This is a genomic window from Streptomyces beihaiensis (assembly GCF_026274175.1).
Lineage (GTDB): Bacteria > Actinomycetota > Actinomycetes > Streptomycetales > Streptomycetaceae > Streptomyces > Streptomyces beihaiensis.
This window is the reverse complement of the sequence record NZ_JAPHNL010000002.1, coordinates 1-82,212: the sequence shown is the minus strand read 5'-3', so window position 1 is coordinate 82,212 and position 82,212 is coordinate 1. Positions and strand designations below refer to the sequence as shown.

The following is an 82,212-nucleotide window of genomic DNA, read 5'->3' as shown; positions in this document are numbered from 1 at the left end:
GGCGCGCGCTGCGGGACGGACGGCGGCGGTGCGGCCGGCGCGATGTACTACGCCGACCACCGAAGCGACGGCACCGGCTCGGCGTCGGGCCGGGCCACCGCGGGCCAGGGCACCGGCAAGGCGAGCGAAACCCCGGGCGGCAAGAAGAACGGGACCGGCGCCACCGGCGCCACCGGCGCCACCGGCGGCACCGGTGGGAACAGCGGAAGCGGCGGCAACGGCGGCAAGACCGGCGGCGGTGGCTCCATCCCCGCCAACTGGGTCCGGGTCCACGCCCCCGAGGGCTTCAGCCTGATGCTGCCGCCCGGCTGGAAGCGGAAGGTGGACGGCTCACAGATCGACTTCACGCCGGACGGCGGGAAGCGGTTCGTCCGCATAGGGATAGAGAGGTCGCCGGACTGGCAGAGCTCGTACCTGCACCAGCTCGACCTGGAGCGGCAGGTCCGCAAGCGCCTTCCGGACTACCGGCGGCTGCAGCTGCACTCCAACACCTACCGGGACCGCAAGGGCTCTCGCTGGGAGTTCACCTGGACCGCCGGTTCGGGCGACGCGGCGTCGGGTCCGCAACACGCCATCGAGCAGAGCTACATGGCCGACGACGGCACCGAGTACGCCATCTACTTCTCCGTGCCCGCCGCCCAATGGCCCGTCGCGAGCCAGCAGTTCCCGGAGATCCTGCGCAGCTGGCGGACCTCGTAACGCACGCATCGGACGAGGGCTTCAAGTCGAACGGCGACACCGACCTGTCGATGCCGTCCGGCGCGCACACGACACCGGACACCAAGACCCCCTTCCACGGCGAGCCAACCGCCGAGAACGCCGAGAACGCCGAGAACACGGTCGACTACAGGACGACCGACATGAGCCACCCGCTGCCGCGCGAGGTGCGCTTCTTCTCCTACGAGAACAAGGCCGGGGACATGTAACGCATGGTGATCGAGTACCCGGGCAAGGGCTCTTCACCGAGCGGGGCCGCCAGGTCGCCGACCAGGTCATCGACAAGGTGGGCATCGACAATCTCTGAGCACGTCAGGGACGCGTACCGCACCACGGATAACCCCTGATCAGCAGCTTTTCTGCCAGTGACCACTGGCGCCGTGTGGATGGACGGTGAAGGCGGGTTACCAGTGGGTACCCAAACCGTCCACTTGGGCCTACGCTCGCCTCCATGACGGACTCGCAGGCCCCCACCGGTACCGGCACCAACCCGACGGCCCCCGCCCCTCAGGGCGCGCGCACCGCGGCCGACGTGGTCACGCCCGACCTCGTCGCCCGGCTCACCCGCGGTGTGGCCGGTTCGGGGCGCACGGCGAACCACACGCCGTTCACCGGCGACAAGCTCGCCGACCTGCCGGAGTCCACCCCGGACGACGTGGCGGCGGCCTTCGACACGGCCCGTGCCGCGCAGGGCGCCTGGGCGAGGACCCCGGTACGGCAGCGCGCCGCGGTGCTGCTCCGCTTCCACGACCTGGTGCTCGCCCGCCAGGCCGAGGTCCTCGACCTGATCCAGCTGGAGACCGGCAAGGCCCGTCTGCACGCCCACGAGGAGGTGCAGGCCGTCGCGGTGGCCGCCCGGCACTACGGCAGAAAGGCCCCGGCATACCTGAAGCCCAGGCGGCACACGGGCGCGGTCCCCACCCTCACCAAGGTCACCGAACTGCGCCAGCCGCGCGGCGTGGTCGGCCAGATCGCCCCGTGGAACTACCCCCTCGAACTCTCCGTCGGCGACGCGCTCCCGGCCTTCGCCGCGGGCAACGCCGTCGTGATGAAGCCGGACACGGAGACCTGCCTGACCGCCCTGTGGGCCCGTGACCTGCTAATCGAGGCGGGCCTGCCGGCCGACGTCTTCCAGGTCGTACTCGGCGAAGGCCCGGTCGTGGGGCCCGAGTTGGTCAAGCACGCCGACTACGTCTCGTTCACCGGCTCCACCCGCACGGGCCGCGAGGTCGCCCAGGGCGCCGCCGCCCGCCTGGTCGGCGTCTCGCTGGAACTCGGCGGGAAGAACGCCATGGTGGTGCTCGACGACGCCGACGTGGAGAAGGCCGCGGCGGGCGCCGTACGGGCCTGCTTCTCCTCAGCGGGCCAGCTGTGCATCTCCATCGAGCGGCTCTACGTCCACGAGTCGGTCGCGGACGCGTTCCTGGCCCGTTTCGCGGCCCGCACCAAGGCGATGCGGCTCGGCACGTCCCTCGCGTACGGCGCCGACATGGGCTCACTCGTCGGCGAACGCCAGCTGGAGACGGTGACCCGGCACGTCGAGGAGGCCGTGGCGAAGGGCGCCAAGGTGGTGGCGGGAGGCGTGGCCCGCCCCGACATCGGCCCGTACTTCTACGAGCCGACGATCCTGGACGGCGTCGAAGCACCGATGTCCGTCTGCACGGAGGAGACCTTCGGCCCGGTCGTCTCGGTCTATCGCTTCAAGGACGACGACGAGGTGGTCGAGCGCGCCAACTCCACCCCGTACGGCCTGAACTCCTCGGTCTGGACGAAGAACGCCAGGCGCGGCCACGCCCTCGCCGCCCGTCTGCGCACCGGAACCGTCAACATCAACGAGGGCTACGCCCCCGCGTACGGCAGCGTCCAGTCGCCCATGGGCGGCATGAAGGACTCGGGGCTCGGCCGCCGCCACGGCTCCGAGGGCATCCTCAAGTACACGGAGGCCCAGACGGTCGCCCACCAGCGCCTGATGCCGATGGCCCCGTCGTTCGGCATGGACGACGAGAAGTACGCGAAGTTCATGAGCGTGAGCCTGAGCGCGATGAAGAAGCTGGGCTTGAAGTAGCGGCACGCTCGGGGCACGGGGTGCCTCATCAGGGGCGCCGGGCCGTATCGATGTGCGGCTTTGCCGCAGGGGCGCGAGCAACCACACCCAACCCGCACACGCAACGAGGGAGAAGCCCGATGGCGACGGCCGAGAAGAAGCCCAGTACGGCGTACGACTACGACGTGCTGGTGGTCGGCTCCGGCTTCGGAGGCTCCGTCTCGGCCCTGCGCCTCACGGAGAAGGGCTACACCGTGGGCGTGCTGGAGGCGGGCCGCCGCTTCACCCGGGAGTCGCTCCCCAAGAACTCCTGGGATCTGAAGAACTACCTCTGGGCCCCGAAACTGGGCCTCTACGGCATCCAGCGCATCCACCTGCTCGGCAACGTCATGGTCCTGGCGGGCGCCGGGGTGGGCGGCGGGTCGCTCAACTACGCCAACACCCTCTACGTCCCGCCGAAGCCGTTCTTCGACGACCCGCAGTGGAAGCACATCACGGACTGGCAGGAGGAGCTGAAGCCGTACTACGACCAGGCGCGACGCATGCTGGGCGTACGCCTCAACCCGACGATGACACCCGCCGACGTGCACCTGAAGGCGGCGGCGCAGTCGATGGGCATCGGCGACACGTTCCACATGGCGCCGGTCGGCGTCTTCTTCGGCGACGGCGAGGACGCCGACGGATCGACGAAGGCCGAGCCGGGCCGCGAGGTGGCCGACCCGTACTTCGGCGGCGCGGGCCCCGCCCGCAAGGCCTGCACCGAGTGCGGCGAGTGCATGACGGGCTGCCGCCACGGCGCGAAGAACACGCTCAACGAGAACTACCTCTACCTGGCCGAGAAGGCGGGCGCGACCGTCCACCCGATGACGACGGTCGTCTCCGTCACGGACGACTCGCGCGGCGGCTACGCGGTCGCCACGCTGCCCACGGACGACAGGAAGAAGTCCGAGGGCCGGCTCTTCACGGCCCGCAAGGTGGTGATCGCGGCGGGCACGTACGGCACGCAGACGCTGCTGCACCGCATGAAGGCCGGCGGCCAACTCCCGTACATATCGAGCAAGCTGGGCGAGCTGACCCGTACGAACTCGGAGGCGCTGGTAGGCGCCCAGACCACGGACCGCCGCTACCGCAAGAAGCACGGGGCGACGTCGCGGAAGGCGGACTTCACGCGGGGCGTGGCCATCACGTCCTCCATCCACCCGGACGAGAACACGCACATCGAACCGGTCCGCTACGGCAAGGGCTCGAACGCGATGGGCAGCCTGTCCATCCTCCAAGTCCCGTACGCGGAGGGCTCCTCGCGGATCGCGGCCTGGCTGGCGAACGTGGTCAAGCACCCGACCTTGATGGCCAGGTCCCTCTCCAACCACCGCTGGTCGGAGAAGACCATCATCGGCCTGGTCATGCAGTCCCTGGACAACTCGCTGACCACCTACCTGAAGCCGGACGGCGTCGGCAAGGGCCTGCTCACGGCGGAACAGGGCCACGGCAAGCCCAATCCCAAGCAGATCAAGGCGGCGGCGGACGGCGCGGCGGCCATCGCGGAGCAGATCAACGGCTTCCCGGGCTCGAACGTCGGCGAACTGATGGGCACGCCGCTGACCGCCCACTTCCTGGGCGGCTGCCCCATCGGCGACTCGGCGCGCACGGGCGTGATCGACCCGTACCACCGCCTCTACGGCCACCCCGGCATCTCGGTGGTGGACGGCGCGGCGGTCACCGCGAACCTGGGCGTCAACCCGTCGCTGACCATCACGGCGCAGGCCGAGCGGGCGATGTCGTTCTGGCCCAACAAGGGCGAACAGGACCCGCGCCCGGCACCCGGCGCGGCCTACGAACGCCTCGCCCCGGTCGAGCCGAAGGCCCCGGCGGTCCCCGCGGACGCGTTCGGCGCGTTGCGCCTGCCGTTCCTGGACGTGCCGGAGGTCCCGCCGAAGAAGTGAGCCGCGCCCGGAGAAGCCCGGGGGAAGAAGTGAGGCCCCGTGCCCGGTGGGAAATCCGGGCACGGGGCCGACTCATGGCCTACGCGGGTCGGTTACGCGGTGGCACCCGACTTGCGGCGACGCACGGAGTACATGACACCGGCACCGGCGACGACGGCGATACCGCCGACCAGGCCGACGGTCGGCAGCATGGAGCTGGAACCGGTCTCGGCGAGGGTGCCCGTCACCTCGGGCGTCTTGGTCTTGTCAGCGGGCTTGGTGGCGATGGGAGCCTTGCCACCCTCCTGCGGCTTGGTGCCCTTCGTCGGGGTGTCGGCGCCGACGATCATGAACTTGTAGGCGACCTCACCCTCACCGGTGCACTTGGCGTCGGAGTCGCCGTAGATGCTGGCGCCGAGCGAGAAGCCCGCGCCGACCGGGGCGGCGGACGTCACGTTGACGCGCATCGCGATGTCGACCGCGTAGTCGGGCTTGAGGACGTCCGTGTAACCGACGTAACCGACGGCCTGGCCACCCTCGTTCAGGTTGTACCAGCTCTTGGTCGACGGGTCGTACGACTGCAGCTGGACCTGCTTGCTCGAGAACATCTCCTCGCCGTTCTTGTCGGCCGAGGCGCCCGCGAAGTAGCCCAGGTTGCTGAGGACGGAGTCCGAGTTGTTGTCGACGGTCAGCGTGAACTTGTGCCAGCCGCTGCCGCGCTGGATCTTGCCCGGAAGACCCTTGATGCTCAGGTCGACCTTGGTGTCCTTGCAGTCCGGCGCCGGGCCGTCGCTCGGCTTGGCCGACGTCGACGTGGAGGCCGAGGGCTTGGTGGTCGTGGACGCGGACGTGGACGTGGAGGCCGACGAGGTGGGCTTCGTCGACGTGGAGGCGCTCGACTCGGGCTTGCTGGAGTCCGACGCGGACGCGGAAGCGGAAGCCGAAGCGCTCGGCGACTCGCTGGCGGTGACGGACGCGCTCGCGGACGCGGAGGCCGAGGCCGAGGCGGAGGAGGTTTCGGTAGCGGCGGGGCCGCCGCCGTCGGCGAACGCGGCGGGGGCGGACAGCAGTGCGATCGGGGCTATGGCCGCCGTGGCGGCAGCCGTCACCAGGGCGCGGCGAAGCTTCATCAAGACCTCAGAAAGTCTGGGCGTGCCGCGTCCCGACAGGACGCACCCGACCGGTCACGGCACGAGCTGGACGGCCGACGCATGCGTGGGTGATCGCGTGGCCGTTGGTTCTGCAGGTGTGACCGCTGGTGGCCGGAAACGGTTGTGCCGTCTCTCACGGAGACTTTATGTGAGGTGGATCACTGGACTGGGGTGCGGGGCGGGGCTGCGTGGGGACAGCGCCGGGGACACTGACACGGACAGAGGTAGGGACAGTGACACGGACAGAGACAGGGACAGAGGCAGGAGTCCGGCCGGCCCCGGGCGTCCCCGGGACCGACCGTTCTCTTGGGTGACCGGGCTGCTGTCCCCTGCCGTCCGGTCACATCACTGGAGCGAGGTCCCACGACGTACGCGGCACGGGCCGCGACGTCTCATCGCTCCAGCGGAGCCACGCGTGGTTCGGTTGGGCCCGCCCCTGGCTGGCACGGACACCGGGACCAACGAAGCCCGCGGCGACCGGTCACGCGCCGTACGGGTGAGGGCGGAATCGAACGTGCGACCTGGTCCGCGTCAGATGCGGCCCCGGCACAGTTCGAGGAGCGTCATGGCGAGCGAGGTGCCCGGCTTGCCGAGCGCTTCCCTGTAGTGGCCGAGGACCTCCATCTCGCGGGAGAGGTTCACGCGCCGTCCGCCGGAGGCGATCCGCGCGTCCTGGATGACGGCCGAGACGGCCATCCGTTCCTGGACGAGTCCGATGATCCGGTCGTCGAGCGCGTCGATGCGCCCGCGGGCGCCGGAGATCACCTCGGCGGCCTCGGCGGTGCGGGCGCCGGTGCCGTCGACGGCGGCGGCGTCAGTGGCGGTGGCGGTGGTGGTGGCGGTGGTGATGCTCATGGCGGGGCTCCTCGTCGGCTGTCGGTGGCGGAGCCCCGGATCGGCGGACCCGGGAAACGACAGGCGCCCCGGGCCTTGTCGGCCCGGGGCGCCTGGGAAGTCGCTTGTCAGTGGCTCAAGCAGCACGTCCATGGCATCCGGCGGGCCGGCTGCCATAGGTAAAGACGAACGTCGTGTGCGCGAGCATGCGGCCACTATAGCGGGCGTCCACAGCGGGCGTCGCCGTCGCCGTCCGGCGGCCGGCGGAACGGTCCGGTGGCCGGAGGAACGTACGAGCGACCCGGTAGAATCGGCCAAAGGATCCCACCGCTCAGCCGCCGGAAGGCAACCCGTGTCATCAGCGACCCCCGCTGCCGCCGCTCCCGACACCGTCCTGGTCGTCGACTTCGGTGCGCAGTATGCCCAGCTCATCGCCCGCCGCGTCCGTGAGGCCCGGGTCTACAGCGAGATCGTGCCGAGCACCATGCCGGTCGACGAGATGCTCGCCAAGAACCCGGCGGCGATCATCCTCTCCGGCGGCCCCTCGTCGGTCTACGCGGAGGGCGCACCGCGCCTGGACCGCACGCTCTTCGAGGCCGGCGTCCCGGTCTTCGGCATGTGCTACGGCTTCCAGCTGATGGCGACGGCCCTCGGCGGCACCGTCGACGACAACGGCGCCCGTGAGTACGGCCGCACCCCGCTCACCGTCTCCAGGACGTCCTCCACCCTCTTCGAGGGCACGCCCGCCGAGCAGTCCGTCTGGATGTCCCACGGCGACGCCTGCTCCGCCGCGCCGGAGGGCTTCACCGTCACCGCCTCGACGGACGTCGTGCCCGTCGCCGCGTTCGAGAACGACGAGAAGAAGCTGTACGGGGTCCAGTACCACCCCGAGGTCATGCACTCCACGCACGGCCAGCAGGTCCTTGAGCACTTCCTGTACCGGGGCGCGGGCCTGAAGCCCACCTGGACGACCGGCAGCGTCATCGAGGAGCAGGTCGAGGCGATCCGCGCGCAGGTCGGCGACAAGCGCGCCATCTGCGGCCTGTCCGGCGGCGTCGACTCCGCGGTGGCCGCCGCGCTCGTCCAGAAGGCCATCGGCTCGCAGCTGACCTGCGTGTACGTCGACCACGGCCTGATGCGCAAGGGCGAGACCGAGCAGGTCGAGAAGGACTTCGTCGCCGCGACCGGCGCCAACCTGAAGGTCGTCGACGCCAGCGAGCGGTTCCTCACCGCCCTCGCGGGGGTGTCCGACCCCGAGACCAAGCGCAAGATCATCGGCCGGGAGTTCATCCGCGTCTTCGAGCAGGCGCAGCTGGAGATCCTCCAGGAGGACGGCCCCGAGGTCGCTTTCCTCGTGCAGGGCACGCTCTACCCGGACGTCGTCGAGTCCGGCGGCGGCACCGGCACGGCGAACATCAAGTCGCACCACAACGTGGGCGGGCTGCCCGACGACATCGAGTTCGAGCTCGTCGAGCCGCTGCGCAAGCTGTTCAAGGACGAGGTCCGGATGGTCGGCGCCGAGCTCGGCCTGCCCGACGAGATCGTCCAGCGCCAGCCGTTCCCCGGCCCCGGCCTCGGCATCCGTATCGTCGGCGAGGTCACCAAGGACCGGCTCGACCTGCTGCGCGAGGCCGACGCCATCGCCCGCGAGGAGCTGACCGCCGCCGGTCTCGACCGCGAGATCTGGCAGTGCCCGGTCGTGCTGCTCGCCGACGTCCGCAGCGTCGGCGTCCAGGGCGACGGCCGCACGTACGGACACCCGATCGTGCTGCGCCCGGTCTCGTCCGAGGACGCCATGACGGCGGACTGGACGCGGATGCCCTACGACGTGCTCGCCAAGATCTCGACCCGCATCACCAACGAGGTCGCCGACGTCAACCGCGTCGTCCTCGACGTGACGAGCAAGCCGCCGGGGACGATCGAGTGGGAGTGACCCCGTGACCCCGTACCGCGTACGGCGTCACACGCGCTTGATCACGCGTACGGGCTCGCCGGGCTTCCAGACCTGGACGACGAGGTACTTGTCGTCCTCGACGTAGGTGCGTACGACCTCCGTCAGCTCGACACGGAAGAGGTGGGACCGCTCCGGCGGTTCCGCCTCTTCTTCGTATGCGCGCCCGGCGATCCGTATGTCACCGCCGCCCATCGACGTGCCCTCGCCCGGATTGGCCTGCAGCGCGAACCGTGGATCGCGCCACAGGTCCCGTGCCTTGAGTGAGCCCGGCAACATGGCGAGCCGCAACTCCCCGCCGGAGAAACGGACTTCCATCCCGGACGTGCGCGGTGAACCGTCGCCGCGCAAGGTCGCGAGGGTGTGGTGGGTGTACCGGCCGAAGCGGGCCTCGACGGTCTTGGCGAGGTCGGGTTCGGCGGCGGTGAAGGATGCCCAGTTCGCGTTCGCTGTCATACGCCGAGCCTGCCTCGGATACCCGACATCTTCTGTCCGGCTTCCTGCAGGTCAAACGTGATGCCGTCACTCGTTCGTTCGGGCGGCGGCATCGTCGTATCCGCTCGGTAGGCTTGCACCACGGATCAGAATCCCGTCCATGGGAGGACTCCTCATGACCGCTGAGACCGCGCACCACTGGCCGGTGCCACCGCAGGACGGTTACACCGTGGACGACCTTCTGACGCTGCCCGACCTCCCGCCGCACACCGAGCTTCGGCACGAGCGGCTGAAGCTCAGTCTGCCCTTCCCCGTCGACATCGACCTGACCGAGATCGACACCATGTGACCGCGAACCCCCGCAGTCTCTTCACGGCGCTGCCCTGTTCTCCTGCGCCACCCGCGGGTACCTTCCGCCCATGCCGAAGCAGAACCCCGCGCCGATCCCCGCCGACCAGCTGCACTTCGCCATGCCGCCGGTGCACGACACCGCGGCCGACGAGCGGCGCTACCGCAAGGAGCGGCTGGCGGGCGCGTTGCGGATCTTCGGGCGGCTCGGCTACGAGGACGGCGTGTCGGGACACATCACCGCCCGCGACCCGGAGTACGACGATTGCTACTGGGTCAACCCGTTCGGCATGCCGTTCCGGCACATCACCACGGACGACCTCGTCCTCGTCAACGGTGACGGCCAGGTCGTCGAAGGCGGCCACCACGTCAACCAGGCCGCGTTCACCGTCCACGCCGAAGTGCACAGGGCCCGGCCCGAACTGGTCTCGGTCGCGCACTGCCACTCCACGTACGGGCGGGCGGTCGCCGCGCTCGGCGAGCTGGTCGAGCCGATCACGCAGGAGGCGTGCGCGTTCTACGAGGATCACGCGCTGCTCGACGAGTACACGGGCGTCAGCGTCGACGCCGACGAGGGCAAGCGGATCGCCGCCGCGCTCGGCACGTACAAGGCCGTCATCCTGCGCAACCGGGGGCTGCTCACCGTCGGCGACTCGGTGGACGCGGCGGCCTGGTGGTTCATCGCGCTCGAACGCTGCTGTGAAGTGCAGATCGCGGCGCGCTCGGCCGGCCGGCCCGTCCTCATCGACCGGCGGCAGGCCGCGGCGACCCGCGAGCGGACCGGGAGCGACCTCGTCGCGTGGATCAACTACCAAGGGCTGTGGCAGCGCGTCAGCCGCAGCGAGCCGGAGCTGTTCGGGCGGTCCGCGCCCGCCGGATGATCCCGGCGCGGGTCAACGCCGGCGAAGGGCGTTCACCCGCAAGGGGGCCGGTGCCGGGCCCGTCGGGGCTGTCGCGTGCGACACAATTCCCTTTCATCACAAGTACGTTGACGATGTCGACGATGTTGACGAAGGCGGGGCGTCGCGGTGGCGGTGCAGGAGGCGCGGCAGGGGTACGGAACGCGGAAGTACGACACGCGGGGGCATGACACCCACCGGGGCGGCTGCACGTGCGGCGGCTGCACGTGCGGCGCGCGCGAAGGACACCGCAGGGCCGTCGCGGCGTTCCTGCTCAAGCGGGACGAGCTGGCGGCCGGACAGGGCCTGCCCGCGGCGCTCGCCCACTCGGCCGGCGCCTCCCGCCGGTGGGTCTCCGACGAACTCACCCGCTCCGCGCGGGCCGTCGGCGAACGGGGCCGCGCCGAGCGGGATGCCTGGCTGGCCGGGCTGTGGCCGCGCACGGTCGGTGTGGTCTGGGGCGGCGTCGGCGTGCTGCTGCTCGTCCAGGCGCTCACCGCCGCCGCGGGCGCGGGCTGGACCGTCGCGCGCACGGCGGGCCTCGTCGCCGCGGCCGTGACGGGCGGACTGCTGACGGCGGCCGGACGGCTGCACCGGTCGCGCGGCGGCGTGCTGGCCCCACTGATCGGCGAGGACAACCGGCTGTCGACCTCACGCGCGGCGGCGGCCGGTGTGGTGCTGCTGTGCGGGTACGCGGTGCTCGTGCTCGCGGTGCGGCTCGTGGCCGCGTCGGGGCGCGGGCAGCGCGCCGAGCTGGTGGACGGGCTCCGGCTGGGCCGTTCGGCGGGCCTGTTGACCGTCCTGGCCGTGGTGTGCGCGGTGGCCGTCCTCGCACGGTGGCTCGTCGGTACGCGGGTGCTCGGGCAGCGGTCGCAGAAGGTGCGTGCCGCCCGGCCGCGCGGCGCCGACCTGCTCACGGACGACGCGGGCCGGGGCAGCTTCACCGACGTCCAGTACGTCGCCGTGACCGCGGCCGCCGTCGTGTGGGCGCTGGCCCGGCTCGCCCGCCGCCCCGACCGGCTGCCCGACCTGCCGTGGGGCCTGGCCGTGCTCGTGGTCGTCTCCGCGGCGACGTACCTGGCCGGAAAGTACGCGGAGGGCGGCAGGCCCGTCATCCACTCCGTGGTCCGCGCCCGGGAGGCCGGTGACCTGGACGCGCCGGTCCGCACCGGCGACGACATCGAGATCCGCGGTGCCGGTTTCGTACCGCCCGGCGCGGGCGGCGCCGACCAGCTCGCCCGCCTCGCCGTACGCATCGGTGCCGTGCACGTGCATGTGCCGTTGGTGCCGGTGCCCGGCGGCTTCACCAATCCGACCGACACGGTGGTGACGGTGCCGGTCCCGGCCGACGTGGAGCCCGGGCGGGTGGAGGTACAGGTGATCACCGCCTCGGGGGCCGGGACCAACCCGTGCGTGGTGGACGTCGTCGACTGAACCTCGTCCGAACCGTCCGAACCGTCCGAACCGTCCGAACCGTCCGAACCGTCCGAACCCCGTCCGAACCCCGTCGATCGAACCCCGTCGACTGAACGGCCCCACGTGGTGAGCCGATTCGGCTTCTCGTACGTATGGTCGGGTAAAGAACCCCAGGACCGAGAGGCGGCGGATCGGCCATGGTGTACGACGTCCGTATGGACCCCCACACGAGCTATGTCGAGCGCGGCAGGGACTGGCGCGAGACCATTCAGCGCTACGCCTTCGTGCCGCTGCGCATATTCCTCGGCGTCACCTTCATCTACGCGGGCCTCGACAAACTGACCGACAGCGCGTTCTTCAAGGCGAGCGGGCCCGGCTCGATCGGCGAGCAGATGCACGCCGTGCACGCCACAGCGGCCGTCCCGCAACTGGTCGACCTGGCCCTGAAGTCCCCGGTCGGCTTCGGCTACGCCATCGCCTTCGGCGAGCTGGCCGTCGGGCTCGGCACGCTGCTCGGCCTCTTCGCGCGGATCGCGGCGGTCGGCGGGGCGCTGATCTCGCTGAGCCTGTGGCTCACGGTGAGCTGGGCCGTGCAGCCGTACTACCTGGGGAACGACCTGGTGTACCTGATGGCGTGGCTGCCGATCGTTCTCGGCGGGGCGGCGGTGTGGTCGGTGGATTCCTGGTGGCGGGGGCGGAAGGTCCGGTCGGCCGGGCTGTTCTAGGTGGCGCGGTTGCGGTCGGCCGGGGGCGTGGACTCGGGGCGGCGGCGTGCCGACCGCGCGATCACACCCACCACACCGGCCACCACCAGGCCCCCGCCCACCAGCGGGAACGCCACCCACCACGGGCTCTGCCAGGCGTCGCCCGCGTCGCCGAAGTACACGACGGCCGTCAGGATCAGGGCGAGGCCCGCCACCAGCCGTCCTGGGCGCAGGTCATGCCGCACGGTCCACCTCCGCCTGGCCGACGCCGACCTCCACGTGCAGTTCGATCACGCCGGCCGGTTTCGTCCCGGCCGGCGGGGCGAGGGTGATCCTCTTGTCCTGCCCCGGACGGACGTCGACGTCGTGCGACGTGTCGCCGGGCAGCTGGACGTCGCCCACGCCCACCTCCACATGGAGTCTCACCGTGTCCCCGGTGGCGCCCGGCGGCAGCACGACGCGCGCCCGGCCCGCCCCGACCTCCACGCGCGTGGTCAGGGTCTCGCCCTTGGCCGCGTCCACCTTCGACAGGTCGAGTGTGCCGACGCCGCTGCCCACCTCGTAACGCGGCCGCAGCTCCTTGCCGCTCGTCGGGGCCCAGGTGGTGTGCGTCCACTCCGTGGTGATGTCGGCGGGCAGCGCGGCGGACGCCGTGAGCAGAGCAGCCGTGAGCAGCGCCAGGACGATCGAGCCGCCGCCCGTGCGGCCGCGGAACGCGCTCACCGCGATACCCAGGCCGAAGACGCCGAGCGCGCACGCGAGACCGGTCTCCAGACTGTGCCCGAGCGTGCGGTCGTGCCAGGTCAGGACGGTACCGAGAGCCCCCGCGACCAGCGCGGCCAGGAACGTGAGGCCGCCGATGCCGCGGGTGCCCGGCGGCCGGGCCGGTCTGCTCCCGGGGGCCCGGCGGGGCGCGGCGGCGGACGGGGCCGCGTACGGGTTCTCGGCGTCGGGCGGGCCCCACAGGTACCCGGTGCCGCCGACGCGGGTGCCGTCCTTGACGATCGGATCCCGCCACCACGACGGCGCCTGCGCCACGGGCGGGGCCTGCGCCTCCGGCGGGGCGTCGGCCGCGGCCTGGGAGGCGATGGGGTCGGGGACGGCGGTGCGGCGCTGCTGCGACCAGTAGCCGGCGCCCGCGAGGAGCAGCGACAGCACCGCGGCGAACGAGAGCACGCCGCCGTTGCCGAGCATGGACAGGAACAGGCCGCAGCCCGCGAGCGCCGTGACGATCGCGGCGAGCCCCGGACCCTCCACCCGGCCGGTGAGCACCTTGCGGAACTCGTTCTCGTCCTCACCCTCGTACGGCACGAACAGCCACGCGAAGCCGTAGAAGATCAGGCCGACGCCGCCGGTGACCGCGAGGACCGACAGGCCGATCCGGAAGATCACCGGGTCCATGTCGCAGTGCCGTCCGAGCCCGGCGCACACCCCGCCCAGCGTCTTGTGGCGCCGGTCGCGGCGGAACGTGCGCAGGGGGCCGGCGGGGGCGTCCGCCGACGCGGAGTCGGTCGGCGTCGACTCGGTCGAATCGTTCGGGCCTTGCGTCATACGACCATGGTGACGGGCCCGTACGCGCTCCGGCAGCAGGGACAACCCTGGAGCGACCCTGAGACCGTCCCCGAGGACCGGTGGGGTGGACCCTGATGCCCGCGCCCCCGCGACATGTGACGATCGGTGCCATGCCGGACCCCGCCACCACTCTGACCGCCGACGACCCGCGCCCGCCCCGCAAGCTCTACCGCTCCGGCGACGGACGGTGGCTCGGCGGCGTCGCGCGCGGCCTCGCCGGACACCTCGGCCTGCCGGTGATCTGGGTGCGGCTGATCTTCGTCGGGCTGTTCATGGCGGACGGGCTCGGGGCGCTGCTGTACGCGGCGTTCTGGTTCTTCGTGCCGCTCGGGGTGGGCGGGGTGGACGCCGAACGCCCGCCGCCACCCGCCCTCACCACCGAGACGACACCGGACGGGCGGCGCAGGCTGGTGGCCCGCCGCCCCGACAAGGGCCAGATCCTCGCGCTGATCCTCATGGTGATCGTGGCGACGGCGTTCGTGCAGCGCGTCGATCTGAGCAACGGCACGAAGGCGTACCTGGTACCGACCGTGCTCGTCGCCGCCGGTGTCGCCCTGGTGTGGCGGCAGGCGGACAACGCCCGCCGCGCCCGCTGGATGGAGGTCGGCCGCCGCCGTCGCACGCTGAACCTGGCGCGTTCGGCGGCGGGCGTGCTGCTCGTCGGCGCGGGCGTGACCGGCATCTTCGTCACGCAGGGTGCCACGGAACACCTGGGCGCGATCCTCCAGGCGGCGCTGGCCGTGGTCGTCGGGATCGCGCTGCTGTCCGGCCCGTACGTGATCCGGATGACGCAGGACCTGTCCGAGGAGCGGTTGATGCGCATCCGCGCGCAGGAAAGGGCGGAGGTGGCGGCCCACGTGCACGACTCGGTGCTCCACACGCTCACGCTCATCCAGCGCAACGCGGACAGACCGGCCGAGGTGCGCCGCCTGGCCCGAGCCCAGGAACGGGACCTGCGGGCCTGGCTCTACAAGCCCGCGGGGGCCCAGGAGCCGGACGAGCCGGAGACGGTCGCGGAGGCGGTCAAGCGCAACGCGGCCGAGGTCGAGGACAAGCACGGCGTCCCGCTGGAGGTCGTGGTCGTCGGCGACTGCCCGCTCGACGAGCGTCTGAACGCGCAGATGCAGGCCGCGAGGGAAGCGATGGTGAACGCGGCCAAGTACGGTGGCGAGGGCGGCGCGGTGCAGGTCTTCGCGGAGGTGGAGGGCGGCACGGACGGGGGCGGCGAGGTCTTCGTCTCCGTACGCGACCGGGGTCCGGGTTTCGACCTCGACTCGATCCCCGCCGACCGGATGGGCGTAAGAGAATCGATCATCGGCCGGATGGAACGCAACGGCGGCACGGCCCGGCTGCGGGCGGTGCCGGACGGCGGCACGGAGGTCGAACTGACCATGAAGAGGGCGGAGAAGACGTCATGACGGACGAGGCGGTCAACCAGGCACCGGCGGCACCCGGTCGGCACGTACGCGTGGTCCTGGTCGACGACCACAGGATGTTCCGCACCGGCGTCCAGGCGGAGATCGGCCGCACCGAGGAGACAGGCGTCGAGGTCGTCGGCGAGGCGGCGGACGTGGACCAGGCGGTCACGGTCATCACGGCGACGCGCCCCGAGGTCGTCCTCCTCGACGTCCACCTGCCGGGCGGCGGCGGGGTGGAAGTCCTGCGCCGCAGCGCCCCGTTGATGTCGGACCCGGACAACCCGGTCCGCTTCCTGGCGCTCTCGGTCTCGGACGCGGCGGAGGACGTGATCGGCGTGATCCGGGGCGGCGCGCGCGGCTACGTCACGAAGACGATCACCGGCACGGACCTGGTCGACTCGATCTTCCGCGTCCAGGACGGCGACGCGGTGTTCTCACCGCGCCTGGCGGGCTTCGTCCTGGACGCCTTCGCCTCCACGGACGCCCCGCCGGTGGACGAGGACCTGGACCGCCTCACGCAGCGCGAGCGGGAGGTGCTACGCCTCATCGCGCGCGGCTACGCCTACAAGGAGATCGCCAAGCAGCTCTTCATCTCCGTCAAGACGGTCGAGTCCCACGTGTCGGCGGTGCTCAGGAAACTCCAGCTGTCGAACCGTCATGAGCTGACGCGGTGGGCTACGGCGCGGCGGCTGGTGTGAGCCTGTTCGGCGGCCTCTCGGACCGCTCTTACGGCCGCTGAACGTCTGGCCGGCGAGTAACTGCGTACGTTGGGAAGTCCGACGGGGCGACCGATGGCGATGAAGCGCTGGTGGGGATTGCGGCGGGCTGCCGTGGTCACGGCCGTGTGGAGATCGGGGCCCACAGAGATGATGAGCCCGCAGTGGCGTTGCACGAGACCATTGAGGTAGGGCAAGGACGCCGCGGTTCCGCTTTTGGGGACCAAGGTGTGCTGGAGGTTGACGGGGGCGCCGTGGGTCGCCTCCTGCAGGGCTGACCAGACGGGTTGGGCGACGCCCTCGTCGCGACGGGAATTGATCAGGCAGGCACGGTAGTTGCCGGAGATGTTGTTGGCGACGAATGCCGGACTTTTGGGCCCGGCCGGCAACGTGACGGCAAGCCATGCCAGCAGACCGGTGGTCGCCAGTGCGGCGGTCGCGGCGATGAGCCGGGTTCTTCGTGGGTGGTCGTGCGTGCTGAAGGGGAGATTCACGTGGTGCGCTCCGGAATTGGTTCTGGGGGTCGGACTGGCGGTCGTCCTGCATGAGGGGGTGACGCGCCCTCATGCCCCATTTCTCTGTTTCCTCTTCGCTGACTTTCCTGCTGTGCCTGACCTGCCGGGCCCGTGGCCGGGGCGTTTCGGTGGCGTCTTTGGGGGGCTCGTCCTCTTGCCCCGCTGACCCTTGCGGCGTCGGATGACGATCCAGGCCACGGCGGCGGCACCGAGACCTGCCGCCCCGCCCACTCCGATACCGGCGAACCATCCGGTCCGGGTGCCCGGATGAGAGCCGAGTGGGTGGTCGGACAGGAGCGGATTGACTGTGGCACCGTTGGTGGAGGCAGGCGCTTGGAGGGCCGCGAGCGGGTCGATCACTCCGTAGCCGTATTGGTCGTCGTGGCCTTTTCCACCGCCGGGTTTCCGCGCAGTTTCGATGAGCCGCCGGATGGTCTGGCCGGCGCTCAGGTGCGGGAAGGCGGAACGGACCAGTGCGGCCGCAGCGGAGACGTAGGCGGCGGCATAGCTGGTGCCGTCGGCCTTCACGTACTGGCCGCGATTGTTGGTGGAATAGATGTCGACGGCCGGTGCGGCGAGCGTCGAACTTGGCCCGGATTCGCTGTGGGGCCAGAAGCGTTGGCCGGAGTCGGTGCCGGTGACGTCGATGACGCCGGGGAAAGCCGCCGGATACATGGCCGGGTTGCCGTCCTGGCCATCGTTTCCCGCCGAGGCGACGACGACGGCGTCCTTGCCGAGTGCGTAGTCGACGGCTTCGCGTAGCAGAGGGTCCGGCGTCGTCATTCCGCTGGATATGTTGATGACCTGCGCATGGTGGTCGGCCGCGTATTTGATGCCTTCGGCGAGTGAGGTGGGCTCCGCGGCCGCGTTCGTCGTCACTCGGATGGGAAGCACCGTGGACTTCGGTGCGAGTCCGGTCATTCCGTTCCCGTGGTCCGCTCGCCCCGTGCCCACGATGATTCCGGCGATGGCCGTTCCGTGTGAGTCGCCGGAGACGTCTGTCTGCCCCTTGTCCGTGGAGTCTCCGATGAACCCCGTGCCTTGGAGTACTTGGCCCTTGAGGTCGGGGTGGGAGGCGTCGACTCCACTGTCGATGACGGCGACGGTGACGCCTTGTCCGCGGGATATGTGCCAGATCCGGTCGGCATGGAACTGAGTGAGTGGCCACTCGGACTGACGTATGACGACGGCGTCGGCGGGGGAGCCCGCCGCCATCCCCCACAGTCCCGCGAGTGCGGCGCCGAGCAGGAATCGGCGAAGGGCCGATAGCGCGGCGGGAGTTCGGCTGCTGCCGGATCGTCTTCGCGGGAACAGCACGAACAGCTCCAATCGGCGTGGGACATCCCGTGCCGCACACACCTGGGGCACACAGAACCAGCCAAGGTCTACCACATCGCTTGTGTGGAACCAGCAGGTCCCGGCGGTGCCGCGAATGTCAAGGGGCGCTGGATCAGGGGCGGGACGCGCCCAGTTCGGGGTCAAGAACTGACCAAGATTGATTTCCTGTATCGGGTGTAAACATATGCAGTCGCCGCATATCGCGGTGTCGACTTATCGATTCACTGTTGATCTCCTGTGTGGCACTCCGTTACAACGTCTGCGCCATGCCTCCATCAAAAGAGGCGTTCTGTGCCTTTCTTGTGGGGGTTCTCGATGGGTCGCCGTCCGGTCCGCGTGTCATCCGGTGCGAGAAGGAGAGCGGCGTTCCGCATCGCTCTCCTCGGCCGCGGTGTGCGACGGCGGCGGTCGCGGAAGATCGCGCTCGCAGTCACCGGCGTGCTGTTCATGATGCTGGCGACGCAGCCGGCTCAGGCGTTCATCGACCAACAGGCCTTCGCGCCCAGCTCGGTGGTGCTGCCCCATCAGCGGACGGGGTCGGCTGCCGGGTTGCCACACCAGGCGGGCTCGGCACTGGCCCGGAGCGGACCGATGGGCTCCACGGAGAGTTCGGGCAAACAGGCCCCGGTCAAGGGAGCGTTGCCCACCGACCGGACGCCGAAGCGGTCGGTGAAACCGCAGGCGTCGTTCACCGGCCCGAAGGTCAAGCTCGGCGGCAAACTGACCTCACCACCGGCGCCCGCGCGGTCGCGGACGCTCGACCGCCGGAGCGCCGGGTCCGATTCCGCTGCCCACGGGGACCCGCATCTGCCGGGGCCCGCGGCCGCCAACCGGGAGATCACCAAGGACCGGACCGCCACCACCTCGGAGTTCCAGAATCCCGACGGCACCCGGACCGCCCGCGTCTACAGCCGTCCCGTGCACTACCGCACCGCGGACGGCTCCTGGGCCGACATCGACACCACGCTGACCCAGGGCTCCGACGGCCGTTGGACCGAGAAGGCGGACACTCCCTCGGCCGGTTTCGCTGCTCAAGGCGACGATCCGGCGCTGGTGACGTACGGCCCCGGTCACGGCGAGAAGGTCAGCTACGGGCTGCGCGGCGCGGCCGCCGTACCGGGCCACGCATCCGGCAATTCCATCACCTACCCCGGCATCGCCGACCACGCGGACGTGACGTACCAGGCGACCGGCTCCGGGGTGAAGGAGACGCTGACACTGCACTCCACCGAGGCCCCCACCACCTGGGTCTTCCCGCTGCATCTGACGGGCCTCTCGGCAACGCTGGCCAAGGACGGCAGCGTGGTGTTCAAGGACGGCTCCGGCGCCGTTCGTGAAACGATTCCGCACGGTTTCATGGAGGACGCCGACAAAGGCAAGGTCTCCAATGAAGGCGCGGTGTCCACCGGCGTCACCTACGCGCTGACCACCACCGACGGCGGCCCGGCGCTGAAGGTGTCGCTCGACTCGGCGTGGCTGCACGACAAGGCGCGCGTGTTCCCGGTCGAGGTGGACCCCACCCTCAGCGTCTCCTCCAGCACGTATGTCGAGACGCCGTACGACATCAACTTCTCCACCAAAGACACCCTGAAGGTCGGCTCCTACGACAGCGGCAAACACAAGGCCAACAGCTATCTGCTGTTCTCGGGGTTCGGGACGAAGTTCAAGAACGACTACATCGAGAAGGCGTCGCTCTACCTGGACGACGTCTGGTCCGGGGGCTGCACCGCGGAACCCGTCTACGCCCACGCCATCACCAGTTCCTGGAGCGTGAGCGGCATCGCCGACTATCCGGGCCTTTCCTACGGACCCACGATCGGTTCGGCCAGCTTCGCCGCCGGGTCCAGCTGTGGTGGATCTGCCTGGCACGGGATCAACATCGGTGACAATCCGAGCGCGGCGGGAGTGAAACTCCTCGAGGGGTGGGCGCACGGCGGCACCAACCGGGGCCTGGCGCTGACAGCGAACAACTCCTCCATCGCGGCATGGAAGCAGTTCGCCTCGGTCCACTCGTCCTACCCGCCGTATCTGTCGGTCACCTACAGTCCGTACGGCGCCGACTACTCGATCCCCAAGCAGACGTACACCGAGCCCACCGCGAGTACCACTGGCTCGATGAAGGTGTCGATCACCAACCGTGGCACCACGTCGTGGTCGACGTCGAACACCCAGCTCGCCGCGGACATCTACTCCACGTCCTGGTCGAAGCTGAGCACCAACGCCACCAAGACGTACGTGCCGAGTTCGGTGAGCCCCAACTCCACGATCACGATGACCGGCAAGTTGCCGGCGCTGGCGCCCGGCCAGTACTACGTGTGCTGGGACATGCTGACCAGCGGCACGTCGTTCCACTCGACGTACAGCGTGCCGGAGAAGTGCGCGGAGATCACCTCCGCCGACACTCCGCCGCAGATCGACTCGACCTCGCCGCGCTCCAACTCGGTGCTCGGTTCCGTCACGCCTCAGCTGTTCACCACCGGCCACGACCCGGACAACTATCCGGGCAACGGGCTGACCTACGACTTCAAGGTCTACAGCAACCCCGCGTCCGGCACTCCGTCTCTCGTGGCGGAATCCGGCTGGGTGAGCGCGGCCCAGTGGGCCGCCCCCGAGGGTGACCTCGCCTGGAACCAGTCCTACTACTGGATCGTGGCCGACAGTGACGGCGACGCCCAGAGCGCGTGGTCGCTGCCGTCGTACTTCTCCACCGCCGTACCGCAACCGCTGATCACCTCGCATCTGGGGGCGGCCACCCGGCACGACGGCGGGCGCTCGTTCGACCCGCAGGTGGGCGACTACACCACGGCGGCAACGGACGCCGCCGTGTCCACGGCCGGGCCGGCGCTGGACGTGTCGCGTACCTACAACTCGCTGGACCCGCGCAGCTCCCTGCTGTTCGGTGCGGGATGGTCGTCCCGGTACGACATGAGCGTGCAGCCGGACGACGACGCCTCCGGTTCGGTCGTGGTCACCGGCGCGGACGGCCGGCAGGAGAGGTTCGGCCGCAACAGCTTCGAACTGCACGAGATCGCCGGTGTGGGTGACCAGACCGGCGACGGCGTGGACGACGCGGTCGCGGCCGACCAGACCAACGGCAAGCTGTGGCTGTACCGGGGGCCGGACTACTCGGCGCTGACCCGCACGCTGGTGGGCACCCGTGGCTGGAACGGCATGAAGTGGCTGACCGGCGGTGACGTCACCGGCGACGGCATCGGCGACCTGATCGGCGTGCACACGGCCGACGGCACGCTGAGGATGTACGCGGGCCGGTCGGGCGGCGGCCTGTCCAGCCCGGTGACGATCGGCACCGGCGGCTGGAACGGCATGGCCGATCTGGCACTGACCGGTCCGCTGGCGGGCGACGGCAAGAAGGACCTGGTCGCCACGGAAATCTCCACCGGAAAGCTGTGGGCCTACCCGGTGAACGCGGACGGCACCCTGGCCAGCCGTGTGGAGATCGGCACGGGCGGCTGGAACGGCATGTCCGAGCTGATGGGTGGCGACTTCAACGGCGACGGTCACGGCGACGTCGTCGGCGTGGAGGTCTCGACGGGCTACCTCTACCTCTATCCCGGCACCGGTTCGGGCGGCCTTGGTTCGCGCACCCAGATCGGGCACAGCTGGGACAGCATGACGGATCTGACCTCCGTCAACGGGGTCAGCGGGGACGCGACCACCGACTTCCTGGCCACGCAGAAGTCCAGCGGGGTGCGTTTCCTTTACCACTCCGGCCCGTCGTTCAGCTCCTCCTCCTACGGCGGCAGCAGTGGCGACGTCCGCACCGCGACCGCCATGGCCGTCTACACCTCGGCCGCCGGCGAGTTCGAGACCCTCGGCCCGAATGCCGGCGCCTCCGCGGGCTGGTCACTGCGCGACAAGTCCGGCAGCACGTACACCTTCGGTGAGCCGTCCGGCACCGCATGGAGACTGACGAAGATCAGCGACCGGCTGGGCCGCGCCGAGAACCTCGCCTACCACACCGACGGAACCCTGGCCACGGTCACCAACACCACCAGCAACCGGTCACTGCACTTCACCTGGAGCGGCGGGCATGTCACCCAGGTGGCCACCGATCCGGCCACGTCCGGCGGCTCGGCGGAGACCTGGACGTACTCCTACAGCGGTGACGACCTGACCGGGGTGTGCCCGCCCACGTCCACTACGGCGTGCACCACGTACTCCTACACCTCCGGATCCTCTTCCGGTTCGCACTACCGCACGGCCGTCCTCGACGCCAACCCCGCCTCGTACTGGCGCCTCGCCGAGTCCTCCGGCACCTCCGCGGCCAGCGAGGTGGCGGTCAACGAGGGCAACGACGCCGGCACCTACAACAGCGGAGTGAGTCTGGGAACAGCCGGACCGCTGCCCGGGTCCCCGACCACCGCCGCCACGTTCAACGGCACCAGCGGCCACGTGTCGGTCCCGGCCGAGGCGCTGCACCAAGGCAAGAACCGCGCGATCAGCCTGTGGTTCAAGACCTCGGCGCCCGGTGTACTGATCGGCGACCAGTCCCACGCCATCGACGGCACCACCTCCGCGTCCGGCACATGGGCCCCCGTCCTCTACGTGGGGTCCGACGACAAACTGCACGGTCACTGGTGGAGCGGCAGCGGCACCGGCGGCACCGCCTTCGGCTCGACCGGCACGGTGACCGACAACGCCTGGCACCACGCCGTCCTCAGCTCGGACGGCGCCACCCAGACCCTGTACGTCGACGGTGCCAAGCAGGACACGTTCTCAGGAGCCCCCGACGACCAGAAGAACACGCTCACCTACATAGGCGCCGGATACGCGAAATACTGGCTCGACTCACCCGGTGAGGTCAGTTACTTCCCCGGCTCCATCGCCGAAGTCGCCTTCTTCAGCCACGCGTTGGGCGCCCCTGCCGTCTCGCAGATGTACGCGACGGGCAGCCACCCCACCGGGGAACTGACCGGCGTCACCCTGCCCTCGGGCAAGACGCACATGACCGCCGCCTACGACGCGGTACACGACCGGGCTTCGCAGATCACCGATGCCAACGGCGGGACTTGGAAGCTGAGTACCCCCTCGACGAAGGGCTCGGGGGCCTACTACCGGGGCGCGGTGATGGCTGACGCCCCGGGGGACTACTGGAGGCTCGGTGAGTCCTCGGGCAGCCAGGCTGTCAACGAAGTTCCCGACGTGACCGAAAGCGTCCTGGGATGGCGCTCCAACGGCCCCGGTACTTACCACAACGTCACCCTCGGCGCTTCAGGACTGTTCAAGGGAGGCACCGAGACCGCGGCATCCTTCAACGGCAGCAGCTCGTATGTCGAGTTGCCATACCGGTCCCTTGGCAACGGTACGTCGTCGTCACCGTTTTCGACCGAGTTGTGGTTCAAGACGACCACCACGGGCGGAGTGCTGTTCAGCTACCAGAGCAGTCAGATCGGCACCACACCCAGCGACTACACCCCGGCCCTGTATGTCGGCGCGAACGGCCATTTGTACAGTCAGTACTGGGACGGCTTCGTTTCTCCGATGGAGTCCTCGGTCGCCGTCACGGACGGTACCTGGCACCAGGCTGTCCTGACCTTTGCCTCCGACGACGTCCAGACTCTCTACCTCGACGGCAAGCAGGTCGACCAACGCACCGGGAAGGACTTCAACGACACCAACGAAGGCTATGTCTCCTTGGGCGCCGGATACCTTTCCGGTTCCTGGCCCTCCCAGCCCTCCAGCAACTCCCAGGGCTACTTCAAGGGCTCGATCGCCGAAGTGTCGATGCCCAACAAGACGCTCGACGCGGACACCGTGGCGGCGCACTTCGCGGCCCGCGGCGCCGCCTCCGGCGCGACGCCCGTCACAAGCGTCACCGTCACCGACCCCGGTGGCAAGAAACTGAGTTACCGGTACGACCCGGGGCACAGCGGACGTCTGATCTCCGCCACTGACGCCCTCGACGACACCACTTCCTACGGCTACGACACCGACGGCTTCGTCTCCACCGTCACCCGCCCGGACGCCGACTACACCGCCTACACGCACAACGCGCGCGGAGACACGCTCTCCGTCGCGGTCGGCAACCTCCGCAGAAGTGTCATCACCAGTTACTACACGTACCCGGCCGACGGCACCTACAGCGCCACCGACCCGCGCAACGACCAACCCACCGCGTACGCCGACGCCCGCTCCTCCGGCCCGGCCGACACGACCTACGCGACCGCGTACACCTACTCCGCCAACGGTGACCTGCTCACCACCAAGGACGCCGACGGCGACACCACGACCCGCACCTACACGACCGGCTCCGAGACGGCGGCCGGCGGCGGCACCGAACCGGCCGGGCTGCTCGCCAGTACCCAGGACGCCAACGGCAAGACCACCTCGTACGCCTACGACAGCGCGGGTGACCTGGCCCGCGTGACCGCCCCGTCCGGACTGAAGACCAGCTACACGTACGACGCACTCGGCCGTCGACTCACCACCGACCAGGTCTCCGACACATACCCGAACGGCCTCACCACCAGCTACACCTACGACCGCGACGACCGTCTGCTGACCAAGACCGCTCCGGCCACCACCGACGCCGTCACCGGCACCACCCACACGGCCAAGACGACCTACACCTACGACGACGACGGCAACACCACCGCCCTGGCGGTCTCCGACACCACCGGCGGCGAGGCCACGCGCACCACGGCATGGGCGTACAACAGCCACGACCAGGTCGACACGGTGACCGACCCGCTGGGTCGCAAGACCGGTTACGGCTACGACTCCTACGGCAACCGAGTCTCCGAGAACGACGCCGACGGCAACGCGTACAGCTACACCTACTCGCCCACCGGTGAGCGGCTCAGCACAACACTGACCAACTACACCGGCGACCCGGTCAACCCGTCCTCGGCGTCCTCGCTGGTGCTGGACTCGCGGGCGTACGACCCGGACGGCCTGCTCGCCTCGGACACCGACGCGATGGGGCGGACCACCAAGTACGTGTACTGCTGGACCCACTGGCTCTACTACTCAGAGCTCACCAACTTCCACAACGCGGACGGCAGTACCACCAGCAAGTACCTGCACGTCTATGACTACGACTACGCCGGACACGTCATCGCCGAGAAGGACACCAACGCGCTGACCCGCACCGATTTCACCGTCGACCCGGCGGGCCGCACCACCAAGCGGACCTTCGACCCGAGCGGCCTCGACATCGTCACCTCCTACAGCTACGACGGCGACGGCAACCTCACCTCCCAGTCCGTCACGGGGGGCAGCACCACCGAGCAGACCGACTACGCACACGACGCTCTCGGCGACGTCACCAGCGAAACCGTTCACAACGGTTCCACCAACCTGGTCACCACCCACACCTACGACCAGCGCGGAGTACTCACCTCCACCACCGACCCCCGCGGCAACGTCACGGGTGCCACCGCCGCGGACTACACCACCGTCTACACCTCCGACGAGGCAGGCCGCCTCACCCAGGCCACCGCGCCGACGGTCAACGCCGAAACCGACGGCAACGCCGCCCAGCAGGTCCACCCGATCACCCTGTACGGCTACGACACCTTCGGCGACCAGACGTCCGTCGACGACGCCGACGGCGACATCACCACCTACACCTTCGACGCCGACGGTGAGCGGGTCGCCACCTCGTCGCCCGCCTACACTCCGCCGGGCTCGACCACCGCCATCACTCCCACCACCACCGCCACCTACGACAAGGCGGGACACGTCACCTCGGTCACCGACGGCGACGGCAACACCACCTCTTCCACATACGACCAGCTCGGCAACCTCGCCCAGGTCGTTCAGCCCGCGGTCGGCGGCACCTCTCCGACCACGCACAACACCTACGACACCGACGGCGAACTGCTGTCCGTGACCGACCCGACGGGCGCCGTCACCAGCGGGACCTACGACGACTTGGGCCGCGCCCTCACCGTCAGTGAAGTGGTCCGCCAGCCCTCCACCGTCACCGACACCACCACCTACGGCTACGACGACGCCGGTAACCGCACCTCGATCACGCTTCCCGGCGGCGAGGAGTCCAAAGCCGACTACGACGCTGCAGGCAACCAGCTCAAGGTCACCGACCCGCTCGGCAGCATCACCCACTTCAGCTACGACCTCGACGGGCGGCTGACCAAGACCACCCTGCCGGACGGCACCGCCACCACCAGCAGCTACAACCCCGCCGGCCGACTGACCGCCACCGCCCGCCTGGATGCCTCCGGCTCCACGCTGGCCACGACCTCCACCGCGTACGACCGGGCCGGCAACCCCACCTCGGTCACCGACGCGAACGGCAACACCACCACCTACGCCTACGACGCCGCCGACCGTCTGACCCGGCAGACCGAGCCGGCCAGTTCCACCTCCACGATCACCACCAGCTTCGGCTACGACGCGGCCGGGCAACGCACCCGCTACACCGACGGCAACGGCAACGCCACCATCACCACCTACAACCCGCTCGGACTGCGCGAATCCAGCATCGAACCCAGCACCAGCGCGTTCCCGAACACCTCGGACCGCACGACCACCGTCGCCTACGACGCCGACGGGCAACCGGTGAGCGTGACTCGACCGGGCGGCGTCAGCCAGACCAGCAACTACGACGCCGACGGCCGCGTGACCAGTCAGGCGGGCAGCGGAGCCGAAGCGGCCACCACCACCCGTAAATTCGGCTACGACGCCGACGGCCGCATCACCTCCGCCGACGCACCCACCGGCACCGACACCTACACCTATAACGACCGCGGCGAGATCACGGCAACCAGCGGACCGTCCGGCACCGCCAGTTACAGCTACAACTCCGACGGCCAACTGGCCTCGCGCACCGACAAGGCAGGCACCGCCGCCTTCACCTATGACGCCGCGGGCCACCTGGCAACGGCCACCGAACCGTTGACCGGGACCACGGAGACCTACACCCGCAACAGCATCGGCCAGGTCACCAGCGTCTCCTACGGCGCCTCCGGCAGCGCGACCCAGAGCTTCCACTACGACGCCCAGCACCGCCTGACCGGCGACGCCCTCACCGCTCCGGGCGGCACCACCGAAGCGAACACCACCTACGGCTACGACACAGCGGGCCACATCACCCAGCAGACCACGACCGGGCTCGCCGGAGCGGCCGCCAACTCCTACACGTACGACAAGGCGGGACGCCTTACCTCCTGGAACAACGGCACCGCCACCACGACCTACGGCTACGACAAAGCCGGCAACCGCACCAGTACCGCCACCGGTTCGACCACCACCAACGCCGCCTACAACGCGCGTGACCAGCTGACCGCCACCACCAGCGGCCAGTCCAGCACGGCCTACAGCTATTCAGCCCGCGGCACCCTGTCCTCCGTCACCGGAACCAGCACCGAAAACCTCACCTACGACGCCTTCGACCAACTAGCGACCGACGGCACCACGACGTACTCCCACGACGCCTTCGGCCGCCTGGCCACCGCTGGTTCGGCCACCTTCACCTACAACGGCACCGACAACAGCATCGTCTCCGACGGCACGGACACCTACAGCCGCGGCCCCGGCGGTGGTCTGCTGGGCATCGCCAACACCGGCGGCGCAGCCCTCGCGTACACCGACCAGCACGGCGATGTGACCGCCACCTTCACCGCGACCGGCACGTCGCTGGCCGGCTCCACCGCCTACGACCCCCACGGCAGCACCCTCGCCACCAGCGGCACCCAGCACAGCCTCGGCTACCAGGGCGGCTGGACCGATCCGGCCACCGGCCGGGTCGCCACCGCAAGCCGCTGGTACGACCCCTCGACCGGCGACTTCACGAGTCGGGATGCCACCAACCAGCGACCCAGCCCGTCGGTCAACGCCAACCCCTACGCGTACGGCAACGACAACCCGTTGAGCAACGCCGACCTCTCCGGGGAATTCTCCTGTTCGAAGACGCACCACGGACCACAGGCCCCGGTCCCTCCGCCGCCGGTGCGGCCCACCGGTGGCTCTCCCTCCGGGGCGCGTACAGGCGGGGGTTCGTCGTCCTCGGGCGGCGGAAGAGGCGGCGCCGCCTTCGACTGGGCGGCCAAGATGCGCGCGTTGGACGCCGAAGAAGCCAACAGCTACAGCTACAGCGACGTCAGCAGCACCGCCGGCAGCCATGGCGGAGGTTGGGGAACCGCAGCCTGGGCGACACTCACTGTCCTCGTCAGTGCGGGTGCCGCCGTCGCCGCGGACGCCGCCACAGACGGAGCCGCCACGCCGGCGGACGGGGAAATCTACACCACAGTCGAAACCGGCATGAACTGGTTGAGAGACCAGTTCACACTCACCTCGGGCTACTACACCTGCAACACCAATGGCCGGATGGTGTACCACCCGGATGCCGGCGACGGCCTGAAGGAGAACCCGGGTAAAAAGCCCACAGGTCAGCCCAACAACAACGAGAGCCCGCACCAGGACGGCACCAAGAACGCGAACACGGGCCCGTCGGACACGAACCCGGTCGACCTGCAGGGTGTGGCCCCCGCCGACGTCACCGACCCGAGCGCTAACCAGCCCACGGGCAACGGCGGCCCCCAGGACCACAGCCTTGACTGTGTTGGTGCTCCCTCCCGCCTGGAGTGCACCGGCGACGGCAACCTGCTCGACCCCGATACCGGTGTCATCTACTGCAATCCAGCCGGAGCCTTCACCGTCGCCGATGGGTGCATGTCTCTGCCATCAGCCGATGCAGGGTCGACGCCCGAGTCGGACGGTAGTAGCGGCAATTGCAGTTTCTCCCCCGACACCAAGGTCTTGATGGGGGGCGGCAAGACCAAGCCGATCGGCAAGATCAAGACCGGCGACAAGGTTGAGGCCGCCGATCCCAAGACGGGCAAACACCAAGGCGCCCGCACCGTCCAGCACGTCTGGATCAACCACGACCGCGACCTGCTCGACCTGACCATCCGAACCAAGGACGGCCACACCGCCACCCTCCACACCACCGCCAACCACCCCTTCTGGGACGACACCACCCACACCTGGGTCCCCGCGGGGAAGCTCCACCGTGGCGACGCTCTCAACACCGCCGACAACGGCCACGCATACGTCGTAGCCCTCCGCGCCACCCCTGGCAAGGCGAACCGCTGGAACCTCACCGTCCAGCAACTCCACACGTACTATGTGCTGGCGGGGGCCACGCCAATTCTTGTGCACAATGTCTGCCCCAAGCTGGGGAATTATGATGGTGCAGAAGGAACCGGGTATGGCCCGGCGGATGACGCCACACGCGTGAGTGGGCCTTGGACGAAGAACGATATTGGACGCGGAACGCGTGGACTTCGCCCGAATCAGCTTGGTGATCGTCTTCAGATTCACCATGCTGACCAGATGCCTGGGGCGCCGATCCATGAGCTGGATCAGGATTTCCACCTCAATGCAGACATTCACCGCAACCCTTTTAATCAAGGTGTGGATGGCCCGATGCGTCGCCAAGATACACAGTTGCACTGGTGGTATCGTTCGATGGAGCAAGGCTGGGGAAGCGCCTACGGTCCGGAGGCATGGTTCGATAACTGGCCGGCGGAGGATCTGGGAGGCCCCTGACGGCGGCTAGAAGGGCTGGAACGAAGTGGACTACTCGGAGTTTGAGACCTTGCTTGAACAGGTCAGATCGACTCACCCATTCTGGTTTGAAGGCTTTGAAGGGTGGCGGGCCTCTGAAGAGGAAATCGCCGATATTGAGGCCAACTTTCGAGTAGTCCTACCTGTCTCCTATAGGCGCTTCATGGCAACCGTGGGTGGCGGTGGATTCGGATTCCTCGACATCTTCCCGCTGGGTCCGCGTCAAGGAAGTGTAGAGGACTTTCAGTCCGTCAACAGTGAACGCTGGTGGGATGCTGATTTCGTGGCATTTTCTCCAGTTGGTACTGGAGATCTTTGGGGATTCATGGTCGAGAATGGCGCCTGCCTGGATCGGGTGACCTTTCTTGATCATGAAACTGGCGAAGTGATGCCTGAGAATCAAGAATTCCTGGAGTTCTTGGTTTCTAAGGCGCTTAAGCCGTAATCGAGTCCAGATGTCGAGCGGCCCCATCGGATTTGTTACCGATGGGGCCGCTATGGTGTTCCTGGATGCTCTGACGGCAGTGGTTGACGGCAACGTCAGCGGACGGGTGCTGCACAAAGCGGGGGGTCGTCGCCTTCGTCGGGCCCGGTGGTGGCCTCTGAGGGGTTGCGCAGGACGCGGCCAAGGAGGTCGATGGCGTCGCGTTGGAGGCGGAGCCGGACATGCGCGTACACGGTGGCGGTGACGCCGATGTGGGCGTGCCCCAGGAGCTCCTTGATGACGACGAGTTCGACGCCCTGTTCCAGGAGGAGGGTTGCTGTTGAGTGGCGGAGGTCGTGGAACCGGATCGGTCGCAGGTGGGTGTTGCGGAGTAGCGCGTTGAACTGCTTGGTGAGGGTGGAGGGCTCGATCGGGTAGCCGTCGAACCGGGTGAAGACGTGCCCGCTGCCCTGCCAGTCGGAGCCCGCGTGGGCCTTCTCGCGTGCCTGATGCTCGCGGTGCGCGCGAAGCGAGGTGACGCAGGAGACCGGCAGCGCGATGCGGCGTTCGGAGCTGATGGTCTTGGTCGGCAAGGTGGTCAGACCGCCGGTACGGGTGCGCTGGAGGGTGCGGCGGATGGTGGCGGTGCAGCCGTCGAGGTCGAGGTCTTCCCAGCGCAGGCCGAGGAGTTCGCCCTTGCGTAGGCCGGTGCGCAGGGCGAGTTCGAACAGGGCGGCGTGCCGGTGGCCCTGGGCGGCGGTGAGGAAGCGTCGGGCTTCGTCGGCGGTGAGGGGGTTGAAGCGGCGGGGGCGAGGGGTTCCGGTGCGGACGTTGCGGGCGACGTTGCGGGGAATCTCCTCCTCGCGCACGGCGTGCTCCAGGGCGGACTTGAGCACGGAGTGGATGTAGGCGAGCGTGACCGGGGAGAGGCGCTTGCGACAGCACTGGCCGATCGCGCAGCAACGCGGGCGACGGCTGGCCTGGGCCCTGGGATCGCGTCCCGCGTCGATGCCGCGTGCGCAGCACCGGCAGACGGTCCGCAGTTCGTTGAGCCAGGTGCGGATGTCCTTGGCGGTGAGCTTGGCGAGCTTCTTCCGGCCGAGGCCGGGGATGAGGTACTGCTCGACGACGGCGCTGTAGCGGGTGTGGGTGGTCTCGCGGAGTTGGTGGACGGCAACGTTCTCCAGCCAGTACGTCAGGTACGCCGCGAGGCTGCCCTGGGCGGTGACGATGGGGATGCCGCGGTTGCTGGCGGCGATCTTCTCGGTCAGCTTGGCCTGCGCCTCAGTGCGCGAGTTGCCGTAGACGCGGATGCGTTTGCGGGTGTTGCCGGGGGCGAGGACGTATCCGGCGGCTTCCCAGCGGCCGTCCTTGCGCTGGTAGATGGTTCCGTCGCCGTTGGCGCGGGTCTTCTTGCGCCTGGGCGCGGTCATCGGGTGGCCTCTTCCAGGTGGCGTTGGACGTAGTCAGCGAGGGCGTGGGTGGGGATGCGGCGGGCGCGGCCGATGGTCAGGGAGGCCAGGCGGCGGGTGCGCAGGAGGTCGTAGAGGGCGGAGCGGCCGATCTTGAGGCGGGCCATGGCTTCGGGGACGGTGAGGAGTTCGTCGTCACGCACGAGTGGTCACCGCCGGTTCGCGCGTCGGGCCGCCGCTGATGAGGGCGGCGAGGCGTTCGAGGTCGGGGGTGAGGCCGGTGCCGTCGTAGGCCCAGTGGGCGAGGACGAGGGTGGTCGGTTCGGGGTCGGGGGTGTGACGGCTCTGCCAGGCGGCGCGGGCGGCCCGGAGGGCCCCGAGGGTGGTGGAGTAGGCGCGGGTCTTGGTGGAGAAGTGGCCGCGGAAGCCGAGCATGTGGGCCCAGGCCCGCAGCTTCAGGTGTCCGAGGTCCCGGCGGGCGCCCAGGGCCCAGGCGGTGCGGATCATGCGGGCGGCGTGCTCGGGAATGGTCTCCTGGCCGAGTTCGGCGATCAGCTTCAGTCGGCGGTCGAGGGTGCCGGCCGCGCTTTCGGCGCCCTTGGTGGCGTACTTGGCAACGTACCCGGCGACCTTGCCCTCGGTAATTGTGGTCCCGGCCTGGAAGGCGGCGGACTGGATGACCTTGACGTCCAGCTCCCTGCCGAAGCCGAAGGAGTAGGTCCGACCGTCGATCTCCGGCCCGTCGACATGGGCGCGGGCAGCGGCAACGTGGACGCCATCGGCCAACGTCTCGGGCGTGGCCCATGCGGGTGGTGGGGTGTAGCTGCCTGCGGGGCCGTCGAGGCGGATTACGGCGTGGAAGTGGATCAGTCCGCGCCGCTGGTACTCGGCGACCTTGGCGTACGAGACGCGGGCGACCCTGTGGAGCAGGCGCTGGGGGATTCCGGCTGCGGCGGCGATGGTGCGGCGCAGGTGGAGCATGAAGCGCGCCCACAGGGCGGGGGCGTGGGCGTTCCACAGCACCGCGCCGGTGTAGTCGTAGTGCTCGGGGTCGAGCGGGGCACCGAGGATCGGGTCGCCTTTGGTGTGGGTGCGTCCGCAGCGGCAGCGGGCGGAGCCGTTGACGCGTCGGCCGTGGACCGGTCCGTACGAGGGCGCGGTGAGGGTGGCGAAGACGCGGGGGTGGGCGGCGACCTGGTCGGGGATGTTCTTGCCGCCGCGTAGGCCGGCGGCGATGAGGTGGTAGGTGTCCTGGCGGTAGAGCTCGGCGCAGGAGGGGCAGCGGGTGGTGCGGCGGTTGCCGCAGCGGACCAGGAGGTGCCCGGCGGGCAGTTCCTTGGACTTCAGTTCGCGCAGGATCTCGCCGGTGAAGGCGTCGTTCTCGGTTCGGTGGCCTTCGAGCCGGATGGGCCGGGCGCACCCGCCAAGCGAGGACAGCTGCCGTATCAGGCCGAGCAGGTCCCGGTACCCGGTAAACGACGGCAGTACGGCTGCGGCCGGTTCGGGGTGGGGGATTGTGGTGGTGGGGTTGTGTGGTGGCATGCTGGCGGGACCTCTCTGCGCTACGGCACATGCGTGTGCCGTGGATGGATGGGGAGGGAGGCCCCGGCAGGGGCGAGGGTTTGGCGACTACACGCCCTTGCCGGGGATGACTGCGTTACGGACTCGGTCGGGAGCGGGGCTTTCCGACTCGGGCGGCTGACCGGCGCGGGTCACGCGGCTTTGTCCAGGTCGGCAGAGGCGGGCAGTTCGCGGACCTTCAGTCCGTTGCTGCACATGAGGTCGTTGATCTGCCAGCATGCTTCGGTGGGCAGGTAGACCGAGCGCAGCCGGACGGGCGTGCGCATGTCGCCGACGGAGGCGATGGAGACGCCCTGGGGCATGGTGCGGTCGGCGGCGGTGATGTCCAGTTCGCGGCCGTCGGGGAAGAGGTGCAGGAAGTCCTCGACGGTGTCGACGCGGTGGCAGATCCGGGCGGACAGGTTGGTGCGGATGGCGGTGGTGAGCACGTCGGCGGAGGGTTTCTGGGTGAGCAGCCACAGCCGGACGCCGAACTTGGCGCCCTGGCTGGCGATGGCCAGCAGTTCGGCCTCGAAGCGTTCGCGGGACTTACGGTCGGGGTGACGGGTGTAGTTGGCCACCTCGTCGATCACCACGAGCAGCAGCGGCAGGTCGGGGCTGAAGTCGGTGATGCGGTCGGTGCGGCCGGACCAGAACAGCCGCTCACGGCGCTGCATTTCCTCGCGTACCCAGCGCAGGATCTCGGTCGGTTCGTCGAGGTGGATGGCGTCGGAGACTTTGTGTGCGGTGCGCCACCAGGGCGCGACGGCGCCGAGGTTGGGGTCGATCACGATCAGGCGCACGTCCCGCATGAGGGAGGCGTGGGCGAGCAGGGTGTTGACGGTGATCGATTTGCCGGAGCGGGTGGCGCCGGCGATGAGGGCGTGGGCGGAGTAGGCGAGGTTGAGCACGACGGGGGTGCCGTCTTCGTCCCAGCCGAGCAGCACGTCATCGGTAGAGACGAACTGACCTGGTCGGCAGACCGGGGAGCCGTCCGGGCCGAGCAGCGGTGAGCGGATCACCGCCTCCAGCGGTTCCCGCCGGAAGCCGCGCGCGACGATCACACCTGGTGTGGGCTGGGTGATCCGGATGCGGCGCATGCCCCAGGCGTCGCACAGGCCCTCGCTGGCGTCCTGCCAGGCACTCAGCCCGACCTGCGGCAGCGCGTCGGCGGTGACGGTGACGCCGAAAGCGTCGGCGCGGGTGTGCAGGCGGGGCACCAGCACGCGCGGTTTCGTCGGCTGTTCCTGTGGGCCGTACTGCTGGAGCACGGTGGGGGTTGCGTCCTTGACGGCCAGGCCGAGCATCGGCGCGAGCCGCTTCCAGCTCCACCGCATCCGCCGTGCCTGCCGCAGGCTGACACGGGTCTCGGCATCGGCCCGGTACCAGCGCGAGAAGCAGAACCCGGCCCAGCCCAGCAGCCCGAGCGTGCCGAGGCCGGAGACGACCAGCAGCGCGAGTCCGAGGGGGTTGCCGGTCATCAGGCACTCGCCTTGGCGGTGATGGCGTCGGCGCGCAGGGAGATGCCGTGGCGGTCCTTGCCGTTGATCTCGTTCTCCCAGGCCGAGGCGACCAGGCCGGTGAAGGCGACCGGCAGGCCGACCTTCAGGCCCTTTCCGAGACCCGGCTCGGGGACGTTCACGGTGATCACTTCGGCGCGGCCGTTGAAGGCGAACATCACGTCCACCAGGTGCAGGTGGGTCGCGGTGGCCCGGTCGATCGCGGGCTGCTGGCTGTCGCGGTCCTTGAACCGCGGCCGAGGCTCGGAGGTCAGGATCACCAGGGCCTGGGACTGGTCGATGGGCATGGTCTTCACGGCAAACCTCCAGGTAGAGGGGCGCGATTCATCAATGTGGATGATCGCGTGACGCGACTCTACCCGACTCAATCCAACTCCATCCATCCCTATTCATCACTGTTCCGCTCTCGCTCTGTCCCTGGGGTCGCTAATCTGGCCGGTGCAGCGCGCTGTGCTGCGGGAATGGCGGCTGGCCCGTCCTTCCGGCCACCGATGTACGCCGACCCGAGGGATGACGATGCCTCCTGCCGACGACGCGCGCCTGGCGTTCGAGCGCATCGCGGACGATCTCAAGCAGCAGATCCGAAGTGAGAAGCTCCAGCCGGGGCAGTTGCTGCCGTCCCACAGCCAGTTGATGGAGGCGTACGGCGCGTCGAGCCTGACCGTGCAGAAGGCGGTGCGGCTCCTGCGCAGTGAGGGATGGGTCATGACCCGCCAGGGCAAGGGCACCTTCGTCAGCAGGTCCGCGGACTTCGAGCACGCCTTTGAGAGCGTCGTCAAGGAGCTGGAACGTCAGATCCGCTCCGGCATCCTCACCCCGGGGACCAAGCTGCCGGGCCGTGAAACGCTCGCCGACCACTACGCGGTACCGGTCCGCGTCATCGATACGGCGGTCAGCCTGCTCGTACGCAACGAATGGCTCCGCTACGAGGACGAAGAACACAGCCACGACGCCTACGTACGCGACGCGGACGATCCCGCCCTCGGACGGCACCTCGCCCACGCGGCCCTTGTTCAGAAGATCCGTAACGGCTCGTGGCCCAAAGGCACCCGGCTGACCGCAGCGGAGGCCGCCAAGGCCATCGGCCACAGCGAAGAGAACACCGAACAGGCCCTGGCCACGATGGCCCTGGAAGGGCACGTCCGCAAGGTCTACAAGAACCCGCGCAAGAAGATCCCCTCCCGCACCCGGCCGAGCGAGCCGCAGCCGGAAGAGCTGGCTTATGTCATCGGCGAAAGCCTCTTCTGGGGCGAGCCGGGAGACACAGGCGGAACGGAAGGCAGCTCAGGAGAGCAGCCACCGCACCCCACTCCGTCGGCATCCCGGGACATGGATCTGGCGGGCAAGCTGGATCTGATCCTGGAGCAGATGGCCGACATGCGCGAGCGCCTGGAGCGCCTGGAAGAGGCGAGCCATCGTCCAGGAACCAAGCGCTCCCAGGACACCTGACGGCATGCAAGGGAGATCCCCGGAGAACCATGGCTCTCCGGGGATCTCTACCGGCCCGGTTTGGATGGGAACAGGGAGCCACGAGGCACGGTCAGCGGCAGACGGCCGGGTATGAACTCTCCTGCCTCTTTTCCTCGTCCTCGAGGTCGTCCACGGTGTCGAGATCGTCGTCGGCGGGTGTGGGCAGGCGCGCGCCGCGACTCACCGCGATGCGGCGCACGTTGCCGAGCGCTTCAGCCAACTGGACTGCCAGAAGGTGCAGTTCGCCCTCCGTCCACTGCCGCTTGTCCAGAACACGCTTGGCCTCCTGGAAGAGTTCCCCGGCCAGGCCGAGCTGGGTCGACTCCATGTTGTCGGCGAGCCTCGACAGATATCCGGCCCCGTCACTTGCGAGATAGCACGGCTTGCCCTCGGGCCCGGCCCACGGCAGCAGGCGCAGCTGTCCGGTCCCGCTCGTCACGCCGTGACCTCCACTCCGCCGAACAACCGGGGACTGATGTCGCCGCGCACAGCCAGCCGGAGCGCGCGACGCCGAGCCTGCTGCTTCTGCGTCTCTCGCCGCTCGTGCGCGACCAGGTACGGGCGGACCAGCCCGATTTCCTCACCACGCAGTACCTGGGCGGCCGGTACGCGAGTCGGACAGGCGGTCGACGCCTCTACAGCAAGGCCGGCGGATGAGTGATCAGGTCTGCGATGGCGACCCCGAGCGGGCCACAGCAGCCGCAGCAGCGGCTCGAAGATGTGGGCGATACAGTGCGGCATGTCGACGCTCCTTGTCAGCGTTGGCCATGCCCCCGGACCGTTCGCGCGGCCGCGGGGGTCCTGACGAGACGTCAGCCTGCCGACCGGCGATGCACCGTGGTTGCACCGAAGGGTGCAACTCCTCCCGCTATAAATCCGCTATATCCCGACCCACTCCGCGTACTGCGCCAACGAGCCGTTGCGCGTCCGCTCCCGCCGCTTCAGTGCCAGCACGGTCTCCCGCACGGTCGGGTGGTAGCGGGTCTGCTGCGGTGCGATGCGCCGGGCCTGGTGCAGGCAGTCCAGCGCCTTTTCCGGGTGGCCCGCCCACGCGTGGGCCCGGCCGAGGTCCATCCAGTGGTGGCCAGCCCGGGAACGGGTCCAGCCGCGTGGAATCCGCACGTTGTCGGCGAGTGCGATCGCACGCTCGAAGTCGTCAGCCTCCGAGGCGATCGCCACGGCATGCACACCGACGTTCACCGGCCCCCAGGTGACACCGAAGTCCGGCAACTCGCCCGTTGCCTGGGCAAGGGCACGGGCCTCGGCCAGGCGGGCGTCCGCATGGTCCCGGTCCTTCATCCGGCCCGCGATAGTCGCGGCGCGCAGGTGCAGCATGCCCCGCATCGCCTCAATGCCCGCCGGGCGGCGTGACTCCTGGCCTTCGAGGTCCCGCAGAGCCCGATCAACCACCCGCAGACCCACGTCGTACCGACCCGACGACAACGTGGTCTGTGCACGCAGAAAGGCATGCATCGCGGCCAGTCCCGGCTCGTCGGCGCGCGGCGCGGTCCACACGAGCCGGTCCAACGCGACGGTGGCGAGATCGAGGAAGCCGAGCTTCCACGCCACGGTGAACACACAACGGAACGTCTCCGCCAGACATTCGTAAGCCAGCCGCTGCTCTTCCCCGGTACTGGTATGCACCGCCTGCACCGACTCGTCGATCAGCACAGGCAGGTCGCGCACCATGTCCGTGTACTGCGCCTGACGGCGCTGCTCCAGAGCCCGCTGGACATCCGCCCAGACCAACGAGGCCGGGCGCGGAGCCGTCTCCCAGTCCAGAGCGATGTCCCAGTTCTCCAGCCCCTCACGGATCGGCTGGATCAGGGCGTCCATGCGGTCGCGCCGCAGTTCGTCGGCGTACGGCTGTCCCAGCAGGTCGGATGTGGAAACACCCAGTGCACGGGCACAGGCGGCGACAAGGGCCGGGGAAGCGGGCTTCTGCCCGCACTCGACCTTCGACAACAGCGACTTCGACAGGTGCGCCCGCATCGCCAGCCCTTGCTGCGTCAGGCCGCGCTGCTTCCGGATACGGGCGATCCGAGCGCCGGCGTGTTCCTCGATGCTCTGCGACACGGCGAACTCCGTTCTGCGGCAACACTCAGACGGTACCCCCAGCACACGGTCCCGGACCGGCCGAACAGCGATCAACCCGGCTGCCCGCAGGACCACACTTCAAGCCGAACGACCAGCCGAGGGACATGGCGTACCGTCGAAGCGGGATGCGTCCAAACTTTCTCTACGTCTTCAAGGCGACCCGCTGACGCGGGTCGCGCGCGGCACGGCCGCCCACCCGGCCCGCTCTCGGCTTCGCCACCGCGGGCCGGCCAGCGACCAGGCCGCGCAGAAGCGCGTAGCGGACGACCGGAAGCAGGGAGAAAGCCGGACGTGCCCGCATGGCGAGTGCCGGGCCGACGGCGAGGCGACGGCGGGGAGTTGGCCGGTGCGCAGGTCCGGCGGTGGGTCGGGCGGCTCCGTGGGCTTTACCCACCTCCCCGGGCCGGGGCCCGCGTCGGGCAAGGCCAGGGGGCCACTCGTTCAAATTCCGGGCAGGGGCAAAGCCTGCCCGAGTTGCCGGGCCAGCGTACGGCCCCCTGACCATGCCCGACCCCAACCCGGGCAGGACACCGACCAAAGCCCACTCCACCGCCCTCACGCACGCAGCCGTCTGACGGCAACGCCGACGGCAACACGGGCGCACAGCACGGCACTTCCACGCACATCCACGGACAGGCTGGAATTCGCTGACCAGCGAAAATGCAGGTGACGCCCGCCCGGCGAGCACACGTACTATGTTGTAGCGGGCGGCACGCCAATCTTGGTCCACAACACCAACGGTGTTTGCACTCTAAATGATCCGTCGTCTACGACGTCGCAGGTTGCGATGAATGCGCGGATGGTAAACAGGGTTAAGCCTGGGCAGAATGTCGCTGTCTATCGGATTGGCAGCGGTGGAGATTCCAGATTCCTGGCGGCAGCAAACGATCCCGGTGGGCTGCACTCGGAGGAGATCCTCGACAATTACCTCGATGCTAATGGAATCTCCCCTGATGATGTGACGGAAATATATTCTGAGCGAGTCCCTTGTACTACCGATCCGCACAACTGCTCGGCCAGGATGGGTAGGTATGGAAATGCTGATATATCCTGGACTCTAAATCCTGACGGTATAAATAACGGGGCAAAGAATGCCGGTGCGATAGCGAGGGCCATGGGTAGCTATCGTGGAGCACCGCCGGGCCTTCCGGGATTCGAATGGATAGGCTAGCTGCCCGCGAGGCGGGCCGCCTGCCCGCCGAATAGAATCAGGGCTTGGCCCGCCCAGATGGGCGGGCCAAGCCCTGCGGTGTTCCGAGAGGAAGAAGTGCCACATGAACCGTGACGTACCCCCCACGCTTGAAGAGTGCCTCGCGGCTCCCCTGGCGCAAGTGGTCAGCTGGGGGTTGCCAGCCTCTCGCCTGGGCGAAGAGCAGCGGTGGAACATTGCTGAGGAGGATTCTCTTGCCCTGCGAGAATATGGCATTGCCGTCTTTGAGGAAGGCGGTGGGCGGGGAGGAATCCAGCTCGTCGGGTCGCTTCAGTCGGGGAACGATCCCTCGATTCGGCGCCGCGGAGTAGAGGCGTACTCGCTGGGCTCATACTGGCGTCGGGAGATTGGCGTGGTGGCCGATAGTGGGGAGGTTGTGGGAGTTCCCGATGATGACACCTTGGGCTTGAGTTATATCAATTCCTCCGCCGCGCTATTCGTTGACATCTCCTGGAGGTGGGCGTTTGTTAGGAGAATCCTCATTGGCGTCGAGGACTACGAGTATCTGTATGATTCCTTGGGGCGATTTCAGCAATATGCACAGACGGTTGACTCGGCTATTCGCGATGACCTTCGCTTCGCCTGGTGGAATGGTGTTATTGAAGGATGGTGAGTCGAATGCCTGCCTGGCTCGATCTATTTTGCATGGTCGAGGCAAGTTCTCTGTAGGGCTTCATGAACTTATGAATGCGGAGCAATGATTCGTGGTGGGGCTGCGCAGAATCTGCAATTGAAATAATGACGGCGGCCCCTCCAGAATGATCTTCCGGAGGGGCCACGGTGGCTTGCGGTGGGCGCTTGACGGCAGTAGTTGACGGCAACGTCAGTGGACGGGTGCTGCACGAAGTGGCGGTTCGTCGCCGCCGTCGGGCTCAGTGGCCGCCTCGGGGAGGTTGCTGAGGGCGTGTCCGAGGAGGTCGATGGCCTGGCGCTGGAGACGGAGCCGGACGTGTGCGTAGACCGTCGCAGTCACCCCGATGTGAGCGTGACCGAGCAGCTCCTTGATGACGACGAGCTCGACCCCCTGCTCCAGGAGCAGCGTCGCGGTTGAGTGCCTCAGGTCGTGGAACCGGATCGGCCTCAGGTGCGCGTCACGGAGGAGCCCGTTGAAGTGCCGGGTGAGGGTGGCGGGTTCGATCGGGTGCCCGTCCGGCCGGGTGAAGACGTATCCGCTGCCCTGCAGGTCCGCAACTACCTGGTTCCGCTCCTTGGCCTGGCGCTGTCGGTGTGCTCGGAGCGAGGTGATGCAGGGGGCGGGCAGGGCGATGCGCCGCTCGGAGCTGATGGTCTTGGTGGGCAAGCCGGCCATGCCGCTGCTTCGGGTGCGCTGCAGGGTGCGGCGGATGCTGGCCGTGCCGCCGTCGAGGTCGAGGTCTTCCCAGTGCAGGCCGAGGAGTTCGCCCTTGCGCAGTCCGGTGCGCAGCGCCAGCTCGAACAGCGAGGCGAGCCGATGCCCTTGTGCAGCGGTAAGGAGCTGGCGGGCCTCGTCGGCGGTCAGAGGGTTGAACCGACGTGGGCGGGGTGTCCCGGTGCGGACGTTCCGTGCGACGTTGCGCGGGATCTCCTCCTCGCGGACGGCGTGCTCCAGGGCGAACTTGAGCACGGAGTGGATGTACGCGAGCGTCAGCGGCGAGAGCCGCTTGTGGCAGCAGCGGCCGAGGCTGCAGCAGCGAGGGCGGCGGCTGGCCTGCGCGTTCGGGTCGCGTCCCGCGTCGATGGCGCGCGCAGCACTGGCAAACGGTCCGCAGCTCATTGAGCCAGGTCCGGACGTCCTTCGCGGTGAGCTTGGCGAGCTTCTTCCGGCCCAGCCCCGGTATGAGGTACTGGGCGACGACGGCGGTGTAGCGTGTGTGGGTTGTTTCGCGGAGGTGGTGGACGGCGACGTTTTCCAGCCAGTAGGCCAGGTAGTTGGCGAGGCTGCCCTGTGCGGTGACGATGGGGACCCCGCGGTTGCTGGCCGCGATCTTCTCCGTCAGCCTGGCGAGGGCCTCCGCCCGCGTCGTGCCGTAGACGCTGACGCGCCTGCGGGTGTTGCCGGGGGCGAGGACGTATCGGGCGGCTTCCCAGCGGCCGTCCTTGCGCTGGTAGACGGTGCCGTCTCCGTTGGCACGGACGCGCCGGGATGTCGGGTTTGGGTCGGAGTCGCGGGTGCTCATTAGGCGGCTTCCTGTTCGAGTCGGGTGGTGATGAGGTGATCGAGGGCGTGGGCGGGGATGCGCCGGGCCCGGCCGAGGGTGAGAGAGGGGAGCTCCCGGGTGCGCAGGAGGTCGTAGATGTCAATCCCCTGGTTTCGTAGAGACCTCTCCTATGCGGCCTGGCATCTCTGGTCGCTCTTCTTGCGTGCTGTGGTGATGGTCCGTTCGAACTCTTCCGGCGGCGGGCCGCCGGCCGCGCTGTGCCTGCGTCGCGGGTTGTAGAACCCGGTGGTCCAGGTGGCGATCTTCAGGCGGGCCTCGGTGCGGGTGGCGAACCGGTGCCGGTGTATGTACTCGACCTTGATCAGTGAGTTGAACGACTCCGCGGCGGCGTTGTCCAGCGCCGACCCCACCCGCCCCATGGACTGCACCACGCCCAGGCGGTCACACAGGGTGTTGTACGCCTCTGACGTGTACTCACTTCCCCTGTCGCTGTGGAAGATCGTCCCGTCCCTTCGGCCGCCGCGCGTCGCGGTGGCCATCTTCAACGACGCTCCGACCAGGGCCGCGTCATGGTGCTCGCCCATGGCGTAGCCGAGGCAACGGCGAGAGAACGCGTCGATGACCGTGGCCAGATAGATCTTGCCCTCACCGGTCTCGATCTCCGTCATGTCCCCGTACCAGAGCACGTCCGGGGCCACCGCGTCGAAACGGCGATGCACCAGGTCAGGGGCGGCCTTCCGCTTGCCCTGCCGGGTCAGCGACCGCCGCCTGGGCGGCTTGCGGCCCTGCAGACCGAGCTCGGCCATGATCTCCGCGACCGTGTTCACCGACACCTTCCAGCCCTCCGCCCACAGGTCCAGGGTGATCCTCGGCGAGCCGTAGGTGCCGCCGGACGCGGTGAAGTAGTGGTGATCCGCTCCTCCAGTCTCGCCCTCCTGACCTCGCGTTTCGTCGGCTCGTCGGGACGTCGGCGCCGCTTGTAGAACCACGCCTCGCTCACCCCGACCACCCGGCAGGACACCCGGTGCGGGACGCCGTGCCCGGCCCTCTGGTTACCGATGAAGGCGACCACCGCCTCCGGAGCGTTCTCGGTCACTTCACCCAGAGGGCCATGCATCGCTTGAAGACATCACGCTCCATCTCCAGCTCCCGGATCCGCTTGTTCTTCTCCCCGATCTCCCGGCGCAACCGCTCCAGCTCGGCCCGCTCGGCCTCCCGCACCCGACCGCCACCGCCACCGCCACTGGCGGCTGTCGGTTGTGCGGGCCGGTCCGAGGACGTCGTCCCGTTGCGCCGCCACCGCGACACCCAGCTGTGCAGCGTGCCCGGGTTGATGCCGAGCTCCTCGGCGACCTCCCCGGCCGACCTGCCGGTCTCGACCACGATGCGCACCGCACCCTCACGGAACTCGGCGTCGTACGACGGCTTCTTCTTGGGCCCCATGAATCCCAACTTCCCCTGCAATCACGGGCTCCACGCTACGAGGGGATGGTCACGGCCTCAGCGATCCCCGTCTGATCCTCTCGGCGGCGGATTGCGCGGAACTGGAGGACGCGGCAGCGGAGTGGCTGGCCAGGGACCCGGACCCGTACGCCTTCGCCCGCGCGCTCAGCAACAGCCTCCCGGCCCACGTCCACTCCGCCCGCGCCTTCCTCGCCCGGCGCCTGCGCGACAAGCTGCCGCCGCAACGGGAACCGCGCGGCGCCACCGTCCCGACCGCCCGGCCGGAGCCCCGGCGCTTGGTCGAGTGCACCGAGTGCGGTCGTCCGGGGCGGCCGGAGGCTCTGCCGGGTGGGCTGTGCAAGGGGTGCCGGGAGAGCACCGACGACTTCCGGTACCGGTCCGGTACCGGAACCCCTAATCTGGAGGTATGCCTGCATTGAACGTGGAATTCACCGAGGAAGAGCTGGTCGTCGTGCGGGCGCTCGCAGCCGCTGACGGCAAGAGCGTCAAGGCGTACGTCCACGACATCACCGTGCGTGAACACGCGCGCCGGGTGTTCGTGGAGGGCGCCAAGAAGTTCATCGACGACCACAAGGAAGAGTTCCGGGCCGCGTTCCCCGACGACGCGCCCGCCGGAAACGACACGACGGCCAAGCCGTCGTCCGAGGCAGCCTGAGGGGCACGTGGAACTGAACGTCGACGTCGGATGGCTCTTGGACGTCCAGGACTCGGCGCTGCCCGAGTCGCCTGAGGTACGTGACTACTCCGCTCTTGCCGCCGCTTGCTCGCGGCAGCGGGTGAACACCCCCCGTCTCGGTGAAGAGGCGGACGAGGCATGGGGTGCGGCCGCTCTGCTGCACACCACCGTCGCGCTGAAGCCGCTGCCTGCGGACAACACCGTTTTCGGGTGTGCGCTGGCGGTTCAGTACATGCGGCAGGCGGGGGCCGGCGTCGACCCGCCTTACGGGGCGCTGGTCGAACTGGTCAAGGGCCTGCGGGACGGCAGTCTCGACGTGTTCGACGCCGCGGACCGCCTCCGTTCCTGGAGGATCTGACTTGATCTGACTGGATCTGACCACTCCGGTGCGCCGGGCCGGTCGCCCGCCGCACCGGTTCGTAGGGTCGGCAGCGGCTGGTGGTCAGCCGAACATCCCCACCTCGTAGCTGCCCGCAGGCTGCTGGGTGATGACGTTGACGCGGTTGTACGTGTTGATCAGGGCGATGAGGGAGACGAGAGCCGCGAGTTGTTCCTCGTCGTAGTGCTTGGCCGCGTTCGCCCAGACGTCGTCCGGGACGCCGCCCGCCGCGTCGGCGATCCGGGTGCTCTGCTCCGTCAGCTCCAGCGCCGCACGCTCGGCGTCGGTGAACACCGTCGCCTCGCGCCAGGCCGCGATCAGGTTGAGGCGGAGCGAGGTCTCCCCGGCGTGCGCGGCGTCCTTGGTGTGCATGTCGGTGCAGAAACCGCAGCCGTTGATCTGGCTGGCCCGGATCTTCACCAGCTCCTGCGTCGCCGCGGGCAGCGACGAGTTCGAGACGACGGCGCCTGCCGCGCCGATCCGCTTGAGGAACGAGCCGGCGACAGGGTTGGTTAAGAGGTTGAGGCGGGCTTCGGCTTCCATGTCCATCTCCTCGGTCGTGATCGCATCGTCGTGTCGACGGGTGCACCCCTATGACGGAGCGCCCCGCCGATATGTGACAACGACTGGGGGGAGGAGAAGAGTCTGTCTCGATCTACTCGATCTACCGGGTCTACTGGATCTACCGGGTCTACTGGATCCGATAAATCCAGTCGATCTAGTCGAGGCAGAATTCGTTGCCTTCGATGTCCTGCATGGTGATGCACGACTCGTTGTACTCGTCGGCCTCCTGCACCAGCACGCACACCGCGCCCAGCGCCTCAAGCCGCGCGCGTTCCGCCTGGAGCGTGGCGAGACGCTCCTCGCCCACCAGGCCGGCACCGGCCCGTACGTCGAGGTGGACCCGGTTCTTGACGACCTTGCCTTCGGGGACGCGCTGGAAGAACAGCCGCGGGCCGACGCCCGTCGGGTCGACGCAGGCGAACGCCGCGCCCTGGTCCTCGGGCGGCAGCGAGCGGTCGAACGCCTCCCAGCTGTCGAACCCCTTGGGCGGCGGCGGCACGACGTATCCCAGTACCTCGCACCAGAAGCGGGCGACGCGCTCGGGCTCGGCGCAGTCGAAAGTGACCTGGAACTGTCTGATCGTCGACGTCATCCGGGCACCATAACCAGCTTGCCGCAGTCGTGCGACCGAGTTATGCGGGCGGGCGCGCGGGCTCGTCACACGACGCGCGTCGCCCCGGCGAACGGCATCTCGTCGATCGGCGCGATCCGAACCGGCGCGCTCGGGTTCGGCGCGTGGATCATCCGGCCGCCGCCGATGTACAGGCCGACGTGGCTGATCCCCGAGTAGAAGAACACCAGGTCACCCGGCTCCAGTTGGGAGCGGGGGATGCGGCGGCCCGCGTTGATCTGCGTGTACGTGGTGCGGGGGATCGAGACGCCCGCCGCGCGGTACGCGGCCTGCGTCAGGCCCGAGCAGTCGAACGCGTCCGGGCCCGTCGCGCCCCACACGTAGGGGCGGCCCAGGGCCCGGTACGCGTACGCGATGGCCGCCGCCGCACGGGCGTTGGGGGCCTTCTGTGCGACGGGCGGCAGGGCTGTGCGCGTGGACGTCGACGAGCGGGAGGCTCGCGCGTCCGGGCCGCCGGTGGCGGTGCCGGCGCCCGTGAACGCCGCCTGCTCCGCGGGGGAGAGGCGGGCCAGGAGGGCGCGGGCCTCCGTGAGCTTCCTCTCGACCGTCTTCTTCTCGCGCGCCAACTCCCGCTGCCGCGCCGCCAGATCCGCCAGCTGCCGGTCGGCGTGGTCGTGCAGCTGGTCGATCGCGCGCAGCTCCTTGCTCACCCGCAGCACCGTCGCGGCCTGCCGGGTGTCCATCCGGTCGGCGAAGGCGGCCTGGTCCAGGTAGCGGTCGGGGCGGGAGGAGAGGAGGAGCTGGACCGACGGGTCGATGCCGCCGGTGCGGTACTGCGCGGCCGCCGCCGATCCGAGGCGCTGCCGCTCGGAGTCGAGGGCCGCGGTGCGGCGGGACGCCTCGTCCTGCAGGGCGCGCACCTTCTTCTCGGCGGCGCGCGCCTTCTCCTTCGCGCCGTCGTACTTCTGGGTGGCGGTCTCGGCCTCCTGGTAGAGCTTGTCGACCTTCGCCTTCACCTGCGCGGGGGTGAGGTCCGGTTCCGCGTGGGCCGCGCCGCCGTCGAAGGCGGCCGCGGTCGCGGCGGAGGCTATGGCGAGGGTGGCCGCGGTGCGGGCCGTAGGGCCGCTGAGGGAGCGCTGTCGGGGCTTGCGGTGCGCTGCCGCCACGTCGAGCCACGTCCTTCCGGGTTCCGGGTTCCGGGCACTGGGGCCCGGGTCGTCCTGCTGCCGAGCGCGGTGCTTCGCGGGTCCGGCGGCGGCCCGAATGTGCAGGGGGAGCGGGCCGCCGCCGGGTTTCTCGGCGGTGGTGTCCGGCTGCCCGCCCCGGGTTCTGGCGGTGGAGGGGAGCCGGTCACCTGGCGAAGGACGCTAAACCTCTACGTCACGGGTTGGTGACGGATTGTTCGCAAGTGACCGGTTTGTTGTAAGTAGTGTGCGAGTGGGAGGGGAGGGTGACGGATCGGTGCCCGAAGACGCCCGGTTAGGCTCCGGTCCATGGACGTACTCCTCCACTTCTTCGTCGGCCTGCACATCATCGGCATCGCCGCGCTGCTCGGCGGATTCCTCGCACAGATGCCGGCGATCGGGAAGGGCACGGCCCGGTTCAGCAAGGGCATGCTGCACGGCGCGCTGACCATGCTCGTCACCGGTGTCGCTCTCGTCGGCCTCAATCAGGCCGAAGGCTCGACCGTGAACAACATCAAGATCGGTGTGAAGCTCGCGATCCTGATCGTGATCCTCGGGATCGTCTACGTGAAGAGGGACGAGGAGACGGCGGAGAAGGGGCTCTTCGCCACGGTCGGCGGCCTGACCATGGCCAACATCTTCATCGCGGTCCTGTGGACCTGACGGTCGGCGTCTTTGTGCCGTGGGCGCCCCGCGACGCCCGTCGTACCACCCGTCCCGCCCCGACCGCGGCCGCCAGCCACGCCGCCAGCCCGATCCACACCAGCACCCGGCCGGGACCGGTCAGCCAGGACGTGTCCACCGCGGTGGCGACCGCCAGGGTCGCCGCCGCGGTCATGCCCATCGGGAACACGGTCGACCAGCGGCGCACGTCGTAGCGCGGCCGCGGTTCCACCAGCTCCGCCACGGCGAGCACCACGTACCAGGCCGCCGCCGACGCGAGCAGCAGGCCGCACATGTCGCGCAGCACCTGGCTCTCGTCGGTGTTCCACAGCCCCTCGGCGCGGTCCGCCAGGACCAGCTTCGCCGCGGCCAGAGTGGAGATGGCGAGCGCGCCGCCCGCCACCCAGTGGTCCCCGGCCCCCGTGAGTACCTGGCGCAGCTCGAACCGCATGAACGCGGCCACGTACACCACGAGCCCGAACCAGAACATCACCATCGCCGCATAGCCCAGCCACGCCACACCGAGCCGCGCCGACAGCGTCGCCCCGAGCACGGCGAGCCCCTGCGTGGCCACGGTGCCGAGGAACACCGCGCCGGGCATCCTCGGCCGCCAGTGCCGTACGACGACGTACAGCAGCACCGGCCAGACCACCACCGCGATCACCAGCAGCACCCCGGCGAGCCAGTCCCAGCCCAGCAGCGCGTACCGCGTGCCGAGCACGGTCGTCGCGGCGACGGCGGTCAGCGCGGGCGGCGAGTCCGCCTCGCGTTCCCACCGGGCCCGGTCGCGAACGAACCGGTCCGTGTAGTCGTACGCCAGTACCAGCCACAGGGCGGAGCCGAGTGCCAGGAGTAGGACGGAGAGCGCTTCCGGGCCGACGGTGTGCAGGCCCACCGACACGATGCCGGTGGCCATCACGGCGGCACCCGCGGCGGGCGGCAGCTGGGACCAGTAGCGGGAGCGGTAGGAGCGGGGGGTATGCGGGGTATGGGGGGAGCGGTGGGAACGGGGGGAATGGGAGGAGCCGGAGGAGCCGGAGGAGTGGGGGGTTACGTTCGGGCCTGGCACCGCCCGAACGTAACCCCGCGAGTACGTCAGGCGGGGCGCACCACGCTGTGGATGATGCCGGCACCGCCGTAGTAGATGGATTCCTCGCGCACGTACGCGCCCGGCTTCGGGGCGTGGATCATGATGCCGTTGCCCAGGTAGAGGCCGACGTGACTGATGTCGTCGTAGAAGAAGACCAGGTCACCGGGCTGGATGTCGGACAGCGGAACCGTCTTGCCGACCTTCACCTGGTCCCACGTCGTGCGCGGCAGCGAGATCCCTGCCGCCTTCCACGCCGCCTGGGTGAGCCCCGAGCAGTCGTACGAGTCCGGGCCCGTGGCGCCCCACACGTACGGCTTGCCGATCTGCGCCTTGGCGAAGGCGAGGGCCTTGGCGGCCTGGGTCGCGTACGAGCTGGACGTGGAGGAGCCGGTGGAGCCGGAGGACGTGCCGGAGCCGGACGTGCCCGAGCCGGACTGCTGGTCCTGCTGCGCCTTCTGCCGCGCGGCGGCCTCCTCGGCCTCCTTCTGCTTCTGGGCCAGCTCGGCGGCCTTCTTGCGGGCCTCTTCCTCCTGCTTCCGCTTGATCTCCGCCAGCCGCGCCTTCTCCTCGGCGGTCAGCTTGGAGAGCAGATCACGGGCGTCGGCCAGCTTGGCCTGCACCGCCTGTTTCGACTTCTTCAGCTCCGTCTGCGCCGAGGTGAGCTGCGTCAGCTCCTTCTGCGCCTCGACGCGCTTGCGCGCCGTCGCGCGCTGCTCGGTCCGGTAGTCGTCGACGACCTTCTGCTGCCGGTCCGTCATCCGGCTCATCTGGTGGCTCTGCGTGAAGTAGTCCTCAGGGTTGTCCGTGAGGAACATGCGCGCCGTGTCGCCGATCCCGCCGTCGCGGTACTGCGCGGCGGCGAACTGGCCCAACTGCTCGCGGACCGCGTTCATCTTCTGCGTGCGCTCGGCTATGTCGTCGAGGAGCTTGTCGACCTGCTTCTTCTTGCTGTCGGTCCGCTCCTTCGCCCCGTTGTACTTCTGCGTGGCGACCTCGGCCTGATGGTACAGGCCGTCGACCTTCTTCTGCACCTCTTCCAGGGTCGGCTTCCTCGCCGGCCGCTCGGGGGCGGCCTGCGCCGTCTGCGACAGCAGGGCGACCGAGGTGAGGGCGGCGGTGGTGATGCCGACCGCGGGGGTCGAGAGGCCGACCGACATCAGTGGGCGGGTGCGCGGCTTGCGGTGCGACGCCAAGGGAGGCGACTCCTTCCGTGGTCCGCCTACCGGGTTAGCTGTCGGGTTCGGGCGGTACAGCTCGTGCGTCGTACGGAAGGCTGCCCTACGGTCAACTGCCCTGTCGTGCCTGTCGTGCCGGGCCGTCGGCCGATTCACCCCAAGGTCGGTTGGGTCCCCGGTTCCCTGCCTCTCGGCGTACGGGACTCGGCGGGGGCTGCCCGCTCGCCGCGTCTTCTCGCGGGCGGGGGGACGGGCTGCCCGCGCTGCACCGTAGCCAACTCGTGTGGCTGCTGTGAAGGTTGATGGTCGATATGCCCGATACATTTTCGTGACCTTGGCGCGGGGTGCGGGAGCGTACGCACAGCGTGACGAGGGTGGTTCCCGCCCCTTCGGGGAAGGGCTGGGCGGAGTGTCGGCGGGGGGACCTAGACTCGGAGAGCGATGAGCAGCCTCTTTGACGATCACTTCCTGGCGAGCCTCCGGAACGGCGCGGAGGAGCCCCCGCCGCCGCCCGAGGACACGGACCCCGAGCACGAGGGGGCCTCCGAGCCGATCCCGGACGATCTGTTCGGCGGGAAGTTCGACACGCCGCCGCCCCGGGATGCGTACTACCGCGACGGGGCCCCGAGACCTGCCGTCGACCCGGCGACGCTCCTCGAGGGGCTCAACGAGAACCAGAAGGCGGCCGTCGTGCATGCGGGCTCCCCGCTGCTCATCGTCGCCGGCGCGGGCTCCGGCAAGACCCGTGTCCTGACCCACCGCATCGCGTACCTGCTCGCCGAGCGCGGCGTCCACCCCGGCCAGATCCTCGCGATCACCTTCACCAACAAGGCCGCGGGCGAGATGAAGGAGCGCGTCGAGTCCCTGGTGGGACCGCGCGCCAACGCCATGTGGGTCTCCACCTTCCACAGCGCGTGCGTGCGCATCCTGCGGCGCGAGTCGAAGAAGCTCGGCTTCACGTCGTCGTTCTCGATCTACGACGCCGCCGACAGCAAGCGGCTCATGGCCCTGGTCTGTCGCGACCTGGAGCTCGACCCGAAGAAGTTCCCGCCGAAGTCCTTCAGCGCCAAGATCTCCAACCTGAAGAACGAGCTGATCGACGAGGAGGACTTCGCCGCGACCGCGGCCGACGGGTTCGAGAAGACCCTCGCCCAGGCCTACGCGATGTACCAGGCACGGCTGAGGGAGGCCAACGCCCTCGACTTCGACGACCTGATCATGACGACGGTGAACCTGCTGCGCGCCTTCCCGGACGTCGCCGAGCACTACCGCCGCCGCTTCCGCCACGTTCTGGTGGACGAGTACCAGGACACCAACCACGCCCAGTACGCCCTGGTGCGTGAACTCGTCGGGCCGACGGAAGGAGAGGAAGCGGACCCCGCCGAGCTCTGCGTGGTCGGCGACGCCGACCAGTCGATCTACGCGTTCCGTGGCGCGACCATCCGCAACATCCTCCAGTTCGAGGAGGACTACGCGGACGCGACGACGATCCTGCTCGAACAGAACTACCGCTCGACGCAGACGATCCTCTCCGCCGCCAACGCCGTCATCGAGCGCAACGAGTCGCGCCGCCCCAAGAACCTGTGGACCAACGCGGGCGCGGGCGAGCGCATCACCGGCTACGTCGCCGACACCGAGCACGACGAGGCCCAGTTCATCGCCGACGAGATCGACCGGCTGACGGACGAGGGCGAGGCGAAGGCGGGCGACGTCGCCGTCTTCTACCGCACCAACGCCCAGTCCCGCGTCTTCGAAGAGGTCTTCATCCGCGTGGGCCTGCCCTACAAGGTCGTCGGCGGCGTCCGCTTCTACGAGCGCAAGGAAGTCCGGGACATCCTCGCCTACCTGCGGGTCCTGGCCAACCCGGAGGACTCCGTCCCGCTGCGCCGCATCCTCAACGTGCCCAAGCGCGGCATCGGTGACCGCGCCGAAGCCATGATCGACGCCCTTGCGCAACGCGAGAAGATCTCCTTCGCCCAGGCCCTGCGCCGCGTCGACGAGGCGTACGGGATGGCGGCCCGCTCGTCGAACGCGGTACGGCGGTTCAACACGCTGATGGAGGAGCTGCGCACGATCGTCGAGTCCGGCGCCGGTCCGGCGACCGTGCTCGAAGCCGTCCTCGAACGCACCGGATACCTTGCCGAGCTCCAGTCCTCCACCGACCCGCAGGACGAGACGCGGATCGAGAACCTCCAGGAACTCGCGGCCGTCGCGCTGGAGTTCGAGCAGGAAGCCGGGGGCGTGGCCGACGGCGAGGGGACGGCGGCGGACGGCGAGGCGACGACGGCGGACGGCCAGGAGACGGCGACGGACGGCCAGGAGACGGCGACGGACGGCGAGGGGACGGCGGCGGACGGCCAGGAGGTCGCGGGTGGCCAGGAGGCGGCGGGGAGCCTGTCCGACTTCCTGGAGCGCGTCGCGCTGGTCGCCGACTCCGACCAGATCCCGGACGATGAGGAGAACAGCGACGGAGTCATCACCCTGATGACCCTGCACACCGCCAAGGGCCTCGAATTCCCGGTCGTCTTCCTCACCGGCCTGGAGGACGGCGTCTTCCCTCACATGCGTTCCCTGGGCCAGACCAAGGAACTGGAGGAGGAGCGCCGCCTGGCGTACGTCGGCATCACCCGCGCCCGGGAACGGCTGTACCTCACCCGTTCCTCGATGCGCAGCGCCTGGGGCCAGCCGTCCTACAACCCGCCCTCCCGGTTCCTTGAGGAGATCCCGGCCGCCCACCTGGACTGGAAGCGGACGGGCGCCTCCACGCCGTCCGCCTCCTCCAGCTCGTTTGGTTCATCCGGTTCATCCGGTTCGTCCGGGCTGCGCGGGCCCGCGGGCGGCATCGCGGCGTCCCTGTCGTCGTCGCGCTCGCGCACGGGCTCGACCCCGGCGTTCGCGACGCGCCGCGGTGGGGCGGGGGCCGCCGAGAAACCGGTGGTCTCGCTGGCCGTGGGCGACCGCGTCACCCATGACCAGTTCGGCCTCGGCACGGTAGTCGGCGTCAAAGGCACGGGCGCCAACGCGGAGGCGACGATCGACTTCGGCGACCCCAAGCCGAAGCGCCTGCTGCTGCGGTACGCGCCGGTGGAGAAGCTGTAGCGGCCCGACCGGGCTGTGGCGGCCGGACCGGCAGTGGCGACCCGGCCGGTAGCGGCGGGCGGGCCGGCTGCGGCGGGCGGACGGCAGGGCAGGCTCGACGGTCGTGGCGGCGCGGAGCGGAGGCGAGACGGGGTCAGGTCGGGTTGAGACCGTGCGAGCGCAGCCACGGCAGCGGGTCGACCGCCGCGCCCTCGTGCGGATGCACCTCGAAGTGCAGGTGCGGGCCGGTCGAGTTGCCCGAGTTGCCGGAGTGCGCGATGACCTCACCGGCCTTCACGGGGCCGCTCGACACGACGTACGACGACAGGTGGCAGTACCACGTCTGTGTGCCGTCCTTGCGGGTGAGGATCAGCATGTTCCCGTACGCGCTGTTCCACTTCGTGGCGACGGTGCCGTCGGTCGCCGCCATCACCGGCGTCCCGTACGAGACGGGAAAGTCGATGCCCGTGTGCACGGACATCCAGTTGATCCCGGCCTGCCCGAAGTAGGCGCTCAGCCCGTGCTGCTTCACCGGCAGGGCGTACTTCGGCCGCAGCGCCTCCTTGCGCCTGGCCTCGGCGGCCGCCTTCTTGCGGTCCGCCTCCTCCTTGGCCTTCAGGTCGATACGTTCCTGGGTGCGGCTGGCCCGGTCCGCGAAGTCGTCCGCGCCCGCGGACAGGCCGCGCAACTGGGTGTCCAGCTTGTTGTTGGCCGCCGAGGGCCGTACGGCGGTGGGGTCCGGTGCCGCCGCGGCCTGCGCGTCCTTGCCGTCGTCGCCGCCACCGACACCGACGGCGGCCGCGGCGATCCCGGCGACCCCGACCACGCACACCGAGGGAACGGCCACGCTGAGCAGGGCGGACCGCCTGGCGGGGGTCCGGCGCCGCCCACGGCCGCGTGACGCGGCGCGGGTCGTGCGGGGGACCGGGGCGGACGCCGGCGCGGGGGCCGGTTCGGGTTCGGGTTCGGGGTCCGCGACGGGCTCGGGCGCGATGACTCCGGGCGCGGCGGGGCCCGTGTCACCACCGGCGGAGTTCCACTGCGTGGCGTCGTACGCGCCGGAGTCGAACTCGGTGGCGCCGAAGTCCTGGACCTCGAACGTCCGCGTCGCGTCCGTCTGCGTCGCGTAAGCCGCCGTGTCCCACTGCCCGGTCTGCTGCTCGTGCCCCGGGTACTGCTCGGCCGCCGCCGCCCCGCCCTGCGCGGGAATCGCGCCGAGCTGCTCGTGCCAGGCGCCTCCGTACGAACCCCCGTATCCGGGTTCGGTGTGGGGGTGGGCGGGCGCGGGCGCGGGCGCAGGGGCGGGAGCATACTGGTGCTGTCCCGGGTCGGTGGACCACTGCCCGGTGTCGTACGTGGCCGTCTCGTACGTGCCGTTGCCGTACGTGCCGGTCTCGTATGAGCCGGTGTCGTACGTGCTGGTGTCGTACGAGCCGGTGCCGTACGTGCCGGTCTCGTATGAGCCGGTGCTGTACGTGCTGGTGTCGTACGAGCCGGTGTCGTAGGGGTCGTCGTCGCCCTGCAGGTCACCGAAGAGCGGGTCGTTGGCGAAGCTGGTCGTGGAGTAACCGTCGTACGCCGCGTAGTGCGCGGTACCCGACGGATGACGGTCGTTCACCCACTTCTCTTTCGCCTCGACAACAGGGGCTGCCAGAGCAGTGCGGTGACTGTACCCGGCGGTACGAGGGCACGACAATCTTCCACCGGCCTCATGCCCGCGGAAACGGGCAATTCGCTTCCTTTCGGTGGACTATGGGCGCAGCCTTGGCGCTGAGTTCGAGGTTCGTTCGACGCTCACGCCACGGTCATGCCGCCGGTCGACGTCGCGGGGCGGCCCCCCTCCGCCTGCCCGGTGTCCAGAACCCGACGCACGCCGGCCGCGACCGCGGGGTGCACCGGCAGCGCGAGATGCCCGATGCCCGTCACCCGTACGTTCTGCACGTCCAGGTCGGGGTGGTCCACGCACGCCGTCTCCAGCGGCACCATCAGCTGGTCCAGGTCGCTCCAGAAACTCACGATCCGCGTCCCGCACCCCGGCGCCGGACGCTTCAGTTCCTCCACCACCGACGAGCCCGGACGCATCTGCCGCACGATCGGATGCGCGTCGGCGAGCGGCGCCACCCGGGTGCCCGCGTGCGGCGTGCCGAGCGTGACCAGGGTGCGCACGCGTGCGTCCCCGCCCAGACGCTGCACGTAGTAACGGGCTATGAGTCCGCCCAGGCTGTGCCCCACGATGTCGATCCGCTGCCGGCCCGTCCGCGCGCACACGTCCTCGACGCGACGGGCGAGCAGCGTCGCCGCGGCCTGAATGTCGCAGGTCAGAGGCGAGTAGTTGAGCGACTCGACGTGCTGCCTCCCGTGCTGTTCCAGGGCGCGGCGCAGCAGGACGAACACCGAACGGTTGTCTATGAAGCCGTGCAGCAGCAGGACGGGCGGCCCGTCCGCCGTGGGCAGCCGGGCCGATGGCAGCGCGCGGGGATGTCGGCGCTCGGGGAGCACGCCCGAGGGATAAAGGATCAGATGCCCCGCGAGGATCGCCAGCTCGAGCGCGGTCGCCTTGAGCAACGCGAGCGAGAGTCCGGTCAGCCTCGCGGGCAGCCGTTGTCGGAGTGCGGTCAAGGGCAGAACACTCGTGACCTTCATCGGCCGACCTCCCGTCGGCACCCGGAAGGACGCCTCTGTCCCCCGTGTGCCCTCACGGGGAACCGCGGCGAGGCCGACGGCGGCCACGGTGCGCACCGATGCGTGGGCGCTGTGATGACCGGCCCGGTGGCGCGGCGGACGGAACACCGCGCCACCGCGCCGTGCGGCTGTCGGCGCGGTGGCCCGGCGACCTCGTAGCGGCTCCCCTCGCGCCTGTCCCGGATGCGACGGGTGAGCCGCCTGGTGCGGTCGTGGCGCGCAGCGAATGTGTCCCACCGTGTGATTTCCCCCTCGGTCAGCACCGTGAAACGGCCGGTTGCGGGATGCTGTCGATAACGTTCGTTCACTCGGTCGCTCGAAATCGGGCATCCGAATCGGGCATCCGAAGCCCGGGTGGTACCAGGGCCCCGGGAGTTCAGACGCTTTCATTCGCTCAGGGAGGCAGTGATGGGTGTGGCAGCCGGTCCGATCCGCGTCGTCGTCGCGAAGCCGGGCCTCGACGGCCACGATCGCGGGGCCAAGGTGATCGCGCGGGCGTTGCGCGACGCAGGTATGGAGGTCATCTACACGGGGCTGCATCAGACGCCCGAGCAGATCGTGGACACCGCGATCCAGGAGGATGCCGACGCGATCGGCCTGTCGATCCTCTCCGGCGCGCACAACACCCTGTTCGCCCGGGTCATCGAGCTCCTCAGGGAGCGTGACGCCGCCGACATCAAGGTCTTCGGCGGCGGCATCATCCCCGAGGCCGACATCCCGCCGCTCAAGGAGCAGGGCGTCGCGGAGATCTTCACGCCCGGCGCGACCACGGCGTCCATCGTCGACTGGGTCAGGGCCAACGTCCGTCAGCCGGCCGACGCGTAGCGCTCCGCCGTCGCCGGACCAAGCCCCTCCGGCGCTTGAGGAGCTGGGTCCGGGGCGGAGCCCCGTGGCTTTCAGCCGTGGGGGCTGGTGATTCGCCGCCGGGCGCGAGTGCGGGGCGGCCGGCCGTGTCCACGTGGCGGAGTCGCGGATCGGCGCGGCCCCCCGCCCGCTCGGAGGCAGGCGCGGTGCGGCCCGGCCGGCGGCTACGGCGTGGGCGGGGCCAGTTCCGCCCGCATGTCGCGGCGCAGCCGCAGCGTGCCGACCAGCCGTTGGAACGCCTCCGCCCAGTACCCCCCGGATCCCGGCGCGGTGCCTTCCGGGTCCTCCACGGCCGCCGTGAGCGTGTCCAGATGCCCCGACTCCTCGGGGTCCAGGCACCGCTCGGCCAGGCCCATCACTCCGCTGAAGCTCCATGGGTAACTCCCCGTGTCCCGCGCGATGTTCAGTGCGTCGATCACGGCTCGCCCGAGCGGCCGGGCCCAGGGCGTGGCGCACACCCCGAGCAGCTGGAACGCCTCGGACAGGCCGTGCGCCGCTATGAACTCCGCCACCCACCCGGCCCGTTCCGCATCCGGCAGCGCCGCGAGCAGCTTCGCCCGCTCCGCCGACGACACGGCCCCGGGCCCCGTCGCCCCGGACGCCGTGGGCGCGCCGAGCAGCGCCCGCGACCAGCCGGTGTCCCGCTGTCGCACGGCGGCCCGGCACCACGCGGCGTGCAGCTCGCCGCGCCAGTCGTCGGCGACGTCGAGCGCCACGATCTCCTCCGGTGTGCCACCGCCGAGCCGGTCGGACCAGCAGCCGAGCGGTGCCGCCTCCACCAACTGGCCCAGCCACCATGACCGTTCCCCCCGGCCCGCCGGTGGCTTCGCCGCGACACCGTCACGCTCCATGCCCGCGTCGCACTCGTGCGGCGCCTCCACGACGACCGCGCCCGTCGTACGGTCCAGGGCCACGCAGGACCGGGCGCGCTCCGCCATCCGTCCGGCGAGCGCGGAGCCCGGCAGCGCCGCGAGCAACTCGGCCGCCGTCGCCCGGACATTACGGCTTCTGTCGCTCAGTGCCTGCTCGAGGAACGGCTCGTCCGCGTCCTCCAAGCCCGTACGCAACGAGTCGAGGAACATGAGACGGTCCTCGGCACGCTCCGTCCGCCACGTCCCCGACAACAGGGAACGGGCCTTCTGCGGCGCTCTCGCCCGCAGCGCGGCGAGCAGCGCCACCCGCTCAGCGAACAACCCCTCCTCCCAGAGCCGACGTACGCGCTCCGCGTCCTCCGGATCGGGCAGCGCGGCACCAGCCCCGGGCGCGGCGCGCAGCGCGAACCTCCAATCAGGGTTGAGCCGGGCCAGCCACAGCGCACGCGGCCCCGCGAACGCGAGGACCTGCGGCCGCAGATCCGTACGCCCGCGGGCCGCGTCAAGCAGCGCGGGCAGTAGTTCGGGCGGCGGCGCGTAGCCGTGCGCGTTTGCCGTCGAGAGCCACTGCGGCAGTAGTTCGAGCAGATCGGGCGTGGAGCCGCGGCGGGTCGTGCCGGCGCCCGGCCGGTCGGTGAGCAGCATCGCCAAGCGGCGCCTGGCCGCGGCGGGCAACGGCGGTCGGGGATCGTCGTCGGCCGGCTCGGGCGGCTTCGCGGCCGCGCCCGGACGCAGCCCGGCCCGCCGCCGCACCGTCAGCACGGCCGCCTCGTCCCACAGCGCGTCGGCCTCGGCCGACGGCCGCCGCTCCGTGCCGAGCAGCGCGGTGGTGACCAGGTCGTCCCAGCCCAGCCCGTTCCAGCCCAGCCCGCCCCCGTCGAAGGCAACCGCCGAGGTTGCGGAGGCCGTGGGGTGTGTGGAGGTATGGGAAGTGTCGAGGTGGACGGGGGACTTGGGAGCGTCGGCGTGCGCGGGAGTTCTGGGAGTGTCGGGGTGAGTGGGAGTTCTGGGAGTCCTGGGAGTGTCGGGGTGAGTGGGGGTCGTGGGGGCCGTGGGAGCCGTGGATGTCGTGGATATCGAGGAAGTCGTCATACGTTCCTGCCTTTCTCCGCTCTGCTGTCCGTGTCCGCGGCGGCTGACGCCGATCCCTTTCCGTCCGGCCGACGCGCGAGACGCCGGCCTCAGCCAACCGCGATGACCTCATCCGCCTGCTTCGCCCATGCCGCCAGAGGGCGGAATCCCGCGTGCCCGCACTCGCCGAACACCGTCACCGGCGCACCGCCCGACACCGCGGCCAGCCGCCACAGGCCGGGTGACGTCGCCGCCTGCGCGGGGACGGGCAGGGCCGACTTGCCGTCGGTGTCCGCCAGTTGCCAGCCGCCGTCCGGCGTCGGAGTCGGTATGACCTCCGCCAGGGTCACCGGCCACCAATCCAGCCACGGGTCGGCCGCGAGCGCCTCCCCGTAGGCGGCGAGCGCCGCGCCCACGCCGACTCCCGGCGGCCGGGCGCCGCCCGGCTCCGGCGCGGCGAACTGCTCGACGAGCTCCGCCCTGAGCGCCGCCGCACCGGGGTGCGGCGCCACCTCGGCGTCCAGCGCAAGACCGACCGGCAGCGCCAGGGCCGGGCTGCGGCCCGCCGCCCCGTACGACAGAAGCAGCGCCGTGCGGGCCGAACGCGCCCCGTACAGCCATATGCGGCGCGTGGTGATACGCCCGTCCGAGGTGTCGTACTGGGAGAGGACCAGCCAGCGGTCACGCAGCGGACGTCCGGGCTCGGTGGGCGGCAGCCCGACGCGGGCGCGCACCGTCGCCGCCAGGTCCTCGGGCAGCTCCGCACGGTGCAGCCAGCCCTGGTCGAGGAGGTGGAGCAGCGCGCACTCCTCCGTCAGTCGCGCCGGCCAGCCCGGCCCCGACGCCGGTATCGCCCCCAACTCCCGTACGCGCGCGGCGAGGCCGGGCGCCTGGGCGTCGACCATACGGGCCGCTGTCTCCTCCCACATCCGGTATCCCGCCTGCTCCGTGTGGGCGAGGCCGCCGCGCAGCAGGTCGGCGAGGCGCTGCTCAAGCTCGTGGGCACCCGCGGTGATCCGCTGGGCGCGGCGCTCCGCTCTGCGCCGGGCCGCCTCCGGGTCGGCCGGTGCGGAGCCCGCCGACGGTGCGGCCGCCCGCGCCGACTGCCTCCCCTCCGCCCGCTGCCTGCGGCCCGCGAGCCACTGCTCCGCCCACTCCGGCGGCGTCCGCCCGCCCGGAACAGCGGCCTCGCCCTCCGCCCAGAGCAGCAGCAGCCCCAACGCGTGCTTGCACGGGAACTTGCGGCTCGGACAACTGCACTTGTATCCCGGGCCGGAGCCGATGCCCGAACCCACGTCGGCACCCGAACCCCCGTCAGCACCCGAACCCCCACCGGCTTCAGCACGCCCGCCGGCGCCCGTGTCCACGATCGTCTGATACGGCTTGCTGCCGCTTCCTCTGCACAATCCCCATACCGCCCCCTCCTGTGAACCGCCGGTCTCCGACCACGGACCGGGCACCCCGAGTCTGCTTCCCGCCTTGCGTGACGCGGCGTCAGGCGCCAGTGCCAGCACCTGATCCGCCGTCCAGCGCACCCCCTGCTGAGTCATGTCGTCGACGGTAGGACCCCCCACTGACAATTCCGTCCGATCCCGCTCTGACCTGCGGCGATGGCGCGGCCAACGTCGATTGTCAGTGGCGTGGTGCACGGTGGAACCCATCGAACGACCGGGCGGTCACGTCCGAGTCGTGATGGTTCGAGTTGTGCGAAAACGGAGGGGGACAGCCATGACCGTTTCCATCGAGGACCAGGCCGCACTGCGTCCGCACGCCGAGAACGCGTTCGCGGACGAACTGGCCGCGCTGGCCGCGCAGGACGACCGGCCGCGCCCGGCCCGCTGGCGGCTCTCGCCCTGGGCCGTGGCCACGTATCTGCTCGGTGGCACGCTGCCGGACGGCACGGTGATCTCGCCGAAATACGTTGGCCCGCGCCGCATCGTCGAGGTGGCCGTGACGACGCTCGCCACGGACCGGGCGCTACTGCTGCTGGGTGTTCCGGGCACCGCCAAGACGTGGGTGTCCGAGCACCTCGCCGCCGCGGTCAGCGGGGACTCCACGCTGCTCGTGCAGGGCACGGCGGGCACGCCGGAGGAGGCCATCCGGTACGGGTGGAACTACGCGCAGCTGCTGGCGCACGGGCCGAGCCGAAACGCTCTGGTGCCGAGCCCGATCATGCGGGCGATGGCGGAGGGGATGACGGCGCGGGTCGAGGAACTGACCCGTATCCCGGCCGACGTGCAGGACACGCTGATCACGATCCTGTCCGAGAAGACGCTGCCGATAGCGGAGTTGGGGGAGGAGGTGCAGGCGGTCCGCGGGTTCAATCTCATCGCGACCGCCAACGACCGCGACCGTGGCGTGAACGACCTGTCGAGCGCGCTGCGCCGCCGCTTCAACACCGTCGTGCTGCCCCTGCCGGAGAGTGTCGAGGCGGAGGTCGACATCGTCTCGCGCCGGGTCGAGCAGGTGGGCCGTTCGCTGGAGTTGCCGGCGGTGCCGGACGGAGTCGACGAGATCCGGCGGGTCGTCACCGTCTTCCGTGAACTGCGGGACGGCGTCACGACCGACGGACGTACGAAGGTGAAGTCGCCCAGCGGCACCCTCTCCACGGCCGAGGCGATCTCTGTCGTCACCAACGGTCTGGCTCTCAGCACCCACTTCGGCGACGGGATGCTGCGGCCCTCGGACGTCGCCGCGGGCATCCTCGGCGCCGTGGTCCGCGACCCGGCCGCGGACCGGGTGGTCTGGCAGGAGTATCTCGAGGCCGTCGTGCGCGAACGCGACGGGTGGAAGGACTTCTACCGCGCCTGCCGCGAGGTGAGCGCATGAGCGGGCCGCTTCTGCTCGGCGTACGTCACCACGGGCCCGGTTCGGCGCGAGCTGTGCGCCGCGCGCTGGAGGCGGCCGGACCGGCGGCAGTGCTGGTCGAGGGCCCGCCGGAGGCCGACGCCCTGGTTGAGCTGGCCGCCGACGACGACATGCGGCCGCCTGTCGCCCTGCTCGCCCACGTGGTGGACGAGCCGGGGAAGTCGGCGTTCTGGCCGTTCGCCGAGTTCTCGCCCGAGTGGGTGGCCATCGACTGGGCCCTGCGGCACGGAGTCCCGGTCCGCTTCATCGACCTGCCCGCGGCGCACACCTTGGCAATGCGCGCACGCCCGCCGCGGCCGGGTCGGACGGATCCCATCGGGGCGCTCGCCGAAGTTGCCGGGTACGACGATCCCGAGCGCTGGTGGGAGGACGTCGTCGAGCACCGGGAGGGCGAAGCCTTCACCGCGCTCGGCGAGGCCATGGCCGCCTTGCGCGAGGCACACGAGGCACACGAGGCACATCAGGCGCACGAGACGCAGGAGGCGCACAAGGCGTGCGAGACGCACAAGGCGTGCGAGATTCAGGAGTGTCCAGGGGACAGCGTCGACCCGGACACCGGATGGAACGCGGTGGACGATCACGACCTGGTCCGTGAGGCGTACATGCGGCTGCAAGTGCGGGCGGCGCGCCGCGAGTTCGGGGACGACGTAGCCGTCGTGTGCGGGGCGTGGCACGTGCCGGCGCTGCGCCGCAGGACGACGGTCGCCGCCGACCGCGCCCTGCTCAAGGGACTGCCGAAGGCGAAGGTCGACATGACGTGGGTGCCATGGACCCACCGCCGCCTGGCCAGGGCCGGAGGCTATGGCGCGGGGATCGAGTCGCCGGGCTGGTACCGGCATCTGTTCGAGGTGCCGGACCGGCCGGTGGAGCGGTGGCTGACCAAGGTCGCGGGGCTGCTGCGGGAAGAGGGCCGCATCGTGTCGTCCGCGCACGTCATCGAGGCGGTGCGGCTCGCCGACACCCTCGCGGCGCTACGCGGCAGGCCGCTCGCCGGGCTCGGCGAGACGACCGACGCGGTGCGGGCCGTGCTCTGCGAGGGCTCCGACGTCCCGTTGGCTCTCATCCACGACCGGCTGGTGGTCGGGGACGTGTTGGGAGAGGTGCCCGAGGCGGCGCCCGCCGTGCCGCTCCAGCGCGATCTGTCCCGTACGCAGCGCTCCCTGCGCCTCAAACCAGCGGCGCTGGAGAAGGAGTTGGACCTCGACCTCCGGGGCGACACCGACGCCGCTCGCAGCAGACTGCTGCACCGGCTGCGGCTGCTCGGCGTCCACTGGGGCGAACCGGCCGACTCCGCCCGCGGTTCCACGGGCACGTTCCGCGAGACATGGCGGCTGCGCTGGGAACCGGAGTTGTCGGTACGGGTCGCCGAGGCCGGGGTGTGGGGCACGACCGTGCTCGGCGCGGCGACCGCCAGGGCCGAGTCCGACGCCGTCGCCGCCGAGGCGCTCACCGACGTCACGGCGCTCGCGGAGCGCTGCCTGCTCGCGGGCCTGCCCGACGCGCTGCCCACCGTGATGCGCGTGCTCGCCGACCGCGCCGCGCTCGACGCCGACGTCGGTCACCTCGCTCAGGCGCTGCCCGCCCTGGTTCGGTCGCTGCGCTACGGGGATGTGCGCGGCACCGACACCGGTGCACTCGCCGAGGTGGCGGCGGGCCTCGCCGAGCGGGTCTTCGTCGGGCTTCCGCCGGCCTGCGCGGGCCTCGACGCGGACGCGGCCACGCAGATGCGCGGCCACGTGGACGCAGTGCACGCGGCGGTAGCGCTCCTGGAGGAGACCGGACTGCGCGAGCGCTGGCGGACGGTACTGCGATCGTTGGCCGTACGCGAAGGCACAGCGGGCGAGGTGCGGGGGCGGTGCGCTCGGCTGCTCCTGGACGAGGGCGAGCTGGCGGACGACGAGACAGCGCGGTTGATGGGGCTCGCCCTGTCTCCTGGTACTCCGCCCGCCGAAGCGGCCGCGTGGATCGAGGGGTTCGTGGGTGGCGGCTCGGGCGGCGGACTGCTGCTGGTTCACGACGAGCGGCTGCTCGCCCTGGTGGACGGGTGGCTCATGGAGGTGTCGCCGGACGCGTTCACGGACGTACTACCGCTGCTGCGGCGCACGTTCTCGGCGTACGACGCCGGGGTGCGGCGCACGCTCGGCGAACTGGTCCGGCGCGGTCCCGCGGCCTCCGGCGCGGCGACGGCGCTCACCGGAATACCGCACGGCTTCGCGGAGGAGCTCAACCCGGCCCGCGCGGACGCCGTGGTGCCGGTAGTGCGGATGTTGCTCGGGGCCGGGGCCGGGGCCGGGGCCGGGGCCGGGGTGGCGGCATGAGGCGGGCGAGCCGGTGCCGGGGTGAACGGCTGCCGGGCCTCAGGCGGAACAACGACGTTGTGGAGGTGGCGGGATGGCGCAGGACGTCTTGAGCGGTGTCGAGGGGAGCGGTGCCGAGGGGAGCGGTGTCGAGGTGAGCGGCGAAGATGTGCGCGGGTCCGAGCGGATACGGCGGTGGCGGCTCGTGCTGGGTGGGGGCGGAGCCGACGGCACGGGATGCACGCTCAGCGCGCGGGACGCGGAGATGGACGGCGCGCTCACCGCGCTCTACGGCGGCGGCACGAAGCAGCCCGCGGGCAGCGGCAGCGGCAGAGGCAGTGGCAGAGGCAGCGGCAGTCGGAGCGCGGGGCTCGGGGCCTCCGCGCCGTCCGTGGCGCGCTGGCTCGGGGACATCCGCACCTACTTCCCGTCCCCGGTCGTCCAGGTCATGCAGCGCGACGCGATCGACCGGCTCGGCCTGTCCACGTTGCTGCTCGAACCAGAGATGCTCGAGGCGGTCGACGCGGACGTGCATCTGGTGGGCACGTTGCTCTCCCTCAACAAGGCGATGCCGGAGGAGACGAAGGAGACGGCGCGCGCGGTCGTCCGCAAGGTCGTCGACGACCTGGAGAAGAAGCTGGCCACGCGGACGCGCGCCACGCTCACCGGAGCGCTCGACCGCAGCGCCCGCGTCAACCGGCCGCGCCACCACGACATCGACTGGAACCGCACCATCGCGGCCAACCTCAAGCACTACCTGCCCGAGTACCGCACGGTCGTGCCCGAGCGGCTCATCGGCTACGGGCGGGCGTCGCAGTCGGTGAAGAAGGAGGTCGTGCTCTGCATTGACCAGTCCGGTTCCATGGCCGCGTCGGTCGTGTACGCGTCGGTGTTCGGGGCCGTGCTCGCCTCCATGCGGTCGATCTCCACCAGGCTCGTCGTCTTCGACACGGCCGTCGTGGACCTGACCGACCAGCTGGACGACCCGGTCGACGTGCTCTTCGGCACCCAGCTCGGCGGCGGCACCGACATCAACAGGGCGCTCGCTTACTGCCAGTCGCAGATCACCCGGCCCGCCGAGACGGTCGTCGTCCTCATCTCCGACCTGTACGAAGGAGGTATACGCGACGAGATGCTGAAGAGGGTCGCCGCGATGAAAGCGTCCGGCGTGCAGTTCGTGACGCTGCTCGCTCTCTCCGACGAGGGCGCGCCCGCCTACGACCGGGAACACGCGGCCGCGCTCGCCGGGCTCGGGGCGCCGGCGTTCGCCTGCACGCCCGACCTGTTTCCCGAGGTCATGGCGGCGGCCATCGAGAAGCGGCCGCTGCCGATACCCGACGCGATGGCGGATACGGGGGGAGGAACGGCAAAGCGGATATGAGAACCCATCGGTAACAGGGCCTTGCGCTGACTCCCGCGGACCGTGCACGTAGCGGCGCACCGTGACTTCCCCGACTGCCGTCGTGCTTCCCGTTTCCGCCATGCGCCGCCTTGCGCGCGCCGCGGCCGGGTGTGGCGCCCGTCGTCCGGGCCGTGGAGTCCGTGGGGCAGAAGGTTGCCGGGGGCGTGCCGTGGCTGCGAGGGTTCGAGCCGCCCGCGTTGCCGGGGTTCGGGCTTCCGGGGGTGTACGCGCGGGGCGGCGCGGGCCCGGTGCCGCCGGTCGCGCAGGGCGTCACCGCCGACAGGCGCGGCCTGGCGTACGGCGTGGCTGGTGACGCGACGCCGTACGCGCACTCGGTCGTCAGCGACGCCGTGACGCTGTACGCGCACTCGGTCGTCAGCGACGCCCTGACGCCGTACGCGCACTCGGTCGTCAGCGGTGACGCGGTGCCGTTCGCGCACGGCACGGCCGCCGAGGTCACCCCGTTCGCGCAGGAGCTGACCGGCCCCGTCACCACCGACGCCCACCCGCTCGCGGGCCACGCGGTCACCGGCGCCCATACTCTGGCCCACTCCGCCACGCCCAGCCACGTGCCCCGGTACGGGCAGGCCGGGCAGGCCGCGACGGGCCTCTGACCGACGCCGTTCCGGCCCGCCCCGCCGAGATCCGTCGGCGTGAGCGGGCCGAACCGGTCGGCGTGTGGGCGGGCGGTCCGTGGGGGCGGGCCGCCCGCCACGGAGATCCTTCGAGCGCGACGGATCTCCTTCGGATGGCCTCACCGTGCGCATCCCGCACGGTGAGGCCCCCACCAGGTGTCGCGCCGTGGGTCGGCGACTCAGCTCAGAGTCGGCCGCCGATTACGAGGACGAGAACCCCCACCGCCCCGAGACCGGCAGCGGTGATCAGCGTGGCAAGCCATGCCCGCCACCACCGCGGGGCCCCGGCCGCGGAACCAGGCGGGCCGCCCTTGGGCGTGCCCCCCGGTTCGGCCCACAGGTAACCGAGCAGGCCGACGCCGGTGACCAGCCCGGCCAACGCCCAGGCGGGCCCGCTCGCCCGGCGGTGCCCGCTCGCGGTGAGCATCCGGGCCAGGACGGCCAGTCCGGCGAGCACCGCTGCCAGCCGCAGCCACCACCAGGGGGTGAGCAGGACGTACGCGACGGGCAGCAGCAGGCCGAGGCCGCCGGCGCCGTATGTCGCGTCGAAGTCACGGAATCGAACCTGGTCCGCGGCCGAGCCCGCCTTCCGGCGGACGGTCGCCATGAATTCGGGGACCGAATCCTGAGTGGGGTCGACGGGCCGGTAGACGTAGCTGCGCTCCGTGAGCAGGCCACCCCAGCGGACCGTGACGTCCGTGCCCTGGAGGTCTGTCCACACGGTGTGGGTGCGCCCGGCCTTGATGTCCGTCACCAGGCTGCCCGTCGACCCGGAGGCCGGCACGACACGCAGCAGCGCGGTGGTGAAGGACAGCAGCAGCACCGCCAGCAGCACCCAGCGGGCCGACCGCCACAACCGGTCAGGCTGACCGCCGGGGCCCGTGTCCGGATGCGCGGACACCCTGGTGGCACCTTCCGGGTCCATCGTCAGCCCACCTCCATGGTCCAGTAGTACGTCTGGTACACACTGGCCCCGCCGAAGCCCTGTTTGGTATCGGGGAAGAGGTGTGTCAGGGAGGCCGTCCCGGTGTCGTTGAAGGCCGCGAAGGCCACAGTGAAGCTGCGCTTCTTCGGTGACACGTTGATCACCTGGTAGACCTCATCGTAGCCACCTGTGAAGGCGTCGGGGACCCCGGTGCCGTGGTGTCCGTTGGTCGCCATTCCGGTGAGGTCCTTGGGAAGGTTGACGATCTTCTCTCCGAGGTTCTTGCCGTCGACGTAGTCGTCCTGTTTGCCCAGCGCGCTGATGTCCGTGCTGAAGCCGTCGGCCTCGATCTGCTTCATCAGACCTTGCAGGATGGCCACGTTGTGTTTGTCGCCGGCCAACTTCTGGGTGAGGGGGCTGCCCGCGTCGAACGGAACGTTCGCGCCCTTGCCACCGGCCCACAGTTTGAGCAGGTCCGTCCAGCTCAGCTGGGGCGAGTTGCCGCCGAGCTGGTCACAGGCGGCCATGGTCCCCGAGGCCACGGACGCGCCCTCCTGGCAGGGGTGCGTGTTGCCCGCGACGGCCAGGACGTAGTTCCGGAGCTGGGCCGCGAGCGCCGCGTGGATGTTCTTCTCGTTCGAGTCGTCCTTCCATTTGTGCATCAGAAGGGCGCGCAGGGCCTGCTGGCAACTCGCGTCGCACCCACCGGTGCTCTGATGCTTCTTCGTGTGCACGGGGGAGCTGTGTTGGCCGGTGCTTCCGCCGCACTTGTGCGTGTCGCAGTAGTGGCTGGAGCCCTTGTAGTTGTCGGATGCCGGGTCTTGTTCGGAGTGGTAGTCGCCGTAGGTGCCGTTGTTGCCGGAGCAGTAGTGCGGGTAGCAGGATTCGAGCCCGGTGGGGTCGCTGCTGGTGACGGGGTCGTTGCCGGCGTAGTCGTACCCGGCGAGCTGCTTGGGGTCGTTGGTCTCCAGCTCGGGGTCGGCGGAGAGGAAGCGGCCGGTGGTGGGGTCGTATTCGCGGGCGCCGAGGTTCTCCAGGCCGGTGGTGGGGTCGTTGGTTCCGCCGACGTAGCCCATGTCGCCCGGCCAGGTGGTGGGCGCGGTGCCGCGGGTGGCGCCGAAGGGGGTGAACTGGCGGCGGGTGACGGCCTGGCTCTGGGCGTCGACGGCCAGGGAGTCGGTTCCCTGGCGGTCGGGGATGAGGTACTGGATGTGGCCGCTGCTGGAGCGTTCGGCGATGGTCGCTCCCGCCACGCTGTAGTAGCGGGTGCCGGACAGGGCGTGGGTGGAGAGGTCTTCGGTGATCTGTTCGTCACCGACGATGAGCGTGGCCTGGGAAGGGCCGGTGCGCAGGACGAGGCTGCCTGAGGTGTCGTACAGGTAGCCGGTGGTGCTGCCGTTGTCGTCGATCTGTGCGAGGTGCCCGGCGTCGTCCCAGGTCAGGTGTTTGCCGTTGGTGCCGCCCGGCATGGCGGTGACGTCGCCGGAGGCGTCGTAGGTGTAGGTGTGGGACCAGGACTGGTCGGAGCGCTGGGTGGAGGTCAGAGTGTGGGGCTGGTCGGTGGCAGAGCCCTGGGCGGGGTAGGTGTAGGTGGTGGTGACGTCGTTGGTGGTGGTGCCGCTGGTGTCGTGGTCGGTCTCGGTGTGGCGGTCACCGGCGGCGTTGTAGGTCCAGGTGGTCCAGTAGGGGTTGGGGCCTCCGACGGTGGAGCTGGCGCCGGTGGTGGGGGTGGCGGCGCAGTTGTCGGTGGCGGTCCAGGCGCCGGACAGCCGGGTGGCGTAGTCGTAGGTGTAGCACTGGGTGTCGGTGACCGCGGCGCCGTTCTGCTGGTCGGTGGTGGCGGTGACCAGGCCGGAGCCCTTGGAGACGGAACCGCCGCCGTAGGTGTAGTGGGTGTCGTCGACGACGGTGGTACTGGTGGAGTCGGTGGTCTTGGTGTCGGTGAGGGCGCCGGTCTGCGGGTCGTAGGTCAGGGTCAGATCGGCCCAGTTGCCGGAGCCGCCCAGGGTGTACTGGAGGACCTTGCCGTACTCGTCGTAGCCGATGGCGTCGGCGTAGGGCCAGGCGGTGGTGCCGGTGCTGTTCAGGCTGGTGGGCTGGCCGTAGTTGTCGTAGCCGGTGGCGACGGTCTCGGTGGGCAGCCCGCCGGCGGCGCTGTCCTGTTGGGTGGCGACCTGGCCGATCATGTTGTAGCTGTACGAGGTGAGGTAGCCGCCGGAGGGGGCGAGTGCGGCCTCGTCGGAGGGCAGGTTGGCCAGCGATTCCCTGCTCGCGGCGACCTTGCCCATGCCGGTGTAGCCGAGGATCTGGTGGGTCACCGAGGGGCTGCTGGTGCCGTGCTGGTAGGCGGTGTCGGCAGTCGGGTAGCCCTTCTTGATCGTGTCGTAGGTCCAGGCGCCGGTCTGGTTACCGCTGGACGGCAGCGCGCCGCCGGTGGTGTCGTACGTGGCCTTCTTGCGGCCGTCGTTGTCGTAGGTGTAGGTCGTCTGCTTGTTGCGGGCGTCCGTGAGGGTCAGCAGTTGCCCGGCGTTGTCGTAGGTGCTGGTGGCCTTGCCGGTGTCCGGGTCGCTGGCGGAGGTCTGACGGCCCAGCAGGTCGTACGTCCACGACCAGGTGTTGCCGGCGGCGTCCTTCACCGTGGCCTGCTTGCCGCTGGGGTAGTACGTGTAGTGGGTGTCGGAGTAGTCCGACGCGGGGTCGTTGACCGGGTCGGCCGCCGCACCCTTGTGGTACTCGTACAGGTCGGTGGTGCGGCCGCGGACGTCGGTCAGCGTCGTGGTCGCGGTGGCGCCGGCCGGGGGCACGGTGGTGGTGAAGTCGCCGCCGTAGATGTAGCTGGTGTGCCACGTCGCGCTGCCCAGGGCGTACGAGGTCGCCGTGGTCTTGCGCCCCGCGCCGTCGTAGGCGTAGCCGGTCTCGGAGGGGATGTCACCGTCCTGCGCCTGGACGAGCGTTCCGCTCGGGGAGCCGGTGGTGTAGTACGCGCCGGTGGTCTTGGCCGTCCAGCCGTCGGTGTTGTAGACGGTGTCGGTCACGTCCCGGCCGCCGTCCTCGGTGGCGGTCTGCGTCTCCCGCTCGCGCAGCAGCGCGTCGTAGAGCGACTCGCTGATCCGGTAGGTGGACCCGTCGTTGTTGAGGATCTTCGTGGTGGCCGTGGAGGGCGCGCTGTTGGAGAGGGAGTAGGTGTACTCGGCGACCGCGTTGCTGATGCCCGGTGCGAATTTCGCGGTGGTGCGGCCGAGCGCGTCGTACTGCCCGGAGGTGACGTAGCCCGCCGGGTCGGTGATCTTCACCGGCAGTTCGCGCCGTGCGTCGTAGGCGGTGGTGGTGGCGTGGCCGAGGGGGTCGGTGTCCTGGATGCTGGTCGGTTCGGCCCCGGTGGCGGGCGTGTAGGCGGTGGTGGTCGTGCGGTTGTCCGCGTCGGTGGCGGTCTTCGCGCGGCCGTACTCGTCCACGGTGGTGGTGGACTGGGTGATCCACACGGGCGTCGAGCCGCTGTAGGAGCCGGCCTGCTTCACCATCGTCGTGTCCCCCTTGGTGGGGGCGGCGCCGAAGGTGGTGGAACCGTCGAAGTAGGTGCGCGTGTCGGAGACGGCGTCGCCGGGGAACGTGGGTGTGACCGAGCACTTCTGCGAGACCGTCAGGGTCTCGTCGGCCGTGTCCAGGATCCAGGCGCTGGTGTTGTCGGCGTACGACGTGGTGGTGCACAGGTCGTCGGTGGAGACGGTCGGGTCGCCCAGGTCGTCGGTCCGGGTCACGCGGCCGCGGGAGTCGTGGCTGTACTTGGTCTCCTTCTCCCGCGTGCTGCCGGAGGCCAGCGGAGTGTAGGCACGCTCCTTGCTCGCGCCGGTGTGGAACGCCTGCTGGGAGGGGAGCGAGCCGGACAGCGCGTGGGTGGCGGTCGCGGTGGACGTCCACGGGTCGGTGATGGTGTCGGTGACGATCTTTCCGCTGCCGGAGCCGTTGTAGGTGATCGTCTCGTAGAGGTCGCCCGCGTACTGGTTCAGGTCCGTCACCGCGGTGTCGCCGCGCGAGTCGCTGATGCTGACCGAGCGGGTTCCGCTGTTGGGCAGGGTGTCGCCGTCCATGCCGCGGAAGTAGGTGTAGTCGGTCTCGGTGACCGGGTCAGGGGAGGTGCCGGTGGTCACCTTCATGCCCTGGTAGCCGCGCCACTGGTTCCAGGTGCGCTGGCTCGACAGGGTGAGCGGGTTGTCGTCGTAGTGCCAGGCCGGGGAGCCGACCGGCGTGTAGTGGGTGGTGATGGTGTCGTTGACGCCGCCGCCGGTGGGGTCCTGCTCGGTCACGCCGGTGACGATGAACTTGTTGAACCAGTCCTCGATCGGCGAGGTCGTCCCGCTCGGTGTCCAGTACGACGGGTAGCACCGCTTGGTGTTCTGGCTCGGGTCGGACGGGGTGCCGGTGGCGCAGTCCGGGGACGAGTAGCCGACATTGATCAGCTCGCCGGTCTCGGTCTCGATCTTGTTGAGCCGGTAGCGGGTGATCGGGGCGTAGCCGTCGGTGGTGTTGACGCGGTTGGACAGCGGCGTGCCCGAGAAGGTGACCGGTGGCAGGGTGACGGGCGAGCTGGAACCGCCGGCGCTGGTGTCCTGGCCCGTGCGGGTGATCGAGTCCAGCCACAGGGACGGTGTCGTCGAGTCACCGGTGGCAGGGAACGAGTACGTCATCGCCCACTTGTCCACATCCTCCTCGGTGCTGCCGACCAGCGCCTGGGTCTGGATGCCGGTCAGCTCCTCCTCGCTCCAGAACGTCGGCGAGTTGACCGAGCAGGACGCGTTCTGCGCGCAGTGCAGGTCGTAGGGCACGTCCGGCCAGTCGGTGGCCGTCGAGGACGACAGGGTGGAGGTGGCGCAGCCGGTGGAGGAGGTGTTGCAGCGGCCGTTGTAGGTGAACAGCACCTGCGCCGCCGGGCTGGTGGAGTACACCGAGCCTGCCCGCTGCCCGTACTCGATCTTGGCCAGTGTGGCGTCGCGGGTGTAGGGGGTGTTGGCGGTGGTGCCCAGGTCGCGGGCGTAGTAGGCGGTGTGCCGGGTGTAGAAGTAGGAGACGGTGTCGCCGTGGGTGTCGGTGACGTAGTCGAGGTTCCAGCGGTATGCCTGCTGGCACCAGGAGTTGGCGAACGTCGTGTTGTAGCAGGGCTGCCCGGAGGTGGTCGCGTAGACCGGTTCGGTCAGTACCGAGTCGGTGGTGGCGTCCCCGCCGGCGTAGCCGGGCAGCCGGTCGAGGCCGAAGGTGTACTGGGTGCCGTCGTCGGTGGTGACCCGCCAGTACTCGCCGTTGTGGGCGCCGTTGGTCGCGCCGGTGAGGTGCTCCACCTTCTCGTTGCCGTCGGCCAGCGGGTGCCAGGCACCGGTGGTGTCGTCCTTGATCAGGGTGCTGGACTTGCCGTTCAGGGACAGGGTGATCTGGTTCTTCGCGGACCAGCAGTTGTCCCAGGTCTTGGTGGTCCCGGACGGGTTCTGGCGGCAGGACTGGTAAGCGCGCTCGATGAAGCTCTGGCCCAGGCTGAATCCGTCACCCACCACGGACGCCTGGTTGTTCGTCGAGGACGTCAGTCCGTCCACCGACTGCGAGTCGTAGCCGAAGGAGAGGTTCGGGCCGAGTCCGCCGGGAACGGCGGGGGTGTTGATCGGGTACGACCAGGTGAACGAGTCCGAGCTGCCGCCGGCCTGCCACTTTCCGGACGGGCTCAGGCTGGTCCTGTCGAAGTCGCCGCCACCGCTGCCGGAGGACGACGTGGTGCTGGCCGCCGCGAGCAGCATCGGCTGCATGGTGCTGCTGGAGGTGGCACCGGTGCTGGTGCTGGTGCTGGTGCTGGTGCTCCGCGAGTCCGTGGTCGATGCCGACTTCGACGTCTTCGCGGCGGGGAGGGTGGCGGTGAGCCGGTCGGTGCGCGCGTTGTTCCTGGTGGCCAGGGGCGTGTGGACGCGGCAGGCCCCCCGGTCGGGGGTGGTCAGCGCGCAGGCGGGCAGCAGGCTCAGGCCCAGGCGACCCGACCAGTCAGCACCGAAGGCTCCCTCAAACGCCTTGTAGCTCAAGGTCATTCGCATCGGGCCGGTGTGTCTGCCCGGAGCGAGCTCGACCAGAACGCCGTGGACGCCGACCGCGTTGGCCGCGCTCTGCGGAAGAATCCGGACCGTCGTCGTGGCATCGGCGGTGGTGGCCGTGCCGTCGGCAGAACGCTTGTTGGCGCCCGCCTGCTTGCCCGGCGCGTCGGCGAGCCAGACCGGCAGTTTTCCGGCGCGGACCGAGGCCGTCGTGGCAGAGGCCGGCAGGGTGACCGTGGCGCTGCCGCTGGGCCACCGGGTCTTGGGCAGACGATGGGTGGGCGGCGGTTTCAGCCGGTGGTAGTGGGAAGTGACGGGGGAGACCGAGACCGGCTTGGCGTGCGCCGTCTTCGGGGGATGCCGGTGGGTTACGGCCGAGGCCGCCTCGATGCCCGCGCTGAGGCTCGTCGCGGACAGGGCGAGCACGACCAGTACCCGTGGCAGGGCGCCGCGTTTCGTCCGGTTCCATATTCGGCGCGCGGTACCGCGCCCGGGTCTGCCATCCGACACGACACTCTCACTTTCTGGTGATCGCCAAGTCCGAGCGGGATCTTTGCCTGCCACCCCCCTTCACAAACCTTCAACATGGCTGTGTTTTTTCGGTCATAAAACAGCCACATCCGCATATGCGGAAATTCGGTCGGGCAAACCGTTCGACGCCCAACTCGGTCCGAAAAGCGCCGTGTTCGGACCGCTCCCAGGGGTGGGCCACCATGCCAAGGCATGGCGCGGATCAGGCTCAAAGGGGTGAACTGGGCAGGTACTTCGGGGGACTCTTTACCTTTGACGCATAGATGCGTTTAGGTAATCCTTCCGTCAATCAACCATGACGGGGCGGGGCTTGGCTGGTGCGGGCCAAAGGCGCTGACCTGGTTTCGGCCCGGCCGGATATGGAGATCTCGCGCAAATGGTGAACCTCGACATACGCCGTAGACCGCGCGGCGTCCTGCGGCGGCGAAGACTCGTCACCGCCGCCCTCACACTCCTGGCGGGCACGGCAGGACTGCCCGCCGCACAGGCCGTCGCACCACAGTCCGGCCACGACGGCACGCACTACTCCACGGGACAGTCCGCGCCTCAGGCCAAGGGCCGGGCGGCCTCGGCCGACGCGCCTCAGCTCCCGGACGGCTACGGCCCGTCGGCCGCCCAGCTCAAGGCGATGAGTACTGCCGCCGCCCAGGCGGCCAAGAAGGGCTCCCCGGTCGTCGTCGACGCGCTCACCACACCCCTTCAGCAGGTCACCGCCGCACCGGGCGGCGGGTTCGAACTGACCGCCAATCCCCATCCGGTGCGCACCGAGCAGCACGGCCACTGGACCAAGATCGACCTGACGCTCCATCGGGAATCCAGCGGGCGCCTGACTCCCGCGGCCACCGCGTACGGCACGGTGACGCTCTCCGGTGGCGGCACCGGGCCGCTGGTGACCACCCGTTCCGGCTCCACCACGATGACGGTCGACTGGCCGGGCAAGCTGCCCGCGCCCGCGGTGCACGGCGCGACGGCGACGTACAAGTCCGTGCTGCCGTCGGTGGACCTGGTGGTGTCGGCGACAGCGAGCGGCGGATTCCGGGACACCCTGGTCGTCAAGTCCGCTGCCGCCGCGCACGATCCGGCCCTGGGTGAGCTGAACCTCACGACCAAGGTGAGCGGCGGACGCCTGCACCGTGCCGGTGACGGATCACTTGCCGTGACGAACCGTCAGGGGAAGCAGATTCTTGACGCCGCCGCGCCGCTGATGTGGGACTCCAACACGACGCTGCACAAGGCCCGGTCGGCATCGAAGCCGGCGCCGAAGTCAGCGTCCGCGTCCTCTCCTGCCGGGTCGAGGCAGGCCACAGCTGTCAAGGTGGCCCCCGACCGCTCCGATGCCGGGCAGCCGGGCATGGTGGCCCGCATCGCGCCGGTCGCCACGGCGGTGTCCGCGTCCACGCTGTCGCTCAGGCCCGATACCAGGATGCTGAAGGACCCGTCGACGGTCTACCCGGTCTACGTCGACCCGACGTTCAACTGGCATCCGTACTCCCCGTCCGCGCCCGCCTTCGACGAGGTGAAGCAGGGCTGCCCCAGCACCTCGTTCTACAACGAGACCACCTCGCACGGCGACTACGGCCGCCTCGGCGTCGGCTACAACAGCTGGGGCGGCTGCTACGGACGCCAGCACGCGATCTACCAGTGGAAGCTCTCGTCCACGATCTGGGGTTCGCACATCCACAGTGCCACCGTGGAGGCCACCGAGGTCTACTCGGCGGCCTGCTCGGGCACGTACACGGTCAATCTGCACTGGTCCAAGGGCATGGGCTCGGGCACCGACTGGAACAACCGGCCCGGCTACAACAGCTACTCCACCTCGGCCGGTTTCGGCCGCTCGTACAACCCGACGTACTGCCCGAACAACGGCAACGTCAGTCACGGACTCTCGGTGTACACACCGATCTCCAAGGAGGCGTCCGGGCACGCGTCGACCTTCACCGTCACCCTCAGCGAGGACGGCGCCGAGTCGAACCATGACGGCAACGGCTTCTCGCGGTTCTCGCACAACCCGAGCCTTCAGGTCTACTACGACTTCACCCCGTACACCCCCGCGCAGTCGTCGATGTCGGCGGTCTCCGGTTCGGACGACGCGGCCTGCGACACCAGCAGCCCCTACCCGTACATGGGCAAGACCATCGCCGCCACCCCGCCGGTGCTGAAGGCGAAGGTCTCCGACAAGGACGGCGACAAGCAGCGGGCCACCTTCGAGTACTGGATCGACGGCTCGTCCACGACGCACACCGGACTGAGCGGCGACAACCTCTCCAGCGGCTCCTACGCTTCCTACAGTCTGCCGTCCAGCTTCACCAGCGCGCTCACCGACGGCCAGGTGGTGGACTGGCGGGTGAAGACCACCGACGGGCAGTACACCAGCTCCTACTCGGTCACCTGCCACTTCACGGCGGAGCCCACCGCGCCGAACGCGCCGCAGGTCACCTCCGAGAACAGCCTCTACCCCAACACCGACCAGGGCGGCGCAGTAGGCGCCGCGGCGGGCACCGCCGGCACCTTCGACGTGTCGGTCGCCTCCGGGGCCAGCGCCACCAAATTCGTCTACTCCATCGACGTCCCGCCCGCCACCAGCAACCCGTCCGCCTCCCAGACCGTCACCGCCTCCTCCGACGCGGCGAAGATCACCATCACGCCGTACTCTCCCGGCCCGCACACCCTGTGGGTCTACGCGGTCGACGCGGCCGGCGACGACTCCGGCACCACCGGCTACCCCTTCCTGGCCGCCGACATCCCCAACACCACCTGTTCCAGCCTGGCGGCCTGCTTCGACAACACCGGCATCAGCACCGACTCCAACCCCGCCCAGGCGGACCTGGACGGCAGCGGCAACAGCTTCTCCGCCACCGACCTGAACAACGCGGGCTGGACCAGCGGCGGCAAACTCACCGTGAACGGGGCGACGTTCACGCTGCCCGCCTTCGGCTCGGGCCAGAAGGACAACGTGCTCGCCGCCAACCAGACCGTCGCCTTCTCCGGCTCGGGCTCGGCCCTGGAGTTCCTGACCACCTCCACCTGGTCTCATCTCACCTCCCCCGGCGCCATCGCCGGTGACGCCACCGCGCCGTACGTGCCCGCCGGCAACTGGGTCAGCGGCTCCTACTGCTTCTCCGGCACCACCCCGGTGGGCCCCTGCGTGCCGACCGTCACCATCACCTACACCGACGGCACCACCACCAGGCCCCACCTGACCGTGCCCGGGTGGAGCGACAACCTGTACTCCATCGCCGCGATGGTCTTCCCTCACGAGAACAAGACCTCAGGGCAGAAGGCGTACGCGCGCCGTATGTACGCCTTCTCGGTTCCGCTCGACCCGAGCAAGACCATCGCCTCGGTGACCCTGCCCGACGTCAGCAACCACATCGGCTACCAGACCCAGGCGATGCACATCTTCGGCATGGCCACCCGCGACACCACCCACCACACACCGAAGGCCGACGGCACCACCGCCGCCACCGCCTCCGGAGCGAACTGGACCGGCACCTGGGCCAACCCGAACGAGGGCGAGTACAACTTCCAGGGCAGTAACTTCTCCGACCAGACCTTCCGCATCGCGATGAAGCCCTCGATCTCCGGCAGCACCGTCCGCGTCAAGCTGGACAACGCCCTGGGTGAGAGCAAACTGTCCATCGGACACGTCACCATCGCCCCGGACTCCGGATCGGGCTCCCCCTCCTCCATACCCGCGGCCACCCCGACCAGCCTCACCTTCGCCGGATCCCAGTCCGTCACCATCCCCGCCGGCGGCTCCGTCTACAGTGACCCGCTCACCTTCGACGTCACCGCAGGCCACTACCAGCTGGTCTCCTTCCACCTGTCCAACTCGGTCCCCTACCTGGTCCAGCACTCCTTCGCCAACAACGCCTACCAGTACCTGACGGCCATCGGCGGCGGGGACCAGACCACCGACACCACCGGCAGCCCGTTCAGCGGCCAGTACTCCGGCTGGTTCACCGACCTCGTCACCAACCTCGACGTCACCTCCGCCGGGACCCCCACCAAGGCGGTCCTGGGCGACGGACTCATCGACCCGTTCCAGCCCAACACCAAGCCCGTCACCAACGGACGGCGCCTGTCCGACATGCTCGCCGCCGCCGAACCCACCACGTCCAGCCCGTACGGCACCATCGCAGCCGGCATCGAGTCCAACGAGCTGATGACGGACTACGCGCAGACGAACAGCGCCGGCGGCCGCATCGGAGGTCCCTCCGCCCTGTCCCGTATCGACCGGGACATCCTCGACCAGCCCGGCATCACCAGCGTCGTGGTCGACGAAGGACTGGAGGACCTGCTGCACGGCGCCATCGACGACGATCTCGAGGCCAACGGCTACACCGCCCTCGTCCAGCAACTCCAGGCATGGGGCATCTCCACCACCCTCGCCGCACTCACCCCCTGCGACGGCTACGCAGGCGGCGGCAGCAGCCCCGACGACCCGTGCACCAGCACGATCGACGGATACCGCGACAACGTCAACGCCTGGCTCGGCGGCATGAACCTCGGCAACCCCTGGGGCACCCCCGCCGTCTACTACGCCGACTTCGACACCGCCCTGGGTGTCACGGACACGGCCAACGGCGAGAACAAGCTCAGCGCCGCCGCCGACACCGGCGACCACGTCAACCTCACCGACGCCGGCTACGGCGCCGAGACCAGCGCGATCCTCTCACCGCACGACACCTGGCGCCTGGACGACGGCTACGGCGCCACCACCGCGGCGGACAGCGCTCCCACCGACACCCCGCACTCCGTCAACGACTACTCCGTGGGCGCCAGCCCCCTCACTCTGAACGGAACCACCACCTGGACCAACGACTCCGCCCACGGCGAAGTACTCGGCTTCGACGGAAGCACGGGCAACGCCACCACCGGGGGCCAGGTCCTCGACACCACCGGAAGCTACTCGGTCTCCGCCTGGGTCGACCTCGACTCCCTGCCCACCCACAACGCCACCGTCGCGGCCCAGGACGGCACGGAGGACAGCGCCTTCCTCCTCAAGTACGACACCGTCCACACCGGCAACCCCGGCTGGTCGCTGCACTTCCCCGACACCGACACCGTCGCGCCCACCAACAAGATCGCCTACGCCTCCGGCGCCACGGCCAACACCTGGACCCACCTCGTAGGCACCTTCGACGCCACCACCGACACCGGCCGCCTCTACGTCAACGGCACCCTCGCCGCCACCGTCACCGGCGTCACCCCCTGGTCGGCCACCGGGCCCTTCACCGTCGGACGCGCCAAATGGGCCGGAAGCGGTACGGACTACCTCCCCGGCAAGATCAGTGACGTACAAGCCTGGAACTACACCCTCACGGGCGACCAGGTCTCGGCTCTGTACAAACAGATCCCGTGACCCGTCGCTGACCCGTCGATGAACCGACGGTGATCCGGTGGGGTGTCGGGCGCCACCGTGCGCACGGCACCCCACCGGGCACCGTGAGGACCGGCAAACCGTGAGGAGCGGACACCGTGAGGGCACCGCTCACGCTCCAAGACCGACAAACAGGGCACTCTGTGACCGGTATCACCGCCGTGGTGTGATCTGCGATTTAGAAGGCGTCGCCGCGCGGCGATAACCTGCGATACGGACATGCCGCGTACTCGGCCACTGTGTACGCCTCGTACGCCTCCCTTGTGACAGCGGAGTCACGTTGCCCATCGCGGCACGCCCACGCAGACAACGAACCGCGAGATCACTGATAGGGACGGACGCGCGTGGACCTGTTCGAGTACCAGGCGAGGGACCTCTTCGCCAAGCACGGTGTACCGGTGCTGGCCGGTGAAGTCATCGACACGCCTGAGGCGGCCCGCGAGGCGACCGAGCGCCTGGGCGGCAAGTCCGTCGTCAAGGCGCAGGTGAAGGTCGGCGGCCGCGGCAAGGCCGGCGGTGTCAAGCTCGCCGCGTCGCCCGACGAGGCCGTCGAGCACGCCACCAACATCCTCGGCATGGACATCAAGGGCCACACGGTCCACAAGGTGATGATGGCCGAGACGGCTCCGGAGATCGTCGAGGAGTACTACGTCTCCTTCCTCCTGGACCGCACCAACCGCACCTTCCTCTCCATCGCCTCCGTCGAGGGCGGCGTGGAGATCGAGGAGGTGGCGGCCACCCGTCCGGAGGCCGTCGCCAAGACGCCCATCGACGCCAACGTCGGTGTGGACAAGGCGAAGGCCCTGGAGATCGCGGCCGCCGCGAAGTTCCCGGCCGACGTCGCCGACAAGGTCGCCGACGTGCTCGTCACGCTCTGGAAGACCTTCATCGAGGAGGACGCCCTCCTCGTCGAGGTCAACCCCCTCGCCAAGGTCGCCTCCGGCGACATCATCGCCCTCGACGGCAAGGTGTCGCTCGACGACAACGCCGACTTCCGCCACCCCGACCACGAGGCCCTTCAGGACAAGGCCGCGGCCGACCCGCTCGAGGCCGCGGCCAAGGAGAAGGACCTCAACTACGTCAAGCTGGACGGCGAGGTCGGCATCATCGGCAACGGCGCCGGTCTGGTCATGTCGACCCTGGACGTCGTCGCGTACGCCGGTGAGAAGCACGGCGGTGTGAAGCCCGCCAACTTCCTCGACATCGGTGGCGGCGCCTCCGCCCAGGTGATGGCGAACGGCCTGGAGATCATCCTCGGCGACTCCGACGTCAAGTCGGTCTTCGTCAACGTCTTCGGTGGCATCACCGCCTGCGACGAGGTCGCCAACGGCATCGTCCAGGCCCTGGCCCTGCTCGAGTCGAAGGGCGAGAAGGTCGAGAAGCCGCTCGTCGTCCGTCTCGACGGCAACAACGCCGAGCTGGGTCGCAAGATCCTCTCCGACGCCAACCACCCGCTCGTGCAGCGCGTGGACACCATGGACGGCGCGGCCGACAAGGCCGCCGAGCTGGCCGCGGCCAAGTAAGGGACGAGGGAACACCACAGCCATGGCTATCTTCCTCAACAAGGACTCCAAGGTCATCGTCCAGGGCATGACCGGTGCCACGGGCATGAAGCACACCAAGCTGATGCTCGGTGACGGCACCAACATCGTCGGCGGTGTCAACCCGCGCAAGGCGGGCACGTCGGTCGACTTCGACGGCACGGAGATCCCGGTCTTCGGCACCGTCGCCGAGGCGATGGAGAAGACGGGCGCCAACGTCTCCGTCCTCTTCGTCCCGCCGGCCTTCTCCAAGGCCGCCGTCGTCGAGGCCATCGACGCCGAGATCCCCCTCGCCGTCGTCATCACCGAGGGCATCGCCGTCCACGACTCCGCCGCGTTCTACGCGTACGCGAAGTCGAAGGGCGACAAGACCCGGATCATCGGCCCGAACTGCCCCGGCCTGATCACCCCCGGCCAGTCGAACGCGGGCATCATCCCCGGCGACATCACCAAGCCCGGCCGCATCGGCCTGGTCTCGAAGTCCGGCACGCTGACGTACCAGATGATGTACGAGCTCCGTGACATCGGCTTCTCGTCCGCCGTCGGCATCGGTGGCGACCCGGTCATCGGCACCACGCACATCGACGCCCTCGCGGCGTTCGAGGCCGACCCCGACACCGACCTGATCGTCATGATCGGCGAGATCGGCGGCGACGCCGAGGAGCGCGCGGCCGACTTCATCAAGGCCAACGTCACCAAGCCCGTCGTCGGTTACGTCGCGGGCTTCACCGCCCCCGAGGGCAAGACCATGGGCCACGCGGGCGCCATCGTCTCCGGTTCGTCGGGCACCGCCCAGGCGAAGAAGGAGGCCCTGGAGGCCGCGGGCGTCAAGGTCGGCAAGACCCCGACCGAGACGGCGAAGCTGGCGCGTGAGCTGCTGAGCTGACGTCGTCTCGACGTCTCGACGCTGTTACGGCTTTACGGCTTTACGGCTTTACGGCTTTACGGCGTTTCGGCGTTTCGGCGTACGACATGTGAGTGGGCCCGCACCGGCGACGGTGCGGGCCCACTCACGTACGGGGCGCGGTGGCTACTCGGCCGTGGGCGCAAGCCGCTCCGGGCCGCCGCTCAGCTGGTGCCTGAGCTGGTCGCGCAGGTGCCGCCGCCCTTTCGTCAGCGGGCCGGGACCGGTCAGCGGCGGCACCCCGGTGATGGGGGTACCGGGCGCGGGGGTCGGCTCGTAGTGCGTCGGCGCCACCCGGATCGTCAGCGCGGTCGCGCCGACGATGAGCGCGGTCGCGGCGACGGCCGTCCGGGTCCACAGGCGGGTTCGGCGCTCGCCGCCGCTGCGCACGTGTGCCGAGCCCGGCGCGTCGAGCTTCTCCGAGCCCGCCAGCTCGGCCAGGCGCCGGTGCAGCACCTCCGGGGCCGACAGGTCCGGCAGGTGTTCGGCGACGGCCTTGCGCGCGTGCATGATCCGGTTGGCGGTGGCCGGAGTGCTGGCCTCGGTCTCGGCGGCGGTCTCCGGCAGGTCGAGACCGACGCCGTCGTACAGCAGCAGTGTGCGCCGGTAGGCGGGCGGCAGGCTGAGCAGGGCGTCGAGCAGCCTGCGGTCCTCCGGGGCGGCGGGCGGCGCCTCCGGGTGCCGGTTGCCGGGGCGCAGCCGGTGCCAGGGCGACATCGCGTACTCGTGCGCCGCCGCGCGTACCCAGCCCGCCGGGTCCGGGTCGACCGCGACCTCGGGCCAGCGCTGCCATGCCTGCTGGAAGGCGCGCTCGACGGACTCGCGGGCGAGGGTGCGGCGGCCGGTGAGCAGATAGGTCTGGCGGACGAGGTACGGGGCGGTGCGCGTGTAGAGCGCGTCGAAAGCCTGGGCCGGGGTGAGGGCGGGCGTGGGCGTGGAGCCAGAGCCGGAGCTGGATTTGGATCTGGAGCTCGGCGTGGATCTGGAAGCGGGTGCGGGTGCGGGTGCGGGGGACGAGGGTGGTGCGGCGTTCCCGGTGACCGGTGCCGGGTGCGCGCGTTTGCGCGGCTTCTTGGCGTTGCCCGGGTTGGGCGGGCTCGTTGGGCCGGTCGGGTGAGAGGGCCTGGCGGCCGATCGTGCGGTACGGGCCGGTTGGGGGGCCCGCTCGGTGGGGCCGGCCGGGGCGGCGGACTGCTCGGTCCGTTCCGCCCGTTCGCAGGCCGGTTCGGCCAGGAGTTTCGCGTACGCCTGTCTCTTGCGGCCTCGGGGAGCCGTACGTCCGGTCTCCCAGGAGCGGACCGTTTCGCGTGTGACGCCCAATCTGGCCGCGACCTGATCCTGCGTCAGGGACTTCGCCTCGCGGAGCCTGCGGCGCTCCTTCGGCGTCGGCAGCGGGGTGGCAGGGCTCTGCGTCATCGTGAACTCCCCACGCCCTTTCGCGAGAAAAAGTACATAACCGTATCTTGAGCGACACATCGGTACTTTGCCTGTTGCGACGGGAAAGCGCGTGTCGTTGGGAGCATGGACGGGTGACTCCTATGACCGGCCGTGGACCGTCGTTGCCCTTGTTGTCGACCCGGGTGCGTGGGCGGGTGCGTGGACGGGGGCGGGCGCCGGGGCGGGTGGCCCGGCGCTCCCCCGGGGCCGCGCGGGGCGTGCTGGCGGGCGTGTTCGCCGGGGCGGTGGCGGCGGGGCTCGGGCTCGGTGCGTGTGCGGTGTTGGTGACGGTGCTGTGGATCAGCTCGCCGTACCCGGACAGCGGCCCCGGCGGCGCGCTGCACGTCGCCGCGGCGCTGTGGCTGCTCGCGCACGGGGCGGGGCTGGTCAGGACCGACACGTTGTCCGGGGTGCCCGCGCCCATGGCCGTGGTGCCGTTGCTGCTGGTCGCGGCGCCGGTGTGGCTGCTGCACCGGGCCGCGCGGGACACCGTGGAGGACGGCGGGGCGGACGGTGGCGGGCGGGGG

The 82,212-nt window shown here is 69.9% G+C and carries 56 protein-coding genes, 4 pseudogenes and 1 riboswitch; of the genes and pseudogenes, 29 read left to right on the top strand and 31 right to left on the bottom strand.

The genetic code is table 11. From position 1 onward, the window contains the following. From OFY01_RS01130 to OFY01_RS01115, 4 genes and pseudogenes are all read left to right on the top strand, one after another. Nucleotides 1-699, top strand: a pseudogene (locus OFY01_RS01130) (serine/threonine protein kinase); the annotation flags it as partial. Nucleotides 700-749: 50 nt separating this feature from the next. Beyond that, nucleotides 750-926: a hypothetical protein gene (locus OFY01_RS01125; RefSeq protein WP_266595373.1), complete on the top strand. Its 177-nt coding sequence runs from the start codon at nucleotides 750-752 to the stop codon at nucleotides 924-926. A 242-nt stretch (nucleotides 927-1,168) separates the two neighbouring features. After that, complete coding sequence (locus tag OFY01_RS01120; RefSeq protein WP_266595371.1) at nucleotides 1,169-2,782, top strand: succinic semialdehyde dehydrogenase; 1,614 nt, start codon at nucleotides 1,169-1,171, stop codon at nucleotides 2,780-2,782. A 119-nt stretch (nucleotides 2,783-2,901) separates the two neighbouring features. Beyond that, nucleotides 2,902-4,704 carry a GMC family oxidoreductase gene (locus OFY01_RS01115; RefSeq protein WP_266595369.1) on the top strand — a complete coding sequence of 601 codons (1,803 nt, stop codon included), beginning with the start codon at nucleotides 2,902-2,904 and terminating at the stop codon, nucleotides 4,702-4,704. A gap of 92 nt (nucleotides 4,705-4,796) precedes the next feature. Here OFY01_RS01115 and OFY01_RS01110 read toward each other — a convergent pair whose 3' ends face one another. Both OFY01_RS01110 and OFY01_RS01105 read right to left on the bottom strand, forming a co-directional pair. After that, complete coding sequence (locus OFY01_RS01110; protein ID WP_266595367.1) at nucleotides 4,797-5,813, bottom strand: hypothetical protein; 1,017 nt, start codon at nucleotides 5,811-5,813, stop codon at nucleotides 4,797-4,799. A 552-nt stretch (nucleotides 5,814-6,365) separates the two neighbouring features. Then, the gene (locus OFY01_RS01105; RefSeq protein ID WP_266595365.1) at nucleotides 6,366-6,689 is read right to left on the bottom strand and encodes a chorismate mutase; all 324 of its coding nucleotides are present in this window, start codon (nucleotides 6,687-6,689) and stop codon (nucleotides 6,366-6,368) included. Nucleotides 6,690-7,020: 331 nt separating this feature from the next. On the opposite strand from OFY01_RS01105, the gene guaA reads away from it, so the two are divergent. Then, nucleotides 7,021-8,601 (top strand): glutamine-hydrolyzing GMP synthase, encoded by a 1,581-nt coding sequence (gene guaA / locus OFY01_RS01100; protein WP_266595363.1) that lies wholly within the window; start codon nucleotides 7,021-7,023, stop codon nucleotides 8,599-8,601. Between the two features lie 27 nt (nucleotides 8,602-8,628). On the opposite strand, the gene OFY01_RS01095 is transcribed toward guaA, so the two are convergent. Then, nucleotides 8,629-9,075, bottom strand: a complete 447-nt coding sequence (locus OFY01_RS01095; protein ID WP_266595361.1) for a pyridoxamine 5'-phosphate oxidase family protein — start codon at nucleotides 9,073-9,075, stop codon at nucleotides 8,629-8,631. 154 nt (nucleotides 9,076-9,229) lie between these two features. On the opposite strand from OFY01_RS01095, the pseudogene OFY01_RS01090 reads away from it, so the two are divergent. The 4 genes and pseudogenes from OFY01_RS01090 to OFY01_RS01075 all read left to right on the top strand — a co-directional run. Next, a pseudogene (locus OFY01_RS01090) lies at nucleotides 9,230-9,331 on the top strand (Uma2 family endonuclease); the annotation flags it as partial. A 142-nt stretch (nucleotides 9,332-9,473) separates the two neighbouring features. Continuing rightward, on the top strand, nucleotides 9,474-10,283 hold the full coding sequence (locus OFY01_RS01085; protein ID WP_266595359.1) for a class II aldolase/adducin family protein: 810 nt from the start codon (nucleotides 9,474-9,476) through the stop codon (nucleotides 10,281-10,283). A 147-nt stretch (nucleotides 10,284-10,430) separates the two neighbouring features. Beyond that, the gene (locus tag OFY01_RS01080; RefSeq protein ID WP_407700256.1) at nucleotides 10,431-11,735 is read left to right on the top strand and encodes a hypothetical protein; all 1,305 of its coding nucleotides are present in this window, start codon (nucleotides 10,431-10,433) and stop codon (nucleotides 11,733-11,735) included. A gap of 179 nt (nucleotides 11,736-11,914) precedes the next feature. Beyond that, nucleotides 11,915-12,442, top strand: coding sequence for a DoxX family protein (locus OFY01_RS01075; protein WP_407700255.1), 528 nt, complete (start codon nucleotides 11,915-11,917; stop codon nucleotides 12,440-12,442). Here the strand turns inward: OFY01_RS01075 and OFY01_RS01070 are convergent. Beyond that, nucleotides 12,439-12,666, bottom strand: coding sequence for a hypothetical protein (locus OFY01_RS01070; RefSeq protein ID WP_266595355.1), 228 nt, complete (start codon nucleotides 12,664-12,666; stop codon nucleotides 12,439-12,441). The genes OFY01_RS01075 and OFY01_RS01070 overlap by 4 nt on opposite strands. Next, nucleotides 12,656-13,972, bottom strand: coding sequence for a PspC domain-containing protein (locus tag OFY01_RS01065; RefSeq protein WP_266595353.1), 1,317 nt, complete (start codon nucleotides 13,970-13,972; stop codon nucleotides 12,656-12,658). The genes OFY01_RS01070 and OFY01_RS01065 overlap by 11 nt, the downstream gene beginning before the upstream one ends. Nucleotides 13,973-14,103: 131 nt before the next feature. Between OFY01_RS01065 and OFY01_RS01060 the strand changes: the two genes are divergently transcribed. Together OFY01_RS01060 and OFY01_RS01055 are read left to right on the top strand one after the other, a co-directional pair. Further along, nucleotides 14,104-15,411, top strand: a complete 1,308-nt coding sequence (locus OFY01_RS01060) for an ATP-binding protein (protein WP_266595351.1) — start codon at nucleotides 14,104-14,106, stop codon at nucleotides 15,409-15,411. Then, nucleotides 15,408-16,109 carry a LuxR C-terminal-related transcriptional regulator gene (locus OFY01_RS01055; RefSeq protein ID WP_266595349.1) on the top strand — a complete coding sequence of 234 codons (702 nt, stop codon included), beginning with the start codon at nucleotides 15,408-15,410 and terminating at the stop codon, nucleotides 16,107-16,109. Before OFY01_RS01060 ends, OFY01_RS01055 begins: the two co-directional genes overlap by 4 nt. Here the strand turns inward: OFY01_RS01055 and OFY01_RS01050 are convergent. After that, nucleotides 16,067-16,621 (bottom strand): type 1 periplasmic-binding domain-containing protein, encoded by a 555-nt coding sequence (locus tag OFY01_RS01050; protein ID WP_266595347.1) that lies wholly within the window; start codon nucleotides 16,619-16,621, stop codon nucleotides 16,067-16,069. The two genes, OFY01_RS01055 and OFY01_RS01050, sit on opposite strands and share 43 nt — an antisense overlap. 69 nt (nucleotides 16,622-16,690) lie before the next feature. Then, nucleotides 16,691-17,857, bottom strand: a complete 1,167-nt coding sequence (gene mycP / locus OFY01_RS01045; RefSeq protein ID WP_266595345.1) for a type VII secretion-associated serine protease mycosin — start codon at nucleotides 17,855-17,857, stop codon at nucleotides 16,691-16,693. A 570-nt stretch (nucleotides 17,858-18,427) separates the two neighbouring features. Between mycP and OFY01_RS01040 the strand changes: the two genes are divergently transcribed. Next, nucleotides 18,428-29,515 (top strand): LamG-like jellyroll fold domain-containing protein, encoded by an 11,088-nt coding sequence (locus OFY01_RS01040; RefSeq protein WP_266595381.1) that lies wholly within the window; start codon nucleotides 18,428-18,430, stop codon nucleotides 29,513-29,515. 25 nt (nucleotides 29,516-29,540) lie between these two features. Then, nucleotides 29,541-29,978, top strand: a complete 438-nt coding sequence (locus tag OFY01_RS01035) for an SMI1/KNR4 family protein (RefSeq protein ID WP_266595343.1) — start codon at nucleotides 29,541-29,543, stop codon at nucleotides 29,976-29,978. Between the two features lie 95 nt (nucleotides 29,979-30,073). Here the strand turns inward: OFY01_RS01035 and OFY01_RS01030 are convergent, their stop codons facing one another. From OFY01_RS01030 to OFY01_RS01010, 5 genes are all read right to left on the bottom strand, one after another. Next, nucleotides 30,074-31,390, bottom strand: a complete 1,317-nt coding sequence (locus OFY01_RS01030; protein ID WP_266595341.1) for a tyrosine-type recombinase/integrase — start codon at nucleotides 31,388-31,390, stop codon at nucleotides 30,074-30,076. Continuing rightward, nucleotides 31,387-31,572, bottom strand: a complete 186-nt coding sequence (locus OFY01_RS01025) for a helix-turn-helix domain-containing protein (protein WP_266595339.1) — start codon at nucleotides 31,570-31,572, stop codon at nucleotides 31,387-31,389. Before OFY01_RS01025 ends, OFY01_RS01030 begins: the two co-directional genes overlap by 4 nt. Next, the gene (locus tag OFY01_RS01020) at nucleotides 31,565-32,911 is read right to left on the bottom strand and encodes a replication initiator (protein ID WP_266595337.1); all 1,347 of its coding nucleotides are present in this window, start codon (nucleotides 32,909-32,911) and stop codon (nucleotides 31,565-31,567) included. The genes OFY01_RS01025 and OFY01_RS01020 overlap by 8 nt, the downstream gene beginning before the upstream one ends. A 170-nt stretch (nucleotides 32,912-33,081) precedes the next feature. Beyond that, nucleotides 33,082-34,410, bottom strand: coding sequence for an FtsK/SpoIIIE domain-containing protein (locus tag OFY01_RS01015; protein ID WP_266595335.1), 1,329 nt, complete (start codon nucleotides 34,408-34,410; stop codon nucleotides 33,082-33,084). Beyond that, nucleotides 34,410-34,736 carry an SCO3933 family regulatory protein gene (locus OFY01_RS01010; protein WP_266595379.1) on the bottom strand — a complete coding sequence of 109 codons (327 nt, stop codon included), beginning with the start codon at nucleotides 34,734-34,736 and terminating at the stop codon, nucleotides 34,410-34,412. Before OFY01_RS01010 ends, OFY01_RS01015 begins: the two co-directional genes overlap by 1 nt. A gap of 223 nt (nucleotides 34,737-34,959) precedes the next feature. On the opposite strand from OFY01_RS01010, the gene OFY01_RS01005 reads away from it, so the two are divergent. Next, the gene (locus OFY01_RS01005) at nucleotides 34,960-35,898 is read left to right on the top strand and encodes a GntR family transcriptional regulator (RefSeq protein WP_266595333.1); all 939 of its coding nucleotides are present in this window, start codon (nucleotides 34,960-34,962) and stop codon (nucleotides 35,896-35,898) included. Nucleotides 35,899-35,989: 91 nt separating this feature from the next. Here OFY01_RS01005 and OFY01_RS01000 read toward each other — a convergent pair whose 3' ends face one another. The 3 genes from OFY01_RS01000 to OFY01_RS00990 form a co-directional block, all read right to left on the bottom strand. Continuing rightward, a complete protein-coding gene (locus OFY01_RS01000) occupies nucleotides 35,990-36,358 on the bottom strand; it encodes a hypothetical protein (RefSeq protein WP_266595332.1) in 369 nt (122 codons plus the stop codon). After that, complete coding sequence (locus OFY01_RS00995) at nucleotides 36,355-36,660, bottom strand: hypothetical protein (RefSeq protein WP_266595330.1); 306 nt, start codon at nucleotides 36,658-36,660, stop codon at nucleotides 36,355-36,357. Before OFY01_RS00995 ends, OFY01_RS01000 begins: the two co-directional genes overlap by 4 nt. Nucleotides 36,661-36,798: 138 nt before the next feature. Then, the gene (locus OFY01_RS00990; RefSeq protein WP_266595328.1) at nucleotides 36,799-37,995 is read right to left on the bottom strand and encodes a helix-turn-helix domain-containing protein; all 1,197 of its coding nucleotides are present in this window, start codon (nucleotides 37,993-37,995) and stop codon (nucleotides 36,799-36,801) included. 808 nt (nucleotides 37,996-38,803) lie between these two features. Here OFY01_RS00990 and OFY01_RS32495 point away from each other — a divergent pair. Both OFY01_RS32495 and OFY01_RS00985 read left to right on the top strand, forming a co-directional pair. Then, a complete protein-coding gene (locus tag OFY01_RS32495; protein ID WP_407700254.1) occupies nucleotides 38,804-39,187 on the top strand; it encodes a nucleic acid/nucleotide deaminase domain-containing protein in 384 nt (127 codons plus the stop codon). Between the two features lie 103 nt (nucleotides 39,188-39,290). Next, the gene (locus OFY01_RS00985) at nucleotides 39,291-39,839 is read left to right on the top strand and encodes an SUKH-4 family immunity protein (protein WP_266595326.1); all 549 of its coding nucleotides are present in this window, start codon (nucleotides 39,291-39,293) and stop codon (nucleotides 39,837-39,839) included. Nucleotides 39,840-40,049: 210 nt separating this feature from the next. On the opposite strand, the pseudogene OFY01_RS00980 reads toward OFY01_RS00985, so the two are convergent. From OFY01_RS00980 to OFY01_RS00965, 4 genes and pseudogenes are all read right to left on the bottom strand, one after another. Further along, a pseudogene (locus OFY01_RS00980) lies at nucleotides 40,050-41,382 on the bottom strand (tyrosine-type recombinase/integrase). Beyond that, nucleotides 41,382-41,501 (bottom strand): annotated as a pseudogene (locus OFY01_RS00975) (helix-turn-helix domain-containing protein); the annotation flags it as partial. The pseudogenes OFY01_RS00975 and OFY01_RS00980, both read right to left, overlap by 1 nt. 30 nt (nucleotides 41,502-41,531) lie before the next feature. Beyond that, nucleotides 41,532-42,353 carry an IS3 family transposase gene (locus OFY01_RS00970; RefSeq protein ID WP_266595324.1) on the bottom strand — a complete coding sequence of 274 codons (822 nt, stop codon included), beginning with the start codon at nucleotides 42,351-42,353 and terminating at the stop codon, nucleotides 41,532-41,534. A 103-nt stretch (nucleotides 42,354-42,456) separates the two neighbouring features. Beyond that, on the bottom strand, nucleotides 42,457-42,807 hold the full coding sequence (locus OFY01_RS00965; RefSeq protein ID WP_266595322.1) for a transposase: 351 nt from the start codon (nucleotides 42,805-42,807) through the stop codon (nucleotides 42,457-42,459). A gap of 427 nt (nucleotides 42,808-43,234) precedes the next feature. Between OFY01_RS00965 and OFY01_RS00960 the strand changes: the two genes are divergently transcribed. Both OFY01_RS00960 and OFY01_RS00955 read left to right on the top strand, forming a co-directional pair. Then, nucleotides 43,235-43,483, top strand: a complete 249-nt coding sequence (locus OFY01_RS00960) for a hypothetical protein (RefSeq protein ID WP_266595320.1) — start codon at nucleotides 43,235-43,237, stop codon at nucleotides 43,481-43,483. Between the two features lie 7 nt (nucleotides 43,484-43,490). Next, on the top strand, nucleotides 43,491-43,862 hold the full coding sequence (locus OFY01_RS00955) for a toxin Doc (RefSeq protein WP_266595318.1): 372 nt from the start codon (nucleotides 43,491-43,493) through the stop codon (nucleotides 43,860-43,862). Nucleotides 43,863-43,946: 84 nt separating this feature from the next. Here OFY01_RS00955 and OFY01_RS00950 read toward each other — a convergent pair whose 3' ends face one another. The 3 genes from OFY01_RS00950 to OFY01_RS00940 form a co-directional block, all read right to left on the bottom strand. Further along, entirely contained in the window at nucleotides 43,947-44,426 is a 480-nt protein-coding gene (locus OFY01_RS00950) for a carboxymuconolactone decarboxylase family protein (RefSeq protein WP_266595316.1), read from the bottom strand. A gap of 175 nt (nucleotides 44,427-44,601) precedes the next feature. Beyond that, the gene (locus OFY01_RS00945) at nucleotides 44,602-45,039 is read right to left on the bottom strand and encodes a VOC family protein (protein WP_266595314.1); all 438 of its coding nucleotides are present in this window, start codon (nucleotides 45,037-45,039) and stop codon (nucleotides 44,602-44,604) included. A 65-nt stretch (nucleotides 45,040-45,104) separates the two neighbouring features. Next, complete coding sequence (locus OFY01_RS00940; protein WP_266595312.1) at nucleotides 45,105-46,184, bottom strand: C40 family peptidase; 1,080 nt, start codon at nucleotides 46,182-46,184, stop codon at nucleotides 45,105-45,107. Between the two features lie 327 nt (nucleotides 46,185-46,511). On the opposite strand from OFY01_RS00940, the gene OFY01_RS00935 reads away from it, so the two are divergent. Then, nucleotides 46,512-46,865, top strand: coding sequence for a hypothetical protein (locus OFY01_RS00935; protein ID WP_266595310.1), 354 nt, complete (start codon nucleotides 46,512-46,514; stop codon nucleotides 46,863-46,865). On the opposite strand, the gene OFY01_RS00930 is transcribed toward OFY01_RS00935, so the two are convergent. Continuing rightward, nucleotides 46,843-47,808: a tellurite resistance/C4-dicarboxylate transporter family protein gene (locus OFY01_RS00930; protein WP_266595377.1), complete on the bottom strand. Its 966-nt coding sequence runs from the start codon at nucleotides 47,806-47,808 to the stop codon at nucleotides 46,843-46,845. The genes OFY01_RS00935 and OFY01_RS00930 overlap by 23 nt on opposite strands. A gap of 152 nt (nucleotides 47,809-47,960) precedes the next feature. Then, nucleotides 47,961-49,148: a C40 family peptidase gene (locus tag OFY01_RS00925; RefSeq protein WP_266595308.1), complete on the bottom strand. Its 1,188-nt coding sequence runs from the start codon at nucleotides 49,146-49,148 to the stop codon at nucleotides 47,961-47,963. A gap of 8 nt (nucleotides 49,149-49,156) precedes the next feature. Beyond that, nucleotides 49,157-49,350, bottom strand: a riboswitch (cyclic di-AMP (ydaO/yuaA leader). A 221-nt stretch (nucleotides 49,351-49,571) separates the two neighbouring features. On the opposite strand from OFY01_RS00925, the gene OFY01_RS00920 reads away from it, so the two are divergent. Further along, the gene (locus tag OFY01_RS00920; protein WP_266595306.1) at nucleotides 49,572-52,229 is read left to right on the top strand and encodes an ATP-dependent DNA helicase; all 2,658 of its coding nucleotides are present in this window, start codon (nucleotides 49,572-49,574) and stop codon (nucleotides 52,227-52,229) included. Between the two features lie 133 nt (nucleotides 52,230-52,362). Here the strand turns inward: OFY01_RS00920 and OFY01_RS00915 are convergent, their stop codons facing one another. Next, nucleotides 52,363-53,826: a M23 family metallopeptidase gene (locus OFY01_RS00915; protein ID WP_266595304.1), complete on the bottom strand. Its 1,464-nt coding sequence runs from the start codon at nucleotides 53,824-53,826 to the stop codon at nucleotides 52,363-52,365. Nucleotides 53,827-54,002: 176 nt separating this feature from the next. Beyond that, nucleotides 54,003-54,851, bottom strand: a complete 849-nt coding sequence (locus tag OFY01_RS00910; RefSeq protein ID WP_266595302.1) for a lipase family alpha/beta hydrolase — start codon at nucleotides 54,849-54,851, stop codon at nucleotides 54,003-54,005. A 447-nt stretch (nucleotides 54,852-55,298) separates the two neighbouring features. Between OFY01_RS00910 and OFY01_RS00905 the strand changes: the two genes are divergently transcribed. Beyond that, nucleotides 55,299-55,715, top strand: coding sequence for a cobalamin B12-binding domain-containing protein (locus OFY01_RS00905; protein WP_266595300.1), 417 nt, complete (start codon nucleotides 55,299-55,301; stop codon nucleotides 55,713-55,715). A gap of 203 nt (nucleotides 55,716-55,918) precedes the next feature. On the opposite strand, the gene OFY01_RS00900 is transcribed toward OFY01_RS00905, so the two are convergent. Beyond that, nucleotides 55,919-57,718: a DUF5691 domain-containing protein gene (locus tag OFY01_RS00900; RefSeq protein WP_266595298.1), complete on the bottom strand. Its 1,800-nt coding sequence runs from the start codon at nucleotides 57,716-57,718 to the stop codon at nucleotides 55,919-55,921. Between the two features lie 89 nt (nucleotides 57,719-57,807). After that, nucleotides 57,808-59,247 carry an SWIM zinc finger family protein gene (locus OFY01_RS00895; protein ID WP_266595296.1) on the bottom strand — a complete coding sequence of 480 codons (1,440 nt, stop codon included), beginning with the start codon at nucleotides 59,245-59,247 and terminating at the stop codon, nucleotides 57,808-57,810. Nucleotides 59,248-59,425: 178 nt separating this feature from the next. On the opposite strand from OFY01_RS00895, the gene OFY01_RS00890 reads away from it, so the two are divergent. From OFY01_RS00890 to OFY01_RS00875, 4 genes are all read left to right on the top strand, one after another. Further along, the gene (locus OFY01_RS00890) at nucleotides 59,426-60,526 is read left to right on the top strand and encodes an ATP-binding protein (protein WP_266595294.1); all 1,101 of its coding nucleotides are present in this window, start codon (nucleotides 59,426-59,428) and stop codon (nucleotides 60,524-60,526) included. Beyond that, complete coding sequence (locus OFY01_RS00885; RefSeq protein WP_266595292.1) at nucleotides 60,523-62,883, top strand: DUF5682 family protein; 2,361 nt, start codon at nucleotides 60,523-60,525, stop codon at nucleotides 62,881-62,883. The genes OFY01_RS00890 and OFY01_RS00885 overlap by 4 nt, the downstream gene beginning before the upstream one ends. A 73-nt stretch (nucleotides 62,884-62,956) precedes the next feature. After that, the gene (locus tag OFY01_RS00880; RefSeq protein WP_407700253.1) at nucleotides 62,957-64,243 is read left to right on the top strand and encodes a vWA domain-containing protein; all 1,287 of its coding nucleotides are present in this window, start codon (nucleotides 62,957-62,959) and stop codon (nucleotides 64,241-64,243) included. 161 nt (nucleotides 64,244-64,404) lie between these two features. Next, a complete protein-coding gene (locus OFY01_RS00875) occupies nucleotides 64,405-64,878 on the top strand; it encodes a hypothetical protein (protein WP_266595290.1) in 474 nt (157 codons plus the stop codon). 205 nt (nucleotides 64,879-65,083) lie between these two features. Here the strand turns inward: OFY01_RS00875 and OFY01_RS00870 are convergent, their stop codons facing one another. Further along, a complete protein-coding gene (locus OFY01_RS00870; RefSeq protein ID WP_266595288.1) occupies nucleotides 65,084-65,800 on the bottom strand; it encodes a hypothetical protein in 717 nt (238 codons plus the stop codon). 26 nt (nucleotides 65,801-65,826) lie between these two features. Beyond that, the gene (locus OFY01_RS00865; RefSeq protein ID WP_266595286.1) at nucleotides 65,827-72,399 is read right to left on the bottom strand and encodes an RHS repeat domain-containing protein; all 6,573 of its coding nucleotides are present in this window, start codon (nucleotides 72,397-72,399) and stop codon (nucleotides 65,827-65,829) included. Between the two features lie 397 nt (nucleotides 72,400-72,796). On the opposite strand from OFY01_RS00865, the gene OFY01_RS00860 reads away from it, so the two are divergent. From OFY01_RS00860 to sucD, 3 genes are all read left to right on the top strand, one after another. After that, on the top strand, nucleotides 72,797-77,785 hold the full coding sequence (locus tag OFY01_RS00860; protein ID WP_266595284.1) for a LamG-like jellyroll fold domain-containing protein: 4,989 nt from the start codon (nucleotides 72,797-72,799) through the stop codon (nucleotides 77,783-77,785). Between the two features lie 362 nt (nucleotides 77,786-78,147). Continuing rightward, complete coding sequence (gene sucC / locus OFY01_RS00855) at nucleotides 78,148-79,326, top strand: ADP-forming succinate--CoA ligase subunit beta (RefSeq protein ID WP_266595282.1); 1,179 nt, start codon at nucleotides 78,148-78,150, stop codon at nucleotides 79,324-79,326. Between the two features lie 22 nt (nucleotides 79,327-79,348). Further along, nucleotides 79,349-80,230 (top strand): succinate--CoA ligase subunit alpha, encoded by an 882-nt coding sequence (gene sucD, locus OFY01_RS00850; protein WP_266595280.1) that lies wholly within the window; start codon nucleotides 79,349-79,351, stop codon nucleotides 80,228-80,230. Nucleotides 80,231-80,374: 144 nt separating this feature from the next. Here the strand turns inward: sucD and OFY01_RS00845 are convergent, their stop codons facing one another. After that, the gene (locus tag OFY01_RS00845; RefSeq protein WP_266595278.1) at nucleotides 80,375-81,664 is read right to left on the bottom strand and encodes a sigma factor-like helix-turn-helix DNA-binding protein; all 1,290 of its coding nucleotides are present in this window, start codon (nucleotides 81,662-81,664) and stop codon (nucleotides 80,375-80,377) included. Between the two features lie 122 nt (nucleotides 81,665-81,786). Here OFY01_RS00845 and OFY01_RS00840 point away from each other — a divergent pair. Beyond that, nucleotides 81,787-82,212: cell division protein PerM (locus OFY01_RS00840; protein WP_266595276.1), on the top strand; the 426-nt coding region annotated here is incomplete at its 3' end.

Excerpts from the sequence above, each read along its gene's own strand:
- OFY01_RS01095 (WP_266595361.1), bottom strand. The coding sequence starts at position 9,075 with ATGACAGCGAACGCGAACTGGGCATCCTTCACCGCCGCCGAACCCGAC.
- OFY01_RS00885 (WP_266595292.1), top strand. The coding sequence starts at position 60,523 with ATGAGCGGGCCGCTTCTGCTCGGCGTACGTCACCACGGGCCCGGTTCG.
- OFY01_RS01005 (WP_266595333.1), top strand. The coding sequence starts at position 34,960 with ATGACGATGCCTCCTGCCGACGACGCGCGCCTGGCGTTCGAGCGCATC.
- OFY01_RS01060 (WP_266595351.1), top strand. The coding sequence starts at position 14,104 with ATGCCGGACCCCGCCACCACTCTGACCGCCGACGACCCGCGCCCGCCC.
- OFY01_RS01110 (WP_266595367.1), bottom strand. The coding sequence starts at position 5,813 with ATGAAGCTTCGCCGCGCCCTGGTGACGGCTGCCGCCACGGCGGCCATA.
- OFY01_RS01020 (WP_266595337.1), bottom strand. The coding sequence starts at position 32,911 with ATGCCACCACACAACCCCACCACCACAATCCCCCACCCCGAACCGGCC.
- OFY01_RS00900 (WP_266595298.1), bottom strand. The coding sequence starts at position 57,718 with ATGACGACTTCCTCGATATCCACGACATCCACGGCTCCCACGGCCCCC.
- OFY01_RS01055 (WP_266595349.1), top strand. The coding sequence starts at position 15,408 with ATGACGGACGAGGCGGTCAACCAGGCACCGGCGGCACCCGGTCGGCAC.
- OFY01_RS00950 (WP_266595316.1), bottom strand. The coding sequence starts at position 44,426 with ATGGAAGCCGAAGCCCGCCTCAACCTCTTAACCAACCCTGTCGCCGGC.
- sucD (WP_266595280.1), top strand. The coding sequence starts at position 79,349 with ATGGCTATCTTCCTCAACAAGGACTCCAAGGTCATCGTCCAGGGCATG.
- OFY01_RS01065 (WP_266595353.1), bottom strand. The coding sequence starts at position 13,972 with ATGACGCAAGGCCCGAACGATTCGACCGAGTCGACGCCGACCGACTCC.
- OFY01_RS00920 (WP_266595306.1), top strand. The coding sequence starts at position 49,572 with ATGAGCAGCCTCTTTGACGATCACTTCCTGGCGAGCCTCCGGAACGGC.
- OFY01_RS00935 (WP_266595310.1), top strand. The coding sequence starts at position 46,512 with ATGGACGTACTCCTCCACTTCTTCGTCGGCCTGCACATCATCGGCATC.
- OFY01_RS00960 (WP_266595320.1), top strand. The coding sequence starts at position 43,235 with ATGCCTGCATTGAACGTGGAATTCACCGAGGAAGAGCTGGTCGTCGTG.
- OFY01_RS00985 (WP_266595326.1), top strand. The coding sequence starts at position 39,291 with ATGAACCGTGACGTACCCCCCACGCTTGAAGAGTGCCTCGCGGCTCCC.
- OFY01_RS00995 (WP_266595330.1), bottom strand. The coding sequence starts at position 36,660 with ATGCCGCACTGTATCGCCCACATCTTCGAGCCGCTGCTGCGGCTGCTG.
- OFY01_RS00905 (WP_266595300.1), top strand. The coding sequence starts at position 55,299 with ATGGGTGTGGCAGCCGGTCCGATCCGCGTCGTCGTCGCGAAGCCGGGC.
- mycP (WP_266595345.1), bottom strand. The coding sequence starts at position 17,857 with ATGGCGGCGGGCTCCCCCGCCGACGCCGTCGTCATACGTCAGTCCGAG.
- OFY01_RS00890 (WP_266595294.1), top strand. The coding sequence starts at position 59,426 with ATGACCGTTTCCATCGAGGACCAGGCCGCACTGCGTCCGCACGCCGAG.
- OFY01_RS01105 (WP_266595365.1), bottom strand. The coding sequence starts at position 6,689 with ATGAGCATCACCACCGCCACCACCACCGCCACCGCCACTGACGCCGCC.
- OFY01_RS00910 (WP_266595302.1), bottom strand. The coding sequence starts at position 54,851 with ATGAAGGTCACGAGTGTTCTGCCCTTGACCGCACTCCGACAACGGCTG.
- OFY01_RS01125 (WP_266595373.1), top strand. The coding sequence starts at position 750 with ATGCCGTCCGGCGCGCACACGACACCGGACACCAAGACCCCCTTCCAC.
- OFY01_RS01120 (WP_266595371.1), top strand. The coding sequence starts at position 1,169 with ATGACGGACTCGCAGGCCCCCACCGGTACCGGCACCAACCCGACGGCC.
- OFY01_RS32495 (WP_407700254.1), top strand. The coding sequence starts at position 38,804 with ATGAATGCGCGGATGGTAAACAGGGTTAAGCCTGGGCAGAATGTCGCT.
- OFY01_RS00860 (WP_266595284.1), top strand. The coding sequence starts at position 72,797 with ATGGTGAACCTCGACATACGCCGTAGACCGCGCGGCGTCCTGCGGCGG.
- OFY01_RS01115 (WP_266595369.1), top strand. The coding sequence starts at position 2,902 with ATGGCGACGGCCGAGAAGAAGCCCAGTACGGCGTACGACTACGACGTG.
- OFY01_RS01085 (WP_266595359.1), top strand. The coding sequence starts at position 9,474 with ATGCCGAAGCAGAACCCCGCGCCGATCCCCGCCGACCAGCTGCACTTC.
- OFY01_RS01040 (WP_266595381.1), top strand. The coding sequence starts at position 18,428 with ATGATGCTGGCGACGCAGCCGGCTCAGGCGTTCATCGACCAACAGGCC.
- OFY01_RS01075 (WP_407700255.1), top strand. The coding sequence starts at position 11,915 with ATGGTGTACGACGTCCGTATGGACCCCCACACGAGCTATGTCGAGCGC.
- OFY01_RS00965 (WP_266595322.1), bottom strand. The coding sequence starts at position 42,807 with ATGGGGCCCAAGAAGAAGCCGTCGTACGACGCCGAGTTCCGTGAGGGT.
- OFY01_RS00945 (WP_266595314.1), bottom strand. The coding sequence starts at position 45,039 with ATGACGTCGACGATCAGACAGTTCCAGGTCACTTTCGACTGCGCCGAG.
- OFY01_RS00880 (WP_407700253.1), top strand. The coding sequence starts at position 62,957 with ATGGCGCAGGACGTCTTGAGCGGTGTCGAGGGGAGCGGTGCCGAGGGG.
- OFY01_RS01030 (WP_266595341.1), bottom strand. The coding sequence starts at position 31,390 with ATGACCGCGCCCAGGCGCAAGAAGACCCGCGCCAACGGCGACGGAACC.
- OFY01_RS00895 (WP_266595296.1), bottom strand. The coding sequence starts at position 59,247 with ATGACTCAGCAGGGGGTGCGCTGGACGGCGGATCAGGTGCTGGCACTG.
- OFY01_RS00845 (WP_266595278.1), bottom strand. The coding sequence starts at position 81,664 with ATGACGCAGAGCCCTGCCACCCCGCTGCCGACGCCGAAGGAGCGCCGC.
- OFY01_RS01010 (WP_266595379.1), bottom strand. The coding sequence starts at position 34,736 with ATGCCCATCGACCAGTCCCAGGCCCTGGTGATCCTGACCTCCGAGCCT.
- OFY01_RS01015 (WP_266595335.1), bottom strand. The coding sequence starts at position 34,410 with ATGACCGGCAACCCCCTCGGACTCGCGCTGCTGGTCGTCTCCGGCCTC.